Annotated in this window: 104 protein-coding genes, 7 tRNA genes and 1 pseudogene (1 of these 112 running past the window's edge); 61 read left to right on the forward strand and 51 right to left on the reverse strand. The window is 43.5% G+C overall.

Annotated elements, in window-relative coordinates; translation table 11 throughout:
• Window positions 1–347, reverse strand: partial view of a septum site-determining protein MinC gene (minC, locus tag HG547_RS12345; protein WP_037419169.1) — the 5' portion only. The gene continues 319 nt to the left of window position 1, outside the view; the window shows 347 of its 666 coding nt (coding positions 1–347); the start codon lies at window positions 345–347; its stop codon lies beyond the left edge, outside the window.
• A 122-nt stretch (window positions 348–469) separates the two neighbouring features.
• Here minC and HG547_RS12350 point away from each other — a divergent pair, with 122 nt between their 5' ends.
• The 3 genes from HG547_RS12350 (at window position 470) to HG547_RS12360 (ending at window position 1899) form a co-directional block, all read left to right on the forward strand.
• On the forward strand, window positions 470–748 hold the full coding sequence (locus HG547_RS12350; protein WP_037430455.1) for a YcgL domain-containing protein: 279 nt from the start codon (window positions 470–472) through the stop codon (window positions 746–748).
• 249 nt (window positions 749–997) lie between these two features.
• Window positions 998–1156, forward strand: coding sequence for a hypothetical protein (locus HG547_RS12355; protein ID WP_169547991.1), 159 nt, complete (start codon window positions 998–1000; stop codon window positions 1154–1156).
• A gap of 302 nt (window positions 1157–1458) precedes the next feature.
• Window positions 1459–1899 (forward strand): YcgN family cysteine cluster protein, encoded by a 441-nt coding sequence (locus HG547_RS12360; protein ID WP_037419163.1) that lies wholly within the window; start codon window positions 1459–1461, stop codon window positions 1897–1899.
• 189 nt (window positions 1900–2088) lie between these two features.
• On the opposite strand, the gene HG547_RS12365 is transcribed toward HG547_RS12360, so the two are convergent.
• Both HG547_RS12365 and HG547_RS12370 read right to left on the reverse strand, forming a co-directional pair.
• Complete coding sequence (locus HG547_RS12365; protein ID WP_169547992.1) at window positions 2089–2583, reverse strand: peptidylprolyl isomerase; 495 nt, start codon at window positions 2581–2583, stop codon at window positions 2089–2091.
• Between the two features lie 22 nt (window positions 2584–2605).
• Window positions 2606–4021 (reverse strand): DEAD/DEAH box helicase, encoded by a 1416-nt coding sequence (locus HG547_RS12370; RefSeq protein WP_169547993.1) that lies wholly within the window; start codon window positions 4019–4021, stop codon window positions 2606–2608.
• Window positions 4022–4374: 353 nt separating this feature from the next.
• Between HG547_RS12370 and HG547_RS12375 the strand changes: the two genes are divergently transcribed.
• Window positions 4375–6153 carry a DUF885 domain-containing protein gene (locus HG547_RS12375; RefSeq protein ID WP_169547994.1) on the forward strand — a complete coding sequence of 593 codons (1779 nt, stop codon included), beginning with the start codon at window positions 4375–4377 and terminating at the stop codon, window positions 6151–6153.
• Between the two features lie 166 nt (window positions 6154–6319).
• Here HG547_RS12375 and HG547_RS12380 read toward each other — a convergent pair whose 3' ends face one another.
• Window positions 6320–6640, reverse strand: a complete 321-nt coding sequence (locus HG547_RS12380) for a hypothetical protein (RefSeq protein WP_037419155.1) — start codon at window positions 6638–6640, stop codon at window positions 6320–6322.
• Between the two features lie 218 nt (window positions 6641–6858).
• On the opposite strand from HG547_RS12380, the gene HG547_RS12385 reads away from it, so the two are divergent.
• On the forward strand, window positions 6859–7353 hold the full coding sequence (locus tag HG547_RS12385) for a putative 4-hydroxy-4-methyl-2-oxoglutarate aldolase (RefSeq protein ID WP_037419152.1): 495 nt from the start codon (window positions 6859–6861) through the stop codon (window positions 7351–7353).
• Window positions 7354–7391: 38 nt separating this feature from the next.
• The gene (locus HG547_RS12390; RefSeq protein WP_169547995.1) at window positions 7392–9212 is read left to right on the forward strand and encodes an AsmA family protein; all 1821 of its coding nucleotides are present in this window, start codon (window positions 7392–7394) and stop codon (window positions 9210–9212) included.
• A gap of 219 nt (window positions 9213–9431) precedes the next feature.
• Here the strand turns inward: HG547_RS12390 and HG547_RS12395 are convergent, their stop codons facing one another.
• Together HG547_RS12395 and gloB are read right to left on the reverse strand one after the other, a co-directional pair.
• The gene (locus HG547_RS12395; protein WP_037419149.1) at window positions 9432–10979 is read right to left on the reverse strand and encodes a LysM peptidoglycan-binding domain-containing protein; all 1548 of its coding nucleotides are present in this window, start codon (window positions 10977–10979) and stop codon (window positions 9432–9434) included.
• A 251-nt stretch (window positions 10980–11230) separates the two neighbouring features.
• On the reverse strand, window positions 11231–12031 hold the full coding sequence (gloB, locus tag HG547_RS12400; protein WP_169547996.1) for a hydroxyacylglutathione hydrolase: 801 nt from the start codon (window positions 12029–12031) through the stop codon (window positions 11231–11233).
• A 160-nt stretch (window positions 12032–12191) separates the two neighbouring features.
• Between gloB and HG547_RS12405 the strand changes: the two genes are divergently transcribed.
• Both HG547_RS12405 and HG547_RS12410 read left to right on the forward strand, forming a co-directional pair.
• Window positions 12192–12926, forward strand: coding sequence for a methyltransferase domain-containing protein (locus HG547_RS12405; protein ID WP_037419144.1), 735 nt, complete (start codon window positions 12192–12194; stop codon window positions 12924–12926).
• A gap of 23 nt (window positions 12927–12949) precedes the next feature.
• Window positions 12950–13849: a LysR substrate-binding domain-containing protein gene (locus tag HG547_RS12410; RefSeq protein ID WP_069454870.1), complete on the forward strand. Its 900-nt coding sequence runs from the start codon at window positions 12950–12952 to the stop codon at window positions 13847–13849.
• Between the two features lie 23 nt (window positions 13850–13872).
• On the opposite strand, the gene rnhA is transcribed toward HG547_RS12410, so the two are convergent.
• Window positions 13873–14349 (reverse strand): ribonuclease HI, encoded by a 477-nt coding sequence (rnhA, locus tag HG547_RS12415; protein ID WP_037419137.1) that lies wholly within the window; start codon window positions 14347–14349, stop codon window positions 13873–13875.
• 70 nt (window positions 14350–14419) lie between these two features.
• Here rnhA and dnaQ point away from each other — a divergent pair, with 70 nt between their 5' ends.
• The 7 genes from dnaQ (at window position 14420) to HG547_RS12450 (ending at window position 19935) form a co-directional block, all read left to right on the forward strand.
• The gene (dnaQ, locus tag HG547_RS12420) at window positions 14420–15148 is read left to right on the forward strand and encodes a DNA polymerase III subunit epsilon (RefSeq protein WP_037419134.1); all 729 of its coding nucleotides are present in this window, start codon (window positions 14420–14422) and stop codon (window positions 15146–15148) included.
• Window positions 15149–15158: 10 nt separating this feature from the next.
• On the forward strand, window positions 15159–16628 hold the full coding sequence (locus HG547_RS12425) for a TIGR03503 family protein (RefSeq protein ID WP_248278742.1): 1470 nt from the start codon (window positions 15159–15161) through the stop codon (window positions 16626–16628).
• 164 nt (window positions 16629–16792) lie between these two features.
• A tRNA-Asp gene (locus HG547_RS12430) sits at window positions 16793–16869 on the forward strand.
• A 56-nt stretch (window positions 16870–16925) separates the two neighbouring features.
• Window positions 16926–17002, forward strand: a tRNA-Asp gene (locus HG547_RS12435).
• A gap of 697 nt (window positions 17003–17699) precedes the next feature.
• A complete protein-coding gene (locus HG547_RS12440) occupies window positions 17700–18065 on the forward strand; it encodes a response regulator (protein ID WP_037419128.1) in 366 nt (121 codons plus the stop codon).
• On the forward strand, window positions 18062–18634 hold the full coding sequence (locus HG547_RS12445; RefSeq protein ID WP_037419126.1) for a chemotaxis protein CheC: 573 nt from the start codon (window positions 18062–18064) through the stop codon (window positions 18632–18634). Before HG547_RS12440 ends, HG547_RS12445 begins: the two co-directional genes overlap by 4 nt.
• 2 nt (window positions 18635–18636) lie before the next feature.
• A complete protein-coding gene (locus tag HG547_RS12450) occupies window positions 18637–19935 on the forward strand; it encodes an ATP-binding protein (protein ID WP_169547997.1) in 1299 nt (432 codons plus the stop codon).
• A gap of 36 nt (window positions 19936–19971) precedes the next feature.
• On the opposite strand, the gene HG547_RS12455 is transcribed toward HG547_RS12450, so the two are convergent.
• The 3 genes from HG547_RS12455 to HG547_RS12465 all read right to left on the reverse strand — a co-directional run bounded on the left by HG547_RS12455 (window position 19972) and on the right by HG547_RS12465 (window position 25997).
• A complete protein-coding gene (locus HG547_RS12455) occupies window positions 19972–23046 on the reverse strand; it encodes an ATP-binding protein (protein WP_169547998.1) in 3075 nt (1024 codons plus the stop codon).
• Window positions 23030–24397, reverse strand: coding sequence for a HAMP domain-containing sensor histidine kinase (locus tag HG547_RS12460; RefSeq protein ID WP_169547999.1), 1368 nt, complete (start codon window positions 24395–24397; stop codon window positions 23030–23032). The genes HG547_RS12455 and HG547_RS12460 overlap by 17 nt, the downstream gene beginning before the upstream one ends.
• A gap of 289 nt (window positions 24398–24686) precedes the next feature.
• The gene (locus HG547_RS12465; RefSeq protein ID WP_169548000.1) at window positions 24687–25997 is read right to left on the reverse strand and encodes an HD domain-containing phosphohydrolase; all 1311 of its coding nucleotides are present in this window, start codon (window positions 25995–25997) and stop codon (window positions 24687–24689) included.
• A 92-nt stretch (window positions 25998–26089) separates the two neighbouring features.
• Between HG547_RS12465 and HG547_RS12470 the strand changes: the two genes are divergently transcribed.
• The 5 genes from HG547_RS12470 (at window position 26090) to HG547_RS12490 (ending at window position 32085) form a co-directional block, all read left to right on the forward strand.
• Window positions 26090–26668 (forward strand): response regulator, encoded by a 579-nt coding sequence (locus HG547_RS12470; protein ID WP_069454875.1) that lies wholly within the window; start codon window positions 26090–26092, stop codon window positions 26666–26668.
• Between the two features lie 8 nt (window positions 26669–26676).
• Complete coding sequence (locus HG547_RS12475) at window positions 26677–27861, forward strand: response regulator (RefSeq protein WP_169548001.1); 1185 nt, start codon at window positions 26677–26679, stop codon at window positions 27859–27861.
• A gap of 6 nt (window positions 27862–27867) precedes the next feature.
• Window positions 27868–28653: an EAL domain-containing protein gene (locus HG547_RS12480; RefSeq protein ID WP_348981363.1), complete on the forward strand. Its 786-nt coding sequence runs from the start codon at window positions 27868–27870 to the stop codon at window positions 28651–28653.
• A 9-nt stretch (window positions 28654–28662) separates the two neighbouring features.
• Window positions 28663–29775 (forward strand): HDOD domain-containing protein, encoded by a 1113-nt coding sequence (locus HG547_RS12485; RefSeq protein WP_037419113.1) that lies wholly within the window; start codon window positions 28663–28665, stop codon window positions 29773–29775.
• A 297-nt stretch (window positions 29776–30072) separates the two neighbouring features.
• Entirely contained in the window at window positions 30073–32085 is a 2013-nt protein-coding gene (locus HG547_RS12490; RefSeq protein WP_169548003.1) for a sodium:proton antiporter, read from the forward strand.
• 88 nt (window positions 32086–32173) lie between these two features.
• Here the strand turns inward: HG547_RS12490 and fadE are convergent, their stop codons facing one another.
• Entirely contained in the window at window positions 32174–34621 is a 2448-nt protein-coding gene (gene fadE / locus HG547_RS12495; protein WP_169548004.1) for an acyl-CoA dehydrogenase FadE, read from the reverse strand.
• Between the two features lie 244 nt (window positions 34622–34865).
• Here fadE and HG547_RS12500 point away from each other — a divergent pair, with 244 nt between their 5' ends.
• Window positions 34866–35645, forward strand: a complete 780-nt coding sequence (locus tag HG547_RS12500; protein WP_169548005.1) for a class II glutamine amidotransferase — start codon at window positions 34866–34868, stop codon at window positions 35643–35645.
• Window positions 35646–35808: 163 nt separating this feature from the next.
• Here the strand turns inward: HG547_RS12500 and HG547_RS12505 are convergent, their stop codons facing one another.
• Together HG547_RS12505 and HG547_RS12510 are read right to left on the reverse strand one after the other, a co-directional pair.
• Complete coding sequence (locus HG547_RS12505; protein ID WP_169548006.1) at window positions 35809–36606, reverse strand: DUF3108 domain-containing protein; 798 nt, start codon at window positions 36604–36606, stop codon at window positions 35809–35811.
• 127 nt (window positions 36607–36733) lie between these two features.
• On the reverse strand, window positions 36734–37177 hold the full coding sequence (locus tag HG547_RS12510; protein ID WP_169548040.1) for an MGMT family protein: 444 nt from the start codon (window positions 37175–37177) through the stop codon (window positions 36734–36736).
• A gap of 208 nt (window positions 37178–37385) precedes the next feature.
• Here HG547_RS12510 and def point away from each other — a divergent pair, with 208 nt between their 5' ends.
• The gene (def, locus tag HG547_RS12515) at window positions 37386–37877 is read left to right on the forward strand and encodes a peptide deformylase (protein WP_037427638.1); all 492 of its coding nucleotides are present in this window, start codon (window positions 37386–37388) and stop codon (window positions 37875–37877) included.
• 54 nt (window positions 37878–37931) lie between these two features.
• Here def and HG547_RS12520 read toward each other — a convergent pair.
• Window positions 37932–38048: pseudogene (locus HG547_RS12520) on the reverse strand (IS3 family transposase); the annotation flags it as partial.
• Window positions 38049–38065: 17 nt separating this feature from the next.
• Here HG547_RS12520 and HG547_RS12525 point away from each other — a divergent pair.
• Window positions 38066–38314 (forward strand): S16 family serine protease, encoded by a 249-nt coding sequence (locus HG547_RS12525; protein ID WP_240200005.1) that lies wholly within the window; start codon window positions 38066–38068, stop codon window positions 38312–38314.
• Window positions 38315–38398: 84 nt separating this feature from the next.
• Here the strand turns inward: HG547_RS12525 and HG547_RS12530 are convergent, their stop codons facing one another.
• The 3 genes from HG547_RS12530 to HG547_RS12540 form a co-directional block, all read right to left on the reverse strand.
• Window positions 38399–39046 (reverse strand): hypothetical protein, encoded by a 648-nt coding sequence (locus HG547_RS12530; protein ID WP_169548007.1) that lies wholly within the window; start codon window positions 39044–39046, stop codon window positions 38399–38401.
• A gap of 122 nt (window positions 39047–39168) precedes the next feature.
• The gene (locus HG547_RS12535; protein WP_169548008.1) at window positions 39169–39873 is read right to left on the reverse strand and encodes a hypothetical protein; all 705 of its coding nucleotides are present in this window, start codon (window positions 39871–39873) and stop codon (window positions 39169–39171) included.
• A gap of 5 nt (window positions 39874–39878) precedes the next feature.
• Entirely contained in the window at window positions 39879–40913 is a 1035-nt protein-coding gene (locus HG547_RS12540; protein ID WP_169548009.1) for a WYL domain-containing protein, read from the reverse strand.
• A gap of 161 nt (window positions 40914–41074) precedes the next feature.
• Between HG547_RS12540 and HG547_RS12545 the strand changes: the two genes are divergently transcribed.
• Complete coding sequence (locus HG547_RS12545; protein WP_037428262.1) at window positions 41075–41422, forward strand: hypothetical protein; 348 nt, start codon at window positions 41075–41077, stop codon at window positions 41420–41422.
• On the opposite strand, the gene HG547_RS12550 is transcribed toward HG547_RS12545, so the two are convergent.
• From HG547_RS12550 to HG547_RS12580, 7 genes are all read right to left on the reverse strand, one after another.
• A complete protein-coding gene (locus tag HG547_RS12550) occupies window positions 41419–42099 on the reverse strand; it encodes a Sir2 family NAD-dependent protein deacetylase (protein WP_037428263.1) in 681 nt (226 codons plus the stop codon). The genes HG547_RS12545 and HG547_RS12550 overlap by 4 nt on opposite strands.
• Window positions 42100–42202: 103 nt before the next feature.
• A complete protein-coding gene (locus HG547_RS12555; RefSeq protein WP_069455299.1) occupies window positions 42203–42802 on the reverse strand; it encodes a metallophosphoesterase in 600 nt (199 codons plus the stop codon).
• 8 nt (window positions 42803–42810) lie between these two features.
• Complete coding sequence (locus tag HG547_RS12560; protein WP_069455298.1) at window positions 42811–43224, reverse strand: hypothetical protein; 414 nt, start codon at window positions 43222–43224, stop codon at window positions 42811–42813.
• Window positions 43221–43523, reverse strand: coding sequence for a cyclic-phosphate processing receiver domain-containing protein (locus tag HG547_RS12565; RefSeq protein ID WP_069454913.1), 303 nt, complete (start codon window positions 43521–43523; stop codon window positions 43221–43223). The genes HG547_RS12560 and HG547_RS12565 overlap by 4 nt, the downstream gene beginning before the upstream one ends.
• 560 nt (window positions 43524–44083) lie before the next feature.
• Window positions 44084–44160: transfer RNA gene (locus tag HG547_RS12570), tRNA-Val, on the reverse strand.
• Window positions 44161–44209: 49 nt separating this feature from the next.
• Window positions 44210–44286 (reverse strand) — tRNA-Val (locus tag HG547_RS12575).
• A gap of 255 nt (window positions 44287–44541) precedes the next feature.
• On the reverse strand, window positions 44542–45921 hold the full coding sequence (locus tag HG547_RS12580) for an MATE family efflux transporter (RefSeq protein WP_169548010.1): 1380 nt from the start codon (window positions 45919–45921) through the stop codon (window positions 44542–44544).
• Between the two features lie 33 nt (window positions 45922–45954).
• Here HG547_RS12580 and HG547_RS12585 point away from each other — a divergent pair, with 33 nt between their 5' ends.
• The gene (locus tag HG547_RS12585) at window positions 45955–46575 is read left to right on the forward strand and encodes a riboflavin synthase subunit alpha (RefSeq protein ID WP_169548011.1); all 621 of its coding nucleotides are present in this window, start codon (window positions 45955–45957) and stop codon (window positions 46573–46575) included.
• A 9-nt stretch (window positions 46576–46584) separates the two neighbouring features.
• On the opposite strand, the gene HG547_RS12590 is transcribed toward HG547_RS12585, so the two are convergent.
• Both HG547_RS12590 and HG547_RS12595 read right to left on the reverse strand, forming a co-directional pair.
• On the reverse strand, window positions 46585–46785 hold the full coding sequence (locus HG547_RS12590; protein ID WP_011622722.1) for a CPXCG motif-containing cysteine-rich protein: 201 nt from the start codon (window positions 46783–46785) through the stop codon (window positions 46585–46587).
• Between the two features lie 214 nt (window positions 46786–46999).
• Complete coding sequence (locus HG547_RS12595) at window positions 47000–47260, reverse strand: hypothetical protein (RefSeq protein ID WP_248278743.1); 261 nt, start codon at window positions 47258–47260, stop codon at window positions 47000–47002.
• 376 nt (window positions 47261–47636) lie between these two features.
• Between HG547_RS12595 and thrS the strand changes: the two genes are divergently transcribed.
• From thrS to rplT, 4 genes are all read left to right on the forward strand, one after another.
• Complete coding sequence (gene thrS, locus HG547_RS12600; RefSeq protein ID WP_037418422.1) at window positions 47637–49565, forward strand: threonine--tRNA ligase; 1929 nt, start codon at window positions 47637–47639, stop codon at window positions 49563–49565.
• Between the two features lie 3 nt (window positions 49566–49568).
• Window positions 49569–50111 (forward strand): translation initiation factor IF-3, encoded by a 543-nt coding sequence (gene infC / locus HG547_RS12605; protein ID WP_011072302.1) that lies wholly within the window; start codon window positions 49569–49571, stop codon window positions 50109–50111.
• An 84-nt stretch (window positions 50112–50195) separates the two neighbouring features.
• Window positions 50196–50390 (forward strand): 50S ribosomal protein L35, encoded by a 195-nt coding sequence (gene rpmI / locus HG547_RS12610; protein WP_011072303.1) that lies wholly within the window; start codon window positions 50196–50198, stop codon window positions 50388–50390.
• A gap of 16 nt (window positions 50391–50406) precedes the next feature.
• On the forward strand, window positions 50407–50763 hold the full coding sequence (gene rplT / locus HG547_RS12615; RefSeq protein ID WP_006081652.1) for a 50S ribosomal protein L20: 357 nt from the start codon (window positions 50407–50409) through the stop codon (window positions 50761–50763).
• Between the two features lie 147 nt (window positions 50764–50910).
• Here rplT and trxB read toward each other — a convergent pair whose 3' ends face one another.
• Both trxB and ald read right to left on the reverse strand, forming a co-directional pair.
• Window positions 50911–51864, reverse strand: coding sequence for a thioredoxin-disulfide reductase (trxB, locus tag HG547_RS12620; protein WP_169548012.1), 954 nt, complete (start codon window positions 51862–51864; stop codon window positions 50911–50913).
• 251 nt (window positions 51865–52115) lie between these two features.
• Window positions 52116–53231 carry an alanine dehydrogenase gene (ald, locus tag HG547_RS12625; RefSeq protein ID WP_037418428.1) on the reverse strand — a complete coding sequence of 372 codons (1116 nt, stop codon included), beginning with the start codon at window positions 53229–53231 and terminating at the stop codon, window positions 52116–52118.
• Window positions 53232–53411: 180 nt separating this feature from the next.
• Here ald and lrp point away from each other — a divergent pair, with 180 nt between their 5' ends.
• The 6 genes from lrp (at window position 53412) to serS (ending at window position 60683) form a co-directional block, all read left to right on the forward strand.
• The gene (gene lrp, locus HG547_RS12630) at window positions 53412–53918 is read left to right on the forward strand and encodes a leucine-responsive transcriptional regulator Lrp (protein ID WP_037418431.1); all 507 of its coding nucleotides are present in this window, start codon (window positions 53412–53414) and stop codon (window positions 53916–53918) included.
• 324 nt (window positions 53919–54242) lie between these two features.
• Window positions 54243–56981 (forward strand): DNA translocase FtsK 4TM domain-containing protein, encoded by a 2739-nt coding sequence (locus HG547_RS12635; protein WP_169548013.1) that lies wholly within the window; start codon window positions 54243–54245, stop codon window positions 56979–56981.
• A 69-nt stretch (window positions 56982–57050) separates the two neighbouring features.
• A complete protein-coding gene (lolA, locus tag HG547_RS12640; RefSeq protein ID WP_037427634.1) occupies window positions 57051–57671 on the forward strand; it encodes an outer membrane lipoprotein chaperone LolA in 621 nt (206 codons plus the stop codon).
• A gap of 8 nt (window positions 57672–57679) precedes the next feature.
• Window positions 57680–59011, forward strand: coding sequence for a replication-associated recombination protein A (locus HG547_RS12645; RefSeq protein ID WP_169548014.1), 1332 nt, complete (start codon window positions 57680–57682; stop codon window positions 59009–59011).
• Entirely contained in the window at window positions 59004–59378 is a 375-nt protein-coding gene (crcB, locus tag HG547_RS12650) for a fluoride efflux transporter CrcB (protein WP_037418443.1), read from the forward strand. Before HG547_RS12645 ends, crcB begins: the two co-directional genes overlap by 8 nt.
• Before the next feature lie 18 nt (window positions 59379–59396).
• Entirely contained in the window at window positions 59397–60683 is a 1287-nt protein-coding gene (gene serS, locus HG547_RS12655; RefSeq protein WP_055647642.1) for a serine--tRNA ligase, read from the forward strand.
• Between the two features lie 218 nt (window positions 60684–60901).
• On the opposite strand, the gene eco is transcribed toward serS, so the two are convergent.
• The gene (eco, locus tag HG547_RS12660; RefSeq protein ID WP_169548015.1) at window positions 60902–61453 is read right to left on the reverse strand and encodes a serine protease inhibitor ecotin; all 552 of its coding nucleotides are present in this window, start codon (window positions 61451–61453) and stop codon (window positions 60902–60904) included.
• 516 nt (window positions 61454–61969) lie between these two features.
• On the opposite strand from eco, the gene HG547_RS20935 reads away from it, so the two are divergent.
• From HG547_RS20935 to HG547_RS12705, 9 genes are read left to right on the forward strand one after another with little or no spacing between them, the layout of a single operon-like run.
• Window positions 61970–63145 carry a methyl-accepting chemotaxis protein gene (locus tag HG547_RS20935; protein WP_051714127.1) on the forward strand — a complete coding sequence of 392 codons (1176 nt, stop codon included), beginning with the start codon at window positions 61970–61972 and terminating at the stop codon, window positions 63143–63145.
• A gap of 32 nt (window positions 63146–63177) precedes the next feature.
• Complete coding sequence (locus HG547_RS12670) at window positions 63178–63543, forward strand: response regulator (protein ID WP_169548016.1); 366 nt, start codon at window positions 63178–63180, stop codon at window positions 63541–63543.
• Window positions 63544–63555: 12 nt separating this feature from the next.
• A complete protein-coding gene (locus tag HG547_RS12675; RefSeq protein ID WP_037418461.1) occupies window positions 63556–63876 on the forward strand; it encodes an STAS domain-containing protein in 321 nt (106 codons plus the stop codon).
• Window positions 63873–66047 carry a chemotaxis protein CheA gene (locus HG547_RS12680; protein ID WP_037429779.1) on the forward strand — a complete coding sequence of 725 codons (2175 nt, stop codon included), beginning with the start codon at window positions 63873–63875 and terminating at the stop codon, window positions 66045–66047. Before HG547_RS12675 ends, HG547_RS12680 begins: the two co-directional genes overlap by 4 nt.
• Before the next feature lie 25 nt (window positions 66048–66072).
• Complete coding sequence (locus HG547_RS12685) at window positions 66073–68013, forward strand: methyl-accepting chemotaxis protein (RefSeq protein WP_169548017.1); 1941 nt, start codon at window positions 66073–66075, stop codon at window positions 68011–68013.
• A gap of 12 nt (window positions 68014–68025) precedes the next feature.
• The gene (locus HG547_RS12690) at window positions 68026–68562 is read left to right on the forward strand and encodes a chemotaxis protein CheW (RefSeq protein WP_037429777.1); all 537 of its coding nucleotides are present in this window, start codon (window positions 68026–68028) and stop codon (window positions 68560–68562) included.
• Complete coding sequence (locus HG547_RS12695) at window positions 68559–69386, forward strand: protein-glutamate O-methyltransferase CheR (RefSeq protein WP_211164634.1); 828 nt, start codon at window positions 68559–68561, stop codon at window positions 69384–69386. Before HG547_RS12690 ends, HG547_RS12695 begins: the two co-directional genes overlap by 4 nt.
• Before the next feature lies 1 nt (window position 69387).
• On the forward strand, window positions 69388–69996 hold the full coding sequence (locus HG547_RS12700; protein WP_169548018.1) for a chemotaxis protein CheD: 609 nt from the start codon (window positions 69388–69390) through the stop codon (window positions 69994–69996).
• 19 nt (window positions 69997–70015) lie between these two features.
• A complete protein-coding gene (locus tag HG547_RS12705; RefSeq protein ID WP_169548019.1) occupies window positions 70016–71083 on the forward strand; it encodes a chemotaxis response regulator protein-glutamate methylesterase in 1068 nt (355 codons plus the stop codon).
• A gap of 44 nt (window positions 71084–71127) precedes the next feature.
• Here the strand turns inward: HG547_RS12705 and efp are convergent, their stop codons facing one another.
• The 6 genes from efp to HG547_RS12735 form a co-directional block, all read right to left on the reverse strand.
• The gene (gene efp, locus HG547_RS12710; RefSeq protein ID WP_037418480.1) at window positions 71128–71688 is read right to left on the reverse strand and encodes an elongation factor P; all 561 of its coding nucleotides are present in this window, start codon (window positions 71686–71688) and stop codon (window positions 71128–71130) included.
• 44 nt (window positions 71689–71732) lie between these two features.
• Window positions 71733–72917, reverse strand: a complete 1185-nt coding sequence (earP, locus tag HG547_RS12715; RefSeq protein ID WP_169548020.1) for an elongation factor P maturation arginine rhamnosyltransferase EarP — start codon at window positions 72915–72917, stop codon at window positions 71733–71735.
• A 92-nt stretch (window positions 72918–73009) separates the two neighbouring features.
• The gene (gene fldA, locus HG547_RS12720; RefSeq protein WP_023265275.1) at window positions 73010–73537 is read right to left on the reverse strand and encodes a flavodoxin FldA; all 528 of its coding nucleotides are present in this window, start codon (window positions 73535–73537) and stop codon (window positions 73010–73012) included.
• 55 nt (window positions 73538–73592) lie between these two features.
• Complete coding sequence (gene ybfE, locus HG547_RS12725; RefSeq protein WP_011072323.1) at window positions 73593–73865, reverse strand: LexA regulated protein; 273 nt, start codon at window positions 73863–73865, stop codon at window positions 73593–73595.
• Between the two features lie 11 nt (window positions 73866–73876).
• Complete coding sequence (locus HG547_RS12730; RefSeq protein ID WP_011072324.1) at window positions 73877–74098, reverse strand: DUF2788 domain-containing protein; 222 nt, start codon at window positions 74096–74098, stop codon at window positions 73877–73879.
• A gap of 101 nt (window positions 74099–74199) precedes the next feature.
• Window positions 74200–74976 carry an alpha/beta fold hydrolase gene (locus HG547_RS12735; RefSeq protein ID WP_169548021.1) on the reverse strand — a complete coding sequence of 259 codons (777 nt, stop codon included), beginning with the start codon at window positions 74974–74976 and terminating at the stop codon, window positions 74200–74202.
• A 296-nt stretch (window positions 74977–75272) separates the two neighbouring features.
• Here HG547_RS12735 and seqA point away from each other — a divergent pair, with 296 nt between their 5' ends.
• Both seqA and pgm read left to right on the forward strand, forming a co-directional pair.
• Entirely contained in the window at window positions 75273–75824 is a 552-nt protein-coding gene (seqA, locus tag HG547_RS12740) for a replication initiation negative regulator SeqA (RefSeq protein WP_169548022.1), read from the forward strand.
• A 70-nt stretch (window positions 75825–75894) separates the two neighbouring features.
• A complete protein-coding gene (pgm, locus tag HG547_RS12745; RefSeq protein ID WP_169548023.1) occupies window positions 75895–77547 on the forward strand; it encodes a phosphoglucomutase (alpha-D-glucose-1,6-bisphosphate-dependent) in 1653 nt (550 codons plus the stop codon).
• Window positions 77548–77668: 121 nt separating this feature from the next.
• Here the strand turns inward: pgm and msrA are convergent, their stop codons facing one another.
• The gene (msrA, locus tag HG547_RS12750) at window positions 77669–78148 is read right to left on the reverse strand and encodes a peptide-methionine (S)-S-oxide reductase MsrA (RefSeq protein ID WP_169548024.1); all 480 of its coding nucleotides are present in this window, start codon (window positions 78146–78148) and stop codon (window positions 77669–77671) included.
• Between the two features lie 278 nt (window positions 78149–78426).
• Between msrA and astE the strand changes: the two genes are divergently transcribed.
• From astE to nadA, 5 genes are all read left to right on the forward strand, one after another.
• Window positions 78427–79461, forward strand: coding sequence for a succinylglutamate desuccinylase (gene astE / locus HG547_RS12755; protein WP_169548025.1), 1035 nt, complete (start codon window positions 78427–78429; stop codon window positions 79459–79461).
• A 162-nt stretch (window positions 79462–79623) separates the two neighbouring features.
• On the forward strand, window positions 79624–80802 hold the full coding sequence (locus HG547_RS12760; protein WP_169548026.1) for a thiamine pyrophosphate-dependent dehydrogenase E1 component subunit alpha: 1179 nt from the start codon (window positions 79624–79626) through the stop codon (window positions 80800–80802).
• 3 nt (window positions 80803–80805) lie between these two features.
• Window positions 80806–81783 (forward strand): transketolase C-terminal domain-containing protein, encoded by a 978-nt coding sequence (locus HG547_RS12765; RefSeq protein WP_099458031.1) that lies wholly within the window; start codon window positions 80806–80808, stop codon window positions 81781–81783.
• A gap of 9 nt (window positions 81784–81792) precedes the next feature.
• Window positions 81793–83388, forward strand: coding sequence for a dihydrolipoyllysine-residue acetyltransferase (locus HG547_RS12770; RefSeq protein ID WP_169548027.1), 1596 nt, complete (start codon window positions 81793–81795; stop codon window positions 83386–83388).
• Window positions 83389–83532: 144 nt separating this feature from the next.
• Window positions 83533–84606, forward strand: a complete 1074-nt coding sequence (nadA, locus tag HG547_RS12775) for a quinolinate synthase NadA (protein ID WP_169548028.1) — start codon at window positions 83533–83535, stop codon at window positions 84604–84606.
• A gap of 135 nt (window positions 84607–84741) precedes the next feature.
• Here nadA and gap read toward each other — a convergent pair whose 3' ends face one another.
• On the reverse strand, window positions 84742–85752 hold the full coding sequence (gap, locus tag HG547_RS12780) for a type I glyceraldehyde-3-phosphate dehydrogenase (RefSeq protein ID WP_037418518.1): 1011 nt from the start codon (window positions 85750–85752) through the stop codon (window positions 84742–84744).
• Between the two features lie 214 nt (window positions 85753–85966).
• Window positions 85967–86854, reverse strand: coding sequence for a DUF2989 domain-containing protein (locus tag HG547_RS12785; RefSeq protein WP_144374982.1), 888 nt, complete (start codon window positions 86852–86854; stop codon window positions 85967–85969).
• Between the two features lie 206 nt (window positions 86855–87060).
• Between HG547_RS12785 and HG547_RS12790 the strand changes: the two genes are divergently transcribed.
• The 5 genes from HG547_RS12790 (at window position 87061) to HG547_RS12810 (ending at window position 90569) form a co-directional block, all read left to right on the forward strand.
• Window positions 87061–88494, forward strand: coding sequence for a glyceraldehyde-3-phosphate dehydrogenase (locus HG547_RS12790; protein WP_023267065.1), 1434 nt, complete (start codon window positions 87061–87063; stop codon window positions 88492–88494).
• Window positions 88495–88771: 277 nt separating this feature from the next.
• Window positions 88772–88847 (forward strand) — tRNA-Gly (locus HG547_RS12795).
• A gap of 23 nt (window positions 88848–88870) precedes the next feature.
• Window positions 88871–88944: transfer RNA gene (locus HG547_RS12800), tRNA-Cys, on the forward strand.
• Window positions 88945–88993: 49 nt separating this feature from the next.
• A tRNA-Leu gene (locus HG547_RS12805) sits at window positions 88994–89080 on the forward strand.
• A 295-nt stretch (window positions 89081–89375) separates the two neighbouring features.
• The gene (locus HG547_RS12810; RefSeq protein ID WP_169548029.1) at window positions 89376–90569 is read left to right on the forward strand and encodes an amino acid aminotransferase; all 1194 of its coding nucleotides are present in this window, start codon (window positions 89376–89378) and stop codon (window positions 90567–90569) included.
• A gap of 98 nt (window positions 90570–90667) precedes the next feature.
• Here the strand turns inward: HG547_RS12810 and HG547_RS12815 are convergent, their stop codons facing one another.
• On the reverse strand, window positions 90668–91588 hold the full coding sequence (locus tag HG547_RS12815) for a YvcK family protein (protein WP_037418527.1): 921 nt from the start codon (window positions 91586–91588) through the stop codon (window positions 90668–90670).
• Window positions 91589–91878: 290 nt separating this feature from the next.
• Between HG547_RS12815 and HG547_RS12820 the strand changes: the two genes are divergently transcribed.
• Window positions 91879–92691: a glucosaminidase domain-containing protein gene (locus HG547_RS12820; protein WP_047533356.1), complete on the forward strand. Its 813-nt coding sequence runs from the start codon at window positions 91879–91881 to the stop codon at window positions 92689–92691.
• Window positions 92684–93307, forward strand: coding sequence for a DUF2987 domain-containing protein (locus tag HG547_RS12825; protein WP_169548030.1), 624 nt, complete (start codon window positions 92684–92686; stop codon window positions 93305–93307). Before HG547_RS12820 ends, HG547_RS12825 begins: the two co-directional genes overlap by 8 nt.
• Before the next feature lie 56 nt (window positions 93308–93363).
• On the opposite strand, the gene ttcA is transcribed toward HG547_RS12825, so the two are convergent.
• The 11 genes from ttcA to ccoN all read right to left on the reverse strand — a co-directional run bounded on the left by ttcA (window position 93364) and on the right by ccoN (window position 103445).
• On the reverse strand, window positions 93364–94332 hold the full coding sequence (ttcA, locus tag HG547_RS12830; protein WP_169548031.1) for a tRNA 2-thiocytidine(32) synthetase TtcA: 969 nt from the start codon (window positions 94330–94332) through the stop codon (window positions 93364–93366).
• A gap of 77 nt (window positions 94333–94409) precedes the next feature.
• Window positions 94410–95342 (reverse strand): universal stress protein UspE, encoded by a 933-nt coding sequence (gene uspE / locus HG547_RS12835; protein ID WP_047536990.1) that lies wholly within the window; start codon window positions 95340–95342, stop codon window positions 94410–94412.
• A 126-nt stretch (window positions 95343–95468) separates the two neighbouring features.
• Window positions 95469–96221: an electron transport transcriptional regulator EtrA gene (etrA, locus tag HG547_RS12840; protein ID WP_037418542.1), complete on the reverse strand. Its 753-nt coding sequence runs from the start codon at window positions 96219–96221 to the stop codon at window positions 95469–95471.
• 55 nt (window positions 96222–96276) lie between these two features.
• Window positions 96277–96969: a sulfite exporter TauE/SafE family protein gene (locus HG547_RS12845; RefSeq protein ID WP_169548042.1), complete on the reverse strand. Its 693-nt coding sequence runs from the start codon at window positions 96967–96969 to the stop codon at window positions 96277–96279.
• 8 nt (window positions 96970–96977) lie between these two features.
• On the reverse strand, window positions 96978–97181 hold the full coding sequence (ccoS, locus tag HG547_RS12850; RefSeq protein ID WP_037418545.1) for a cbb3-type cytochrome oxidase assembly protein CcoS: 204 nt from the start codon (window positions 97179–97181) through the stop codon (window positions 96978–96980).
• Between the two features lie 20 nt (window positions 97182–97201).
• Complete coding sequence (locus tag HG547_RS12855; RefSeq protein WP_169548032.1) at window positions 97202–99601, reverse strand: heavy metal translocating P-type ATPase metal-binding domain-containing protein; 2400 nt, start codon at window positions 99599–99601, stop codon at window positions 97202–97204.
• A 22-nt stretch (window positions 99602–99623) separates the two neighbouring features.
• Complete coding sequence (locus HG547_RS12860) at window positions 99624–100103, reverse strand: FixH family protein (protein WP_037430483.1); 480 nt, start codon at window positions 100101–100103, stop codon at window positions 99624–99626.
• A gap of 110 nt (window positions 100104–100213) precedes the next feature.
• On the reverse strand, window positions 100214–101182 hold the full coding sequence (ccoP, locus tag HG547_RS12865) for a cytochrome-c oxidase, cbb3-type subunit III (RefSeq protein ID WP_037430481.1): 969 nt from the start codon (window positions 101180–101182) through the stop codon (window positions 100214–100216).
• Window positions 101182–101358: a CcoQ/FixQ family Cbb3-type cytochrome c oxidase assembly chaperone gene (locus tag HG547_RS12870; RefSeq protein WP_011072349.1), complete on the reverse strand. Its 177-nt coding sequence runs from the start codon at window positions 101356–101358 to the stop codon at window positions 101182–101184. Before HG547_RS12870 ends, ccoP begins: the two co-directional genes overlap by 1 nt.
• A gap of 11 nt (window positions 101359–101369) precedes the next feature.
• A complete protein-coding gene (ccoO, locus tag HG547_RS12875) occupies window positions 101370–101996 on the reverse strand; it encodes a cytochrome-c oxidase, cbb3-type subunit II (protein WP_023265294.1) in 627 nt (208 codons plus the stop codon).
• A 12-nt stretch (window positions 101997–102008) separates the two neighbouring features.
• Complete coding sequence (gene ccoN, locus HG547_RS12880) at window positions 102009–103445, reverse strand: cytochrome-c oxidase, cbb3-type subunit I (RefSeq protein WP_011072351.1); 1437 nt, start codon at window positions 103443–103445, stop codon at window positions 102009–102011.
• A gap of 223 nt (window positions 103446–103668) precedes the next feature.
• Between ccoN and HG547_RS12885 the strand changes: the two genes are divergently transcribed.
• Window positions 103669–104154, forward strand: a complete 486-nt coding sequence (locus HG547_RS12885; RefSeq protein ID WP_037418559.1) for a hypothetical protein — start codon at window positions 103669–103671, stop codon at window positions 104152–104154.
• Window positions 104155–104263: 109 nt separating this feature from the next.
• Here the strand turns inward: HG547_RS12885 and HG547_RS12890 are convergent, their stop codons facing one another.
• Window positions 104264–105841: a DUF3369 domain-containing protein gene (locus HG547_RS12890; RefSeq protein WP_055647957.1), complete on the reverse strand. Its 1578-nt coding sequence runs from the start codon at window positions 105839–105841 to the stop codon at window positions 104264–104266.
• Window positions 105842–106010: 169 nt separating this feature from the next.
• On the opposite strand from HG547_RS12890, the gene HG547_RS12895 reads away from it, so the two are divergent.
• Together HG547_RS12895 and HG547_RS12900 are read left to right on the forward strand one after the other, a co-directional pair.
• Window positions 106011–106229 (forward strand): hypothetical protein, encoded by a 219-nt coding sequence (locus tag HG547_RS12895; protein ID WP_037430492.1) that lies wholly within the window; start codon window positions 106011–106013, stop codon window positions 106227–106229.
• Window positions 106230–106290: 61 nt separating this feature from the next.
• Window positions 106291–107586 (forward strand): site-specific integrase, encoded by a 1296-nt coding sequence (locus HG547_RS12900; RefSeq protein WP_169548033.1) that lies wholly within the window; start codon window positions 106291–106293, stop codon window positions 107584–107586.
• Window positions 107587–107727: the final 141 nt, after the last annotated feature.

A 107727-nucleotide genomic window follows, 5' to 3' on the forward strand; every position in this document is an offset into this window, starting at 1 on the left:
ATCTTAGTTTGACGCGGTGCTGGTGGGGGGGCGACGCTTTGTTTACCCGCTTTGACTATGGCAAGTCCGAGTGTTTTAGCTTGGTTGCTCAGGACGTTAGTTGCACCAGTAATTCCTACGATAACTAACTGGCGGGAAAGTAATAACTCTTTTAAGCCCTGTAAATTAAAATCGTTATCTTGAATGGCGCTGAGATTGACGACTAAAGGGGCACCAAGAAAAAATTGGGGAGCTTGTGCCAATTTGCTATCTAATTCAGCCATGACAGCATTTAAATCGCTGTTATTAATATGAAGCACTGAAAGAGTAAAAGAAGCGCCTTTTAACTCTAAGCTAGGTTTTGACATCCCGGCACTATTCTCCAGAAATCATCAGTCGGTTCGCTGATTTGCAATTAAATTACTAGGCGACCATGTTATAGTGTGCCCCATTGACTGGCAAGTTTGAACTATTGGATATTTATACTCTTATGCTATGTGCGGTTTATAAAAGTAGTCGAAAGGCTGACACTTACTTATTTGTAAACAAAAGGGACTGTTTCGACGACGTTCCTCAGGCGTTGTTAGATATGTTTGGTGTGCCTCAGTTAGTGATGGTATTCCCGATTGCTAAGCGTGAATCACTCGGTATCGCCGATATTCATAAGGTCAGAGCAGCACTCAAGGAAAAGGGATTTTATTTACAAATTCCGCCACCGCAGGTTAATTTATTGGCCGAGCACAGAGAAAGCCTTGGGATTCAAGACTAGTCTGTAACTGTGCACAGGGTAAATGCCAAAGACAGTCTTTAAATCTGTTGCAGCATATACAAAGCTCCTCTTGCCCTTAATTCGTAAGGGCAAGTCTCCTTCTTTAATGCTCTCCTCTTAAATTTAAGCAGCCGCAGACATTAGGGCGTGTTGACGTTTCGAGATTAGATTTTGTTTGTTCTGGCAAGCTCGTGCTCGCAAAACGAGGAATGATGTGTAGTTATTCTACTCAAATGACGAGCAGCTCTTATGACAGAAAGTAAGAGCAAGGGTTTGCCTGACGAACCCTTCGGGCAGCATTTGACTGACGTTTCTGCTGCGTTATCGTCCGTTGATGTAGAACAACTACATAGCACGGACTTTGCCTTGCATAAACGCCAGCCAAATTGCTGCAAAAATAACCCTTAAATGTCAACACGCCCTAGTAAGTGGCAACCATTGGGGTAAGGCATCTCGATAATAGTGATTTGCCCAATCATCAAAATATTCATGCCTTCGTCTCACATGTCTTATGGCGCTGAGTCATCAAGGTCTTTCGTCTATAACAATTACCGTGCCTTAATGCGCTGGCAAGCGGTGAATTATTTAGATGAGTGCGATTATTTAGGCATCTTTGTGGTGAATGTATCGGAGAGAATTAAGCATCCCCTGTAAATTGGTGTAAAATGGCCCGCATTGAGCGGATTTTTTATATGAAGATAAGCGTAAACATGGCATTTTGGCAGAATAAAGCGTTAACCGAGCTGACGTCGCAGGAGTGGGAGTCCCTCTGTGATGGTTGTGGTAAGTGTTGTTTAAACAAATTGATTGATGATGAAACTGAAGAGCTGTATTACACCAATGCGGCTTGTCTATTACTCGATCACCAAAGTGCCAGCTGCAAACATTATAGTGACCGTTTTAGCCATGTTCCCCAATGTACTGTGATTACTGCGCAAAATGTCCATGAACTCACCTGGCTACCCGATAGCTGCGCCTATCGCCGTTTGGCATCTGGCAGAGACTTACCAAGCTGGCATCCATTACTTACGGGGTCGAAGGAAGCCATGCACCTTGCAGGCATGTCGATTCAAGGCAAAGTGGTAGATGAGCGCAGGATTAAGGATATTGAAGACCATATCGTGCTGTGGCCGCTTAAAGATCTGGATTAATACCATTCAAGCAGCTTTTGTCTGTAATATCAGATAGTAATGAACAAAAAGGAGCAACTAACCATTTCGGTTGATTGCTCCTTTTTTCTATCTCGAGTTTAAAACCAAAGCGTTATTTATCAAGGAATGGTGGCGTTATTGCTGGACCATTGCTCAGTCACGCAAAACAATTTTACCGATTAGATAAAGTCATTCAATAATCGTCACTTTTTCGATAATGATGGGTTCACGGGGCACGTCTTCATGGCCCGCTACTCGCGTGGTTTTTACGCCTTCAATTTGCAGCACAACCTCGAGTCCCGCTGTGACTTTACCAAATACCGCATAACCCCAGCCGTTATTGGTGGGTGCCGTATGGTCTAGAAACTCATTATTGGCAGTATTGATAAAAAACTGCGCGGTTGCCGAGTGTGGCGCATCGGTACGGGCCATGGCGATAGTACCAAATACATTCGATAGGCCTTTGTTGGCTTCGTTGACAATTGGTTCGTGGGTGGGCTTTTCTTTCATTTTGGCGGTAAAGCCACCGCCTTGGATCATAAAGCCTTTGATCACACGATGGAAAATCGTGTGCTCATAAAAACCTTCTTTACAGTAACGAATAAAGTTTTTGGCGGTAACGGGGGCGCGCTCTACATCAAGTTCGAGGGTTATATCGCCAAAATTTGTCGTGAAAATAATCATATGCTGCGCTTCTGTTAGTGAGTTATTTGGTGTGAGATCCACTAAGCCAAGGATTAAATGATGGAGATGTTTCACCTTGTGTTTGTTGTTTCTCGGTGCTTTCGCTCACATCGGGCTGTGTTAACCTTGTCGCTTGCTTAGGTTGCGGCTTGGATTTAGCACTACGGTGCTTTTTCGCCTGAGTTGCTTCAAAGGTGCCGGGTTTTCCATTGGAATAGGGCAAGGCTTGAGCTTTTTTATTGGGTTTATGCGCTGATGTAGAAGCCGATTTAGGCACAAAATCGAGAATTGAAATAGGCACCGCTTTTTTAGGCTCAAACCCCTCGATGTGCTTGCGCTCGATAATATGGCCTAAACGGCGCTCTATAGCGCACAGGTTTCTAAAATCATCTTTAGAGACAAAGGATATGGCTTCACCTTGATTGCCCGCGCGGCCGGTGCGGCCAATGCGATGGATATAATCATCGACCTCATCGGGTAAATCGTAGTTAATCACCCGCTCGAGCGCATCGATATCTATACCGCGTGACGCAACACCGGTCGCGACTAAAAAGGAGACTTTACCCGCTTTAAAATCGATAAGCAGTTGCTCGCGCACCGCTTGGCTGCGACCACTGTGAAAAGCCTCCGCGGTAATGCCACGCTTTTCTAACTGGCTAACCAATTTGGCGGCGCCGTGTTTGGTTTGGATAAAAATTAATGCCTGTGCCCAGTTATTCTCTTTAATTAAATGGCTCAATAGTGCAGATTTTCGATCTTTATCAACGGTCGTTAACCACTGCTCAATTTGCGTTGAAGCGGCATTTTTGCGACTGATTTCAATCTCAATGGCATCCGGAATAGCGGTTTTAGCCAGTGCTTTGACCTGTTTTGATAAGGTTGCCGAAAATAGCAGGTTTTGCCGCTGCTCAGGCAGCTTTTCAATAATGCTATTGATATCTTCGATAAAGCCCATATCGAGCATACGATCGGCTTCATCCAGCACTAATACTGAGACTTCATCAAAGCGAATGGCTCTTTGAGTATACATATCCAGCAAACGCCCAGGCGTTGCAACGAGCAGATCAACCCCTTCAATCAGACGTTTTTTTTGCGGCGAAGCATCAACACCGCCGTACATGGCCATGGCCGTTAATGGCAGGTATTTGGCATATTGATTGATGTTTTGTTCAACCTGCAGCGCCAGTTCCCGTGTGGGGGTAAGAATGATGGTACGTACCCGTTTAGGCCGAATTTTGGGTGCGTCAGCAAATCGATGTAGCAACGGCAATACAAAACTAGCCGTTTTACCTGTACCGGTTTGGGCTGCGGCTAGCACATTTTTCCCCGCAAGAATGCTGGGAATGGCCTGAGCTTGTATTGGCGTTGGGCTTTGGTAACCCAGTTCAGTCACGGCTTTGATAAGCGCGCTGTGTAATCCAAGTTGGGTGAATGGCATTGAGGATCTCAACTAAATGACTTATTGGCAAACTGTTAGCGTGGCGCAAACAGCGAAGCAGGTCGCTATTATAGCAGTAGCATTATTGAAATAGGGGATTATCTCAACTTTGCGGTTAGTTCGAGGGGTTAATAAATGGGCTTACAAATTTGTAACTGGGCATGTATTAGATATTAACATTGCTGCAATTAGGCGGCTGATATGATTAACTAAAGTAATGTTAAATACGCCTGACGAGCGCGCTTTCAGGCGTTTATCGCCAAATTCAATACGCCTAGCATTCGTTTTACCAGCTTGCTTAGGGTAAGCATTACAACAACGCGTTGGTATAAATATAAAAAGGACAATAAAGAATGAGAAAAACCACCCTATCCCTTGCGATATTGTTATCGTTCACCGGCCTTGTAGGCTGCCAATCCCAATCAGACCAAACCTCGCCAAGTAAAGTGGTTAGTGGTGAAGTTAGCACGGTTACTTTTGCGCAGTTTAGTAATGCTTTTATCGATGATTTGTGGCAATTATCACCAACATGGGCGCTATATAGCGGCAAGCATGTTAATGATGGCTATTTAGAAATCCCCAATGAAGCTAGCCGTGTTAAGACACTTGCCTTTGTAAAAAACCAGCAGGCAAAGCTGAAACAGTTTGAACTTAGGTCTCTGAGCTCTAACGAAACCATCGATTATCATTTGATTGATAACCTGTTAAATAGCATGGCGTGGGAAATCACCGACTTTAAATCATGGCAATGGGATCCCTCTAGCTATAACGTGGCGGGCGGTTTTGCACAAATCATCAATGAAAACTTTGCGCCGCTGGATGACAGATTACGCTCGGTATTGGCCAGGATGGAAAATATCCCAGCTTATTACGCCGCAGCAAGAAGTAATATCTCGAAACCAACCCTAGAGCATACGGAACTTGCTGTAATGCAAAACCAAGGTGCGTTTTCGGTATTCTCCGATGATTTATTAAAACAAGTGGCGGATTCCGGTCTGTCGGATGCGGAAAAATCGCTGTTTAAATCCCGCTTCGATACGGCAACGAAAGCAATTAATGAACATATTCGTTGGTTAAATGCACAGGTTGACTTGCTGAAAAAAGAAGGCGCCCGTAGCTTTAGGATCGGTGAAGAATTATACGAGCAAAAATTTGCCTTTGATATCCAAGCGGGCATGACGGCTAAACAGCTCTATCAAAAAGCCATGGCAGATAAAGATAGGGTCCAAGGTGAAATGGCCAAGATCACCGATAAACTTTGGCCTAAATATTTTACAACGCCAAAACCAAGTGATAATAAAATCGCCATCCGCCAATTAATTGATAAATTGTCGACTGAGCACGTCAAACGTGACGACTTTGTTAGCGAAGTCCGTAAACAAATTCCTGAGTTGATTGAGTTTGTAAATCAAAAAAAATTAGTGACTTTAGACCCTAAAAAACCATTAGTGGTTCGTGAAACTCCGGAGTATATGCGTGGTTATGCTGGAGCGTCGATTAGTGCCCCTGGCCCCTATGATAAATTAGGCAATACCTATTATAACGTCACGCCACTCGATGGTATGAATGATGAATCCGCTGAAAGCTATTTACGCGAATATAACCATTGGATATTACAGATTTTAAATATCCATGAGGCGATTCCAGGGCATTACACTCAATTAGTGTATTCCAATGAGTCACCAAGCTTAGTGAAAAGCTTATTTGGTAATGGCGCAATGGTCGAAGGTTGGGCCGTTTATACCGAACGCATGATGCTTGAAGAAGGTTATGGCAATTTCGAGCCTGAAATGTGGTTGATGTATTACAAGTGGAATCTACGTGTTATCTGTAACACTATCTTGGATTACAGCATTCATGTTAAAGGCATGACTGAAGATCAAGCCATCAGCCTGATGATGGATGAAGCCTTCCAGCAGCGAGCTGAGGCGGAAGGTAAGTGGCGCCGTGCCACCCTAAGCCAAGTACAGTTAACCAGTTACTACTCGGGTTACCGTGAAATTTACGATTTCCGCGAAGAATATAAGCAGCTCAAAGGTAAGGATTTTGATCTCAAAGCATTCCATGAGAAGTTTTTAAGCTATGGCAGTGCGCCAGTGAAATATATTCGTCAGTTAATGCTAGAAAAATAAGCCAATAATTGAAAGGGTGCCATCAATGGCGCCTTTTCACTGGCTGTTTTGATATACATTGCGTGGATGAAAACGTCTGAATTGATACAACGATTAATTTAGGCCATACAGCAGATTCTGTATGGCCTTGTTATAATTTTTTCTTTCTGGAAGGCTGTTTTCGGTATTATTTTTTGTTGGGTAACTCAGCCATAATAGCTAATACATCTTCGTATGAAATGTTAAACTCTCGAGAAAGGTTAATAATTTTAGTCTTATAGGTTTGAATATTTTCTTGCTGTGCAAGTTGGTGTTTCTTTTCTTCAACTAGTTCGTTAACAGTTTCTTGCAATATTAATAAGCGACGCAAACTGTAATCAAGGGATTTGATGTATTTCCCCATTTGTTGTTTATTACGGGCTTGCTCAAGATCCGTTGAGACTTTTTTCTCATATCCATATTCATCGAGTGCAGCGATAGCGCTTTGCAAATCTAGATCAGTTGTCATTTGGTGTTCACTTTATTACGAGACGTTGAGAAGCGAAAGAATGAATGCCTTAACCCAAGAGGGTATCACAAGCGTTTTACTATCGCAGATTATAATGTTTATGCCAATGCTGACCAAGTATTAAAGTGCTAAAACCAATAAAAAGCTGGTTTTCTCATAGTACTTGTCGGCGTCTACAATAATGAGTAGTCTAAACTTTTCGCCAAGTGGAGATTGAAATGCTTGATCTATTACCCGATTTGTTTGATCACTATCCATCCAAACTCACTTTGTTGCCGCTAGCGTTTCGTGCTTATGGTGGTAAGAAGTTGTTTTGGGGTGAAGTTGTGACGGTCAAATGTTTTGAAGATAACTCCAAAGTGAAAGAAGTTTTAGCACAGCCAGGTCAAGGGAAAGTGCTTGTTGTTGATGGTGGAGGCTCATCCCGTCGTGCACTGCTGGGGGATTTAATCGCCCAAAGCGCCATGGATAATGGTTGGCAAGGCGTGATTATCAATGGTTATGTTCGGGATGTTGCTAGACTGAATACTTTTAATTTAGGGGTTTATGCCTTAGGCGCGATGCCCATCAAGACTGATAAGAAAGATCAAGGACAAGTCAATGTGCCTATCGAGTTTGGCAGTGTTACAGTCAAACCCGGTATGATGGTTTATGTTGATGAGAATGGCATTGCCATCAGTGAGGAGTGTTTAAATTTCGCATTTTTAAGTTAAGTTTTTAAATTCAAGATGTTATTGATAAGGATGTTTTCATGAAATTCATTAAGTGGTTTTTAGCCATTCTGGCGACCTTCATTGTCGCTGTCGCCTTATATCTTACTGTTTTCTTTGACCCTAATGATTTTAAACCCGAAATTGTCAACGCTGTTAAAAAACAAACTGGGCGCGAGTTAGTAATAACCGATGACTTGTCATGGACATTTTTTCCAACCATAGGGATTAATTTAGGCGGTGTTTCCCTATCTAACCCTGAGGGATTTACCCCAAAATCGATGCTTGAAGTTAATAAAGCCGTAGCTGAGGTTGAGCTTATACCACTGTTTAGCAAGCAAATTGAAATCGCTCAGCTCACTCTTGATGGCGCAAAAATCAATTTGGTCACCCGTAAAAATGGTAGCTCAAGCCTAGATGGCTTAACGGGCAAGAGCACTGAGCTATCTGCTACCCCATCTGAATCAAGTGCTAAAGCACAATTAGCCAGTATCGATGTAGGTGGTATTTCTATTACGAATACGCAAATCAATTTAATTGATGAAGCTAAAGGGCAAACCCAAACCTTAACCTTAAAACAGTTCACTTTGGGGGCATTTTCACTCGATAAATTTGCGCCGATGGCTTACGAATTTGCCGCGACCTTGCCGGATATGACAGTGAGCAGTAAAGGCGAAGGGCAAATCAAGTTAAGTCATGATTTTAATCAGCTGGTGATTGAGAAGCTGGATATTGAGACTCAAGTTGAAGGCGAGGGGATCCCTAATAAAAAATTGACCGCCGAGGTTAGTCTAAACAGCCAAATCGCATTAGATAAAAAGCAGTTATCGGCGGACATCAGTAAATTAACCGCAATGGATATCAATGTAGCGGGTAAGTTGACCGTCAGTTACGGGAGCAAAGTGCCGAAAATTAGTGCGGATTTCCAATTTGGGGATATTGACCTCGATGCTTTGCTACCAAAATCTGACACTTCAGAAGAACAAACCGCAGCTGCGTCTTCACAGACTCAGGCTGTTGAACCCGATTTAACGGCGCTTAATGGTTTGGATGCGAAGCTAATATTGGCGGTTAAATCGATCAAAGTCGCGAATTTGTCTACGCAAAATTGGTTAATGGATTTAGGCATTAAAAATGGTGAGGTTGATCTTAAGCAGCTAAGTGCAGATCTCTACCAAGGTAAGTTAATGCTCAATGCTCAGGTTGATGCGCGATCAAAAGTGTCAAGTTACCAATTTGATAAGCAAATATCAGGTGTTCAAATTCAACCATTACTTAAGGATGCGGCCAAGCTAGATATTCTGGCGGGAACGGCAAATTTTAATGTAAAAGGCAAAGGTAAGAGCTTAATTCCTGAACAATTAAAGAAAAACCTCCTCGCGAATGGTCGTTTTGATATCACCGATGGTGCCCTTTACGGTGTCAATATCCCGCAGATGATCCGTAGTGCTCAGGCTAAATTAAAGGGGGATTTGTCTGCGGACACGAAAGAGGAGCGTAAAACCGACTTCTCGAGCCTAACCGGTAACTTCTCCCTTGAACATGGTGTAGCGACAAACCCTGATCTCGCTATGTCTTCACCTTTGCTTAGGCTTGCGGGTAAGGGCAGCGCGGATCTCTTGACGCAAACTCTGGATTATCGGTTAACGACCAGTTTAGTCAATTCTCTTAAAGGTCAAGGTGGCAGTGAGAAAGATGCGCTGGCAGGAATTGATATCCCTCTCGCGATTACCGGTACTTTCCAAAAGCCGGAATATGCCTTAGATACTCAAGCGTTATTAAATAATCAGTTGAAGGAAGAGACTGATAAAGCGAAAGAAAAATTAAAGGATTCGCTACTTAAAAAGTTGGGCGGCTTGTAGGTATGCAAGATTTGCGTGCTCTGTCATCTCCTACGTCAACAGTCGATGTGTGAGCGTAACCGGCAACGTTCTGCTCGAAAGATAACGGCGTATTGAGCCAATAAAAAAGCAGTAACCCAGAGGTTACTGCTTTTTTATGTTGATCTTTATTTTAGATGCAAGACGATTTTATTAACAAATTAAACATAAGGTATTTAGAGTGATTAACACTTAAATGCTTTATGTATTTAAATTGCTTTCATCTACAACCAGTTTCAACACTTGACCGGGTTGAATATATTGTGATGCGGTTAAGCCGTTCCATTCGCGAAGTTCAGGAACAGTCACCTTAAACTTGTTTGCAATTCGCGCGAGTGAATCACCAGCCTTAACTTTGTAGCTGACGGTTCGGATCTGCTCGTTATCGTGTTTTTCTTGTGGTGCAACAATCGTCAATTGCTGACCACTTTGTAATTTGCTGTCTTTGCTTAAATGGTTCCAAGTCATTAACTGTTTGACGCTAACATTATGTGCTTGGGCAATTTGCCACAAACTATCACCGGATTTTACTTTATAGGTCAACTTGTTACCCGAGGCGGCAACAGCGGCTTTTTTAGGTAATTTCTGACTGGTTGATAGGGCATACAGTTGTTTATCATCAGCAGAGACTGGGATAATTAGCGGTCTTCCAGCAATGATATTGTTGTTTTTCATACCATTAGCTGCACGGATCGCATTGATGCTTGTATGATGTTTTTCTGCAATAGACCCTAAACTATCTCCAGGCTTAATCGTATATCTAAGCCAGCTTACACGGGCCTCACTTTCTGTTTCTGCAAGTGCTTTTTTGAACTCTTCAGATTTATCAATGGGTAATACTAAAGTGTGTGGGCCCATTGGTGAGGTTGCCCAGCGATTGTAACCTGGATTGAGCTTTAACAGCTCATTGGTGGTCATATTGGCGAGACCTGCTGCCATGGCTAAGTCAATTTGACTGTCTATATCAACCACTTCGATTGAGGGGCTGTTATCAATGGGTGCCAGAGTAATGCCATATTCATCGGCATGTTTAATCACTTCGGCGAGCGCCAATAACTGTGGCACATAACGTTTGGTTTCTTTAGGGAGATCGAGCGACCAAAAATCGGTTTTAAGACCTTTATCTTCGTTGCGTTTAATCGCATTGAGTACGCGTGACTCTCCTGAGTTGTAGGCCGCAATTGCATAAAGCCAATTATTATTGGTTTTATCGTACAAATATTCGAGCATATCTAGGGCTGCTGTCGTGGATGCAGGCACATCGCGACGGCCGTCATACCACCAGTTCATTTCTAACCCAAAGTGGCTCGCCATCGGGGTGGTAAATTGCCAAAGCCCTGAGGCAGCACTGGCCGAAGAAGCACTGGGATCGAAAGCGCTTTCAATAATCGGAAGCAGGGCTATCTCTATTGGTAGATGGCGTTTTTCAAGCTCTTCGACGATCAAATACATGTAAGGCGCTGCACGCTCAGAAATCAATTCAAGGTGTTTAGGGTTGTTAATGTACCAATCGCGATAATAGTTAACGAGTTTCTTGTCTGGAATAGGTAACTGCATTCCTTGACGAATTCGTTCCCATACATCAGTAATTTGCGCCGATTCAGGTTCGGTTGCGAGATAATACTGTGGGACGGTATTTTCGGTCGTGACGGTTTCAGCTTCAGGTTTGGGCACCTGAGGGTTGTCTAACGTCTGACAACCTGTGAGTAGGGCAAATCCCCCTACTACAACATAAAGTGATACTCTCATGGAAAACGATAGTCCTCTGTTAGTGCATTGCCACTGCACTCTTCGTACAACGTAAATTATCTAACGAATTGATTATGTGAAAAAAAGTGGCAACACAGAGCGCAAAGTATTCACGCAAAAACGAGCCATTCTATGGGATCTTTTCGAGCTTGTCCCTAAATTATCGTACATCTTGTAGGGTCACTTTTGATTTACGTCATCAAAAGTGGAAAAATCTGTATAAATTTCAGCCATAAATGGATCATTTTTTACTAAAAAATATCTTTCCACTGCCGAAGTAGGGTAAAACAGCTTAGTTCATCAGCTTTAGTCAGATCTTGGTCACAAAACTTACTTTTTATGCTGTTGACTATGGTAGGCGCTAACGGACGAAGGAAGGGATTGATTGCCCGCTCTAACCCAATGGTGGAGGGTATAGTGGCTTTGTTTTGGGCACGCATTGTGTTGGCTTGTTCTACATACATGTTGAGTGCAGCGTTATCTGCATCTACCTCTTGGGCGAATTTAAGATTCGCAAGAGTATATTCATGGGCGCAGTACACTCGAGTCTCATCGGGTAACGCCGCGAGCAAACTTAAAGATTGCCACATTTGTGCAGGGGTGCCCTCAAATAAACGACCGCAGCCTGCACTAAAGAGTGTATCGCCACAAAATAGGGCACCATCAAGTAGATACGCTATATGACCAGCAGTATGCCCAGGTACAGACAAGATGTGTATGGGCTCATCGATAAAGGGCAATGTAAGTGTATTGCTTGTAGGGTCGATTGGCTGATTGATGCCTTGAATAGCTTCACGTTGCGGACCGTAGACAGCCAGAATCTGGTCTGTTGTCTGCTTAACATGGGCGGCGAGGGCGGTTATTCCACCTGTATGATCATGATGATGATGAGTGATCAAAATACCCGCTAACGTAAGTTGATGTTTACGTAAGTAGTCGAGCACAACATGTGGATCGCCAGGATCAACCACATACACCGTTTGCTGGGAGTCTTGTCGCAACACCCAGATATAATTGTCATTAAAGGCATTAATCGCTGTTATAGTGAGCATAGCACCGCCGATAGCTGTATTTTGATTTCAAGATGAGGTTATTATCCACAGGTGGATATCAGTTGGCGACTATTGTGATTTTTAAATCACCTAATGATGGATGTTCAATGAAGGTCTTAACTCGGTAAAAGTAATAAGATAACGGAAAGTGAGGTGAGTTGTGTCGTATAACAGTTCTGTGCGTAAACCTGAGCAATGGGAAGATTTACCCAATGGCGACGCACTCCAGCAAGCTGTTACCGATAAGCTCACTGATTGGTGGCCAAGGGTGTTTGGTTATCATTTGTTGAAGTTGGGCCCCTTAAGTGCACAGCTCTCCAGTATGGCATCCCCTGTTGCTCATCATTTTTCACTATGCTCAGCACCAACAGCCTCGTTAATGGGGGATTTTTGTCATTTGCCGATACAAAATGGGGTGATTGATGCTGTGGTGATGAGCCTGCTACTAGAGTTTGAGGCTGATCCTTACCGTATTTTACGGGAAACCGACAGAGTGCTGATCGCCGGTGGTTATTTATTTATTGTGGGCTTTAACCCCTTAAGCTCAGTGTTTCTTGGCAAGCTGTGGCCGAAATATCAAGATGATCTACCTTGGTGCGGACGCTTTTTTATGCCATCTAGGGTGCGAGATTGGTTAGGGCTACTTGGTTATCAAGTGGTGAGTGATGAGCGTTTGGTTTACCATCCCCTGATCGGCGAATTGAATCGTGGCCGTTTTTTACAGCAAACCTTAGCTTCATGGCTTCCCAGTGCGGGGAGTTTGTATTTGATTGTGGCTCGAAAATTAGAATCACCATTAACCCCAATCCGTGACAAACGTAAGGTTCGACAACCCAATTGGGCCACTGCGCCAAGCGCCGGACGCACTGGGCATTTATCCGAACATATAAAATAACATCATCGATTAATGAGTCCGATATGCGAATTACCCTAAGGCAACTTGCAGTTTTTGAAGCCGTCGCACGCAGTGGTCAGGTGGCAAAAGCGGCTGAACAAGTTAATCTATCGCCGCCTGCGACCTCTATGGCCTTAGCCGAATTGGAAAAACAGCTCAATGCCCGGTTATTTGAAAGAATTGGCAATCGTCTGCAACTGAATTCGCAGGGTAACCTCTTGTTGCCGTTGGCCACCGATCTTTTACATCGTGTTGAACAAATTGAGCAGGCATTTACTCGTCAAGATGGTGATTTGGTTGGACACTTAAGTGTGAGTGCAAGCTCAACGATTGGTAATTATTTACTGGCGAAAGCGGCAGTCGCATTTTGCCAGCAACATATCCAAACCCATGTAGACGTGGCGATCACCAATACCCAAGAAGTGATTCAATCCGTTGCACAATTTCGTGCCGAAATGGGGTTTATTGAAGGGCATTGTACTGATAACCGTCTTCATATCGAGCCGTGGCACAAGGATCGATTATTGGTGTTTTGCCATCCCGCTCATCCATTGGCAGGGCAAACGGTTAAGCCTTTGGCCGTAAAAGGCCAATCTTGGGTGCTGCGTGAAGAGGGATCGGGAACTCGGGAATATTTTGTTAATGCGGCCAATGAACTAGGTATGCAACCGGAGGCTAAGTTCTGCTTTACCACGCCCGATGCCATCAAGTTGGCGGTAAAACAAGGTGCTGGTTTGGGGGTTTTGTCAGAACTTGCGTTGGATAAAGACATTAGTCGAAAAGAATTGGCTCTAGTCACCATTGAAGGATTAGTGTTAGAGCGGCAGTTTTACCGCATCACTCATAAGAGTCGCCAAGCAACGTCGTTAGGGCTGGCCTTTGTGCAGTTTTGCAGTAATTTTTTCCATTTATCACGAGAATAATGGTGTTCTAGCAGCGATAAGTGTTAGGACTCCGCCTGATAACCTGCATCAATTTGCGTAGGATTTGCCTCTGCGGCGGCGCGAGCAAGTTGATCACAGCGTTCATTTTCCGCGTGTCCGGCATGGCCTTTTACCCAGCGCCAATCAATTTGGTGGAGTTGAGCGGCGTTATCTAAACGTTTCCAAAGATCGACATTTTTCACCGGCGTTCGATTAGATGTCATCCAGCCTTTTTTCTTCCAGCCGTGGATCCAAGTGGTGATCCCTTGGCGCATATATTGGCTATCGCTGGTGAGAATGATTTTACAGGGTTCTTTTAGGGCCTCAAGCGCAACGATTGGGGCTAATAATTCCATGCGATTATTGGTTGTCAGGGCAAAACCATCGGATATCTCCTTTGTATGGCCCTTATAATTCATTACAATGCCATAGCCACCGGGGCCCGGATTGCCTAAGCAAGAACCATCGGTGAAGATGTGGATTAGTTTTAGTTCAGTCATCAAGTGGTTACCAGCGGCGTAAATATCGGCCGAGTATAACCAAAAAAAGTCATAAGAAGCGCATAAAAGTATGAATATTATCTCAAACGCAAGCCGTCAGGTTATTTTGGATACTGAAACCACTGGTATGAACCAGGGGAGTGGTGCGGTGTATTTAGGACACCGAATTATTGAGATAGGTTGTGTTGAGGTCATCAACCGCCGTTTAACGGGGCGTTATTACCATCAATATATCAATCCTGGCCAAGCGATTGATCCAGAAGCGATTGCTGTTCACGGGATCACCGATGAGCGTGTTGCAAATGAGCCAAGATTTCATCAAATAGCGCAAGAGTTTATCGATTTTATCAGTGGCGCAGAAATTGTAGCCCATAACGCAAACTTCGACGTGAGCTTTATGGACCATGAGTTTTCCTTACTGCAACCGTTAGGACCAAAGACTCGCGACATTTGTGATATTTTAGACTCCCTCGATATCGCTAAGTTTTTGCATCCTGGGCAAAAAAACAACTTAGACGCTCTCTGCAAACGATATGGCATCGACAATTCCCGCCGCCATTACCACGGCGCATTACTCGACGCCGAAATTCTTGCCGATGTGTATTTGTCGATGACGGGAGGTCAGACTAAGTTCAATCTCTCTAACGAAGAAGTTGGTCAAGAGGCGGGAGGCATTCAACGCTTTGATCCCGCATCACTTAATCTTAAAGTGATCAGCGCATCGGCCGATGAACTCGTTATACATGAACAACGCCTTGATTTAGTCGCAAAATCAGGAAAGTGCCTCTGGAGAGGATAATTTTTAGCCTATGACGATGTCGCTGCGAAAATCTCTAGTCAATACCACGTTAATACTCGGCTACCTTAGCTTGAGCACGTCATTGTTTGCGGCTGATACGGAACCAGTGACCGCTAAGCCGACAAAGCCGACTACCGATATGGCAGCTAAGGTTCAAAATACTGCTGAGCCAAGTGCTGAGGTTAAGGTAAACAGTGCTGAGAGTAAGGTAAACACGTCGTCCAAGCCATCGAATATGAAAGTCGTGCCCGTAGATACGGCTTCTGAGCTTAAAAATCGTTTTCGGGTGGATCATATGGTCAGCAGTATGACACTCATGATCCAGCGAGAATATGGTTCGGCCCCCGTGGTGATTGTCTTGCCCGATGGCAGTAAGTGGTACGCCAATCGTCATCCAGAAACCGTTAAATGGGTTGATGGTATGACCGGAGATATTATTTATATCGAATCACCCCAGCCTGGTCCTTGGCAATTAGTGGGGAAGGTGGTGCCGGGCTCGAAAATTAAACGGGTTTCAAAGCTTGAGATTGAAGTTCAACGATTACCTCAGCCATTATTTCAAGGCGAACAAACCAAAGTGATTGCCCAATTAATGGGAGATGCAGAGCGCGTTCGCATGCCTGGGATGGACTATTTAGTCGAGTGGACCGCGCACTTTGTCAGTAAGCATCGTACGGGCGATGAAAACTTTGCCGCAGGTGACATTATCGTTGGTTCCTACAAAGATAATGGTGAAAAGTTCGATGAAAGACCTGATGACGGCATATTTACAGGCGATATCAATCTTAAGCAGCCATGGGGTGAGTACGACTTTGTCGTTCAAGCGCGTAACAACGTATTTGAAAGGCAAGTCTCATTTCCTTTTAGCTTATCTCCACGACCCGTAAATGCAGAGGTGATAACTCCTGAAGATCCTTTGACGGGTCAATGGAAAATCATGCTACATGCCGATAGTCGCGTATTACAGCTAGCTGAGACCCATTTTTCATTTGAGCTTGTTGGACCTGCTGGTTTGCAACTTCCCCTCGTAGTTCATGGGCTTAAGGAGAGCGACACTGAATTGCCGATACCGCCTGTGACCGAGTTTGGCAGTTACCGAATAAAAGGCTCTGCTGCGACAACGACAGTCACTGGCCGTGAAATAGTACTCGATTTACCTGAACTGTTCTTCAACCTAGTGCAACCGCCCGAGCCACCACCTAGCGAAGAAGAGCTCGCAGCTGTGGCCGCGCAAAAGGCTGCAGAGGAAGAGGCTCTCGCTAAGCAGGAAGCGATCTTCTGGATTATCACCGTCAATGTGGTGTTAGTGCTACTGGGTGTGGTTGGGCTGATTATTTGGCGTAAGCGTCAAAGTTTGGCACAAGCATTAGCCGCCGCCGAACAGCGGATTTTAGATGAAGCGGAACAAAATAAAGCTGATGTCCCATCTCTTGATGAAATAGATTTAACTATGCCAGATGAACCTGATAATCGTAGATAAAAGTGAAGGAAAGGGTGAGATTTACATCGGGATTTGCAGATATTTTGTTCACTTATCATGGGGTTTTGTTAAGTTTGGCGAAATTTTAACTAATCGATGCAATTGAGTGAAAAAAACGGTTGACGCTTCGAACGCTCAACCGTATTATTCACCGCAACTTGAGTGGAGCGGTAGTTCAGTTGGTTAGAATACCGGCCTGTCACGCCGGGGGTCGCGGGTTCGAGTCCCGTCCGCTCCGCCAGTCAAGTTATGCAAGTTAAAATTATAGTGCTGTTACAGCGGTATAATAAAAAGTTTGGAGCGGTAGTTCAGTTGGTTAGAATACCGGCCTGTCACGCCGGGGGTCGCGGGTTCGAGTCCCGTCCGCTCCGCCAAATAGGAAAAAGCCTCATCATTTGATGAGGCTTTTTCATTTGCGATATCAGTAAACCACTAATGCCTACCGTCTAGAGAATGATGATATTTTAAGATTCAATTTTGTTCGTTTGAGCAAGTGCTGCTCGCGAAGCGAGTAATTATGTGCCGTTATTTTACTTAAATAACGAGCGTCTCTAATCACTGAAAGTAAGAGAAAAATCTTGCTAGAATGAACTCTTCGGGCAGTATTTGGCTGACGTTTCTGCTGAGTTATCTTAGTTTTATGTAGCTTAACTATTCAGAACGAACTTTGCCTCGTATAACCAGCTAAACTGCTGAAATAAACCACTCTGAAACGTTCTCAACACGCCCTAATACCTCAAATAAATTGGTCGTATTCTGTTATGTGGTTTTATTCCAATATTGCTACTCGCGTTCATTTAAAACCAAGCTGTTCATCTATTTTCAGCCAAGTTAAAGCTACAACTGACTGTTAGCTAAATTTTCATGCTGAAAGCAACTGGAATGCAATCAAGATGGTGGAATAGTTTTACTAGTTTGTTGTTTTGGCATGAGTTATTTTTTAAGCTGAATCTTATCGAGAAAATCCTTGTGCTGAAGGTTCTGCTAAGATTCTTATTATTAGCGCTTAACATTGACGCATAGTGAATAACGACTAATATAAGACAGATGAGACACTCATGAGGTGATGCTATGCCAATACCTGTCACAATTGCTGATGATTCTTTAATGTCCAGAAAAGCGGTAAGACGAGCTTTACCGGAGGACTGGGATGTTGAGATTACTGAAGCGTGCAATGGAAAAGAAGCCCTAGAAGCAGCTAATTCAGGTAAGGCTGAGGTACTATTTCTTGACCTGACCATGCCTGAACTTGATGGATTCGGAGTACTTAAATGTCTTCATGAACAACAATCAAAGACGGTTGTTATTGTGATAAGTGCAGATATACAGCCAGAAGCTAAATTGTTAGTTGATTCCCTAGGTGCTTTTCGTTTCTTACAAAAACCGTTACAACCCGCACAGTTAAGAGAAGCACTTTTCGATGTGGGGCTAATATGAACATGTTGCTATCTGAAGAACAGCGAGACGCGCTCCAGGAATTGATGAATATTTCTATGGGGCAAGCAGCTAATTCACTTGCTCGTTTAATCGAAGCGAAAATTACACTATCAATTCCTAAAATCAGTGATGTTACTCCTGAACAATTTGTCTCTATGCTATCGGACGAGGCAATGTGGTACACACGCCAATCATTTTTAGGCAGTATTAAAGGTGAAGTTATTTCAACGCTATCTAAGCAGGGCTGCGATGCGATTGGTACATTAATGGAGTATGAACTGCCACTTACTCAAGACCGGTTAAATGAATTGTTGTTAGAACTTGCCAATATTTTAGCTGGTGCATGTTTAACCGGATTTGCTGAGCAACTTTCATTAAACGCAAAGTTAAGTATGCCGACAATGTACAATGCGGCTAGTCAGCATTACCACTATAGATGGGCAAGTACTTTAATGATGGAGGTTGAGTTTAAAGTGGAAGTGAGTCAGTTTGACTCAAAAGTTGTGATCTGTTTGGAAGAGGCATCAGTTCAAACTTTATTAGCGAAACTACAGCAGTTGCTGGAGTAATTATGAGTCAGTCACAGCTATTGCAGAAGCTTACTTCACGCTTACCACTTGGAATTTGTGTGGTTGATGAGTTTTATCAAATTATTTACTGGAATGAATTTTTTACCGATAGATTGTCAACCGATAATAAGTCAGTTACACACGAAAATAACTTACTCGTGTTATTCCCTGATGCCGCAAAATTTCTTCAAAAAAAAATTAATAGCGTTTTTGTGCTTAATAATGCCAGTTTCTCATATTGGGAACATCGTCCACATGTATTTGACTTTAGTAGCAGTCGGCCTATTACAGGTGAAGAGACTGCTATGTACCAAAATATTGAGTTTTTCCCGCTCGATATAGAAAATAATCAAGTGAAAACAGTTTGTTTAATTGTGCAAGATGTAACTGAGCTTGCAAGTTATTACCAAGCACAAAAATGCCTTTCTGAACAGTTGGAACAAGAGCATACTGCACTGAGTCTTCTCAATAAAAAACTAGAGGCTGCTCAGAATCAATTATTACAATCTGAAAAAATGGCCGCAATTGGGCAGTTAGCAGCAGGTGTTGCTCATGAAATCAATAATCCAATTGGTTTTGTGAATTCAAACTTACAAAGCTTACAAGATTATAATGATAAGTTATTAAAATTACTTAGCTTTTATCAAAAACTAGTACATAAGATTGGGTCTCCGCCTTATTTTGCACTTGAACAAGATATGTTGAAGCGACATCAGTTTGAATTTATATGCTCAGATTTACCTGATTTAATCAATGAATCGATTGAGGGATTAGATCGCGTTGCCGTAATAGTGAAAAGCCTCAAGTCTTTTTCTCATGTAGATAGTAGTGAATGGCAATATGCTAATGTAATAGAGGGTATTGAAAATACATTAAAAATTGCTGCTAACCAAATTAAATATAAAGCTGTTGTTCTTCGTAATTTCCAGGATAATTTGCCAGAGCTATATTGTCAGCCAATGCAGCTTAATCAAGTATTCCTTAATTTGTTAGTTAATGCTGCGCAAGCTATAGAGGAAAGAGGTGAAATATCTATCGATGTAAGTGCGACAGAATCAGAATTTATGATTGTTATTCGTGATACTGGTTCTGGTATTGCAGCACAAGATATACGTAAAATATTTGAACCTTTTTACACCACCAAACCTGTCGGAACAGGCACAGGGCTTGGTTTATCATTATCCTACAGTATAGTTCAAAAGCATAAAGGTGAGATTAAAGTCACTTCTACTTTAGGTGTGGGCACTTCTTTCACTGTGATATTACCAATCTTAACTCCTGCTGATGTTTTTGAGTGTTAGCTCTGACTCATGTGCTACCATTGATATTATATCCTATTATTTTTCATTTTCAGCTAAAAGTGCATCCGTTATAGCGGTTGACAATTCGTTGATTTCTTCTAGGGTTATCATTCGATTTTTTAGTTGCACATTGAGATGTGCCGCACATGACGATATATTGCTAAGCCCTAAACACGCACTTGTTCCTTTTAGCTTATGTAATTCATGTCCTAACTTTGTTACTTCTCCATCATTGATAAGTTGCTTTAATAAAGACAATGTATTAGGTAAGGTTTTTAGATATTCAATTGTTAAATCATTGTCTAATATGTCATCTTCTTTTTTTTGCTTATTATATGTTGATTGGTTTTCTCCCAGAAAATATTGCAAGGTATCAATGAGTTGTTGTTTGCTAAAAGGTTTTGTGATTTTTTTGTTGAAAGCGCTATTTTTTTCACTGTCATCATAAAAAATATCAGCACTTAATAATAATAAAGGAATATTTTTACTCATCGCACGTATTGTATTTGCAGCGGTAAGTCCATCGATAACTGGCATTTGTTGGTCTAATATGATCAGATCGTAATGTTTTAGAGATGCTAATTGTATTGCTTCTTCACCATTGACACCAAAATCTATACTTATTCCTGTATCTTTTAGGTAAATGGCTACTAAGTCTCTAATATCCTCTACATCATCAACAAATAAGATGCTTTTCTTTTTCCAGTCTATGATTTCATTTTGAATAATGTTGATTTCATCATGCGTTATGGCAACATTATTAATTAATTTTTCTGCGGGTAATGTGATAGAGAAACAAGACCCAATCCCAACTGTACTATGCATATTAAGTTGTAAAGACATAGCATTAGCTAATTGTTTGCTGATAAATAATCCTAGACCTGTACCGCCATAATCTCTACTGGTACTGGAGTCTGCTTGAGTAAATGCATGAAATAAACTTGATGCTTGTTCAGATGAAATACCAATGCCGTTGTCGATAATTGCAATATATAACTCATTTTTATCTGTTATGTTCGCAACTAATTTTATAGTACCTTTTTGCGTGAACTTTACTGCGTTACTAATAAAATTGAGTAATATCTGCTTAAGTCTATAAGGGTCTGTTTTTATATATTTAATATTTGATAGATTAATGTCTAACTGAGTGGTTAAATTTTTCGAATGTGCTAAAATAGTTAATGCATCACTTAAGCTGTTTAAAAGCGGTTCAATAGCAACCGATTGCTCAGCTATAGTCATTTTTCCTTCATCAATTTTAGCCGCGTCTAAAATGTCATTAATTATACTTTGAAGGTGAGATATATTTTGTTCAATTTTGCAAAGAGCAGTATGTACTTCACCATGGGTAATGGGTAAAATTTGTTCAGTGAAACCTTTAATTATCGTTATTGGAGTACGAATTTCATGGCTCATATTAGCAAGGAATCTAGTTTTAATTGCTGCTAGATGATTTGCTTTATCGCGCTCTTCTTCTAATTCTCTTGTTCGTTTTTCAACTCTTTCTTCTAACTCTTCATTAAGAAGTCTTACCTCATTCATTGATGATATTGTTGCGTTGTGAGCACCAGTTACTCGTCGTTGCATATTTATAAAGCTATGCGCTAAAGTGTCAATTTCAAGCGCCGATTGAGTAAGATTCAATGCTCTGCTATTTAAGGTTTTGCCATCCCATTGTTGAGTGTAATCTACCAATTGCTCCAATGCCTGTGTGTAGTTTTTTACAAATCTTTTTGATAGTCTAACAGATATTTCTAATATTATAGTGATTAAGGCTAGAGCAAGAAAAAAATAAATTGAAAGTTTTATGAAGAGATCGTTAGTGTCAATGAAAAAATATAACTCCCAACCAGTTAAACCTATTTTTTCATCGATGATAAAGTGATGCGCATCTTTGCTAAATGTAATAGGATTAAGTGGGTTGAATATACTTTTTCTTAAAAATGTTTCTTTCATCGGCTCGCTATCTTTAGGTCGAGTCCAGACACTGCCGATATCACCACTTACATTGTTTCCCCATACTTTTCTTCCTGATTTATCTATGAGTATACGATGTGAAATACTATCATTATGTTTATCAAATAATGTCAGTAATGAATTAAGTTTTATTGCTAATTGTAGAACACCATCAAATTTATTTTCTCTTATTATAGGTGTGCTTACAGCAAATAATTGATCATCTCCGAGTGATCTTCCTTTGAAGGTATCACTTATAAAAGACGTTTTTGTTTGTTTTACCAAATAAAAATAGGGACGGTCTGCAACGCTCAAGTTGCCGATGTTGTTTGTGTTTGCATCAACTTTGTAGAAATCTCTAACAATACCATTATTATCTGTTACAAGTGAAGATATAAATTCTGGAGATTGTTCCACAAGAAGTTTTAAAGTGTTTTTGGTAACTTGTTTTTCTGTTGTATTAACAATAGTTTCAATCTTTACGATGTAATCTTTTAGTTTTAACTCAATATTGTCCTTAAGAGAGTTAATTTCATTTTGATAATGAACCATTTGTTTCACAAGTTCTAAACTCGTCAGTCCATTGAGACCAAGTGTAATCAGTAATGTTGCAGGGATTGCTGTGTATAATCCGACTCTAAAAGATAGTTGATGTTGCAATGACTGTTTTCTTAATTGCTCATTATTAACATATAATGCAAGGAGTAAACGTGCAGCTTTTACACTCCAAATAAATAATGTCGTTGATAAAGAGCAATATATAATCAAGAAGGATAAATTATCCTTTATAGCTTCCAGTGAAAACATTTTTATAACGAGAATAGCTGCTAAAAAATAAATCACAGAAATTTGCGTTGTGTTTGAGCTATTTTTTTTAATATAAATATTAAATAATACCACTTGTATAAGGCTTAGTATTATAGCAATAAAAGAGGGGAGTGGAGATGTAACAAAAACAAAACATACTAACGCCCACAAGGGACCTAAACGTGCTAGAATCAATAATGCTGCAACATTGCCTATATTGAGAGGTACTGCAATTGGAACGGTTACAACTGATAAATTGGCAACCAATCCAATGATAATACAATATAATAAGAATAATATTCGATGTTTCTTAATGGATTTATTATGTCTTCTAATTATTGCTAGCATGGCTAGACTCCGGTAGACCTATAACAAATTTTGTACCCGAAGGCCCTGTGTAGTCAAGAGTAATAAATCCATTGTGTTGCTCTACTATAGCTCTTGATATTGATAGCCCTAACCCAGTACCTTCACCAATTTCTTTTGTTGTAAAAAAAGGTTCAAAGATATGTGGTATATCAGTCTCATGTATACCGTTCCCATTATCCTTTATTTCAATGTTTATCCAATGATTTATCTTCGTGATATCTATTTCAATTAATCCTTTTTGATGTTTTATTGAATAATAGGAGTTGTTTATAATATTTAATATTACTTGACTTAGTTGTGTTGTGTTTCCTTTGACTAATGCACTTTCTAAATGATGAGTTAAATTTATTTTTATGTGTTTTTTTAGATTGACTTTAGCTATCTTTACCGTATCTTCAACAAGATTTACTATGTTTATAGTTGATATTGTTTGTTCATCTGGATGTGAGAAGTTACGTAGGTTTTTAATAATATCTCTCGCACGTCTAGCACCTTCTTGACTTTCATTAATTAATTCAATACTGTCTTTTAATATAAAGTCAAGCTTATATTTTTTTACGGACTTATTAATTTCTGGATATGTATTGTTTACTTCTTTTATGAATGAGTTGATATCTTTTAAGTACACGTCAAGCGTGTTCAAGTTACTATAAATAAATCCTAGTGGGTTATTTAATTCGTGGGCAACACCGGCTGCAAGTTGACCAATTGCCGCCAATTTTCCTTCTTTTGCTAAACTGTTTTCAATTCTTTTTTGTTGTGCAAATAAACTGTCGCGTTCAGCTGCAATATGGCGATAGTCTCTCAATGTGAGTGTGTTTGCGATAAAACTACAGTAGTTTGATATGATAGATTGCGCTCCAGAGTTAAAGCTATAGGGCTCTTTTTTTAGCAAGATGATTGCATAATCACTGTTGTTAAATTTTACAGGCTGAATTAATGCTGATGTCGCTTGGGGCAATAGGCGTTTTAGTGTGCTTGACCAATTAGAGGTAGAGTCTAAATTGATCACTGTTGTTTCTGTAAACTCAAATTTTACAGTTTTAGTATTTTCGAATGTAATGTGTTTTCCAATTAGTTCCTCATGTGTGCATGCTAAAATACTCAGCTCAGTACTTTCTGGGTTGCAAGTTACGATTAATTGAAGATCAGGTTTTAGCTCCTGTTTGACTAGTGAAAATAAGACGCTAAAGGGCATAGCTTGGTCTATGTTTTCCGTCAAAGCTTGCATCGATTTTGAAATTAAATTATTGAGTATTTTAAACTCTAATAATTCCTGATTTTCTGCTCTTAATTGTATCAGCAATTGCTGTTGGTCATTTTTATTCATTCAATAGTCCAAATTGCACAGCTAACTTTATAAGAGTATTAGTCGTTTTGACACAGTTGATATGGAGCACGTATGTCAACGTTACAAATGCTAATGGAAGGGATGAAAGTTAGCTTTGTATCAACACTGAGTATAGCTTCGTTTAGCTTGCAAATAATCACCGCAATGGTCATAGGGATGATAACTGCTGAATATTTGTCGGACTTTTAACATCACAGCGTGGGCATTTTACATGTATTCAGGGAGTCATATATTTAAGTCATCCCATTGATCTATAATGTTTTAAGCTTTAGTTTGTTTCTATTTCAACTAACAATTGCTCCTTATGTTTTAGCTGATACTTTGATAATTTATCAAGTGAAGCAGAGGTTAGTATATGTCCTTCAGGTAACAGCAGTATGTGCTTAAGATTGTATAAGTTTTGCTTTAATTTCATACCAGCTTTGAGTGCACTCACTTGTAGTCCTCTTCTGGCTTTGTTTGCTATGTCTACTTCTTCGGAAGTGACTAAAATTGACAAAGCGTTGACTATCACTGGGTCATAATAACTGCCCTGGCGTAGTTTTATTGCGTCAAAGCCGTCAGCCATGCTTTTTTTATTACCATCGTATCGGCCTTCAACATGCAGCCAAAAATCTCTCGCTACTGCCAATATTCGTGACCCAAGAGGGATGTCTACGCCTGCTTTTTGAGCGGGTTCACCACCGCCATTAAAGCGTTCTAATTGATTGACGATGATGAGTGACATTTCGCTTAAATGTATCGCCGGCAGTAAGATCTCTTCGGCATGTAATGGATGTTCATTAAATAAACGACGTTCACGATCATAGAGGTCGGTATATGCCGTTTCAGCTATTTTGGTGGGGAGCGCGATTTTACCGATTTCTGAAAATAAGCCCGCTTTTGTTATCGTAACTACCTGTTCTGCGGGCAATTGCAATGCATTTGCAAGATATTCGCAGGTGGCGCTGATTTTACGGGCCAGTTCGCCACTGAGTGGTGGATAACTCACGATGATATTGTAGAGTACCTCTAAGGTAGCAGCTTCATCTTTTTGTCGTTCACTTGCTAAGTTTTTGAATTTTGATAGTGTTTGCTTAAGTTGTTCTGTACGTTTTTGAACGGTTTCCTCAAGGGAGTTATTGAGTTCTTTTAACTGTTTGTTTTGTGCGGCTACCTTGGCAGTAAGTTGTTTGTTTTGACGAATTAAGTGGTACATTGCTAATCCTTCGTCAACCACAGTTAATAGTTCTTGATTATCCCAAGGTTTTTGAACATATCTGTGGATTTTTCCAAGATTGATTGCAGAGACCGTCGAGGCAAGATCAGCATAACCGGTCATTAAAATGCGGTAAGCGTCTGGTTGTAATACCGCCGCTTTAGCTAAAAATTCTGCCCCCGTCATATTCGGCATACGCATATCGGTGATAATGACATTGATTCTATGCTGCTTCATTAACTCTAAAGCTTGGCTCCCGCTATCAGCCAATAAAAGCTGCAGCTCCTTACCGATAAAAAGCCGCTGTAGCGATTTTAGAATACTGGCTTCATCGTCTACACACAAAATCAATGGCAGAGTGCTTTCAGATGGGGTTGGCATTAAGTCACCTATCGCATTTGTCCTATTTGTCTTATAGATTAAAATTATGCTATAAGTGTTAACTAAGCAAGAATAATCATGGGTACGAGAGCATGAAAACGCTCAAGCCAAGCGAGATTGCTCAATATTGCGATGTTCATCAACGCACAGTGAGTCGCTGGATCGCTAAAGGTCAATTAAAAGGTCACAAATTACCTGGACGGGGTAATTATCGAGTCTTGGTTGATGACTTCATTAGTTTTCTACATCAACAAAACATGCCAATGCCAGAAGCCTTTTTAGCCTCAAATAATAATGAGTTAATGGCTGATAAAAAGTCTATTCTTATCATTGATGATGAATTATCGATGCGAAATGCACTCAGGCGGGCACTCCATTCAACACCCTTTGCAATTTTATCGGCACAGGATGGTTTTCAGGCTGGGGTGAAAATTATTGCTGAAAAGCCAGATTTAATTCTTCTTGACCTGTCCTTACCTGGGTTGAATGGTTTTGAAGTTATCCAATTTATTCGAGAGCGACCGGAGTTAGCAAATATTAAAATTTTAGTATTATCAGGGCTTTCACCTAAAGAGTTAGCAGAGTCGATTAGATTAGGTGCGGATGATGCGATAGCAAAACCTTTTGATAATCATGATCTATTGGACAGAGTAAATATGCTCTTAAGCTAGAGGCCACAATGGATAACTCTTTACTACTAGTCGATGACGATGTTGGCATTTTAAAGGCCCTAAAACGCTTATTAACTCGTTCTGGCTATTCGGTAAAGACAGCTCAAAGTGGAGAAGAAGCGTTAAACCTATTACTCACTTATGATTGTAAAGTTGTTTTGACCGATTTTAGAATGCCCTATATGGATGGAGGGCTGTTACTTTCTAAAATCAAACGCTTATATCCTGAAGTCGTCGGGCTTGTCATTAGTGGTTATTCAGATTTTGAGTCGGTGAAATCATTACTTAATGCGGGTAGTGCGTATCGTTTTCTGCAAAAACCTTGGGAAGATAACGAGTTACTTGATGAAATAGCGAATGCATTTACGCATCACAACAAACAGATATTTCAACGCCAATCCCAAAAAATGTTGTTGGCTAGTTCCGATGCCTTACTCGAGATATCCCCATCTAATCAAATTGTGCATGCTAATATTGCGGCGACAAAGCTCTTGGGGTCAACCTTGGTCGAGGGACGTTTGCTTGATGAGTTTTTGGTTGAAACAGATAGGTTAACCTTGCAGGAACAGACATTTGCAATCGGTCAGAGTGTATCTATTAGGTTATTGAATCACACTGAATTAGAAGTGAGTTGTCGTTTAGCTGGTCCTTCTGGGATCGTTTTGTGTTTAAATCCCGTGACTGATGGTGAGTTGCTAAACACGGCATTTGAACTTCCTTCGCTGCTTAATTATCAGCAGCTTATCTCGGTGATAACACAATATCTCAATTCTCGCAGAGCTATGGTTCTCGTTGTTATCAAGATCAAAAGTTTTGAACTCTGGAGCCGCATGATTGGTTATTCAGAAGCGCAGCGGACTATCGAGCATATTGCATTACAGCTACTTAATTCCACTGGTACGGCAGGGGAGCTTGCACTACTAGCGAATGAACAATTTGTGCTTTGTTTACCTGATATTACCTCCGAGATGGACGCTTTACAGAAGGCCGCTTCAATTATTGACCCCGTGACTGGTAAAGCTAATTTGACCTCATCTAAGTTGGATTATGCTGTCAGTTACTGTCTTATACCCGACGATGGTGATGAGCCTCGAGCCGTTCTGAATAATTTATTACTGGGTAATCTGATGATGGCAGAAGACTCCGTCCGGATGTTCATGCGTTATGATCAGCAAGCTATTGAACGAAAATAACACCAGATCTCATTAAATCAGGCGTTATTTCATGCGGTGCAACAGCGTCAACTTTTTCTGCATTTTCAGCCAAAATTTGATTTTGCCAAATATAATTTGTCCGGCTGTGAAGCCCTCATTCGGTGGCAGCACCCCGAATTTGGGATGGTTTCACCTGCGTTATTTATTCCTTTAGCTGAGCAACATGGCCAAATGGTGGATATTGGCTATTGGGTACTCAAAACGGCCTTTATTACTGCGGCCAGATGGCGGAGTGAAGGCATTCAATTTGGAAAAATGGCAATTAATATATCTGGTCGACAGTTAACTGAGCCTGATTTTATTCACTGGATAAAACATCATATTCAGCTGACAGGCGTTTCACCGACAGATTTAGAATTTGAATTAACCGAAACTTTTTTGCTTAATAACCTTGAAGATTGCGCGATCACCCTTAAGGCGATTGCTGAACTCGGTATCAGTATTGCGATAGATGATTTTGGTACCGGTTATTCATCTTTGAGTTACTTGAGTAAACTACCTATTAATGTACTAAAAATTGACCGTTCACTTGTGCTTGATATTGAAAGTAATTTGAATACTGAAAGTTTAGTGGCTAATGTGGTCAGGTTAGCACATGATCTGAACATGAAAGTGGTTGTCGAGGGTATTGAAACATTGGACCAACTCAATATTGTCAAATCCTTAGGTTGTGATGTAGTGCAAGGATACTGCATTTCTAAACCGCAATCTGAAGAGGAGTATTTAGCGCTATTGGCTTCTTTTGAAAGTCTTTCAGCCACAATGGCTTAGGAGAGAGTTATGTTTAATGTACTCTTTGTTGATGATGACAGTTTTATGCTTAGAGCTCTCTTACGGCTAGCGAAAAGACTGAGACCTGACTGGCAGTTTTGGACTGAGGAGGATGGCCTAAACTGGGCAAAATCTATAGCTAATGATGTTAATGTCGATCTTATAATCTGCGATTATTTAATGCCTGATGTTAATGGCGATAGGGTACTCGTTGAGGTTTCAAAACATTATCCCCAGGCAATTAGAGCGTTACTTACAGGTGACACGACAGAGGAAGTAGTATGCAAAGCGGGCAAAACGGCTCATTTTGTATTGAGTAAACCCTTCAATGAACAGGATATTGTACAACTTCTGACCTCAGTGGAACGGGTTCATAAATTGCCATTCTCCCAAGACGTTAGAGCAATGTTGGGCGCAAGTGCTTTATTACTACCTCTGCCAGACATAGTGCAACAAGTCCGCAAAGTGCTTCTAAATCAGCAATCCGAAGCCGCCGATATTGTTGATCTTATTGCCCACGAACCAATTATTACCGCTAAATTATTACAACTCGCAAACTCTGCGTTTTTGGGTTTTAGCCGCACAACACTCTCAATTGAAGAGGCTATCAAACGCTTAGGGGTGGATTTAACTAGCGCGATTATTAGTTCTATCGCCATTGAGCAATCGGCGACGTCGATTATTGATAAGTCTGCACAGAGTAGAATTAACGAACATGCGTATCAGTTAGCGCTTAACGCTCAAAAAATCGCTAAAGCACTTAATTTACAAAAGAGTTTACAAGAAGAGCTATTTATTGCGGCTTTGATGTCGTCAATAGGTGAGTTGATTTTGGCATCTCGTATTTGGCAAGATTCGTTTGCGACTCAGTTTACGGAGTGGCCAGTGAGAAAACTCATCGTCTCTATATCAGCCTATCTTTTAACGCTTTGGGGGTATAGCGAATCCTTATGTGACAACATTTTGTCCAGCGCAGAGCCTGAGGTGAGTAATGTTGAACATAATCTAGCCTTATTATTATGCTTGGCACACTATGCCACTAAATATCACGGCAGAATCCCCGATGAAATATTGAATAAGCTACCCGATGAGCAAATAAAACTAAAATTAGCTAATCTCTAACTCAAGATACATTTGTGGGTATTTAGATCTTACATATTTATTCGATCACTAACTTATCCCAACTTGCTGAATAGACTGCAACTTTATTCTCTGTCGCTTTCGTGTTTCCCATATAGCAATGTTAACCCTTCGAACTCCCTTGGTATGCGAATAAAGTTGAATATCATCTAACTTATTTGCATCACTAGAGCGTGCTTTTTACTGCTATTGTTATCATTAACCGTTTATTTTCCTGAATGAAAAAGCGTGTTAGGTTAAATCCACAATCGCATGCCTCACCTAACGAAAGGATGTTTTATGGTTGAAAAAATCACTGGGATGCTAGCACTCATCGGCGTGCTTTCACTTTTTTGTCAATGGCTTGGTTGGAAATTGAGATTACCTGCAATTTTACCGCTACTACTCTGTGGTTTACTACTAGGTCCAGCATTTGGAGTGTTAAATCCCGATGCAATATTTGGGGATTTACTGTTTCCGATTATTTCCCTAGGCGTTGCCGTGATCCTGTTTGAGGGCGCATTAACCCTCAATTTTAAAGAGATTAAAGATCATGGCCGCATGGTGACTCACTTAGTGAGCATCGGAATGGTGATCACCTGGGGTTGTATCAGTGTTGCCACTTTTTACCTGCTGGATTTTAGCTGGGAAGTTGCACTGCTATTTGGTGCGTTGGTGGTGGTCACGGGGCCAACTGTGATAGTACCAATGCTGCGCAGCGTTAGGCCAAAGTCGCAGCTCGCGAGTATTTTACGCTGGGAAGGGATTGTGATTGACCCAATTGGCGCGCTGCTAGCGGTATTAGTGTTTGAATATATAACGGTATCTGGCAATCAAACTAGCCATGTACTCTATGCACTAGGTTCTATGCTCACACTTGGCTTAGGCTTAGGCGCTGCATCAGGTTACTTAATTGGCCAAGTGATCCGCCACAATTTGTTGCCACACTATTTACGTAATACCGCAGTATTAACCCTAATGCTGGGGATTTTCGTCGGCTCAAATTTGTTGCAGGAAGAATCGGGATTGCTCACCGTGACTGTGATGGGCATTTGGCTGGCGAATATGCGCGGCGTGGATATTGCTGAAATCCTTGAATTTAAAGAAACACTGACAGTTCTGCTGATCTCCGCATTATTTATTCTGTTAGCAGCGAGACTAGACTCGAATGCCATGTTGGATTTAGGCTGGGGCGGCATTGGTGTACTCGCTGTGACCATGCTGATCGCACGGCCAGTTAGTATTTGGGTATCTGGCATAGGCACGTCATTATCAAAGGCCGATAAGTGGTTCCTATGTTGGATTGCTCCGCGGGGGATTGTGGCAGCGGCCGTGTCTTCATTATTCGCCATTAAGTTAGAGGCAAACAATGTGCAGGGCGCCGAAGCCATTGTACCTTTAGTGTTTTTAATCATTATCGGCACAGTGGTGATCCAAAGCCTAACCGCGGGCCGCTGGGCGAAATACCTTGGGGTCATGTCGGGTTCGGCGCAAGGATTATTAATTTTTGGTGCCTCCAAGTTTTCCCGCGAGCTGGCAAAAATCTTAAAAAGTAAAGATATAAAAGTGCTGCTGGCCGACAGCAACTGGGATAATATTCGCCTTGCACGGATGGACAATATTCCGGTCTATTTTGGTAACCCTGCCTCGGAACATGCTGAAACCTATATGGATCTAACTGGGATTGGCCGCGTGCTGATCATGTCGCCTTATAGGCAGTTAAACCCGCTAGTGACCTTTTATTTTCAAGATGTATTAGGCGCTAAAAAGGTTTTTGGCCTTAATAATGCCGAGCAGGGCAGCGCGCGCCATCAATTGTCTGAGTCTTACAAACAGCGGCTATGTTTATTTGGTGATGCGGTTTCCTATGCCAAAATCGCTAGTCAAATGGCGAAAGGAGCGCAACTTAAAGTCACTAACTTAACTGAAAACTTCACTTTCGAGCATTTCCGCAAGCGTTATGGCGAAACGGCATTGCCGTTAGTGTATCTAACCAAAGAAGGTAAAGTTGTGATTGTGTCAGGCAATAACAACCAATTCCCCAACGGCATTGAGTTGATTAGTTTATTGCCCGTTGAAGCCCTTGAAGAAGCGAAAATCCAACAGGCGATTGCAGAGCAAGAGGCGATAGCTGCACAGGCCAAAGCGGCGGAAGAAGCTGCCCTTGCGAAAGCCAAGGCCGAGGAGAAAGCAGAAGCTGAACGTCAACGACTTGAGCTGCAAGCGCAAATTAAGGCTGCGGAACAAACGCAACCTGAGGTTGAAGTTCAAGAAAACATTAATACATCTGATGAAACTCTAGCTAAGGGATAAGCCCGTTAAGTGAGACGAAAATAAAAAAGGCACTAGATTGTAGTGCCTTTTGTTTATTTTGATGGGCTTAGCTGGTACCGCTTAGCTACTAAGCGGCGCGTTCCTGTGAAGTGGTAGAAATCACTTCAGGGCGCAGTTCTGCTGGGTCGAAGTCATCCACATTGATAGACTTCATTCGGCCGATTTCGGCACGTTCCAACAGTTGTACTTCGCTGTCGCTTAGTACGCCTAAGGCTTTACCTTCAGCAGCGACTTTATCTAACCACATGAAAGGTAAACGTTTGCCACTGGCTTTACAGACTTTGTCGAATAAAGGTTCGGCGGCCAGAATATCCTTCAGCGTTTGCTCTTGGATACCCACAGCATTGTGCTCAGTGTTAGTCCAGAATTGGCCTTTACCTAAACGATCACGGCTTTCACAAGGGGTTTGCATGATCTTAGCCACTTTATGGTCTAACACATCGCTTGGACGTTTCAGTGGACGACCAAATGGGAACATGATGGCGCGTAATACGCCGCCCAGACCCATAGGGAAGTTATCCAGTAAATCGTCTAATGAAGCCTGTAACTTGTACAGAGCATCTTCAACCGCCCATTGTACCAGTGGTAGATCGTCTGTTTGACGGCCTTCATCTTGATAACGTTTTAAGGTCGCAGAAGCGAGATATAACTGGCTTAACAGATCGCCTAAGCGGGCAGAAATACGCTCTTTACGTTTTAAGTTACCGCCTAAGGTTGCCATGGCCAAGTCTGATAGCAGGGCAAGGTTAGCACTGAAACGGTTCATATGTTGATAATAACGTTTGGTTTTATCTGAGTATGGCGCGTTAGAGAAACGGCTTGATGTCAGACCTAACCAGAAGCTACGCACAAAGTTACTGGTCGCAAAACCAATGTGACCGAAGATGGCCGCATCGAAGTTGGCTAAGCCTTGGCCAGACTCAGTATCAAACGCTGACTCCATTTCGGCCAATACATAAGGATGACAACGAATAGCGCCTTGACCGTAGATGATCATCGAACGTGTCAGGATGTTTGCGCCTTCAACGGTAATCGCAATCGGAGCCGCTTGATAGCCACGGCCTAAGTAGTTGTTAGGGCCTAAGCACACACCTTTACCACCGTGGATGTCCATGGCGTCGATAACGCATTTCTGCATACGATCGGTCAGGTGATATTTCACGATAGCCGAGATAACTGAAGGTTTTTCACCTAAGTCGATACCCGTGGTGGTTAATGAGGTCACGGCATCCATTAGGTAGGCGTTACCACCGATGCGTGCCATTGGCTCTTCAATCCCTTCTAACTTACCAATTGGTAGTTTGAATTGACGACGAATACGCGCATAAGCACCCGTTGCCAAAGCTGCGGTTTTCACGCCACCGGCAGAGTTTGATGGCAGCGTAATACCACGACCTACAGACAAACATTCAACCAGCATGCGCCAGCCTTGGCCTGCCATTTTCGGGCCGCCGATGATAAAGCTTAAAGGTACGAATACGTCTTTACCGCGGGTTGGACCGTTTTGGAACATACAGTTCAGCGGGAAGTGGCGACGACCGGTTTCAACACCTTCTACATCCGTTGGGATCAGCGCACAGGTAATCCCCAGCTCTTCTTTATCACCAAGTAGATGATCAGGATCGCGCAGTTTAAACGCCAGACCTAATACAGTCGCAACAGGGGCGAGGGTGATGTAACGCTTGTTCCACGTTAATTTCATCCCCAGAACTTCTTCACCTTCCCATTGGCCTTTACACACGATACCAAAGTCAGGGATAGAACCCGCATCGCTACCGGCCTCAGGGCTGGTTAATGCGAAACAAGGGACTTCTAAGCCTTTGGCTAAACGTGGCAGGTAATAGTTTTGCTGCTCAGGCGTACCATAGTGTTGCAGCAGCTCACCAGGGCCTAAAGAGTTAGGTACGCCAACAGTCGAGGCTAATTCACTGCTTAAACCTGCCAGCTTTTGCAGCACGCGGGATTGAGCGTAGGCAGAATACTCTAAACCGCCGTACTTTTTCTTAATGATCATCGCGAAGAAGCCGTGATCTTTCAGGTATTGCCATACTTCAGCAGGCAAATCAGCCAGTTGGTGCGATACTTGGTGTTGATTCACCATGCGGCACACTTCTTCAACTGGACCGTCTAAGAAGGCTTGCTCATCGGCACTTAAACGAGCGACAGGGTAGTTGTGGAGTTTTTTCCAGTTTGGGTTACCCGCAAACAGATCGGCTTCCCACCAAGTGGTACCAGCTTCAATCGCTTCTTTTTCGGTTGAAGACATTTCGGGCATGATGCCACGGTACATCTTCATCAGTGGGCTACTGATAACATTTTGTCTAAATGCTCTGATATTGAGTGGCAGCGCGATCACCAGGAAGATAATCCAAGAGATAGGGCCGACAACATCGAGTGTCCATCCGGCTGTCATCACAACAGCGGCTGCAATAGTGGCAGTGAGCAAAGATACCCGAAGGTAAGCTAGGGCTCCTAGCACTAAGATCATGGCGATGATCCAAAGTAGGGTAGTCACTGTAATTTCTCCTTAATTATGACCGAGTGCCAATCACAGGTCATAACGAGTTTTGTTGATTGCGATCACAATTATAGTTTGTGGTCTGACCTGTGTCGCATAAAAGTTAAACCTAAGGCAGTTTTAATACAAGTATTTTTCAAACAATTGTTTAAATTTTTTGTCACCTTTGATCATTCCACAAATGTCATCAACTAGTTACAATGCAAAACTGTGGATATTTGGATAGAGAAAGGCGATAAACATGTGTGAGTTACTGGCGATGAGCGCCAATGTGCCGACCGATATTGTTTTTAGTTTTACGGGTTTAGCACAGCGTGGTGGCGTCACTGGGCCCCATGTTGACGGTTGGGGGATCACTTTCTATGAGGGCCGTGGCAGCAGAACTTTTAAAGATGCTTGCCCGAGTAGTGAGTCGCACATTGCAAAATTGATCAAATCCTATCCGATTAAAAGCGAGGTGGTGATAAGCCATATTCGTCAGGCCAATCGCGGCTGTGTTTCCCTTGAAAATACTCACCCATTCACCCGTGAGTTGTGGGGCCGTTATTGGACCTATGCTCATAATGGTCAGTTAAGCGACTATCAGGCGAAGTTTGAGGTGTCCCGTTATCAGAGTGTTGGTGATACCGACAGCGAGCTGGCTTTTTGCTGGATATTGGAGCAAATCGCGGCCAAGTTTGGTGATCGTCGGCCTGAAGATATGCAAGCGGTGTTTCGATTTGTGGCAACGCTGGCCGAACAAATCCGTGCGCTTGGGGTGTTTAATATGATCCTCAGCGATGGCGAATACTTGATGAGTTATTGCAGTAATAATCTGTGTTACATCACCCGCAGGGCGCCGTTTGGCAAGGCAAAATTAATTGATACCGATGTAGTGATTGATTTTGATAAAGAAACCACGCCACACGATGTCGTGACTGTAATTGCCACTCGGCCGCTAACCGAAAACGAAGACTGGCAGGTGATGCAACCCGGTAATTGGAAGTTGTTCCGCTTAGGTGAGCTGCTTATCGATTTGTAATTGGGGCGCTGTCACAGTCATTGCATTTTGATGGAATTAAATAGGATACAAAAGGCCAAACGGAGTCACTCACCTTTGGCCTTTTGTGTTTAGTGCTGTGTTGTTACGGCATCTTAGAAACAGCGCTAAATCCATCTTAAATTGCGATAAATGTGTAACTGGCTTAATTCGCGCCTGTGCCGAGGAGTTTAGGTACTTTCTGCTCCGTCGGAACTTCAATATCAACGGCAGCGGGCGCGGCTTCAACTGGCACATCGTCAAAATGATACTTAAGCAGTTTGATATCTAGCTGCTTACTGCCTTTTTCAAAGTGCGTTAGACGAACGGGGAGGTAGGCTAAATCCGGCGCCATCCAAAAGAAGGTTTGGCGTTTATGATTGTCACGCACTACCTCAATTTTGACTGTATCATAACTGCCGCTTTCAATTGTCATCCGTTCCTTACCAATCACATGGAACTTATACTCATCGAGCTCGTTAGATTTAATCATTTTATAATCAAGCATTTCTTTGTCAGCGCTGATATCGAGTCGAAACTGCAGCTGCACCATTAAGGGATCGAAAATATCGCCTTCAAACGGGAATTTACCTTTTTCATCCTTATAACGGGTGTGGATCATGCCCTGTGCCTTAGCAAAGGCGGTTTGTTCGATAAAATTTGGGCCGACGCCTTGGCGCTCATGCAAATAGCGCAGGGGCAATAATTGATTCCCCTCTTGGGCAAACTCACTTAGTACATGGCGCACATCGGTCAGTAATAACAGGCTAAGATCGCTATCGAAGCGATATTTATAGACGCCATCCTCTATGGCAGGCAGTTGATACTTGGCCTTACCCAGTTCAACATCACCATAATTAACTTGATATTCAGCAGTTTGAGGCGTTAAAGGCGTTGGCGCCGCCATCGCAAATACGCTGTGGGTGAGTGCGAGACTCACGAATAACGTTGGAATTGTGCGCAATTAATGCTCCTTTATATCGCAAACAGAAAGCGTCTAACACTGTTTATCCTATGGCTCAGCTATCAAATTTAAGTGTTTATAACCGAGTTTATATTGGAATAAATAGTTTTTAGATCAATATATTAAATTAGAACGGGATTGACATCACTAAGGTTGCCATATCCGGTTGCCACTCACATTCAGACAAGTTCACTTTGCCACAGTTCACCATTACACCTTCAAGGCGCAATAATTCCATCTGTTCCTGAAAGGAGGCTGAATGTTTTTCGAAGGAAATTTTTCCTTGACTATTGAGTACTCTATGCCAAGGAAGTGACAAATGTTCGGGGGCCAATTTGAGAGCCCTGGATACATAGCGAGCGCGTCTTGGTAACCCTGCGAAATCGGCGATCTTACCATAACTGCTCACTTTGCCGGGCGGGATCATCGCTACAATCTGCCAAATCTTCGCCATGGGTGATAGGGCATGACTTCGTATATCTTGTGTATTGTCTAACTCGTCTGGCGTATTAGCCTTATCTTGCTCTAAGTAGCGATAAAGTGGAGACTTATCTTTTGCAAATCGCATGATGATGCCAAGTAAAACATGAACAGATGAGCCAGTGTAGCGTTAAACGAAGGCCAAGTGAAATAGAGGCTAGTTTGAAAAGCCGTAATGTCAATCTAAAAAACCGATTGTAATGATTTTTATTAAACTATTTAGTTTTGAATATTGAGAAAACACAGGAATAGTTCATAATGGCGCCAATTTTTTTGACTCCATAAGAGATGAAACAGGCATGGCTGTACTCGATATTCTGACAATTCCCGATGAACGTCTAAAACGCAAAGCGCAACCCGTAAAAGATATAGAAGCAATTCAGGGATTTATCGATGACTTAATCGAAACCATGTACCACACTGACGATGGTATCGGTCTGGCCTCTACCCAAGTGGGCAGTACAGATGCGGTGATTGTGATCGATTTATCCGAAACCCGTGACCAACCCTTAGTGCTGATTAATCCAGAGATTGTTGAAAAGTCTGGCGAGTATGTGGGTGAAGAAGGCTGTCTTTCAATCCCAGGTTACCGCGCCAAAGTGAGCCGTTTCGAAAAGGTCAAAGTCACCGCCTTAGACAGACAAGGCAAAGCGGTTGAAATCGAAACCGACGACTTTTTAGCCATTGTTTTGCAACATGAAATTGATCATTTACACGGTAAAGTGTTTATCGAGCATTTATCGGCATTGAAGCAACAAATCGCCTTAAAAAAGGTACGTAAATACGCCTAATTTCCCCAATGATCTGATCCAGTAATAGTGGACACTTTGCTAAGCACTGTTTTTTTATTCAAAGTTTTCAGGGCTCAAATAACCAAGAGCACTATGCCGTCTGGTTCGATTGTAATCAACCTCAATATACTCAAATACCGCTTGTCTCATTTGATCACGCGTCATCAGTGGCATTTTGTTCTATATTGATGAACAAACCTGTGCAGGAGCAAATGGTGGTTCTTGGGGACATGACGCTCGGTGGTGTGGTCAATCCGGTAGAAGATCTGGCGGGCAGTTTACAATTGGCAATGGACAGCGGCGGGAAGCGAGTATTATTGCCCATGGCCTCCGCCTCAGATATTCCTACTGTGCCTGCAGAGATCTTCTCCAAGTTTCAAATCAGCTTTTATGCTGACCCTGTGGATGCGGTATATAAAGCGCTCGGTGTGAATTAACATAAATTTAATTATAAAACATGGCTGCTTAGATGAGTTTAGTCGTAGTCCGATCGTAGTTATCTACGATCGGACTACTCCATATCAAGAATTTCGCCCACAACAAAAGTCCCATGCTTTTATTCTGGCTTCACCTTTAATGGGATAGTTTGGGTGTGGTAAAAAATTAATTTTAACCCCAGAGTTTAAGGTTGCTTTGATTGCACTATATGTCATTTTTAAGCTTCCTCTATCGTATTCAATTTCAAGCTTTTCTAGTGATTTAATTTTACCACTTCTGAGGATTGAATCGCGGAGTTTGCTTGAAAAACAAAGGATTATCGAAGGTTCTATAATACTAATCAATTTTTCAAAGATTGGCTCACACAACTCAATGTCTTTTGAACTTATCTGGGACTCATTGTGGGATCTAAAAAAGCAATAGTTTGATTGAGTTATCTTGGATATAAAATCATCACCGAAGTGTTTTCTACAAAATGGATATATTCTAGATAGCGAACCAATATCTTCAGTTAAGAAGTTTGCTTTTTTTATTTCTGTTTGAGGCTCGTATTCTTCGCCCTTTGAGGCTCCCCAGTTGAATCCAATAACAAGTGGGCCATTTTTTTCGAGAGTAGAGGTAACCAAAGAATAGGACCATTTATGCCCATTTTCTAAGCAATACTTACTTATGTCGGATTTGGTATATATATTATTCAGCTCATTTAATAGCTTTGATAGTTCGATATCCACTAAAATCTCCTTAGACTTTATTTGGATTAATCCAAAGGTTGGGGTACCTCTAACTCATTGGAATATAATCATAAATTTTAATATGTTTTAAATAACATATGCTTACTTAACAACTTAAGTTTTCACACATGCTTCGCTAAAAAGTGGGTTAAATCACTTCTCCCGCAATTCCCCTTTTTGGTTAGCCGATTCCACCATACGCTTGACGGGTGGGCTGTAATGACAAACTCATAATTAGGTATTACCGGCTTAATCAATTTCCCAGCCTTCCTTGATGCTACGATGATTAACTCCGGTTGTAGTGTGTTTAAAACTAGCTTTAATGTACTCTCGGCCATAACTTTATCGAGGCAGGTTACATCTATACTTCCTCCGGCCTCCTCTGCTGGGCGTTGGAAATAGTTGTAATAAGCAACTTGGTCAATGACGTCCAGGTAATTTTGGTGCTTGAATTTAGGAGATGAATTTATGGTAGTTAACAGATTACGATAAATAGTATGGCCTTTGGCTTTGAATGATTTTCTTTCTTCAGGTGATACATCCGTTGAGCGAGCCCTAAGAATACCAGAGGTGCTTATGTAGCTGATCCCGTTCTTCTCATTGAGGCAGTGATGTTTGATGTGTTCTTCAAGCGCCAATTCATTCCCTGCATACCATTTTTCGACATCCTTATGGTAGGTCGCCCCTTTGGGCAAATAATGACTTTCACCAATAATCAGGATTTTGTTTTCTGAGTACCGCGACCCAACCCATGGTGTTAATCGAGGATATTTTTGAAAGTGTTCATGATCATTCAATTTGTTTATTAATTCGACTCTAATATCCATAATGCTTACTCGTAGTTTTCAATAGTGGCTCGTAATCGTTTGACCACAAATTGCTTTAGTGAAGTAGGAGATAAACACACGACATCTTGACCAAATTTAAGGATCCAACCGATGAGATCGTATGTTGGATAACAAGTAAAAGTCACTTTCCACCATGTTTCATCTATCTGTTCAAGCTGTTGGTCTATGGAAAGCTTATTGTGTTTAACAACATCCAGAGCGTAATGTTTAACTTTTAGCTCTACTGTGGTTAATGTGTCCTCTAAGAGCCAGCCTGTTGGATTTTTGGTGTAATACTCATCAAGAGTGAAAGATTTGGGTTTGGTAATGCCCAAATACTCCTTTTGGACTGATATTATTTTGTGGAAAAGGAATAGCTGAGGCACCTCTGGTGACTCTTCCTTAGTGGCTACAAGGTAATGGCTTTGCTCCCTAATAATTAAACCTAATGGATTAAGAGTGTAATATTTTATGTCACTCACCTCACTCGACTGATAGCCAATAGAGATGACCTTCTCATTAAGTACACTCTCATAGATGATTTTTCGGTATTGCTCGTCAATGTGCTGCTCATCGTAGATGATGGGATAATTGTCCGAGACAACCCGAACTTTTTTCATCCAGTTCGCATAGAGGTGTTTTGAGGATAGCGTTACATTGGCCTGATTTAACCATGCTTCAAGTTTGTCACTTTGATGTAGCGGTAATACTCTCCGTAGTAACTGCTCCGACAGTACCAGCATGAATGCTTCTGACGTGGGAAGAATATCGAGCACATTTCGCTTTTTTAAATCTCTGAACCAGCGTCGATATCCTAGGTCATCGTCCTCATATCCTAGGTTTGCCCATGCAGAAAGCATTTTAAGGTCTCTTTGAATCGTCCTCATTGACAGTTCAAATCCTTCATCTTCCAGTAAGGTATGAATTTCGGACAAGGTCATACCACGAGCAGGGAAAGTGGGAAGGTTATCCAACATAAACAAATTTCTAAAAATTGCACTTTTGCGACGGCGCTCGTTTGCGGGATCATTTTCTTGCATGTAACACCATAACCTCGAAGGGAATTTCGCTATTATTCATAACTAACGGCTATGATATATTGACCAGAGTCATATAATGTCATTCATGGTTCTAGAATTGTTTTAGCCGTTAGATGTCGTATCTCTAAGTAGTATCAATGAACCCCCAATCGGAGCCTGATATGAAATCGGTAACGTGTGTTATCAAAGAGATACTGGATATCTGTCCAACACTTGCCAGTATGAATGGATATATTTTTATTGGTACGTGTAGCCAAGAGCCTCCTTATTCAAATGCAAGTTACCAAAAGTGGCGTTTGGTTGATGGTGATGAGAATGTGCCATTTGAATCAAAAATCGCGTTGGATAGGGTCTTTGCATCCATGCTGGATGATTACGGTATTTCCAAGGGGATGCCACATGGATTTTTCAAAATCGAAAAATCCATCATTTCTTTCCAATGGTCATCAAGTGATATCGTGGAAACAATGTTGGCTAAAGTAGGTGGGGAGCGAGTTGGTCGCCATTAATGTTGATTAAGCCAGCGTTTTACTATCAGCGGTACAGCAATAATTGCATCTAAGGGGATGAACTCAAAACCATAAGGTCGTTTGTTGACATGTTTAGAGACTAGAATTTTTTCTGCTCTTCCGCGTGCATATTTTGGAAGATTACATACAGGCTTTACGGTAAGGGAAGTGCCAACAATCAAAACCTTAGATGCTGTTTTAAATAGTTTTTTTACTTCATAAAGATTAGGAACCTGCTCCCCAAATAAAACGACGTGAGGCCTTTCATTATTCTCGAGCGAATAAAGCCTATCACCGATGCTAAATGAAACATCACTCTCTAAATGCCGAGCCTCAAATAGACTTCCGTGAACGTGATAAACCTGAGTTGAGCCTGCTCGTTCGTGAAGATTATCCACATTACTGGTTACAACACTAACCCGGTATTTTTTTTCAAGTTCGGCAATGGCAATGTGTGCTGGATTAGGGTGTGCTGACAACACTTCCTGTTTGCGGAAATTATAGAAATCGATAACTTTTTCTGGGTACGCTTTTAAGGCCTGAGCAGAAGAAACCTCTTCAACCCGATACTTCAACCACAGTCCATTATCATCAGTAAATGTCGCTAGCTGATCCGCTGATATTCCTGCTCCAGTAAAAACGACAATATGGTTTGGATCAATCTCTGGTTTACTCAAAATAACTTCTCCTAAGATGTCATGATTTTTAATCGCAATGTGGAGTTATATATTGTTTTTTAATGGAACAGTTTTGTACGTACTTCTGAGCATTGAGGCACGCTTAAATACGGATCCAATGATGATTAGGGACTTCACTCTTACTGTTGGCTCCAGGATTTGAAATGCTGCACCCGCGAAATTTGGAGGCGCATTTCTCTGGTTGATGAACGTGACCTGTCAGTAACCATACAAGAGACAAGGTGCCTGATTTAATTGCCGTTGTTAGGTCCCTTGAGCCAAAATCTCTCCCCGATTGCTTCGCGACACTAAGCCCTGAAGGCGGCTCGTGGTGAAGCAGTACATTGCATCGAGAAAATGGTGTGAAGTCAGATGTACCATATGACGCGCTGCCGAATATCACCCCATTGATTGAGGCTATAGCCTGATCTGCGTAGATCCCCTCAATTTCCCTTAACCAGGTTGAATTGAGTTCATCACCTAATTGGTCATGATTGCCCGAGCATACAAAAATAGGACGATTGAACTGTTTTAACCAGCATGAGATAACGGCCACTTGCTCATCGATTGGTGTAGGGCAGTTGTATCGACTATCAATGAAGTCACCTGTTAGACAAACAACGTCAGCTTCGGATGCAATGTCGGTAACCCATAGCATTTGAACTTGGTTGAAATGCAGATCGGAAACATGGAGCAGTTTCATTGTCAGTCCTATTGAATAAAAGGCATATCGGTTGGTGTGAGTAGTGGATCATACAAACATATCGAGCCGTCAATGTGGCTATAGACTTCAGCCGTTACTAACACCGAATAACCTAACTTAATCATTTCGTTAGCCTTCTGTTGATAATGCATCCAAGCGTCGCGATCTCTCTGAAACGTCAAATAGATTTCAACATCAAAATTCTCAAAACAATTATATGCCTCTGCGATGATCCGCAATTCAAAATCTGCTGCGATCATGGGGATGCCAGCATGACTCGAGACAGTTCGACCAACGTGAGCTGGCAGGATTTGTTTGAGCCGACAAATTAGCTTCAGACTATGAAAGGCTGAAAGTTGGCCAAGCAGATGAAATGGATCGCCGGACAATAAAAGTAAAGGTGCAACCGTAGGTACAGTCATTGTGATTTCATTTCAGCTAAGCGGTTGATCTGTTCTACTGCAGCAAGCATTCTTATTCTTGCTGCAGGATTACTCGTATGTACATTAATTTTCGGAGGCTTAAAGCCTGTATCAACAATAGCTTGCTCAATCCAAAGCAGCACATCGTAGCCAGTACCTCTAGCATCATCTCCTAAATCATGATCTAGACTAATATCGGTTACCATGCCTTTGGCTAAATAGGAGATAACCTCATCTGGCCATCGAACTTGTAGCCAGCCAGTAGGAGCGACTCGTTCATCATCCAAAAATATTTTCATCTTAAGCAGTTTTCATCGTCAATTTTCATTAATGAACATAGTGTACTCACCAAAATGACAAGTAATGTCGTTTTTAGTTCTCACTGTTGTGTCGCACCGATTAGTCCGTAACAATCCTATTTTTGCCTACTAAGAAACAAGAATCGTTATTCAATTTTTTAATCGACTTTCACTTCCAAACATTTAGATAAAACAAAAATTTTATTCATTTTTCGGATAATTTCTTTGCTAGATTCAAGCTGATTTGAATTTTAAGCTGCTGTTGTGTGCCAACTAGGGTGGGGGTCAACAAAAAAATCGTCAAAAGCATCTTGTGCCAACAGGTTTGGCACGAAATGGGCACAAATGTAGAAAAACGGCAAATTTGAGGGAAATTGCGGTAAATCTTGATTAAGCAATAGAGGCAAAATTAGGTATAGCCGAAGGGAGGTGCATGTTTGAATGTTTATGGAAAAACTATGAACAGGCACGAAGATTTTTTCTTAGGCACAAACAAAAATTAAGTATCTTGATGGATGATTATATTAAATTGAGATTTTATAGAGAGTTAAAGCAAGAAATGGTACACCCGAGTGGACTCGAACCACCGACCCCTACCATGTCAAGGTAGTGCTCTAACCAACTGAGCTACGGGTGCACTGTTTACTTTTTAATAAGAAGTCAAAGTTTATACTCTTTGAAGAGAGTGGTACACCCGAGTGGACTCGAACCACCGACCCCTACCATGTCAAGGTAGTGCTCTAACCAACTGAGCTACGGGTGCATTATACTACTTATATTGAAATCGCTAAACGCATCTCGCTTTCGAACGAGCGCTATATTAGGGGGATAGCGAAAGGCTGGCAAGCAAAAAAACGAATTTTATTGTCAAATGGTGAATTGCTGTGCAACTTGCCCAGTGTTTCAGCAAAGTTACTGATAAAACGGCAAGTTAGGCTTCAAAGATTGCAAAATTAAAAGAAATTAAACAAAACGGCGAGCTAATGCTCGCCGTTGATTCAGTGAATTATGTCCTATGTCAATGGTGCACGCTGTCGCCTTCAATCAGACTTAAATGTACGCCATGCTTTTGAATATAACGTAGACGGATGAAAAACAGCAGCGCCGCCGAGGTGAGACCTGCAATCAATCCTGCCCAAAAGCCATGGGCGCCCATGGCGGGTACGATAAAGTCGGTACACGCCAAGGTATAACCTAAGGTCATGCCGATTCCCCAATAGGAAAACAGCGTAATATAAAACGCACTGCGGGTATCCTTATATCCACGTAGTGCACCAGCGGCAACCACTTGGACTGAGTCAGATAGTTGATATAGCGCGGCCATCAACATCAAACTGCCCGCAAGTACCACCACTTCAGGATCGCTGTTATATAACTCGGCGATTTGAAAGCGGAATATCACCGTTAAGATTGCCGTCGATAAGGCCAACGATAGTGCCAACCACAATCCGACTTTAGCCACCACGGCAGAAATATCTGCACGATCGCGGCCAAGGTAGTAGCCAATACGAATCGAGACGGCAATACCAATCGAGAGTGGCAACATAAATACAATAGCGGAGAAGTTCAACGCTATCTGATGACTTGCCACCACAGTTGCGCCTAATGGCGCTAGCAGCAGGGCGATAATCGCAAACAGACTTACTTCAAAAAATAACGCCATCGCGATTGGCATGCCGAGCTTGGTCATCTTCTTCATGGTGGTAAAATCGGGGCGATGGAATTGGCTAAAGGGTGCCAATGCGGCAAATTTCTTATGAAACTGCATATAAATCGTCATGGCGATCAACATTGCCCAAAATACCAATGCAGTTGCGACACCGCAGCCAGCGCCGCCCATGGCAGGCACGCCGAAGTGACCATAAATAAAGATATAGTTTGCTGGAATATTTACTGCGAGTCCCACAAAACCGATGATCATAGTCGGTAAGGTATATGAAATCCCCTCACTGCAACCGCGCAATACTTGATAGAGCACAAATGCGGGGGCACCCCATAAAATACCGTCGATATATCCTATGGTTAAGTTGTACAATTGGGGCTCTAAATTCATATGGCTGAGCACGAGTGGCGCTGATGCGAGAAACGCCATTACGCCAAGGCCACCAATTAAGGCTAAGTAGGCGCCTTGAAATGCCAAAGGTTGAATGGCTTTCTGATTATTTGCGCCATTGTGATGGGCAAATAATGGCGTAAAAGCCATCAGTAGCCCTTGTACAAATAGAATTGCGGGCAACCAAAGACTGGTCCCCACAGCCACTGCGGCCATATCGACCGCACTGACGCGACCCGCCATTACCGTGTCGATAAACCCCATCATGGTTTGTGTCACTTGGGCGATCAACACTGGAAGTGCGAGTTGAATTAAGCGTTTGGCCTGAAAGCCTGAATGATTCATAAATACAGCCTTTAACGAATAAGCGAGCAAAAAATGTTTACTGGTATAGTTCAAGCCACCTGTGAGGTGGTTGCAATACATAAGAAAGATGGCCTCAATACCCTTGAGGTAGCGTTTAAACCTGATTTGCATGAGGGACTTGCAATTGGCGCAAGTGTGGCAAATAACGGGGTATGTCTGACGGTGACTCAGGTCGTTGATGATAGGGTATTTTTCGATGTAGTGGAAGAGACCTTAAGATTGACTAACTTGGCAAATTTATCCGTTGGGCAGCGCGTTAACATTGAACGCTCTCTGACTTTTGGAAGCGAAATCGGCGGCCATATCCTATCTGGACACATTCATACCAAGGCAAAAGTCAGTCACATTAGTCACACCGAGCAGCATTATGATCTGAGCTTAAGCGTCGAGCCTAAATGGATGAATTATATTCTCTATAAAGGCTTTGTTGGGGTAAATGGTTGCAGCCTTACCGTTGGCGAGGTGACCGAGAGTACTTTTATGCTGCACTTGATCCCAGAAACTCTTAAGTTGACCAATTTAGGCCAATGTCAGGTTGGTGATGAGTTAAATATCGAAATTGACAGCCAAACCCAAGCCATCGTCGACACAGTCGAGCGTGTACTGGCTAAACGTTTTAGCGACCAATATTAATCAACATGCCTAATAAATTTGCTCGTCGTCCGAGTCAATATATAACTCTATGGTTCGGCGGGCATCATCCACATGTAAACGCAGGTGGATGGGGTTACAACAAATTCGGCAGTCATCGTAATAATCCTGATCGCCGCTGCTGGCATCAATACTAATATGTTGATGGTGTCCGCAGTGGGGGCAGGCAATGACTTTATTCATGATCCTCATGGCGCAACTCCTCGCTAACGAAGGGATGACATTTGTCGCTAAGCCTTCATACTGGCTTTGTTTGAGTATACAAGAATGTGCCGTGGCAGCTTAGATAAAGTCGATATCAAAATCTCATTAACTAGATTTTTCCATTCAGCTCAGCGCTTGGTACTTTTTTCACTAAAATTTTCTAGCGTAAGAACCGTCAAGCATCTGCACCAGTTATGTTAACTCAATCCTTTACAGTCATAAGTTCGACTGGCGCCGTCGGTAATATGCCTTCCTCTATATTGTCACTAATGGCCTGCGATAGTCGTTCTATCTGTAGCAAAAGCTCGGCATGGATATCGGCCTGTAAGCCAATGGTGTCGAATTGTACTGTTTGGCTTTGAACCACTATCGGCTCAGGTTGTGTTTTTGGTATGGGGTTAACAGAGATTGAATTCTGGGCGACTTGGTTAAGTGCAACCATCAATAGGATACTCGTGAACATACCAACTCCTTTTGCTTCATTATTTACAGCGATGTGACGGCAACGGCATTTGTTATGGCAAATAACAAAGAATCCCGCGGTCATTTAACGCACATAGAGTAGGGGCGTTAGATGACTGCCACATGAACGATTGACTGCAATATGATGAATTAACGGCAAACTTCGCGGATTGGTTTTAATAAATGCATCGATTTGGGCGCTAAGCCCCGCAATCGGGCCATTTAACTTGCGTGTATTAAAGACGATCCCGTAGAATAACTGCCTGCTACGCAAGGCGGCTAAGACTCCTGTACTGTCTTAACCTCGCGAGCATTACTCTTTTTACTTAATCACCATGTGGCCCTACGTGTGGGTCACCACTGGACAAGGATATTTCATGCCTGTAATTACACTTCCTGATGGTAGCAAACGCGAGTTTGCACATCCCGTATCGACTCTCGATGTTGCCGCTGATATTGGCCCTGGTCTTGCGAAAGCCTGTATCGCTGGTCGCGTGAATGGCGAACTCAAAGACGCTTGCGATCTTATCGAAATCGATGCTGAACTTTCTATTATTACCGCTAAAGACGAAGAAGGTATTGAAATCCTTCGCCATTCTTGTGCGCATTTATTAGGCCATGCAATCAAGCAATTATGGCCACAAACCAAGATGGCGATCGGTCCTGTGATCGATAACGGCTTCTACTACGACATCGATCTTGAGCATAAGCTGACTCAAGAAGATATCGAAGCTCTCGAAAAACGTATGCTTGAACTGGCAAAAACCAACTATGACGTAGTGAAACGCGTTGTAAGCTGGCAAGAAGCCCGTGATACCTTCGCCGCCCGCGGTGAAGAATATAAGATTGCGATTCTGGATGAAAACATTAGCAAAGATGCGACACCTGCTCTGTATCATCACGAAGAATACACCGACATGTGCCGTGGTCCTCACGTGCCAAACATGCGTTTTTGCCAGCATTTTAAATTGATGAGCATTGCCGGCGCCTACTGGCGCGGTAACTCTGAAAACAAGATGCTGCAACGTATTTATGGTACTGCATGGGCTGACAAAAAAGCCCTGAGTACCTATTTAACTCGTCTCGAAGAAGCGGCTAAACGTGACCACCGCAAGATTGGTAAGCAGCTCGATCTATACCATATGCAAGAAGAAGCACCCGGCATGGTGTTCTGGCATAACGACGGTTGGAGTATCTTCCTTGAGTTAGAAAGATTCATCCGTCGCAAGTTAAATCAATACACTTACCAAGAAGTGAAAGGTCCGTTGATGATGGACCGGGTACTGTGGGAACGCTCTGGTCACTGGGATAAATACTCAGAAGCCATGTTTACCACCAGCAGTGAAAACCGTGAATATGCGGTTAAGCCAATGAACTGCCCTGGCCACGTACAGATTTTCAACCAAGGTTTGAAATCTTACCGTGACTTGCCATTGCGTATGGCAGAATTTGGTTGCTGTCACCGTAATGAGCCTTCTGGTTCACTGCACGGCCTGATGCGCGTACGTGGTTTTACTCAAGACGATGCCCATATTTTCTGTACTGAAGAGCAAGTTCAAGCGGAAGTCAGCTCTTGTATCCAAATGGTATACGATACTTACTCTACCTTCGGTTTTGAAAACATCGTAGTAAAACTGTCGACTCGACCAGAAAAACGCATCGGTGACGATGCGATGTGGGATAGAGCTGAAGAAGCACTTAAGCAAGCTTTACGTGCAAACAATATCGAGTTCACCATTTTACCGGGTGAAGGAGCCTTCTACGGTCCTAAGATTGAGTTCACACTGCACGACTGTTTAGACCGTGCATGGCAGTGCGGAACAGTGCAACTTGATTACGCATTACCAAGCCGTTTAGGTGCAACTTATGTGGCGGAAGATAATAGCCGTCAAACGCCTGTGATGATCCATCGTGCAATTTTAGGTTCGTTGGAGCGTTTCTTAGGTATTCTAATTGAAGAATATGCTGGTCGGTTCCCAACATGGTTAGCGCCAATGCAAGTTGTCGTGATGAATATCACCGACAAACAGGCTGATTATGTTGAAGAAGTGGTCAAATTCTTCAAAGAACAAGGTATTCGTGCCTCATTTGACTTGAGGAATGAGAAAATAGGCTTTAAAATACGCGAACACACCTTAAGGCGTGTCCCTTATTTATTGGTCGTTGGCGATCAAGAGATGGAAAATAAGGAAGTCGCGGTGCGTACTCGTGATGGCGTTGATTTAGGTAAGATGCGAATTGAAGATTTCGCCGCTAAAATCCATCAACAGATTTCGCTCCGTAGTCTCAAATTGTTGGAGGAATAGGTCATAAAGATCAAGAAAACAGCAGGGCGTCAGCTGGCCCCTAATAGAATCAATGAAGAAATCACAGGTGTACCAGAAGTACGCTTAACCGGCATTGATGGTGAAGCTATTGGTGTGGTGAGCATCAGAGATGCTCAGAATTTGGCAGATGAAGCAGGTGTAGACCTAGTTGAAATTAGTCCAAATGCTGAACCTCCAGTATGTCGCATTATGGACTACGGTAAGTTCCTGTTTGATAAGGCTAAGTCAGCCAAGGAACAAAAGAAGAAGCAAAAGCAGGTTCAGGTTAAGGAAATTAAATTCCGTCCTGGAACTGACGAAAACGACTATCAGGTAAAACTACGCAACCTGATACGTTTTCTGGAAGACGGGGACAAAGCGAAAATTACGCTGCGTTTCCGAGGTCGCGAAATGGCCCACCAAAATCTTGGTATGGATCTTTTGAACCGTATTAAGACTGATTTGGATGAGTATGCGGTTGTTGAATCCTTCCCGAAAATGGAAGGCCGACAGGCCATCATGGTGCTAGCGCCTAAAAAGAAATAAGTAGGGCAACCTATAAAGTAGCGAAGGCTATATCCCTTCGCTCGCCTTGCTTTTTATTTAACATCCCAATGCGGAGTTTTAGTAATGCCTAAAATGAAAACCGACAGAGGTGTAGCGAAGCGTTTTAAGAAAACCGCTAATGGTTTCAAGCGCAAGCAAGCCCATTTACGTCACATTCTGACCAAAAAGAGCACTAAGCGTAAGCGTCACTTACGTAACAAGTGTTTAGTTGCCAAAGTTGACGTTCCAGCAATCGCGCGTCAATTACCATACGCTTAATTTAGGAGATTAGAAAATGCCAAGAGTTAAGCGTGGTGTAACCGCACGTGCTCGTCACAAGAAAGTTTTAAAATTAGCTAAAGGTTATTATGGCGCTCGTAGCCGTACCTACCGCGTTGCTGTTCAAGCAGTAACTAAAGCTGGTCAATATGCTTACCGTGACCGTCGTCAGAAAAAACGTCAATTCCGCCAACTGTGGATTGCACGTATTAATGCTGCAGCTCGTCAAAATGGTCTGTCTTACAGCCGTTTCATCAACGGTCTGAAAAAGGCGTCTATCGAAATCGATCGTAAGATTTTGGCTGACATCGCTGTATTTGACAAAGTTGTATTCGCAACTTTAGTTGAAAAAGCAAAAGAAGCGTTAAACTAAGCAATTAGTTTGTCGCACTTAAGAGGGGACCATTTGGTCCCTTTTTTTGTTGCTGTTTTTAGCCACAACATGCAGATAAAAAATTGCAGGCTAAGGTAGTTAACCTGTGCCTGCTATTATTTGAGTCTAGATAAGACTTACAGTAGATTATTTCTTCGCGTCTAAGTAACGCTCGGCATCTAATGCTGCCATACAACCTGTACCCGCAGAGGTAATCGCTTGACGGTAATGTTGGTCCATCACATCACCTGCGGCAAACACGCCTTCTATACTGGTTTGCGTGGCGTTACCATGGAGACCACTCTGCACCTTCAAATAGCCGTTGTTCATCTCTAATTGGCCTTCAAAAATCCCTGTGTTTGGGCTGTGACCAATGGCCACGAACACACCGGCAACGGCTAGATCAGTGATAGAACCGTCTTTGGTGCTCTTCATTTTTAGACCTGTTACACCCATTGCATCACCAACCACTTCTTCCATGGTTTGGTCTAGATGCAGGATAATGTTGCCGTTGGCGACTTTATCCATTAAACGGTCGATAAGAATTTTTTCTGAGCGGAAGGTGTCGCGACGGTGAATTAAGTGCACTTCGGCGGCGATATTGCTTAGGTATAGTGCTTCTTCAACGGCTGTGTTACCACCACCAATCACTGCAACTTTTTGATTACGATAGAAGAAACCATCACAGGTTGCACAGGCCGATACGCCGCGTCCTTTGAACGCTTCTTCAGACTCAAGTCCTAGGTAACGGGCAGAGGCGCCAGTGGCGATGATTAGCGCATCACAGGTATATTCGCCGTTATCGCCTTTTAAACGGAAAGGGCGCTCAGTTAGCGTCACTTCATTAATATGATCGAACAGAATTTCAGTATCAAATTTTTCCGCATGCTTTTGCATACGTTCCATTAATGCTGGACCCGTTAAGTCTTCTGCATCACCTGGCCAGTTTTCAACTTCAGTTGTGGTCGTTAACTGACCACCTTGCTGCATACCTGTGATCATCACAGGCTTTAAGTTTGCGCGCGCAGCATAAACTGCGGCTGTGTATCCTGCGGGACCTGAACCTAAAATCAATAGGTTACTATGTCTGACTTGGCTCATTTTTCTCTCCGTGCTTTTAGCAAATTGCATGGATTGTAGGGAATTTACCTGTAGGGGTAAAGCGATGTTTGGTGATTCTTTTAGATTATGCTAATCGAATCCTAAGGCAAATTGTCAGCCTGAGTTTACTAAGGCTCTGGCTTAAAACCGGCGTGAGTGAAGATAATTGTGATCTGCATAAAAAATCGGCCTCAACAGAGTGAGGCCGAACAAAGCAGAGTAGGTCCGTGTGAACCTAGGCTCTCATATGATTAGGCTAATAAACTTGCTGGCGCTGTGTACTCAAGATTTAATGCTTGAGCCACTTCTTTACAAACCAGTTTGCCGTGCATTACGTTCAAACCGTTTAGTAAGTGCTTGTCTTGTAACAGGGCGGCTTTATAACCTAAGTTAGCTAACTTAAGGATATAAGGCAGAGTTGCGTTATTGAGAGCGAAGGTTGATGTACGGGCTACTGCGCCTGGCATGTTCGCTACACAGTAGTGCACAACATCATCAACGATATAAGTTGGATCTTGGTGAGTCGTTGCATGGGAGGTTTCCACGCAACCGCCTTGGTCGATAGCAACGTCTACGATAGCACTGCCTGGTTTCATACGAGAAATCATGCTACGTGTCACCAGTTTAGGTGCCGCAGCACCAGGAATTAATACGCCACCAATGACTAAGTCAGCTTCTAATACATGGCGCTCAATCGCATCGGCAGTCGAGTAAACCGCTTTAACTGCAGAACCAAATTGCATGTTTAAGCGACGTAGTGCATCGATGCTACGATCAAGCACAACTACATCTGCGCCCATACCGACAGCCATTTGCGCTGCATTAGTACCGACCATGCCACCGCCAATGATCACAACTTTAGCTGGCTCAACACCGGGTACACCACCTAATAACATACCACGACCACCAGAAGATTTTTCCAGCGCCATCGCACCCGCTTGGATAGACATGCGGCCAGCCACTTCTGACATCGGGGCTAACAGCGGTAAGCCACCACGGTCATCGGTCACAGTTTCGTAAGCGATACATACGGCACCACTTTTAATTAAATCTTCAGTTTGTGGTAAATCCGGTGCTAAATGCAGATAAGTGAATAAAATCTGGTCATGACGCAGCATGGCGCGTTCAACTGCCTGAGGCTCTTTTACCTTTACAATCATCTCTGCTTTAGCAAAGACTTCAGCAGCAGTTGCTAATATTTTTGCGCCTGCATCAATATAATCCTGATCAGTAAAACCAATTCCCGTGCCGGCATTCGTTTCTACAAACACTTCATGACCTTTGATTGTCAATTCGCGAACGCTTGAAGGAACCATACCGACACGATACTCGTGGTTTTTAATTTCCTTTGGTACACCAATAATCATTTTTGAGCCTCAATTGCCTGAAAAACCCACTTTTAATGGGCATAATTGTTATTTTATCGTGACCTGAACGTGATTAATTCAGGGATATCTAGTATATTATCGGCGACGCAGTTTATGCTGCTGAACTTTAGACATACGTAGAATAAAATGTTGTTTTAGTGATAAAGCAAGGTTAAATAAATGGCATATAATAAAAAGAGTCCTGTAAAAGACTTGGATCGCATCGATCGCAACATTCTTAATGAATTACAAATTGATGGACGCATTTCAAATGTGGAACTATCTAAAAGAGTGGGATTAAGTCCTACTCCGTGTTTAGAAAGAGTGAAACGACTCGAAAAGCAAGGATATATCAATGGCTATACTGCTTTGGTGAATCCTCATTTCTTGGGTGCATCCCTACTGGTATTCGTGGAAATCACATTAAGTCGTGATACTCCCGAAGTATTTGATAAGTTTAATCGCGCTGTGCAACTGTTGGATGATATTCAAGAATGTCATCTCGTTTCTGGTGACTTTGACTACTTATTAAAAACACGTGTTTCTGATATGTCGGCTTACCGCCGCCTATTGGGCGAAACTTTACTGAAATTACCTTCTGTTTCTGATACCCGTACCTACGTGGTGATGGAAGAAGTTAAACATACTAGTCGTGTTGCGATAAACCAGCTGCTCTGCGATATTTAATACCCTGAAACGGTTACAATAAGGGGCCTAGGCCCCTTATTTATTCCAGTGTAAGCCTTTTAAAACCACACTTATAATCTTGCTTTTGCCCTTAAGTTAGCCAGCTTAGGGGCATATTTTTATCTGGCATTTGTCTTCAACTATGTAGCCTAAATTGATTGCGGAATAATCAGTTAATGGTCAAAGTCCTAGCTTTTATGAGCCAAGAGCGTTTTTTTATCTTATAGCAGTAATTCTTAGGAGAAAAACCGCCTAAGATGCTCCACATTTAATGGGATTCTGGTATCGTTAGCCCACCTGTTTCAATTTTATGGATTAAGTCGTTTGTCTCAAGGAAATAGTGTACGCACGCTCTCAGGCTTGCAGCGTCTGCTCGAAGGCGGACTCATCATTTGCTGTGTTGTAGCCACTTATATTTTGCTCGCTTTAGCCAGTTTCAGTCCCTCAGATCCGGGTTGGAGTCAGTCTCATTTTCAAGGTGATATCAATAACTGGACAGGGGCTGTTGGTGCTTGGATCGCCGATATCCTGCTGTATTTTTTTGGCGTGACAGCCTATATCATGCCAATTATTGTCGCCTCTACTGGTTGGCTGCTTTTTAAGCGCGCCCATGATTTGTTGGAAATCGACTACTTTTCGGTCGCATTGCGGATCATTGGTTTTCTGCTACTTATTCTTGGTTTTTCGGCATTAGCCAGCATGAACGCCAATAATATCTATGAGTTTTCCGCAGGCGGTGTAGCTGGTGATGTCATTGGTCAAGCGATGCTGCCATATTTTAATAAGTTAGGCACAACCTTATTGCTATTGTGCTGTTTAGGCTCGGGTTTTACGCTATTAACAGGGATCAGTTGGCTGACTGTGGTTGAAAAGGTCGGCTTTGTCTCAATCTGGTGCTACAAACAACTCAAACGTTTACCTCAGTCGTTAAAGCGTGAGCGAGAAACGGAAGATACTCGCGGTTTTATGTCTGTTGTGGATAAATTCCGCGAGCGTCGTGATTCGCAACATGTGCTTGATAAAGCAAAAATACGTCAACCAGATACAACACAAAGCCGCGTGATCCATACACGGGCGTTACCAGAAGAGCCCCGTGAAGAATTCATCACTGAAGCCAGTAGTGGTAAAGGTAAGTTATCTTCTTTGGTTAAAATTTTAAGTTTAAACAACAATAAAGCAAAAGCTGAACCTAAAGGCCAGCAACGCGTTGAGCCGCAACTTGATCCTGTTAGCGCGGTCGCTGAATACGGTCATTTTGAAGCGCCACCTTGGGTAGCTAAAGCGCAAGATGCTGATTTGGAAGAAGATGAAACCGATAACGGTTTCAATGCTCAGGTTTTCGACGACGATGAGGATGAACCCGTATTTCATCGCGAAGCTATCATTGATGAAGATGATGACATCTTAACGTTCAATGATGACGATGTGATCGATTTTGATACCAAAGCATCTACGGGGGCAGTGACTCAAGCGCAGCGCCAAAAGCAAGCTCCTAAGGCTAAGGTTGTCGATGGCATTGTTGTTTTACCTGGCCATGAAAATAAACCTGTCCCAACTAAGCCAATGGATCCGTTGCCAAGCATCAGCTTGTTGGATGTTCCCGATCGTAAAAAGAATCCTATCAGCCCAGAAGAGTTGGAGCAGGTTGCACGTTTAGTTGAAGCTAAGCTTGCCGACTTTAACATTGTGGCTACTGTTGTGGGGGTCTATCCAGGTCCGGTGATCACTCGTTTTGAGCTTGAACTGGCGCCAGGTATTAAAGCCTCTAAGATTTCAAACCTTGCAAATGACTTAGCCCGTTCACTGCTGGCAGAGCGTGTGCGAGTCGTTGAGGTGATCCCAGGGAAATCTTACGTTGGCCTTGAACTGCCAAACAAGTTTCGCGAAACAGTGTATATGCGTGATGTACTCGACTGTGAAGCCTTTACTCAGAGCAAATCGAATTTAACTATGGTGCTTGGCCAAGATATCTCCGGTGAGCCTGTTGTGGTTGACTTAGGTAAAATGCCGCACTTATTGGTTGCCGGTACGACAGGCTCGGGTAAATCAGTCGGGGTGAACGTGATGATCACCAGCTTGCTGTATAAGTCTGGTCCTGAAGATGTTCGCTTTATCATGATTGACCCGAAAATGCTTGAGCTCTCGGTTTATGAGGGGATCCCGCATTTACTCTGTGAAGTCGTTACCGACATGAAAGAAGCGGCCAATGCGCTGCGTTGGTGTGTGGGTGAGATGGAGCGCCGTTATAAATTAATGTCTATGATGGGCGTTCGTAACATCAAGGGATATAACGCGAAAATCGCTGAAGCTAAAGCCAATGGTGAAGTGATTTATGATCCTATGTGGAAATCGTCTGACAGCATGGAGCCAGAGGCACCAGCCTTAGATAAACTGCCTTCGATTGTGGTGGTTGTCGATGAATTTGCCGACATGATGATGATTGTCGGTAAGAAAGTGGAAGAACTGATCGCCCGTATCGCCCAAAAAGCCCGTGCTGCGGGTATCCATTTAATCCTCGCGACCCAGCGTCCGTCGGTGGATGTGATCACCGGCTTAATCAAGGCTAACATTCCGACGCGGATGGCGTTCCAAGTGTCTTCCCGTATCGACTCCCGTACCATTTTAGATCAGCAAGGTGCTGAAACCTTACTCGGTATGGGTGACATGTTGTACTTACCGCCCGGAACCGCAGTGCCAAATCGTGTCCATGGTGCCTTTATCGATGACCATGAAGTTCACCGTGTCGTTGCCGATTGGTGCGCCCGAGGTAAGCCACAATACATTGATGAGATCCTCAATGGCGTGAGCGAGGGTGAACAAGTGTTATTGCCGGGTGAAACCGCTGAATCCGATGAAGAATACGATCCGCTTTATGATGAAGCCGTTGCCTTCGTGACCGAAACTCGCCGAGGTTCGATTTCTAGCGTGCAGCGTAAATTTAAGATTGGTTATAACCGTGCTGCGCGTATTATCGAACAAATGGAAATGCAGGGAGTGGTTTCGGCGCAGGGCCATAACGGTAACCGTGAAGTGTTAGCACCTCCGGCTCCAAAACACTATTAATATTAAGCTAGATGTCAGTTTGAACTCGCCATAATGCGGCGAGTTCAACTTTTAGTCCAAAGGATACCTATGAAAAAACTGTTGTGTGCTGTGTTGTTATCACCATTGTTATACAGCAATGCAGTGTTGGCCGATGATGCTAAGCAATTACGCGAAACCTTAAACGGCACGGAGTCCCTTAAGGCGGATTTTAAGCAAACCGTTACTGATGTGAATAAAAAAGTTATCCAAAGCGGGGCTGGCGTATTTGCACTTGCTCACCCTAATCAGTTTTATTGGCATTTAACGGCGCCCGATGAGTCTAAAATTGTCGCCGACGGTAAAGACTTATGGATCTACAACCCCTTTGCCGAGGAAGTTGTGATTATGGATTTTGCTGAAGCTATTAATGCATCGCCTATCGCTTTATTAGTTCACCGCGATGATGCCACTTGGTCGCAATATAGCGTGACCAAGAAGCAAGACTGTTATGAAATCAAACCTAAGTCGATGGACGCTGGTATTTCTGCGGTCAATGTGTGTTTTAACAAAGGCACACTGAATAAATTTAATGTACTCGATGATAAAGGCAATCTGAGCCAGTTTGACTTAAGCAATCAACACACTATTAGTTCTGCGGATAAAGCGCTGTTTAAGTTTGTGTTGCCAGATAACGTTGATGTTGATGACCAACGTGTTAAATCCCAATAGGTTAGCGAGTGAGTAGTTTATCGTTTAATTTTGCGCCCGATTTTCGTCCTTTGGCCGCGCGTATGCGCCCAAGGACGATAGCTGAGTACATAGGTCAAGCTCATTTGTTAGGTGAGGGCCAACCACTACGCCAAGCATTAGAAGCGGGCCGCGCCCATTCGATGATGTTATGGGGACCGCCGGGCACAGGTAAAACGACCCTTGCTGAACTTATCGCCCATTATTCTAATGCCCATGTCGAACGTATTTCGGCGGTCACGTCGGGTGTAAAAGATATTCGCGCCGCCATTGAGCAAGCGCAAGCGGTTGCTCAATCCCGTGGCCAACGTACCTTGTTATTTGTTGATGAAGTGCATCGCTTTAATAAGAGTCAACAGGACGCCTTTTTGCCCTTTATTGAAGATGGCACTGTGATTTTTATTGGGGCGACCACGGAAAATCCTTCATTTGAAATCAATAATGCCTTACTGTCGCGGGCACGCGTCTATCTTATCAAGCGCTTAAGCCAAGATGAGATAGTGCATATCATCACCCAAGCCTTAACGGATGCCGAGCGTGGTTTAGGGCAGCGTCAGTTAATTATGCCAAATGATGTGCTCAGTAAGCTGGCGCAGTTATGTGATGGCGATGCGCGCAAGGCGCTTAACCTGCTTGAATTGATGAGCGATATGGTGGCCGATGGTGGCAGTTTTACCACTGAAATGCTGGTTCAAGTCGCAGGCCATCAAGTGGCGGGGTTCGATAAAAATGGCGATCAGTTTTACGATTTGATTTCGGCGGTACATAAATCGATTCGCGGCTCGGCGCCAGACGCCGCACTCTATTGGTTTTGCCGCATTTTAGAAGGTGGCGGCGATCCGCTATATGTCGCCAGACGCTTATTAGCCATAGCCTCAGAAGATGTGGGCAACGCAGATCCTGCTGCCATGACCATTGCGCTCAATGCCTGGGATTGTTTTCACCGCGTAGGTCCTGCCGAAGGTGAGCGGGCGATTGCCCAAGCGATTGTGTATTTAGCCAGTGCGCCTAAAAGTAATGCAGTTTACACCGCCTTTAAAGCGGCGAGGGCGCTAGCGCGCGAAACCGGCCAAGAGGCCGTGCCTTATCATCTGCGTAATGCGCCAACCAAACTCATGGCGGAAATGGGTTTTGGCGCCGAGTATCGCTATGCCCACGATGAACCCAATGCCTATGCCAGCGGCGAGAATTATTTCCCCGAATCCTTACAAGCATCGCAATTTTATTTCCCGACTGAACGGGGATTTGAGAAGCGGATTAAGGACAAATTGGCGCAATTAGCGCAATTAGATCAAGCCAGTGGGAGAAAAAGGTATGAATAATCTCATACTTGTGGCCTTAGGTGGTTCCATTGGTGCGGTTTTTCGCTATCTTATTTCAATATTCATGATCCAAGTATTTGGCAGCAGTTTTCCTTTTGGTACACTGTTGGTCAATGTCCTTGGTTCATTTTTAATGGGCGTCATTTACGCACTGGGACAATTGAGTCATATCAGCCCAGAACTCAAAGCACTAATTGGTGTTGGCCTGTTAGGTGCTTTGACAACGTTTTCAACCTTCTCAAACGAAACTTTATTGCTGATGCAAGAAGGAGATTGGTTGAAGGCGGCTTTGAATGTGGTGTTGAACCTAAGTCTATGTTTGTTTATGGTTTACTTAGGTCAACAACTGGTTTTTTCTCGCATTTAACTATTAAGAATATATCACATGTTAGATCCTAAATTTTTGCGCAACGAATTAGCAGTGACCGCTGAGCGATTAGCTACCCGTGGTTTTATTTTAGATGTCGCTCATCTCACCCAATTAGAAGAAAAACGTAAGTCACTGCAAGTGGCAACGGAAGAGCTGCAAGCCTCGCGTAATGCTATTTCCAAGTCCATCGGACAAGCTAAATCCCGCGGCGAAGATGTGGATGCCATCATGGCGCAGGTAGGCGATTTAGGTGCGCAATTAGATGCGAAGAAAGTCGAGCTGGCCGCGGTACTTGAAGAAGTGAACGCGATTGCTATGTCGATGCCAAACCTGCCAGATGAGTCTGCGCCTATTGGTGCTGACGAGACTGAAAACGTCGAAATCCGTCGTTGGGGCACACCACGCAACTTCGATTTCCCCGTTAAAGATCATATCGATTTAGGTGAAGGCCTAAACGGTTTAGATTTTAAGAGCGCAGTGAAAATCACTGGCTCACGCTTTATCGTGATGAAAGGCCAAATTGCCCGTTTAAATCGTGCATTAGGGCAGTTCATGTTAGATCTACACACCACTGAGCATGGTTATACCGAAGCCTACGTGCCATTACTGGTTAACGAAGCAAGCTTATTGGGTACTGGCCAATTACCTAAGTTTGGTGAGGATTTATTCCACACAAAACCTGCGACCGAAGAAGGCCAAGGCTTAAGCCTTATTCCAACCGCAGAAGTGCCATTAACCAACTTAGTGCGTGATACCATCGTTGATGAAGATGAGTTACCCATTAAATTAACCGCACATACCGCGTGTTTCCGTAGTGAAGCAGGGTCTTACGGTAAAGATACCCGTGGCTTAATTCGTCAACATCAGTTTGATAAAGTGGAATTAGTACAGCTAGTTAAGCCAGAAGATTCAATGGCTGCACTCGAAGTGTTGACTGGCCATGCGGAAACGGTTTTACAACGTTTAGGCTTACCATATCGTACAGTGGTGCTTTGTACCGGTGATATGGGCTTTGGCTCAAGCAAGACCTACGATATTGAAGTGTGGTTACCTGGGCAAAACACTTACCGTGAGATCTCTTCATGCTCAAATATGAAGGATTTCCAAGCGCGCCGTATGCAAGCGCGTTACCGTGTTAAGGCTGATAACAAACCCGCATTATTACATACCTTAAATGGCTCTGGTCTTGCGGTAGGTCGTACCTTAGTTGCGATTTTGGAAAACTATCAAAATGCTGATGGTAGCGTGACAATCCCTGAGGCGCTGCGTCCATACATGGGCGGACTCACACAGATCGGTTAATTGACATAACACAATACCATGGATAAAGGTCAACGCTATCTTCGTTGGCTTTCCTATACTGCGGTCATCGCCATATTTTGCGCTGTGATGCTCGCAACCTTAGGTAAAGCTGTCTGGGTTGTGTTAGAAAACGTCAATTAGCACGACTCAATGTTAAGACTCAAAATGAAAAGGGATATCTGCAATAGATATCCCTTCTTTTTGATTTTATTACATGATTACTTTGAATATTGATACGCTGAATCAGCCTTCCACGTTCTAAAGCGCAGTTCTGCACCCTCGGGTAGATAAAACACCTTTGGTAGACGACTGTCATAACGCAGTGTTAATTCACTTGGGATCCTTAGAAATGCTTCTTTTTTGGCTAATTCAAAACAGGCCATCATAGTGCTTGGGCCTTCTGATATTTCATCGACCTGATAGTAGTTATAACCCCAACCTTCAACGGTGAGCTCTTTAAGCTGGCCATTGAGTCCATGTTTATTGCAATCAACAAGTTGAGTTTGGCCTATTTGGATCTCGACCATGTAGTCTGCTTCATTCTCAAGCTTAGGTAATGTCAAAATATGTTGAACCATGCCTTTCTTGGGGGCAGGGAACATTTTAACGGCTTCCCCTGGAGCATAATTATTGGTGTTCATACGAGAAACATTAATCATTGGGGCATTAAGTCCTGTTGGATGAGGCGGACTGACAGCACTGGCATTAAAAGAAAGCAACGTAAAGGCCAGTGGTACTACCGCAAGATAACGCAATTGAGTTAATTTCATACATTTCTCCTTAAGACTTAAAAAGAGGTTGCTAGGATAATGGAACAACCATTCTACGGTACCTATAAACGGCTTACTTGCAAGAAAGGGTTATTTATGCAGGAAAATTTAAGCCCATAACTCATTTTTCCTTAAGATCTTTATCTAGTATTCGGCTATAAAATCAATGAATTTTAGAGGGTTGAACTGTGTTTTTGAAAAATGGCGCATTCATAGAAAATTTTATAGTCTCGATGCTGTGGTTTGTTTGAGCTTAAAAACTGTTCAAAAAATAATACCACTTAGCAGACCGATAGCCATCAACTACTTACGATGTACTTAATCCGAACGTCATTTCATCCCCAATGTTAAATTTATTTAGATAATTAGAGGCTTATTTAATTAAATCAGCCTTTTGTGTGATCTTGTTCAAGAAGTACTCAGAGTTTTGGCGTAATACGAAAAAAGCGACTACGTTTATCTGTAGGGAAAAGTTTCTTCCGTAACAACATAATAGAAATAAAAGAGACAGTAAAAATGACAAGCATGGAGCGCAATCTTTTTTCTACCACCACCTTGACCTTTATTGTTGGAGCTATAGTCTTCTGCGGGCTCGTTTGGCTCTCCCATTGGTGGCTTGCCGGCTTATCTTTACTCTCATACTTTGGATTTGCTTGGGTGCTTCGGGCACAAATTCACAAATCGACTCATCTTTATCAATCTCGCCAACTCGCCTATGAAAAAGAGAAACGACATCATGTTGACCAACAAGTCGCCAAACTTGAGGCGATTATTTCCCGCTTAGTACCCGTATGGCAGGGACATATCGTCTCTGTCGACCAACAAATGAACCAAAGCGTAGCCAATATGACGGAGCGATTTAGTTCAATTATCAGCGAAATCGAAAAAGTCACTAGTAATTCAACTGGGATCGCAGATCAACTCCACTCTCCAGCTATAGAAGACGACAAAGCACTGCTAAAAGCATTATTTAATGACTTAAACCAGATGAATAGTGCCAAACTGCACCATTTAGAACAGTTAACCGCATTAGTTAACGATACCAAAGCACTTGATGGACTCGCAGCTGAAGTTAGAAAAATTGCCCAACAAACCAATTTATTAGCCTTAAATGCGGCAATTGAAGCCGCTAGAGCCGGAGAATCGGGTCGCGGCTTTGCCGTAGTGGCTGATGAAGTCAGAACCTTGTCCGCTCAATCAGGGCAGACAGGTGAACGGATCACTCAGCAGATCACTGAATTAAATCAACGAATGGCGGAACTATACCAGCTGACCGATGCAGCTACTTTACAGGAAAGCCAAGCGCTAGAAGGTGGCGAGTCCATTCTCATCCGTGTAATTGACCACCTCGAAAATCGTACTTTGCAAATGAAAGATGAGGGTATTCAAGCATTAGAGCTTGGTCGGCAAGTTAAAAGAGAAATTGAGCAAATATTAGTGGATTTTCAATTTCAAGATCGCTGCGACCAAATGTTAAGACAGCTTGTCGCCAGTATTGATGAACTTACAGAGCTAATCCGTGTTCAACAGCAAGCGAGGGAAGCCGGTTTACCTATTCCTGAAGGTGATGTGGATTCCTTGCTTGCCATGATGAAGCAAAGGTATGTGGCGACCGAACAGCATATTCACCATAGTTCAAAAAAAGATAGCCATTATCAACATGCAGAGAAAAGTTCTATTAACTTCTTTTAGTTCACGTTTATAAAACAAGGATGGCCACTGAGATGAAAAGAATACTCGTAGTTGATGACTCTGCCTCTATCCGACATGTCGTCAGTATTACGCTTAGGGGCGCAGGTTATGAGGTCATTGATGCCTGTGATGGTAAAGATGCACTGAGTAAACTCAATGGCGATAAAATTAATCTTATTATCAGTGACGTTAATATGCCAAATATGGATGGCATTAGCTTTTTAAAAGAAGTTAAAAAACATCCGCGTTATAAATTCACTCCAGTCATTATGCTCACCACCGAGGCGGGTCGGGATAAAATGGAAGAAGGTCGCATGGCGGGAGCTAAGGCATGGGTAGTCAAGCCTTTTCAACCACCCCAAATGCTTGATGCGGTAGCTAAACTTTGTTTACCGTAAAAGGATTTGTGTATGCCAATCAATATCGCGCTAAAAGATCTATCTATTAAGGTTAACTTAACCGAAGAGTTAACTATCTATAGTGTTATGGAATTTCGTGATGCACTAGTCGGTCATTTGCAACCGGGTGTAGACATCAGTGTTGATCTTTCTCAAGTGACAGAGATCGATACCGCAGGGCTTCAGTGGCTTCTGGCGCTTAAAGTATTGAATGAGGCACATCGAGTAGAATTTTGTCACCACAGCAAAGCGGTAATAGATGCCCTCGCACTTTCGGGTTTGTCTGGCACATTTGACGATACCATAGTGATATCCTCGGAGACTCGCCTATGACCGCTAATGACGTTCAAAAGTTATTTATGACCGAAGCGGAAGAACTACTGACAGAAATGGAAGATGCATTATTGTCATTAGAGGTCGACGCAGAAAGTACAGAATTAATAAATCAACTTTTTAGAGCAATGCACACGATAAAAGGTGCAGCGGGTATTTTTAATTATCGTGCCATCGTTGATTTTACTCATCCCATTGAAACGTCAATTGATAGGCTGCGCAAAAATGAATTGAAAATAGATAGTGCGCTTATAGCACTACTCCTTAAGTGTAAAGATCATACATGGGCGTTGGTCAATGCTGCGGTAGAGGAGGATGAGGCAGAGTTGAATACACTCTGCATTCAAAGTCAGTCAATTTTGGCCGAATTAGCGCAACATGAAAACCTTGAACCTTGTTACCCTCAGACTCTCGCCGCAGAGGCGATTACCCCTGAACGGATAGAAGGACATTATCTTGATACGGGCCATTGGCTTATATCACTGGATTTTAAAGCCGATGCACTACGTAATGGATTAGATCCATTAAGCTTTATTCGTTATTTGCATCAATTAGGTCAAGTGCTTGAAGTTATTTGTTTAAGCCACAAGTTGCCGCCATTCGAAGAATGTGACTTCGAAAGTTGCTTTTTACGCTATCGTATTATTTTTGCTGGAGATTGTACGAAAGAACAAATTGAGTCGGTATTTGAATTTGCCCAAGATGATTGCGATATACAGATTCTACCTTCACAAAAAATCTCCGAATCATTTCAAGCTCTGATTGAACAGCTGAATCCGTCTGAAAATCAGCGGCTAGGTGAAATTCTGCTATCGATCGGCGCCATCACTGAAAGAGAACTCTCTAAATCACTCGATTTACAGTCTGGCAAGAGTGAAGACTGCACGACTAAAAAACTGGGCGAAGTGCTAATTGCAAACTTACTTGTCGATAAACCTGTGGTTGAGCAAGCCCTTAAAAAACAAATACAAGCTCGAGAGCAGGCGCAAACTATTCGCGTCGATTCTAATCGTCTTGGCCAGTTAATTAATTTGGTTGGTGAGTTGGTGACGGCAAGTGCCGCGATGAAGGTGATGGTCGACCGTTACCAATTTCTCGATGCTAATGACCTAGTAGGATCGGTAGAACATCTGGTTCAAGAAATTAGAGAAAATGCCTTACAACTACGTATGGTGCAGATAGGCGAAACCTTTTCACGTTTCCGGCGAGTGGTACGCGATGTCAGCAATGAACTAGGTAAACAAATTGAGTTAACCATTCAAGGGGGAGAGTCTGAACTCGATAAAATCGTTGTTGAAAAGATTAATGACCCTTTAACCCACCTCGTTCGCAATGCCCTAGATCACGGTATTGAACTTCCAGAGGCTCGTCTCAAGGCCGGTAAATCCGCTGAGGGACATCTGATGTTAAATGCCTACCATGATTCTGGACATATCGTTATTGAAGTCACTGACGATGGTGCTGGACTTGACCCTGAACGCATTAGAAGAAAGGCTGAAGCATTGGGGTTAATTGATGTAAACCAGATGCTTAGCCATTCTGAAATTTTGAAATTAGCCTTTGAACCAGGCCTCAGTACTAAAGATAAAGCAAGTAATCTGTCAGGAAGAGGTGTTGGTATGGACGTAGTTAAACGCAATATTGAAGCGTTACGCGGCTCAGTTGAACTCGATAGCGAGCTGGGTAAAGGTACAAAAGTGACGATCACATTACCATTAACTCTTGCCATTATTGATGGTTTTATGGTCGGTGCTGCCAACGAAAACTATGTGATACCGCTGAATATGGTAGAAGAATGTGTCGAGCTCAATCGGGGCGAATGGCATGAGCAACAGAAGAATTACATCAGTTTGCGTGGGGAACTGATGCCTTTTATACGACTTAAAAGTTTTTTTAATATACCGAATTTAAATCAAAACCATACCCGTGAAAGCCTTGTTGTTGTTCGTTTTGGTCGAACTAAAGCAGGGATAGTTGTCGATAAATTATTTGGTGAACAGCAAACAGTGATTAAGCCCTTAGGGAAAATGTTTCAACATCTCAAGGGATTAAGCGGTGCCACTATTTTAGGAACGGGAGATATTGCCTTGATCCTTGATGTACAGGGTTTAATTACTGAAGCAAGTATTAGCGCCAAAAAATATCATCATGTAGCACTGATAGATGAATAGCCTATGTTGAAAAGGAATATTGACTATGTTTAAAAAACTGACGCTCAGCATGCAGATTTCTGGTGGTTATGCATTGGTGTTATTACTATTGATTGTGATTTCATTAGCCGCCTATGTCGGGCTAACGAAAGCCATTGACGGTTTTAATGATTACCGCTCGTTGGCGCGTGACTCTAATATGGCTGGTCGCATCCAAGCTAATATGCTTACAATTCAAATACAGGCCTATGATTATATCTTTCAGAAGAATGAATCGGCTTATAAAGTATTCAATGAACGTAATGTTATTCTTAATGACATCATTCAAAAAGCGATCACGGAGATTAACGAGCCTGAATTGAGTCAACAACTTTCAGATATTCGCAAAGATATTGTTGATTACAATAGTTACTTTGAATCTGTAGTAAAATTGATTAAATCTCGCAATGATGAAGTTACCAATGTGTTGGTTCCTAAAGGAACTGAAGTTGTAAAACTGATTTCTGACACTATGCATCAATCCTATAATAAAGGTCAGATTGATGTTGCTTATCGAGCAGGTTCTGTGCTCGAATCGATATTGGCTGCTCGTTTAGCAGCATCTAAATTCCTTGAAACAAATTTAGATGCCGATTTACAGCAGGCGCTGATGGCTATTGATTTAGCTAAGGGAGAGCGTCTTTCTGCCTTAAAAACTGTGGCAATAGATCTAGATGCACAATCAAAATTATTACAATTTACCAGCAGCATTGACAATTATGCGTCTTCGTTAAAGTCAGTTTATAGCACTATTAGCGAAAGAAACGATATTGTGCAAAATCAACTCGACCGTATCGGTGCTGATGTTGCGCGCCAAACTGAAGATATCAAATTAACCATCCAAAAAAGGCAAGATGCCCTTGGTCCTATTGTTAAAGCACAGAATGAGCAGACCCTTACCACTGTTATTAGTGTATCTATCGCCGCTATTTTGATCGGCATTTTCTTGGCATGGTTTTTAGTGAAGTTAATTAAAAAACCGTTGGGCGGAGAACCTCGTGATATGGAAACGATTGCGCGCGCAATCGCTAACGGAGACTTAACTGTAGAGCTAAAACAGCGTGAAAATGCGACGGGGGTTTATAAGGCGATGATTGATATGATTGATAGCCTTACTTCTGTGATTGCTCAGGTTCGAAGTGGTGCAGATAATTTGTCTAGTGCTTCTTCACAGGTCAGTAGTACCGCTCAAAGTCTAAGCCAAGGAGCAACAGAGCAGGCTGCTAGTGTCGAAGAGACGACCAGTGCCGTTGAAGAGTTAAATGCGTCTGTCCAGCAGAACTCCGAAAATGCAAGGGTTACCAATAATATGGCAACGGTAGCCGCTGAAGAAGCACGACAAGGTGGAATAGCGGTAGAACAAACCGTTGCCGCAATGAAACAGATTGCGGCGAAAATTAGCCTAATAGAAGACATTGCATATAAAACTAATCTATTAAGTCTCAATGCGGCCATTGAGGCGGCCCGTGCTGGTGAACATGGTAAAGGCTTTACCGTTGTCGCCTCCGAGGTTAGAAAATTAGCGGAAAACAGCAGCTTAACGGCACAAGAAATTAATAAACTAGCCAGCGAAAGTGTTGGTATTGCTGAAAATGCCGGCCGTTTGATCGCTAATATTGTGCCTAATATCCAAAAAACATCTGATTTGGTTCAGGAAATTAGTTCCTCCTCTGAGGAACAAGCCATTGGGATCAGCCAGATTAATGACTCTATGCTACAGCTTGATAAAGCCACACAGCAGAATGCATCTGCGTCAGAAGAGTTGGCCGCGACATCAGAGGAGTTAAACGGTCAGGCTAATCAACTACTTGACGCAGTAGAGTTTTTTAAACTTGCCATCAGTAGTGAAAGATCTCATCAAGGTAAATCAACTGTAATGGCGGCTTCTGGGCGTAAGACAGCCAAAGCTAAGCAACATGTTGAACGTACCGATTTCGAACGATTCTGATAGGGGCCTATCATGAATCAATTAGTGAATGAGATGAAGGCCAATTCAGTGGGAGATATTACCCAATATCTTACCTTTCAGTCAGGGAATGATACCTTTGCAATTGGTATTTTGGATGTAAAAGAGATCATTGAAATTGAAGGCATTACGCGGGTGCCTATGATGCCAGAATTTTTGTGCGGTATTATTAATTTACGAGGTAAGGTCGTCCCTGTTATTGATTTGTCCAAAAGGCTAGGGCGTCTAACAACGGTCATCTCAAAAAAAAGTTGTATTGTGTTGGTTGAAGTCAGTCACGAGGATGAGCAGCAAACCATTGGGATGTTAGTGGATGAAGTGAATGAAATTCTTGAAATTGATGATGAACATACACAGCCGCCACCGGATTTTGGTGCCGATCTCAGAGTTGACTTTATTCGCGCAATGGGGCGAGTTGGCGAACATTTTATGATATTACTTGATATCAATTATGTGCTGTCGGTGGCCGACATTAGTGCAATTAGCCAACTCAATTTTCATGCAGCTGATGCCACTGATGAAGCACTATGAAGTCCTCACCGTTGCCGCTTGAACATACCGCCTTAACGCAAAGGGAATTTGAACATATTCGGCAATTTTTGTATGAGGAGGCCGGTATATTCTTGAGCGACATTAAAAAATCATTGGTGGCTAGTCGATTATGTCGACGCCTAAAAGAAACCGGTTATGAAAATTATGGAGATTACTTTGAGTTCGTCAAAAAACACTCTGAAAATATTGAGTATCATCATTTTATTGATGCTTTGACGACCAATGAAACGTTCTTTTTTCGTGAAATAGAGCATTTTGAATTTGTTAAACACCTAATAAAAACACATCCACAAAAAAAAAGCTGGCAGGTATGGTCAGCAGCTTGTTCATCTGGAGAGGAGGCTTACAGCTTAGCCATGCTGTTGGCGGATCATTTAGGGATTGATGGTCACTGGCAAGTGCAGGGGTCTGATATTAGCCAGCGGGTGCTAGCGAAGGCTGAAATGGCACATTATCCCCTTGAACGTAATGACGCCATCGGCTTTGAGAGATTACAGAAGTATTGCTTAAAGGGGGTGGGTAAGCAAAACGGTACATTTTTAATTGACCAAAGCTTAAAGAGTAAAGTTAGCTTTTTTGCGATGAATCTGACTCAATCCTGTGAAAGTGTCGGAATGTGCGATTTAATCTTTATTCGTAATGTAATGATTTATTTTGATGCTGAGTCTAAGCAAAGGGTCATAAACCATGTAATAAAGCAGTTGAAAGTCGGTGGTTATTTGTTTATTTCACATACCGAATCCTTGATGCACGTAAAACATGGGTTAAAGCAGATTAAACCTTCTATCTATCAAAGGATTTGATGTGGAAAAGACAGCCTTAAATCAAAGAACAGTAATCATGATTGGCCCTGGTGAGCATTATGTGACGGCGAAAAACGAACTCATAAAGACATTATTGGGCTCATGTGTGGCAGTATGTTTATTTGATCCCAAGGCTCAGGTCATTGGAATGAATCACTTTTTATTAGCTGCTGATCGGCGCAAGCTTACACATTTTCTTGATTCTCGCGCAGGTTACTATGGTGTTCATGCCATGGAGATCTTAATCAATGCCATGCTAAAGTTAGGAGCACAGCGGCAAAATTTGCAGAGTAAAATATTTGGAGGCGCGAATGTTTTATCTTTGTGTGCTGACAATATCCTTAATCACTATGATATTGGCGGGATGAATATTGATTTTGTTAGACAGTTTCTACAACGTGAACGAATCCCTGTTATTAGTGAAGATCTTGGCGGCCATTCTGGTCGAATAATTTATTTCGATCCGTCGGATTATTCGGTGTATCGCAGTTTAATCGAGAATAAATATGAAGAAATTGCGTCACTTCAGGATGAAGAATACCGATATTTTAATCAAGCGAGTGAAGATATGCGTGCCTCTAATAACTCGGTGGTGATTTGGTCGGATTAACAAGACTTAAGGGGGCCTTGTGATTAATGTCGCCATAGTCGATGACTCAGCAGTTGTCAGACAAGTGCTCAGCAGCATGTTATCTAACCAGCCTGATATTACTTTATTAGGCTGTGCTCGGGATCCGTTGTTTGCGCTTAAATTATTTGAACAGCAATGGCCCGATGTCATTATTCTTGATATTGAAATGCCAAGAATGGATGGCATTACTTTCTTAAAAAAAGTGATGGCTGAAAGGCCAACCCCTGTCGTAATTTGCTCAACACTCACTGAGCAAGGTGCTTCAGTGACTATTGCTGCACTTGCCGCGGGAGCGGTTGATATCATTACTAAACCTAAATTAGGATTGAAGGGATTTTTGGAGGAATCACAAGCCCGTTTACTCCAGTCCGTGCGTGCTGCAGCTAAAGCCTCAGTATCAAAATTGCGTGTTAATACCCCAGCAAAAATGCCTGTCGCCGCGAAACATAACGCCGATGTAGTGTTAACATCAACAAACCATGCGCTACACCAAACGACGGATCGGGTTGTTGCACTCGGAACTTCAACGGGTGGAACCCATGCACTTGAGTGCGTGTTAACGGCATTGCCACGTACAAGTGCCGGTATTGTTGTTGTCCAACATATGCCAGAGCATTTTACGGCGGCCTTTGCTAGTAGGTTAAATAGTTTATGTGAAATGGAAGTGAAAGAAGCCGAAGATAACGATAGAGTGATGCCGGGTCTTGTGCTCATTGCTAACGGCGGCAAGCACATGCTGCTACAACGTAGTGGTGCTCAATATCGTGTTCAGCTTAAGGACGGACCGTTGGTCAGTCGGCATCGCCCCTCGGTTGATGTGTTGTTTCGTTCAGTCGCTAATGCTGCGGGTAAAAATGCCCTAGGCATAATTATGACTGGTATGGGGGACGATGGTGCTCGGGGTTTGCTAGATATGCATCATGCTGGAGCCACAACATTGGCACAGGATGAAGCCAGTTGTGTGGTTTATGGTATGCCAAAAGAGGCTGTTAAGCTCGGCGCAGTCAGTCGGCAGGTTGCTTTAAGCAATATTGCTGAGGAAATTATTGCGTTTACCAAAGAATAAAAAAGCCAGTGCGGACACTGGCTTTCTCTGACGAAAAAAGGCGGTTATACGCGCTTTTTAAATTCGCCAGTACGGGTATCGATTTCAATCTTGTCGCCAACTTTCACAAAGTCAGCCACGCTGATAGTGCCGCCACCAGTGATAGTTGCTGGCTTCATTACTTTACCTGAAGTATCGCCACGAGCTGATGGCTCAGTGTAGATCACTTCACGTACGATAGTGGTTGGCATTTCTACAGAAATTGCTTTGCCTTCGTAGAAAGTCACTTGGCAAGTTTCTTCCATACCGTCAACGATGTAAGCTGCTGCATCACCTAAGTTTTCAGCTTCTACGTCGTATTGGTTGTATTCTGCATCCATGAATACATACATAGGATCAGCAAAGTAAGAATAAGTACAATCCAGACGATCTAGGATAATATCGTCTAACTTATCTTCACCTTTAAAAGTGGTTTCAGTACCAGAGTTAAGCAGTAAGTTTTTCAGCTTTAACTTAACGATGGCAGCGTTACGGCCAGAACGAGTTGTTTCTGTTTTCTGTACAACCCATGGGCTGCCTTCAAACATGATCACGTTACCAGGACGGATTTCATGAGCAGTTTTCATTACACAATTTCCTATATGTCGATTTTCTATATCAGCGCAGCATCTTAGCTTTTTTTCACAAATTGGACTAGCCGAGTTGCAAGATCTGCAGCATTTATTGCGTCAATTGGCCATTCTTTAGCATGTTGTAAGAGTGGCAAACAGACTGGATTTAGGTTTTGCCAGTGAGTTTTCACGGCGGATTGCTCTCCTTGGTTAAATGCAACGTTCAATTTAGACCAAGTGTCAGCAATATCAGGGGGCAGATTATCGCAGTAAAGTCGAATAAAAGCTTCTAATTTTATTAGATGATAATCATCTTCTTGCGGATAAATATGCCAAATAAAAGGTTTTGCCGCCCATTGGGCCCGTAAGAAGCTATCTTCACCGCGGACAATATTAACGTCGCAGCTCCATAGTAGGCGGTCAAATCCCTGTTGATCGGTCATCGGCAAGATATGCAGGGTTAAATCCCCCAGTTTAATTTGCTGCCCAGGTATTAATTCCTCTATAGGGCAGGGCAATATGTGCTGCAAACTGTTTAAGCTGCGGCCTTTTGGGATAAGGACATGAATTTTTGCATCGCGTTTTGCTGTGGCTTGCCAGAGTTCACATAAGGCTGGGAGCGACTCGGTTTCATAACTAAAGACGCTATAGACAGTATCTTGCGCTTTAATATCCTTAAGACCAAGACGCTCAAATAATTGCAGCTTATTGGCGCTATCCTGTTGCCATGCATCGCGCTCTGCAAATAGCTCTCGCTCACAAATCAGTCCACCCGTCTTAGGTGTAAAGCCCGGGAAAAAGAAATACTTTCTAATGCCGCTGGCCTGCATCGAGGGTAAACCATGGCAGCCATCGACCCAATCTTCCGCGCTTAAATACTCTAAATTAAGCCATAAAGGCACAGATTTTGGTGTTTTAATATGCAGTTCAGCAAGTTGTTGCTTCACTACATCGGGTAATTCGCAGGCGAAGGCTTCAATTAACACTTCGCCTGGCTCATATACCAAAGGTAAGGGCGTAGTCCAATGAAGGATAGTCACACCATGAAAAATCTGGCAAGTGAGGTTAGGGTCAAGGGTCGGTAAAATATGCGAAAAACTGTTTAAGTCATCGACCCAAAGCTTAATTGGGATCTGATATTCATTGACTAACTGTTTGGCTAAACGCCAAGTAACGCCAATATCACCGTAGTTATCGACGACAGTACAGAAGATATCCCAGTGGGGATGTTGGGGAGCTACCATTGGAAATATCGCTTTCATTTACGTGGAGAACAAATGTAAAAAAAGCGGCATTGGGCCACTTTTTTTACACAGCTCACTCGATGAAACTAGGGTTAGTCTTCGAGTTCTGCTAAACACATTTCTTCGTAGATTTGTTTGACCCAAGCATCAACACGCTCTTCGGTCAGCTCTGGTTGACGGTCTTCGTCAATCCCTAAACCGATGAAGTGGTCATCATCGACTAAGCCTTTTGACGCTTCGAAGTTATAACCAGCCGTTGGCCAGTGACCGATGATGATACCGCCACGGGCTTGAACGATATCGCCAATCATGCCCATGGCATCGAGGAAATATTCCGCGTAGTCTTCTTGATCACCACAACCGAAAATAGCAACCAGTTTGTCTGTAAAATCAATCTGTTCTAACTCAGGAAAAAAGTCATCCCAGTCACACTGTGCTTCACCATAATACCAGGTTGGGATACCGAACAGCAGCAGGTCGTATTCTGCGATCTGTTCTTTGGTACTTTTGGCGATATCTTTCACCTCAACCATTTTCTTACCCAGTTTTTTCTGGATCATCTTGGCGACAGCTTCGGTGTTGCCTGTGTCGCTACCGAAAAAAAGACCTACAGTTGCCATTGTCTATCCTTTATGTCTAGTTCACTTATACGTTAATCTTGCTGCTATTGATTGCTCAGCATTCTATTTTTTGCTGAAGAATTAATTCGATTAACTGGCTTCGGCTGATGTTACTGGCCAACGCCCGCTCATTCAAGGCGTCATATAAATCTTGTGACACCTTTAACTCTATTCGCTTTAATCCTTTGGCTTTATCCCGCTGGATCTGGTTGCGTTTATTGACCTTAAGTTGCTGGCTACGGGACAAAGGATTGCTACGTGGGCGGCCCCGGCGCTTTTCATTGGCAAAAAGGTCAATGGTGGTTCTATCTGTTGCTTCTTTTGCCATGTTCTTATTGTTTAACCGATGCCCGAACCTTCCCAGGACATCTGGATAATACCTTTTGCAATAAACCCGGCGCAGCCGAGAAATAATACTAACCAAACAATAAATCGACCGAATTTCGGGACATTACCTTGTTTTAGCACATCGTGGATGGCCATGCCGATAAAGAAAAAAATCGCGGCAAAAAACAGGTTCAAGCCGAGGGTCTCAATTTGTTCCATATACTGAGATAACATACTTTCTTAGTCCTCTAGAGTGCTCTAAGGCTAAAAGAGGCGCGAATATATCACATCAACAAGGTGTCGGCTATATGATTTAGGTCGAGAATCATTGTCATTTACACCGTGTGTTTGTCAATAAATTCAGACACAATCCGGTTAAAAATGGAAGGTTTTTGCGCATGTAACCAATGGCCACACCCTTCTAATGTTTTTGCTTGGGCCTGCGGGAATTGCCGCAAAATCTCATCACGGTGCTCGGCTGCGACATAGTTTGAATCGCCGCCACGGATAAAAAGGCTCGGACCAGCAAACACTAATTGTGATTCATTGGGAAGGTTGTGCCAACCGATGATATTGGGGTAGCCGCTTTTTAAGCCTGTGAGATTCATTTTCCAACGAAAGCCTGTGTCGCTGCGCTGGAGGTTTTTGAGTAAAAATTGTGCTGTCGCATCATCAATGCCAGCAGCTAATAAATGAGCAAGGGCGAAGCGGCGGTCTGTATGGCCTACAAGCGGTAAACTCTCAAGCGCCGCAAAAACGGCATCATGGCGTGGTTGATAGGCAACAGGAGCAATATCAGCGGCCACTAAGCTGATGATACGATTTGGGTAAGCTAGTGCGGTCGCCATGGCAATTTTTCCGCCCATGGAATGGCCTACGATATGGACACGCTCAAGCTCGAGATCATCGAGTAAATCCACCATGGCCTTGGCTAAGTTTGGGTAATCCATTTGTTGCCAATGTTCACTTAAGCCGTGATTAGGCACATCAACGCGGATGACTTGATGATTGGCTTCGAGCGCTTGGCCTAATCCTTTAAGATTATCTAAATTGCCAAAAAGTCCATGGATAAGGAGGACTGCTTCCCCCTGACCTGTGGATACATAATTCATGGAATTGCCTGTGCTGTAGTGCCTCGTGTTGCGTGAATTGTGCCTTGTATGCTTTAAGTTTGACAAGTCTTGCGGTTGTTTCGGATGATATTTGTGCCGAACTTGCTGGCTTTTTCAGCGATTAACATACTTGTGCTAATTTGATGTGCGATTTCACGCATTTTTAGATTAATGATGCTTTATCAGATTGATAGAGATATATACACTGGGGTAACGATCGCACAGATCCTTTGCGAGGATCGTTTGTGGTGCATTTTTGCGGTTATGCCTATCGAATAACAAAGGATAATAAGGTTATGAAATACATCGAAGTGGATGAAGAGCTCTATCGTCATATTGCCAGCAAAACGGAACGTATTGGTGAGAGCGCCTCTGACATTCTCCGTCGATTACTCGGCCTGTCCGTCGATACGGTTGAGCAGGCGCAGCCACAGGCTATCAGCCAACCGAGCTTAGAGGCTGCAACGCCGGAACCACAATTTGTGCCACAAGTCGAAACCTTTGTCGCTGCAGCTGATTTTAATCAATTGGTGGATGAACATAAGTTAGAACAGCAAAAAGGTGCGGTGGGGCGATTCTTATTTTTGCTCGAGAGCTTGTATCAACTGAACAAAACGCAGTTTGCACAAATCTTACAGATCCAAGGGCGCGATCGTCTTTACTTTGCGCGTTCCCGTGAGGAGTTACTCAAGGCAAGTGCCACTGCAAATCCGAAGGAAATTGGTCAGACGGGTTTTTGGGTAACAACCAACAACAATACTGCGAAAAAGCGGGCCATTTTAGCTGAGGCACTGGTGCAATTTGGCTGCGATGCCCAAATCGCCAACGGCATTGCCGAACGCGTATAACGACTTATCGACGCCGCAATGATGCGGCGTTTCCATTTAATTAACCGATTTTCCAGTAGGAGAGGATCAGGTGGCAATACATCAACGGGCAGGGCAAATCGCGAGTCAGATGGATCTGGTGAATATTCCAAAGCTGATGAGCCATTATTACAGCATTAAACCTAATGTGGATGCTGCGGAGCAGCGTGTCACATTTGGCACTTCTGGGCACCGTGGAACGGCGTTTCAAGGCAGTTTTAACCAAGATCATATTTGGGCGATTACTCAAGCCGTGGTCGATTATCGGCAATCGGTGAATATCGAAGGGCCACTCTTTTTAGGTATTGATACCCACGCTTTATCTTATGCCGCCTATGTATCGGCGATTGAAGTGTTAGCCGCCAACAAAGTGACGGTTCATATCCAGCAAAATGATGGCTTTACGCCAACACCTGTGGTGTCCCACGCCATTATTTGCGCTAATCGCGCCGCGGCGCTGAGTGGTGCCGCCTTAAGCGATGGCCTCATTATTACGCCGTCCCATAATCCGCCGCAGGATGGTGGGATCAAATACAATCCGCCCCACGGTGGTCCTGCTGAAGGTAATATCACCGCATGGATTGAATCCCGTGCCAATGATTACCTGCGCGCTGCGCTCAAGGGTGTGAATAAGCTCGCTTATGCCGATGCGTTAGTCTCTGGTTATGTGCATGCCATCGATTTAATCACGCCCTATGTGACGGATTTAGAAAATGTCGTCGATATGCATGCCATTGCAAAGGCCAAACTTAAGTTGGGTGTCGATCCATTAGGTGGTTCGGGTATCCATTATTGGTCACCGATTGCCAAGCACTATGGCATCGATATCACCTTAGTAAATGATAAAGTCGACCCAAGTTTTAGCTTTATGTCACTGGATAAGGACGGCAAGATCCGCATGGATTGCTCATCGCCCTATGCAATGGCGGGGTTACTGGCCCATAAAGAGTCCTTCGATCTATGCGTGGGTAATGACCCTGACTACGACAGACATGGTATTGTGTGTCCGGGCACTGGGCTTATGGACCCCAACCACTATTTAGCGGTAGCGATTGATTATCTGTTAACCCATAGACCAGAGTGGAGTGATAGCTTAGCCATTGGTAAGACATTGGTATCAAGCGCACTTATCGACAAAATTTGTGCCTTTCACGGTAAAAAATTGCTCGAGGTGCCCGTTGGCTTTAAGTGGTTTGTCGATGGCTTAGCCGAGGCGACCATTGCCTTTGGTGGTGAGGAGAGTGCGGGCGCCGCCTTCCTGCGCCGTGATGGCACGACTTGGTGTACTGACAAGGACGGTTTTATTTTAGTGCTGCTCGCAGCCGAAATGCTTGCGGTCACAGGTAAAACGCCGGGACAACGTCATCAAGAGTTGGTCGCGCAATTTGGTCAAAGCTTCTACAAGCGTATCGACAGTCCGATTAGCCTTGAAAACAAAGCCAAATTTGCCAAGCTTAATGCCGAGACCTTGAATGCTACTATGTTGGCGGGTGAGAACATTGAGGCCGTATTGACCCATGCGCCGGGCAATAATGCTTCAATTGGTGGCATTAAAGTGACCACGGCGAATGGTTGGTTTGCTGCGCGGCCATCGGGAACTGAGGCGTTATTCAAGATTTACGGTGAGAGCTTTATCAGTGAGCAACATCTTGCCGATATCATTAAGGACGCACAAGCCCTGATTGATAAGGCCCTCAGCGCCTGATTTAGCGTTTACGCATTCTTTTTACCGATAAAAAAACGCACTCATAGAAATCCTATGAGTGCGTTTTTATTTGCAGCGATTGTAAGGTCAAATTATTCAGGTTTGAGCTTAATCGCTAAGCCTAGTACTCGATATGGCAACTTGGTAAGTTATTCTTATCGATATAGTTTTGGTGATATTCCTCTGCCACATGGAATTGCTGTAACGGCACAATCTCAGTGACGATATGACGCAATCCCCAACGACCTGAACGGGCAAAGGCCAGTTTTGAGGCTTCGGCCGCCGCTTTTTGCTCACGATCATGGAAGAAAATGGTACTGCGGTATTGAGTACCAATATCGCCGCCCTGCATATTGAGCGTGGTCGGGTTGTGGTTTTTCCAAAACACATCTAGTAACTGGTCGTAACTTACAATCGCAGGGTCAAATTCTACTTGTACGACTTCAGCATGGCCTGTCTTACCTTTTTTGACTTCCTCATAGGTGGTCGCTTCGTTATTGCCACCCATATAGCCGCAGGTCGCGTTGGTCACGCCGTTGACTTGTCTAAAGAAATACTCTACGCCCCAAAAACAGCCGGCACCGAAAGTTGCTAACGCCATGATAAATCCTGATAGAAGTCTAGATGGCTAAGGATTGTGATAAAACTCATCCCTAAAAGCAAGTGTGTCGACAAAATTAATCCTATGTCGACCAAATGCGGCTAAGATGCTGTTGTTTTGCCGCGAAATGCGCTTGTTTGACCAGAATGACAGAGTAACGGCCTAAAAACTTGTGTTAGTATGGATGCGCTTTTTAAGGCGGGTAGCTATAAGTGGCATGAAACAGGCAGTTATTGCCATCACTCCCGTCTTTAACACGCTATTATAAGGAGAATTCTGTGTTACAAGCTCTGTTAGATTCGAAGGATTTTCTCGCGCTGACCCTCGCTAATCCTGAAACCCTCGGAGATGAGTTTAGTTTCGCCTTAGGGGAACATACTCGAGTCGAAGTGTGGGACACGGGCGTCATCGTCTTTGAGCCTGCACAAGCCCAAGGTAAGGATGTCATTCTCTCCTGCGGTGTCCACGGTAATGAAACCGCCCCCATCGAACTCTGCAATACCTTAATCAAACAGCTTCTCCAACAAAAAATCATCGCCAAACAACGCACGCTCTTTCTTATTGGTAACCCTTTAGCGATTAATAACGGCACTCGCATTATCGACGAGAACATGAATCGTCTGTTTAGTGGCGAGCATTCAAATCCTCCCGGCTTAGTCAATCCTGAGCGGGTGCGGGCGAAAAAATTAGAAGTCTATGTTGACCGCTTCTTTAAGGGCGCCGCCGCAGGGCGCCAGCGAATTCACTACGATTTACACACGGCGATGCGAGCGTCAAAACACGAAAAGTTTGCGATTTACCCCTATCGTCCCGGCCGTGCTTACAGCGCCGAGCAAATCATGTTTTTAGCAGCCAGTGGCGTGGATACTGTGTTATTTCACCATGAGCCAACAACCACCTTTAGCTATTTTTCCTCCGAGCAGTATGGCGCCGATGCCTTTACCATTGAATTAGGTAAAGTGTATCCCATGGGGCAGAACGATATGACGCGTTTTATTGCCACCCAAGAGATGTTTATGCGCCTTATCACCGACAAACCCTTGCAGCTTGAGCCATTTTCGGCAGATAAAGTGAATCTGTATCAAGTGTGCCGCGTGATTAACAAACATTTTGATGATTTTGAATTTACCTTCGCGACCGATGTCGAAAACTTCAGATCTTTTCCAAAAGGCTTTGTCTTAGCCCGAGAGGGGGGGCAAGAAATTAAAGTAGAACAAGAGGTTGAATCTATTGTATTCCCTAATGCCAAGGTGCCCATTGGCAATCGCACCGTGATTTGTTTGATCCCCTCAGTAGCGCCGAACGTTCGTTAAGTTTGTAAAGCAATATATACATGCAAATTGGGGATTAGTTGTCATTTGAACTGTGCCAACGGTTGATAGGTAGTTTACGTTAACGTAATGTTCATCCGGCATATTCGTATAAATTAGGCGCTGCGGATCTTCTGCAGCGTAACGAGATAACAAGAGCACAATATGAGCAAAGCAACACTCAACACTGATACAGTGCACCGTGTCGGCTTCTTGGATAAGGCATCGCTTCACATTCCTATCCTTCGAATTCTACAAGCAGACGGCACTACCTATGAAACCGCGGTTTTGCCTGTTATAGATGAAGCCTTAGCCACCAAAATTTATGATACTTGCGTGTTCACGCGGGTACTCGATGAACGTATGCTTGGCGCACAGCGTCAGGGACGGATCAGCTTCTATATGACCTGTACGGGTGAAGAGGCGGCGATTGTCGGCAGTGTCGCTGCACTCGATCCTGAGGATGTGATCCTTGCGCAATACCGTGAACATGCGGCGCTGCGTTATCGCGGTTTTACCACTGAACAGTTTATGAACCAAATGTTCAGTAACGAAAAGGACTTGGGTAAAGGTCGCCAAATGCCTATTCATTACGGCTGCGCGGCGCTGAACTATCAAACCATTTCATCGCCACTGGCCACTCAAATCCCGCAAGCGACAGGTGTCGGTTATAGCCTGAAAATGCAGGGGAAACGTAATGTTGCTGTCTGTTATTTCGGTGAAGGTGCCGCATCGGAAGGCGATTTCCATGCCGGATTGAATATGGCGGCGGTGTTAAAATGCCCAGTGATATTCTTCTGCCGTAACAATGGTTATGCCATTTCTACCCCAACGGAAGAGCAATTTGCCGGTAACGGCATCGCCAGTCGCGGTGTGGGTTACGGCATGCACACCATTCGCGTCGATGGCAATGATATGCTGGCAGTTTTGGCGGCAACTCAACAAGCTCGTGCCTATGCGATTGAGCACAACGCGCCAGTATTGATTGAGGCCATGACTTACCGCCTTGGCGCTCACTCCTCTTCAGACGATCCATCTGGCTATCGCTCAAAAGAAGAAGAGGCTAAATGGCAACAACACGATCCGGTCAAACGCTTTAAGTTGTGGCTGATTAATAAAGGTTGGTTAGCCGAAGCCGATGATGCCCAGCGTTACGAAAAGTACCGTGAAGAAGTGTTAGCCGCCGTTAAAGTCGCGGAAAAACTGCCTATCCCTATGCTGGATGAGATTATTGAAGATGTGTACGACAAGCCAACGCCAGCGCTGAAAAAGCAACTGAGCGATCTCAAAGAACACATTAAGAAATATCCGCAATCCTATCCCAAAAGTGCAGGGAGGCTATAAGCCGTGGCAGAAATGAATATGTTACAGGCCGTCAATGAGGCCTTGTCGATTGCAATGCAAGCCGATGAACGCATGGTGGTGTTTGGTGAAGACGTCGGCCATTTTGGCGGCGTGTTTCGCGCCACTTCGGGTTTGCAGGAAAAGTTTGGTCGCAGCCGCTGCTTTAACACGCCATTGACTGAGCAAGGTATTGCGGGTTTTGCCAACGGGTTAGCCTCCAATGGCATGACCGCTGTGGCAGAAATCCAGTTTGCTGATTATATCTTCCCCGCGTTTGACCAGATCGTAAACGAGTCGGCTAAATTCCGTTACCGCAGCGGTAATGAGTTTAATGTGGGAAGCCTGGTGTTCCGTACTCCCTATGGTGGCGGTATCGCAGGTGGTCACTATCACTCACAATCGCCAGAAGCCTATTTTACCCAAACCCCAGGCTTAAAAGTGGTTGTGCCGCGTAATCCAGCGCAGGCCAAAGGGTTATTGCTTGCCTCGATTCGTGATAAAAACCCGGTGATATTCTTCGAGCCAAAACGTTTATATCGCGCCTCTGTGGGTGAAGTGCCCGCCGGTGATTATGAAATCGAGCTCGGTAAAGCCGAAGTGGTACGCGAAGGTAAGGACATCACGTTAGTGGCGTGGGGCGCGCAGATGGAAATCATTGAAAAGGCGGCCGACATGGCAGCCAAAGAAGGGATTTCCTGTGAAATTATTGATCTACGTACACTTGCGCCCTGGGATGTGGATACGGTTGCTGACTCAGTGAAGAAAACGGGGAGACTGCTCGTTAACCACGAAGCGCCATTAACGGGTGGATTTGCGGGTGAAATTGCGGCCACAATTCAGCAGGAGTGTTTCTTGTATTTAGAATCACCCATCAGCCGTGTATGTGGTTTAGATACGCCATACCCACTGGTCCATGAAAAAGAATATATGCCCGATGCGCTCAAAACATTTGAAGCCATCAAAGCATCAGTGAACTTCTAGGAGTCCGGTATGATTAAAGATTTTATTTTGCCGGACATTGGTGAAGGCGTTGTCGAGTGCGAATTAGTCGAGTGGTTGGTGAAAGAGGGCGATACGATTGTTGAAGATCAGCCCATCGCCGATGTGATGACCGACAAAGCCTTAGTGCAAATTCCTGCACCATTTGCTGGTGTAGTCAGTAAGCTATATTACGCTAAAGGTGATATTGCTAAGGTGCATGCGCCACTTTATGCCGTTCAAATTGAGGCGGAAGAACCGTCGAGTCAAGTCGCACCTCAAACCGTCGAACATTCGGCACCAAACCAAGCTGCAATCAGTGCTGCTAGCAGCAGTATTGAAGAGTTTCTGCTGCCAGATATTGGCGAAGGTATTGTTGAGTGCGAGCTGGTCGAGTGGCTAGTGCAAGAGGGCGATACTGTGGTTGAAGACCAACCCATCGCCGATGTGATGACAGATAAAGCTCTAGTGCAAATTCCCGCCATCAAAGCGGGTAAGATTGTCAAATTGCACTACCGTAAGGGCCAGTTAGCGAAAGTACATGCGCCACTATTTGCAATTGAGGTCGAAGGTGGCGTTAGTGCACCAGTCAGTCATGCACAAGAGACGACTAGCGCTAATACGAATGTTGCCGCTCCAACAGCTTGTGCGAGCGTAAGTGCGACGCAAGAGCCTGCTCGCCAAGGTAAAGCCTTAGCAAGCCCTGCCGTTCGCCGTATGGCGCGAGCCTTAGATATCGATTTAAGTCGCGTACCTGGGAGTGGCAAACATGGCCGTGTGTATAAGGAAGACATTACTCGCTTCCAAGCGCAAGGCGGCGCAGTGCCTGCCATTGCGCCAGTGGCGGTAGCGCCAACTGTTGCTCAATCAACTGTTTCTACTGCAGTAGCAAGCGCTGCACGGGGTGACATTGTTGAGCCTATCCGTGGCGTGAAAGCCGTGATGGCGAAAATGATGGTGGAATCGGTATCAACCATTCCACACTTCACCTATTGCGAAGAGTTTGATTTGACAGACTTAGTCGCACTGCGTGAAAGCATGAAGGCCAAATATTCTTCCGACGAAGTTAAGCTGACCATGATGCCATTCTTTATGAAAGCCATGTCGTTAGCCTTAACGCAGTTCCCAGTGCTTAACAGCCAAGTGAATGCGGATTGTACGGAAATCACCTACAAGGCGCGTCATAACATAGGTATGGCGGTTGACTCTAAGGTGGGATTACTGGTACCAAACGTCAAGGATGTGCAAGATAAGAGCATCCTTGAGGTCGCTGCCGAGATCACCCGCTTAACCAATGCTGCGCGTAGCGGCCGTGTGGCGCCGGCGGATCTTAAAGAAGGCACAATTTCGATTTCAAATATTGGCGCCTTAGGTGGCACAGTCGCAACGCCGATTATCAATAAACCGGAAGTCGCGATTGTCGCATTAGGTAAGTTACAAACTTTGCCTCGCTTTAATGCGAAAGGTGAAGTGGAAGCGCGTCAGATCATGCAAGTGAGTTGGTCTGGGGATCATCGCGTTATTGATGGTGGCACCATTGCCCGTTTCTGTAACCTGTGGAAACAATACCTTGAGCAGCCGCAGGATATGCTGTTAGCCATGCGCTAATCGGCTGTCAGCCAATACTTACAGCCAATCCAGCAAAAAAGGACGCAATTTAGCGTCCTTTTTTATTCGCAGGCCATAAATGGGTTAATCTTTTGAGCCCAATTACGTATAATTCGCGAACGTTGTTATCCTGATGGATTTGTTATGAGCCCCAGCGCATTTGCCCCAACAATCGAAACTATTGATTATCCGTTTCCGCCTAAGCCAATTCCTCTGTCCGATACCGAAAAGGCGGACTACAAGGCACGTATCAAGCAGCTGCTGATTGAAAAGGATGCGGTATTGGTTGCCCATTATTATACCGACCCTGAAATTCAAGCTCTGGCTGAAGAAACTGGTGGGTGTGTTTCAGACTCACTTGAAATGGCGCGCTTTGGCCGCGATCATCCCGCAAAGACGTTAATCGTCGCTGGGGTGAAGTTTATGGGTGAAACTGCCAAAATCTTAAGCCCAGAAAAAACCATTCTGATGCCGACTATTGAAGCGACCTGTTCATTGGACTTAGGTTGCCCCATCGATAAATTCAGCGCCTTCTGTGATGCGCACCCAGACCATACCGTGGTTGTTTACGCCAACACGTCTGCGGCGGTAAAAGCCCGTGCCGATTGGGTGGTGACCTCGAGTATTGCCCTTGAAATTGTTGAGCATTTAGACAGCGAAGGCAAAAAAATTATTTGGGGCCCAGACCGTCACTTAGGCAGCTATATTGCCAAACAAACGGGCGCCGAGATGCTGATGTGGCAGGGCGACTGTATCGTTCACGATGAGTTTAAAGCGAATGCCCTGCGTGATCTGAAAAGCGTTTATCCCGACGCAGCAATTTTGGTACACCCAGAATCACCCGCGAGTGTGGTGGCGATGGCGGATGCTGTCGGCTCCACCAGTCAGTTGATCAAAGCTGCGCAAACCATGCCTAACGAGCGTTTTATTGTCGCGACCGATCGCGGTATTTTTTACAAAATGCAACAAGCAGCGCCGGGTAAAACCTTAATCGAAGCGCCGACTGGCGGTAATGGTGCGACCTGTAAGAGCTGTGCCCACTGTCCTTGGATGGCAATGAATGGCTTAAAAGCCATTGAAGCGTCATTAAGTGATAGCGACAAAACCACCCATGAGATCTTTGTTGATGAAGACTTGCGAGTGAAAGCGTTAATCCCGCTGACCCGTATGCTCGATTTCGCTAAAACGCTCAATATGAAAGTGAAGGGTAATGCCTAAGCGCTTTTAGTCGCACATCGAGTTTCAACATTAATATCCCCGCATTGTGGGGATATTTTTTTAATTGCAGTTGCCATACGGGAAATAACAAAAAGCCCTGCATTTGCAGGGCTTTAGCTAAATCGCTAATCGAGATTATTTAGCGTTCATTAACGCAACCGCGTTGTCTAACATACGGTTACTGAAGCCCCATTCGTTATCGTACCAAGCCATTACTTTGACTAAACGGCCGTTAACACGGGTTTGCGTCGCATCGAAGTTAGATGAAAACGCATTGTGGTTAAAGTCGATAGATACCAACGGCTCTTTGTTGACGGCCAACACTTCGCTCAGTGGTGCTACGCTTGCTGCACGCTCGATGATGGCGTTAACTTCTTCAACGGTTGTGTCACGTGATGCAATGAAAGATAAATCCACTAAAGACACGTTAACAGTCGGTACACGTACCGCTAAACCATCGAATTTACCTTGTAATTCAGGCACAACTAAACCTACAGCAGCCGCAGCGCCAGTTTTAGTTGGGATCATCGACAGTGCCGCAGCGCGGGCACGGCGTAAATCTGTGTGGTATACGTCAGATAAACGTTGATCGTTGGTATACGCGTGGATGGTAGTCATCAGACCTGATTCGATACCAATTTCGTCATTTAACGGCTTAGCGAAAGGCGCTAAGCAGTTAGTGGTACATGACGCGTTAGAGATAACGGTCATATCCGCGGTCAACACATTGTTGTTTACACCGTAAACGACGGTTGCATCAACGTTTTTGCCTGGTGCAGAGATAATCACTTTCTTTGCGCCAGCGGCTAAATGCGGTTGAACAGAATCTTTAGAAGTGAAGATACCGGTACATTCAAATACCACGTCTACTTGTAGGTCGCCCCAAGGTAATTTGCCTGGATCGCGCTCTTGGAAAGTGAGGATCTTGTCACCGTTAACATAAATTGCTTCAGCATCATGCTCAACTTTGGCATTGAAACGACCATGTACAGAATCGTATTTTGTCAGGTGAGCGTTGATTGAAGCGTCGCCTAAATCGTTGATGGCAACAATTTTGATTGGGTAAGCTTTTTCGCTTTCGTACAGGGCGCGTAATACGTTTCTACCGATACGGCCGTAACCATTTATTGCAACACGGATAGTCATCTCATATCCCTCTGGTGATTATAAAATTCAACTGGTAGTAAAATTACCAAACTGACAGCTATCGTCAAGTTAATTCGGCTATTTTGCCGGGATTCGGTTAACAAATTAGGTGTTTTTTTTACATTGCTCGCGAAAACACCTTTTTTAGCTCTGCATTTTGATAAAAAATTACAAGATGGCAAACATTTTGCCGACGTTACTCAAGGCCCAAGCCTTAAGGCGAGTTTGGCTTCTCTGGTTCGACGGGAGTTGCCGCTGGCGGTGTTACCTCTGTCTGAGGTGGAGCAAGCCAGAGCGCAACCGGACTAGTCGAATAGAGGCCATCTTCTAACGCATTGATCAAATTCTGGGCGTATTCATCTAATCTTGTCGCCAGCGTTTTGTTGCCACCGATTAAGGCTAGCATCTTATCTTCAGAATACTTCTGCTGCGTAAGTAGTAAATTGGCTTTTGTCAGCATGTAAGTTTTTTCTAGCGCTTGGGTTTGGCGATAGGCTGCAGCGAGCCCAAGCAACCAATTTGGATCAAAGTCAGCGTATTGGATCTCTGCAAACACAGTAAGGTAGAGTTGTTGCGCTTTGATGGCATTACGGTTGCTGTAGTAGGTGGCTATTTGCGCTAAAAGAAATGGCTCAGTGACTTCGCCAGCATTTTCTTGTGCCAAGAGTCGGTTTAATGCATCCGTGTCACCAAAACGTGTCCATTGATAATAAGACATAAACGGGTCTTGGCGCTCGCGGGTTTCATCCTGCAACCGACTCAAATTTTGTGTACTTAGTCGAAAGGCTCTGGCTCTATCAGCTGTGCGGCTTGTGTGGATAATGTGCTGAACGCCCGAGGCCAATTCAATACATCGACTATAGTCCTCGAGGTAAGTTAACTGTTGATAGAGTTGCTTGCCTGTAGGATTTTTATTGTCCATTAGGTCGTATCGACTTTGGATCAACTTTGTTTTCTCGGCTAAACACCAGCCATCCTTATGCAAATCGGCACAAATTTCAGGATTATTTTTACAAATCGTTTCGATATTTCGGCCATTATCACAACCGAAAAGGCTTATCGCGAGGGTAAATGATGTAATTATTACTAGATTTTGTCTCAAAATACGCTCCAAAATGCAATTTTCTCTAATAAAATTACAGATTTACAGAAAATATCTTACTAGCAAGCTGGGTCAGTTTTCATTACAATGGCGCCGACCAAAACAGAGGGTTTTCCCTAAAACCTACATAAGATTATTGGTCTTTTCGTCATGTTACTCAAACCTTTCAATATATTTTATTGAAAAGTGAGATAAAGGATCTGTAAATGAGCGCTGATAAACACCTACAAAGTTGGCAAGAACGTTTTGAAATGGCAGAGGCAATGCAACCTTTGCTGGGCAAGTTATACCGTAACCAAGGCGTCGAAGTTGTGGTTTATGGTAAGCCATTACTCAATGCTTCTACTATTGAGATTATTAAAGCGCACCGTTTAGTTCGTCGTCATGTCGGCGAGAAATTACGTTTACGCGAGAGTTTCCCGTTTGTTCAAGCCTTAAGCAGACTCGCTGTTAAACAATGTAAAGTGGATATTGGTAAGCTTGCTGTCAAATACTGGGCTGAACATACCGATACCAACGAAATTGAAAGCTATATGGCACGCGAATTAGCGGCTGCGATTGATCATGCTGATGATATCGCTCCGCGTGATGTGGTGTTGTATGGTTTTGGTCGTATTGGTCGCTTATTAGCGCGCTTACTGATCGAACGTACTGGCCGCAGCAACAAGTTAAGACTGCGTGCTATCGTATTACGTGGTGGTAAGAAGGGCGATTTAGAAAAACGCGCAAGCTTACTGCGTCGTGACTCTGTTCATGGTCCATTTAACGGTTCTGTTGAAGTGGATGAAGAGAACAACGCCATCATCGCTAACGGTACTTATATCCAAGTGATTTACGCAAACTCACCAGATGAAGTGGATTACACTAAATACGGTATTACAGATGCCTTAGTGGTAGACAACACGGGTATTTGGAAAGACGAAGCAGGCCTAGGCTTACACTTGAAGAGCCCTGGTGCAAGCAAAGTGTTACTGACAGCGCCTGCTAAAGGCGCCATCAAGAACATCGTTTACGGTGTGAACGAAGGCGATATTACGCCAGAAGACATCATTGTGTCTGCAGCGAGCTGCACCACTAACGCCATTACACCAGTACTGAAAGCGGTAAATGATAAGTACGGTATCGAGAATGGTCACGTTGAGACGATTCACTCATATACAAACGATCAAAACCTGATCGACAACTACCACAGTGCTGACCGTCGCGGTCGCAGTGCACCATTAAACATGGTGATCACTGAAACGGGCGCAGCGAAAGCCGTCGCTAAAGCTCTGCCAGTATTAGCGGGCAAACTGACAGGCAACGCGATTCGCGTGCCAACACCAAACGTATCTATGGCGATCATCAGCATGAACTTAAATGCTGAGACCAACAAAGACGAATTGAACGAATACCTAAAAGACACGGCGCTGCAATCACCCTTGCAGAACCAAATTGACTACACAGACTCAACTGAAATCGTATCAAGCGACTTAGTGGGGTCTCGCTATGCGGGCGTGGTTGATTCTCAAGCGACCATCGCCGAAGGTAAACGCGCCATTCTGTACGTATGGTATGACAACGAATTTGGTTACAGCTGCCAAGTAGTCGGTGTTATGCAAACGATGTTAGGCTTAACAACGCTGTCTCTGCCTGCTTAATTGCGACAGACAGAAGTACAACAGAGAAAGCGCCTGAGAGGGCGCTTTTTTTATACTTCAATTATGTTGAATAACAATTTATCTGAACATTGTTATTGAGCAAATCCGTGAATTGTTGATTCTATCGGCAAGTTTATATCGCTATGGCTGAATATTGGGCAAACAGTGTGGTTAAGCGCAATATTTCAAATTTGTTGATTGACTCTGAAGGTTAAATCGGTAGAATGCCAATCCGCAGTCAGGGGAAAGCGTAGTAACGTTACTCTATGACATCGATGCGACATTAGCTCAGTTGGTAGAGCGATACCTTGCCAAGGTATAGGTCATCGGTTCGAACCCGATATGTCGCTCCAACTCTCTACGAGTTTGGAAATTTGGCGCGATGGCAGAATGGCTATGCTGCGGATTGCAAATCCGTCGATCTCGGTTCGACTCCGGGTCGCGCCTCCATAGATTAAAGTATTAATGATACGATTACTGTCGTTAATATAAAGAGTTTGCCCGAGTGGTGGAATCGGTAGACACAAGGGATTTAAAATCCCTCGCTGGTAACAGCGTGCCAGTTCAAGTCTGGCCTCGGGTACCATAACATAAAAAAGGCCTAACATTTGTTAGGCCTTTTTTATTGGCAATAATTTCAAGTTTATAACTTTAAAGCCACTCTTGAAGCGATAGTGATCTGCCTCTAAAAAATCATATTTTTCAAAAAATTCAGCTTTCACATAAATGATCTCTCATTTAGTTGTTATTTATTTTAATCAATCCATAATAGCCAAACTATTTCCTTAAGAAGCGGTAATAGGCGCTATTCCCTCTCTTAAGACAGTGGTATAAATAAGCCGAATTTTCCCCCTACACGTGAACATTTAGGATAAGTAGTCATGATTTTCTCTCAGGTAGTACTCGCACCCGCCGATCCCATCCTTGGTTTAACCGATACATTTAAGGCCGATCCGCGCCAAGATAAAGTCAACCTTGGTGTTGGCATTTATAAGGATGAAGCAGGGCAGACTCCAGTATTACAATCAGTGAAGAAAGCTGAAGCCCTATTGCTTGAGCAAGAGAAAACTAAAAACTATTTAGGGATAGAAGGGGTTCAAACCTATAATCGCGTAGTACAAGAGCTGCTATTTGGTGAAGGTAGTGATCTCGTGACTTCTGGCCGAGCAGCAACGGCTCAAGCGCCTGGTGGTACAGGTGCACTGCGTATTGCTGCCGAGTTCTTATTGCGTAATACCCCATCGCGCACTGTGTGGGTAAGTAATCCAACTTGGGCAAACCATCAAAATATTTTTGAAACTGCGGGTTTGACGGTTAAAGAATACGGTTACTACAACGCCAGTGCCCAAGATATTGATTTTGATGGCATGATGACAGATCTCGCCAATGCACAGGCGGGCGACATTATTCTACTGCACGGTTGCTGTCATAACCCAACGGGTATCGATTTAACGTTAACCCAATGGGAATTAGTCGCTAATCTTTGTGCGGACAAGCAATTAGTTCCATTATTCGACTTTGCATACCAAGGTTTTGGTGCTGGTATTGAAGAAGATGCTGCTGGTTTACGCTTAGTTGCGTCAAAAGTACCAGAACTATTGGTCGCAAATTCATTCTCTAAAAACTTTGGTTTATACAACGAGCGTATCGGCGCCGTGACTGTGGTTGCACAAAATGCCGATGAAGCGGTGCGTGCATTTAGCCAAGTGAAACGTACTATTCGTGCAAATTACTCAAATCCACCAGCCCATGGCGCGTTAATTGTGAGTACGATTCTGAGTGATGCATCATTGAAAGCCCTTTGGGTACAAGAGCTGACCGAAATGCGTGAACGTATTGCCGAGATGCGTACGCTATTTGTACAAAGCTTAAAAGATGAAGGTGTGACCCAGGACTTTAGCTTTATTTCTCGTCAAAACGGTATGTTTAGCTTCTCCGGCTTAAATAAAGCACAGGTTGCCCGTTTGAAAGACGAGTTCGGCATTTATATCGTCGGCTCGGGTCGCATTAGTGTGGCGGGTATGACCAAAACTAATATGCCTGTGATCTGTAAGGCGATTGCTCAAATCCTCTAACTTAAAAGAGGCTCACGAAAAAGGACAGCTTAGGCTGTCCTTTTACTTTTATGCGGTCGATAAACTTAAGTATTATGGTTTATCAGTATAGAGAACAATTACGAAGCTAATGTTTCTAAAGGTAATTCTGACTTTATCCGCAGTATGGCGTTAAGCGCATCACGCAGACTAGCCTGATCATGCAATTGCGGATTATGACGATTTTTTAAGGGAAAATAATTAACTAGGGTGCCTAAACGCACTTGTTCCGAATGTCGCAGCACTTTAGTGATCACGGGTTTACCAATTACTTGATGGCACCAGGCTATGCGCTGCTCAATACTAAACTGGCCTGCTGGCGAAGTTTCTTCATTCAGATTATCGATAAAGACTACGGGCGCGGTTGTCATTGCTAATGCTTTAGCAAAGCAGGGTAATAAGAGAGGTGGCATCACACTCGTAAGAAAACTGCCAGGTCCCAAGATAATCAGATCCGCGCGGCAAATGGCTTCACAGGCTTCGGCTGTCGCATCAACTTGTGGCTCAAGGCATAGTGCAATGGGAGCTTCATTCATCTTGTCGACATTCACTTCACCAAACACTTTTGAGCCGGACGCTCGTAATGCCACCAAATGGGTTGGTTGCTCCGACATCGGAATGATATTGGTCTCAATTTTAAGCATATGCCGAATAAGATTGACAGCTTCGAGGGGCCTAACGCACAACTTATCTAAGGCGAGCAACATCAAATTACCTAGATTGTGACCACTGAGTTCAGTTTCGCCTTGAAAGCGATACTCAAATAATTGTGAGCCGACAGAAGGACGATGAGCAAGTTGGGACAAACAATTACGCAAATCACCCCAAGCAATGCAGTCCTGCTCGGCTCTTAATCGACCTGTAGAACCACCATTATCCGTCGTAGCAACAATACCTGTGAGACGATTGCCTAGAAAATCGAGTGATGAAAGTACACGTCCAAGACCGTGGCCGCCACCGATTGCCACTACATGATTGAATTGGTTTAAGATTTGCTGCATGAGGCTTCCTTCCTGAATACCCGTAAAATCCTATCCTGTTATCAACTCGGATAAACTCAGTTTGTTACTGCCGAAGCTAACGGAACCTTAGTATAAAAGCTCAGTCAAAAGCATGCACTAAAAATTCTCACGCATTCTAATACTTAAGCGCCGGCTCGCATTTTAAATATGTGTGAATGCAGTATTGGGAAGAATTGTTGTTTTTGCATCCAAATTTCGTGAATTTCAAGATATGACATATAATCTGGCGCTTATTTTGCCACTAGTAACTCAACATCGAAGGTGACTTATTGAAAACTGGTAGAATTGGTTCGTTTACACTCGCGTTAGCCCTAGTGATCTCGGCGATTTTTTCGTTGAGATTGTGGCTCATTCCTACAACGAATGAGCCTGAATCTATTGTTAACCAATTGGAAAACGCCGTTGAGCCTGTTACGCAAGTTCCTGACTTTTCTGCTATCAGTGATGTAGCAGAAAAAAAACGTGCCTTTTTTAACTTTTTGAGGCCGATTGTTCAACAACAAAACGCCATTATTGCCACTGAACGTGAATTTATCATTGATATGTTGGCAGTAATAGATAATGGCAATACGTTGTCCGAATCACAGTTAGCGCAGCTCAATCAATTATTTGATAAATATCAATATGCTGCCCGCAGTGTCGATACTAAATCCCTTAACAGCCTACTCAAACGGGTTGATATTATTCCTGAATCGATGGTGCTGATCCAAGCGGCTAATGAATCTGGGTGGGGCAGTTCTCGTTTTGCTCGTGAAGGTTTTAATTTCTTTGGTGAATGGTGTTTTAGTCATGGCTGCGGCATTGTGCCTTCTTCGCGAGGCTCAGGTAAAATACACGAAGTAGAAATATTTCCATCGGTAGACGCTTCAGTTTCCTCCTATATGCGTAATTTAAACTCGAACACAGCATATGCCTTGTTTCGCTCAATTCGAGCCGATTTACGTGCTCAGGAGGCTGAATTGAGTGCCGACCAACTTATCTATGGATTAGTGAATTATTCTGAAAGGCAAGAAGCTTATATCGATGAATTACTCGATATGTTACGTCATAATGAAAAATATTTGGTGAAGGCGGATGTATAAAAAATGGTTGTTAGTGGGAGTTTGCTTGTGTGCATCAAATGTGCAGGCAGAAACAATTTCCCTTGAATATAAAGGGTTTTATGACAGATTAAAGCAAGTCAATAAGGGTAGTTATCAGTTAGTTGAAGTGGCCTTTAGTGTCCCAATGCTGCCTAACTGCCATATTCAGAGTGGTACCATTTCGAGTGAATTAAATTCAACGCCACTCACTTATACATCTGCGCAACGTTTGTTTATTCCCTTTGATGATGCACTGAAAGACCAGCGGGCATTAGTAAATCTAGAGTTTGAGGGTAAGGCTGAAGGCTGTGGAATTGCGATGCAAGTGCGATCGAAGCAAACACAAGTTCAATATGATCAACAACGCTTACAGCAAATTGCTAATGAAATGGATGACTTACTAGGGGCTATGCAGGGCTTCCCGATGCGTTACTTTAAGGATCCTATTGCAGGATTAAATTTTGAATTTGCTCAAGATCAAACTGTTACTGTGACGCTTGATGGGCGTGAACAACAGGTGAATACCAGCTTTAAGCTGAGCGTTGAGCAGATCAATAGTTTGACAACATTGCAATTTAGCCATGTGCCGACCTTATTAAGTCCTTGGGTTAAGTAACAATAGATTAGCTATAAAAAAGCCCACGTCAGTGGGCTTTTTTATGCTTGTCGCATTTACGCTTCGTACACGTTGACGATATTGATGCGTTTTGCCGCATCTAAATCGATATGGCCGTTGTTAGCAATATCGAGAAAATCAAATGCGGGCAGATCGGCTTCGGCCACATCACCCTTCATTGGTGCATTGGGATCGCGTTTCAACGATACAAAGTCAAATTGGTCACGGTCAACACCCTGTGAAGGAGCTGTATTTTGCATAGCAGTGAAAATGGTTTCAATACGGCCAGGATATAGTCTATCCCACTGATTGAGCATGTCTTTAACCGCTTGACGCTTGAGGTTTTCCTGAGAGCCACAGAGATTACAAGGAATAATGGGGAATTTTTTAAGCTGTGCGTATTCTTCCAAATCCTTTTCACGACAGTACGCAAGTGGGCGAATAACCACGTTTGCGCCATCGTCCGAGAGCAACTTAGGTGGCATGGCTTTCATCTTGCCGCCATAAAACATATTGAGGAATAGCGTTTCAATAATATCGTCTCTGTGATGACCTAGAGCGATCTTGGTTGCGCCAATTCGTTGCGCAAAACCATAGAGAGTGCCACGACGCAGGCGAGAGCACAGTGAGCAAGTGGTTTTGCCTTCAGGAATTTTCTCCTTCACAATCGAGTAAGTGTCTTTTTCAAGAATGTGATAGGGAATATTAAGGCTATCTAGATAGGCAGGCAGTATATCTTCAGGGAAACCTGGCTGCTTTTGATCTAAATTAACGGCAATAATTTCGAACTGTACAGGCGCGCGCTGTTGTAGATTGAGCAGAATATCCAGCATAGCATAGCTGTCTTTACCGCCACTTAGGCAGCACATGACTCGGTCACCATCTTCAATCATGTTGTAGTCGGCGATAGCACTACCCACTTCACGACGCAGACGCTTCTGTAATTTATTCAGACGGGTAATTTGTTTTTTTGATAATTCTTCAGGCATTTGACTCGCCGTAACTTCAGACATAGCTTCCAACATAAAAAAAGCGCCCAGTAACTCAGTTTCAGGGCGCGTATTATTCCAGCTATCGACGGCGGGGTAAAGAGCGGCGTGCGTTACGCCTCTTCAAGCGGTGATTTATAACCATCAGGTTTGATAGCTAATAAATCACAATTGATACTATCGATAACATGTTCAGCTGTGTTGCCAATGAGTGCTGCTGAAAAGCCTGTACGACCGACTGTACCTAAAATAACTAATTCAGCATCGAGCTGCTCAGCAAGCTCAGGGATCACATCCTCTGGCAATCCTTCCCTCACATGGCAATGGAGTGTATCGATACCATAGGCATTAGCCAGGTATTGCACTCTTTGTTCGTGTTGTAGGCGAATGGTGTCGTTGTAGGTTTGTGCATCAAAATCGGGGAGTTCAATGGCAAGATTTACCGGTGTACCAGGATAGCCATTGACTAAGTGAACTTCGGCGGCAAATTTTGCGGCTAAATCCTTCGCATGTTCAATAATTTTGCCATTAAGCATTTGATGATCGGTATCCTCAGTTGCCACATTTACCGCACAGAGAATTTTACCGGTTTCAGGCCAATCATGATCTTTGACCATTAATACAGGAACAGGGGCTTTACGCATTAAATGCCAATCCGTCGGAGTAAAGATCACCGCTTTTAATTTATCATGAGCATGGGTGCCTTTAACAATCAGATCATATTGCCCTGAAATGGCATGGTTAATAATGCTTTCAAAGGGGCGGTTGTGCCAAATAACTTGCGTATCAATATTAAGTTGTAGGTGGTTATAGGCTGACAGCAGATCTTGTATCCAAGCTAAACGTTGATCAATCACGCCTTGGCGCATGGCTTCGCGCTCTTGGCTCGATAGAATCGATGTCATTTCATAGGAGAAGTCAAAAATCGAAAGAAACACAGTCACATGGGCGTTACTTTTACTGGCTAAGGTAACCGCTCGAGCGAGTGCCACTTGATGTTCTGTCGTAGGATCGACAACGACCAGTATTTTTTGATAATCCTTCATAACTTGTTCCTTTAGTCATAGGCTCATATTCATCATGAGCCTTTGGCAATTATCTGTATTGTTCTAGATCAAAACTCTTTTCAAAACCAGTGCCTAGCGCCAAAAACGTATGATTAATGATGAAGCTTATCTGGCAATTCTGGCATTACCCGCTAGAAGATTAAGTTCATTATAATCAACGATAATGATGTACTTACCTTTTACTTCGATTAACCCAGATTTTTGGAAGCGGCCTAACAAACGACTGATGGTTTCAACGGTAAGGCCTAAGTAATTACCAATATCCCCACGTGTCATGGTTAAGCGAAATTCTTTGGCAGAAAAACCTCGATTACCAAAGCGGTTTGCGAGATTACTGATAAATGCAGCGAGGCGTTCTTCAGCATTTTTCTTACTGAGCAGCAAAATCATTTCTTGATCGCTCATGATTTCATTACTCATTAAGCGCATGATTTGTTGGCGTAATTTAGGCATTGTGCCTGAAAGTTCGTCGAGAATGTTGAAGGGTATTTCACACACCATGGAGGTTTCTAAGGCTTGTGCAAAACTTTGATGAGATTGTGCATGAATACCATCAAAACCAATGACATCTCCCGCTAAATGAAAGCCAGTGATCTGTTCATCGCCTTGTTCGGTGATAGTGTAACTTTTTATGGTGCCTGAGCGGATCGCAAAGAGTGATTTTAAAGGATCACCCGATTTAAAAATCTGTTCGCCTTTTTGAATAGGTTTCTTACGCTCAATAATGTCATCGAGTTGATCGAGTTCATTTGCATTGAGGGTGAATGGGATACAAAGGGTTCCCATACTGCAATCGTGACAATGAATTGCGCACCCACTGGCGGCGGGACGACGGTTTTTATTCTGCTCTATTGTCATGTCGGTTCTCAAGTTAATCCACTGCAGCCATGTTAAACCAATTCATTCGCTTGGGCTAGTTTAGCTGCGACAGGGCGATATATAAAGTTTGTGCACCAAAGGCAATTAAAAGTAAGCCACTCAATAATCTAACGGTTTTTTGCTGCACCCAATTGGCTAAGCGTTTGGCCGCCAATCCTGCACTGAGTAGTGCAGGGAGTGTACCCAAACCAAATGCCAGCATAATCAAGGCGCCTTGACTGGCAGAACCTGCCGCTACAGACCAAGTTAAGGTGCTATATACCAGTCCGCAGGGCAGCCATCCCCATATCAATCCCGCGGTGATGGCTTGCATTGGCGTAGTGATTGGCACCAGACGTTGTGCTATGGGTTTCAAATAACGCCACAATACCTGACCAAGGCGTTCAATTTGTACTATTCCGATCCAAATTTTTGCAATGTAAAGCCCGGTTGCAATCATCATGACGCCGGCGATGATCCGGAGAATTAATAGGTAGCTATCTAGCTCAAATAAGTGCCCAAGCATGGCAGATGAACCGCCGACTAAAGCGCCCGCGAGGGTATAACTGACAATCCGGCCAAGGTTATAACTTAATAAGTAAGTGAGTTGATGGGCTAAGTGGTTTCCTTGCTTAGAATTAGCAAGCTGAGAGGAAAAGGCGCCAACAAGGCCACCACACATGCCAAAGCAGTGAGCGGCTCCCATTAGACCAACGAGAAACGCACCCATTACATTGTATTCAATCACAGTGCCAGTCACTGAGGCATGCCTTTGTCTTGAGATTCCTGTTGCTTGATGCTCGCAGGATTAGGTTTGTCGGCATCTTCATCGAATAGAATTGAGACACTTTGGCGGTCTAAATCATCGAATTGTTCGGATTTTACCGCCCAAAAGAACACGGCTACAGCGATCAACACAAAGATCATCGCAATAGGGATAAGTACATAAATGATGCTCATTAGCTAAGCCTATTTTATTGTTATATTTTAATTCGTAATAATCTCAAACTGTTACCCACAACAATCAGTGAGCTTGTCGACATGCCGATAGCGGCAATATAAGGTGCAACATGGCCGGTTACCGCTAAAGGTAAAATGAGCGCGTTGTAACCTAATGCCCAAGCGAGATTTTGGCGAATAATGTGTGTGGTCAGTTTAGCAACCCTCACCGCTTGGGTGAAGCGGGAGAGGTGATCGCCAAGCAAAATAAGATCGGCACTGTTTTTGGCAATTGCACTACCGCTGCCCATGGCCACGGATAAATCGGCGCCAGCGAGTACAGGAGCGTCATTTATGCCATCACCGAACATCACCACAGGATTGGATTGCTGTAACTTATTCACTAGCGAGAGTTTATCGGCCGGTGTGAGTCCACTGTGTACATCCGTAATGCCGAGCTCTTTTGCCAATTGATGCACATGCCCAGAACTATCCCCGCTGGCGATACTGACCTTGCAACCTTGTTGTTTCAGTATGTCGACAGTTTCTTTGCTATCGATACGAATATTGTCTTTGATCTCAATAGTGGCGATAACCTTTAGTTGGTTATCACTGGCACGAGCAAGCCAAATCTGTTGATTGATAAACTCAGGATTGACTATTGCGCCAGTAAAGTGAGCATTCCCAATGCGATATTCTATGCCATTTATGAGACCTTTCACCCCAAAGCCCACTTCATGGTGAACTTGCTCGGCAACAACATCGACTTGGGCAAAGCTGGCAAAGGCCGCGGCGATGGGGTGGCGAGAACCTGACTCTAGCGCAGCAGCAATTGCCAACACTTGTTCTTTAGCCACATCACCATGACATTGCACCTTGGCTATCGATAGCGTGCCGCAGGTGAGGGTGCCGGTTTTATCAAATACTACATGCTTGATTTGAGGCAGTTTCTCAAATACACCCGCCTTACGGGTAATGATCCCAAGACGGGTAAAAATCGCGGTCGCGCAGGTCACTGCGGTAGGCGTCGCAAGCGCAAGGGCGCAAGGACAGGTGGCCACTAATACTGACAAGGTCACCCAAAAGGCGTCTTCGGGGGAGATTTGTAGCCACACCAGATAGGTGATTGTAGCAATTGATAAGATAGTGCCTGAGAAATAACGCGACAGTTTATCGGCCAGCATAGCGACGGCAGGTTTAGTGTTTGAGGCTAATTCCTGCAAGCGAATAATTTCAGCAACCAATTGGTCTTGCCCAAGAGCGGTGACTTTTACCTTAATGGGTTGGTCTAGGTTAATGGTGCCTGCAAATACTTGGCTATCGACGGGCTTTTCAATCGGCATTTGCTCGCCGGTGAGCATGGCTTCATTGATGCTAGTGTGGCCGTCAACCACGATTCCATCGGCGGCGACCATTTCACCGGGTTTAATGAGGATAATATCCCCAAGACATAATTTTTTAGCGGGGATTTCTTCTTGCCCCTGCGCCGTGACCAGATGTGCCGTTAACGGCACTAACTTGTGGAGATTACTGGAGCTAACGGAAGCTTTTTGTCTTGCCTTCTGCTCGAAATAACGTCCCAGCAGCAGGAAGAAGGTAAACATGGAAACGGATTCAAAATAGACTTCGCCCGTGCCGTTAACGGTCGCAAAGCAACTGGCGATATAGGCGCCGCCAATGGCGATAGAGACCGATACGTCCATATTGAGTTTGCCACTGAGCAGGGTGCGAATCGCGCTAAAATAGAAGGGCTGCGCCGAATAGAGCACCACGGGCGTGGCGAAAATCATGCTCACCCAGCGGAAATAATCCCGATATTGCACATCCAAATCGGTAAAGTAACCGGTATAGAGGGCGAGGGCGAACATCATCACTTGCATGGTGGCAAAGCCCGCTAAACCTAAACGCAGTAAGAATTTACGGCTATTTTGCTTGGCGGTCAGTTCTTGTTCATCCACTTGATAGGGCGCAGCTTGATAACCGATACGGCTAATTTGCCCCAAAATATCACTGAGTTTAACTTGTTGTTTATCCCAGCTAATCAGCGCCCTTTGGGTGGTGGAGTTGACCATCACTTGGCTTACGCCAGGCAGTTGCTTCACTTTATGTTCAATTAACCAAGCGCAGGCCGCGCAGGTAATGCCATCAATGGACAGCGACACTGAGTCGCTATTCTCCACTGAGTGGACAAAGTCCTGCTGTACCTCGGGCAAGTCATAGGCACTAAACTGATTTAATTCATCAGGCACAAGGGCCGTCTGTTTATTACCTGGCTCAGTTCTAAACTTGTAATAGCTTAATAAGCCTGCATCAACAATGGCTTGGGATACCGCTTGGCAGCCTGGGCAACACATGAGTTCATCGCGATCATTAATGCGAGTGACAAACTGCGTGCCGGTGAGTACAGGTTCATTACAGTGAAAACAACTTGGATGTGTCATAGCAATACTTATTCAACCACCGTCAGTTCAACCACAATTGGACGTTGTCTTTTAATTCGACACGTTGATGAATACGCCATTTACCGTCAAAACCTTCGAGGCGGACTTCCCAAGCACCCGTTAACACATCGGGCAGAGTAATGCGATACACATGATTGGCATCGGCGGTGACAGTGGTCTTAATATCTCTTTCGGCAATCGTTGGGTGGTAAAATTCGACTTTCAACGCAGCTTGATAGGCTGGGCCGCCGTGCTGAGTGAATAGGAGTTCATGGTTATTCTGTTCAAGTTGCCATTGCATGCCAAGCTGCTTGGCATATTTGACTTTACTCAAGTCCATGTTGATGGCTTTGCCTTCTTTGTAATAATCCTCGGCAACCAGAGAGTCAGAGTTTGAGAGGGCAATTTTTAGCGTGGTAAAACTTGCGACGACGGCACATAAAGGAAGAATAATTAAAAACCAAGGCCAAAACTGCTTATACCAGGGTTGTTGTTCGCTCATGTTAAATACCCATTATAAAAATTTGCGCCATTTTACCGTTAAAAGGTGGCTTTAGCACTTTAAAAAAAAGGCCTCGACGTTATCGAGGCCTTAGTGTTACTCATATCTAATTACTTGTTTGACAAGCTATAAACATAAGCTGCGATCACGTGGACTTTCTCTTCACCGAGAACGTCTTTCCATGCTGGCATCACGCCTGCACGGCCGTGTTTGATCGTTTCTTCGATCACACCACGGCTACCGCCATATAACCAAACATCGTCAGTTAAGTTAGGTGCGCCCATGAGCTTGTTGCCTTTTGCGTCCATACCGTGACACGCAAAACAACCTTTCATGAATGAACCTTGACCAAGAGCTGCGAGTTTCTCGTCGTGTTCACGACCAGATAACTTAACCACATACTCGGCTAGACCTGCAATTTCGCTATCGTCGATTGGCAAACCACCTTTTGGTGGCATCATGCCATGACGACCGCTCATGATGGTGGTTTTAATCGTGGCTAAATCGCCACCGTATAACCAATCACTGTCGGTCAGGTTAGGGAAGCCTTTGCTACCACGTGCGTCAGAGCCGTGGCACTGCGCGCAGTTTTGTAGGAACAAACGGCCGCCCACTTTCAACGCTTCTTGGTTTTTCACTAACTCTTCGAGTGGTGTTGCCAAGTAAGCCGCGAAGATTGGGCCATATTTTTCGTTAGCGTGTTTAACTTCTTGGTCGTACTGAACGTACATGCCTTCTTTTGCCGCCAGCTCAATCGCGGCTACAGAATCGGCTTTAATACCTTTCTCTGTACCAATGCTTTGGTTAGAGCTGGTCCAGTTCAGTAGACCTTTGTAGTTACCTAAACCTGGGAACAGGGCTAAGTACACTAGGCCAAACACGATAGTGATATAGAACATATAACTCCACCATTTTGGCAGTGGGTTATTGAGTTCTTCGATACCATCGAAACTGTGACCCATGGATTCGCCTTCTTTGACATCGGTGGTGTTCTTTGAACACACACGTAGCAACAGAAAACATCCTGCGATCACAATTAACGAGAGTACGCTAATCCAAATACTCCAGAAGCTACTCATCACTTATTCTCTCCTGAGTCCTTCGATTCCTTGCTGATTTCCTCATCGGAAAACACAAGATTCGCTGCTTCATCAAAGGATTTTTGACGACGCGAGCTATATGCCCAAGCAAATATACCGACGAAGGTCAGCATCACAATGATGGTTAAAATACCTTGTAATGTGCCGTAATCCATATACTGCCTCCTTATTTGAGTGCGTGACCCAAAGACTGAAGATATGCAATCAAGGCTTCCAGCTCTGTCTTACCTTCAACAGCTTTCTGCGCGCCTGCGATTTCTTCATCGGTGTAAAGATCCTTACCTTTGTAACCGCCTTTGTGCATGTTACGCAGAATAGTCATCTTGTCGCCGGTTAACTTGCCGTCTAACTTGTTTTCGGCAAGCCATGGAAAGGCTGGCATATTCGATTGAGGGACCACAGCACGAGGATCGATTAAGTGAACTTCATGCCATTTATCGCTGTAGCGACCGCCAACACGGGCCAAGTCTGGACCAGTACGCTTAGAACCCCATTGGAATGGGTGATCCCAAACAGACTCACCGGCAACAGAGTAGTGACCGTAACGTTCAGTCTCTGCACGTAAAGGACGGATCATCTGGCTGTGACAGTTGTAGCAACCTTCACGCACATAAATGTCACGGCCTTCAAGTTGCAGGGCAGTGTAGGGTTTCAAACCTTCAACAGGCTCAGTGGTATCTTTTTGGAAAATCAGCGGCGTGATTTCAACCAAGCTACCGAAGCTGATAGCGATAACAGTGAATATCGCTAACAAACCGATGTTTTTTTCAACTATCTCATGATTAAATTTCATCGAGTTTGCTCCTTAAGCCGCTTTTGCTTCAGCCAGTGCTGGCAATGAATCTTTAGAGGCTTTCACAGTACGGATCACGTTGTATGCCATGATCAGCATACCGGTTAAGAAGAAACAACCGCCGAGGAAACGTACGAAGTAGAAAGGATAAGAAGCTTCCAGACTTTCAACAAAGCTATAAGTCAAAGTACCGTCAGCGTTAACTGCACGCCACATCAGACCCTGCATTACACCTGAAATCCACATAGACACGATGTAAAGAACAGTACCGATTGTCGCTAACCAGAAATGCACGTTAACTAACTTGATGCTGTACATACGGCCATGGCCGAACAGTACTGGGATCAAGTGATACAGAGAACCGATAGATACCATTGCAACCCAGCCTAGCGCGCCGGAGTGAACGTGACCTACTGTCCAATCTGTGTAATGAGATAAAGCGTTAACTGTCTTGATGGCCATCATCGGACCTTCGAAGGTCGACATACCATAGAAAGACAGAGAAACCACTAAGAAACGCAATACTGGGTCAGTACGCAGTTTGTGCCATGCGCCAGATAAGGTCATGATACCGTTGATCATACCGCCCCAAGATGGTGCGAACAGGATCAGAGACATCACCATACCTAAAGACTGAGTCCAGTCAGGCAGGGCAGTATAGTGTAAGTGGTGAGGACCTGCCCAAATGTACAGTGCGATCAGTGCCCAAAAGTGCACAATCGACAGACGATATGAGTAAACAGGACGACCCGCTTGCTTAGGAACGAAGTAGTACATCATACCTAAGAAGCCTGCGGTTAACAGGAAGCCTACCGCGTTGTGACCATACCACCATTGCACCATGGCATCGACCGCGCCACTGTACATAGAGTATGACTTAAACAAGCTAACAGGAACGGCCATTGAGTTCACGATGTGAAGCACGGCAACCGTAATGATAAATGCACCAAAGAACCAGTTCGCTACGTAAATATGCGATGTTGTTCGTTTGATAATAGTGCCGAAGAACACTATTGCATAGGATACCCAAACGATCGTAATAGCGATATCGATTGGCCATTCTAATTCAGCATATTCTTTACCGCTGGTATAACCCATTGGCAGAGTGATGGCTGCTGACAGAATGATGGCTTGCCATCCCCAAAACGTAAATGCAGCTAATTTAGGTGCAAATAGTCGGGTTTGACAGGTGCGTTGTACGACATAATAGGATGTTGCAAAGAGGGCTGATGTTCCGAACGCGAAAATTACCGCATTGGTGTGTAATGGTCGCAAGCGACTATACGTAAACCAAGGCGTATCGAAGTTCAGATGTGGCCAGATTAACTGAGCCGCAATTAAAACACCGACTGACATACCAACAATACCCCACAAAACTGTGGTTAAGGCGAATTGGCGGACAATGGTGTAATTGTAATCAGCGCCTGTTGGCTGGGAATGGTTCATCATAATGCTTCCACTGCTTATTACTTTTACTTTTAGTAAAGACTAGCTTTACCTGTTATATATGACACAAAGCTCATGTCCCTATAAGGGTTATGAAGCCATGTCAATGCGTTACCCTACACATTTGTGCTCAAATATGAGGTTTCGCAATGATACTTGAGCCATGTCAAAAAAGATACCAAAGAAGGGGGACGGAAAGTTGATCTAGATCAACCTACGCCATAGAATGTTAACATCTTGCATCACAAGGTTAATTTTTGTGCTTAATCGCAAACGTCTCCCGCTTTACATCATGTTAATTGCGTTGAATCTTAGCGCTTGTGATAAAAAAGCCGAGCAACAGGTAAAAATACCGCCTACAGATCCCACTCTTTGTGTGTTTACTCAGGGGGATTGCATTAAAAAGGTCGGGGATATAGTGCTGAGCATCAGCCTTTCGCCAGATCGTGCGCCAAGTGAAAAACCATTAACATTGAAGCTATTATCTTCTGATGTACTTGATAATTTACAGGTCCGTTTAGAAGGTAGAGATATGTTTATGGGCATTATCCCTGTCAATATTCGTCAACTCGATAAAACAACCTATGAGGGGCAGTTGATTTACGGTTCCTGTAGCAGTGGGTATATGGTGTGGCGTGGTTTTATCAGTTTTAGTCGAAATGGTATCGAGCAAGCCGTTATTTTTGACTTTCTTGCCGATAATCCATATTAAGTTTATGGCGTTCGCCGGATAAAGAGCTTGGTAACAATATTAACTCCCACTCCTTATTCATAATGACCGATTATCATAGGCGGATGATTGATTATGAATGCTATTTTGGCTATTCATCATGATCCTTCCAGTTTTCTTTAACCTGTACAAAAATATCGATGTTATTGATAAACAGTTCGAGTAAATCAGGATCAAAATGTTTACCTGCACCTTTACGCATTTCATCGATAACCTCTTCGAGTGGCCAAGCTGCTTTATAGCAACGTGCATGGGAAAGAGCATCGAACACATCTGCAATTGCAACAATACGGGCAAAAATGTGAATTTGTTCTTGTCTTAAATTGGCTGGATAGCCTGAACCATCATACTTTTCATGATGTTGCAAGGCTATAATCGCAGCGGCTTTTAGGATAGGCCGCTCGGAATTAGCGAGGATCTGGTAGCCAATAGTAGGGTGCTGACGCATAACCGACCATTCTTTATCGTCTAACTTGCCTGGCTTAAGCAACACCGCATCGGGGATCGCTATCTTACCAATATCATGCATAGGCGATGCTCTGCGTAAAAGTTCAGCTTCGGTCTCAGATAATCCTGCAAGTAGTGCCAGTTTGGCACAATATTCGGCCATACGTTTTACGTGATTAGCAGCCTCTTTTGAGCGGCTTTCAACGACATCTCCTAAACGTAGAATAAGTTCAGACTGGGTATCTTCGACCTCTTGATTTAGAAGTAGGTTCTCAAAGGCGATACCCACATTTATTGCAAAAATATCAATAAGTTTTTTATCTAAATCGTCGATTTTATCAATCCCATCCATATAAAGCAGGTTGATAAGCCCACTCTTTGTTGGGAAATAGCCAACGAAACAGTTATCTTCATATAAACAACGCTTTTGTGCGAGAGCTGTGCGTAATAACTTATCAATATGCATTGGTAACACTTTGTTCGCAGGACTCTCGGCAAATTGTCCCGTCCCCGCCAAAATCTTAATCTCAGCAGATTCCATATGGCCGCTTATCGCATCCATGGCATTACAGGTTAGCAGCAGTGTTTCGGAATCGAGATTCAATAGGGTTGCAACTTGGGTCAGCAAGCCATCAGCGAATCGATAGAGCGTTCTGAGTTCAAATAATCCTGAGGTTGCCTCGAGCACTCGCTCTAATCCTTTTCGATGATTCAGCTGCGCACGCCTTGCTTGTTCGATTTCCATAATGTCGCGGTAAGAACGCAGTGCCGAGTAGACACTTGTCATTAACTTGCGTGAATCGAGTTCAGATTTTGCCTTATAGTCATTGATATCGTAGTTGACGATAACATCTTCTTCAGGAGCTTGGCCTGGTTGTCCTGTGCGCAAAATTAGGCGGATTGTTTTGTTTTTATGTTCCTCACGGATCCACTTTACTAACTCCAAGCCAGCATGATCGGTTTCCATAACAACATCAATAAAGGCAATTGCCAGATCTTGTTCATTTAAAAGAAATTCTTTAGCTTGCTCAGCACTATAAGCGTTAATAAAGGAGAGGGCACGGCCATCGAGTTTAAAACGAGAAAGTGCAAGTTTAGTGACCGTGTGTACATCAGGCTCATCATCAACAACAAGAATTTTCCAGGGCGCAGAAAATGCAGAAGTTTCTATGGTTTTTTTCCCTGAAAAGAGCGGCTTTTTCTTTGTAAGATCAATCACCATCCGAGACCTCATCACTTAATTTATGTCGCACAGTTAGAGTGTAGTAGAAGCTTGTCAAATCAGTAAAAATAATTCTGCAGCGGGGAAGGTCGCAAATTTAACAGCTCGTTATTGATAACTATTATCATTTGTGTATTATCAAAATAGATAACTCAGCAGGGAGGCATATATGGCAGAAAGGATCAATTTATCAATATCAGAGGAGAAACTTGCGCAACTCATTCGTGAAGGAAGTCTATGTGCAGCGGATTTTTCATGTCTAGATAATCAATCAAAACGGAAAGTCTGGCAACTTTGCCTTATCTGTTGCCAAAAACGCATAGGCTGCCAGCAATGTTCACAAACAAGTTGTCCGCAAATTGAAAGACTCATTAATGCCGATAAATAACGTTATCGGCATTTGCATTTAAGTATTATCATGCATTAAACACTTAAATTTAAAAGTTATTATGCAACTTCCTCCAGTATTGCCTTTATTTGATTCAATTGAATTCATACAAGATGGGAACTGTGTGGTGAATCAATACATTACCCAAGTCAGTCTAACGGATGTGCCTGATGCAGGTTTAGTAATGGAACATGCAACAGATTGGTTATTTGAACAAAAACACAGTGAAAACAACTATAAAGCCTATCGGAGTGAACTCACTACATTCCTGCATTGGTGCTTTGATGTCGCCAAAATGTCACCCACACAGGTGCTACGTAAGGATATGAGTCGGTATGTGGATTATTGTTTGGCGCCACCCTTAGCGCTGATTGGTTACTTTAACGTGCCACAGTTTAAACTCGATAAACTGCGTGATGAGCGGGTTCCTAATAGTCTTTGGCGGCCATTTGTCGGCAAGAAACTGTTAGGGCAAGTTCAACCTTATGTGCTTAGCGACAATGCATTAAAAACCAAGATTGCTATTTTATCCTCGTTTTATAGCTACTTAATGAGTGAGGAGTTTTGTGAGCGCAACCCCGCGCAAATTTGGTTGAATCACAGCCGCTTTGGCCAAAACAAGCAGTATCAAAGACAAAGCGAGGAAGATGAAAACAACTTGGCTTTCACAGAACTACAGTGGTCCTATGTGATGAGCACAGTTACTCGATTGGCTGAAACGTCCCCCGAATTGCATCAACGTAGTTTATTCTTGATTTCATTGATTTATTCCTGCTATTTACGCATCTCTGATGTATCTGCACGGGTTGGCTATTCACCGGTAATGGGCCAATTTAGACAAAATTCACAGACAGGCATTTGGAGTTTTCATATTCCACTGAGTAAAGGTGGTAAAAAGCGTAGCGTGGCGATGTCAAAGGCGTTACTGGACAGCTTAGTTAAATATCGACAGTTTTTAGGTCTTACTGACTATCCAAATCAAAGTGAACCACATCCGTTATTTGTTCGACATAGAGCAGCTGGTCGCGGCCGAGATGCGGGTTTAGTGAATGCCAATCTTGGGATCCGTCAAATCCGTGAAGAAATTCAGACCATCATCAATCTCGCGGCTGATAATGCGCAAACAGATGGTTTTAATCACGATGCCGAGCAAATGCGAAAACTCACTGCGCATAATATTCGACACACAGGGATCACCCATGATATCAACATCAATCGTCGGCCGTTGTCACATGTCCAAGCCGATGCAGGCCACGAGAGTATCGACACCACATCGAAGTATTTACACACCACACAAATAGAAAGACATGAAAGCGCCTTTAATAAGCCGTTAGACCATTTGCAAGGTATTAACTAGGATGTTATCGGCACCCTAAATCCCTCTCACACAAAACTGCGCACAATGTGATCACAAGTTATGTAAAACTGCTTTTTTTTGTAGAATCGGGTATCAAAAAAACAGCCCTGAAAGGGCTGAGTTTTGCATAACTTGCATTGT

It is taken from the genome of Shewanella sp. DNRA4, assembly GCF_012843185.1.
GTDB classification, from domain to species: Bacteria; Pseudomonadota; Gammaproteobacteria; order Enterobacterales; family Shewanellaceae; genus Shewanella; species Shewanella xiamenensis.

What these genes read in the sequence shown, in the direction of transcription:
- HG547_RS12350 (WP_037430455.1), top strand. Translation starts at nt 470, where the DNA reads ATGCTATGTGCGGTTTATAAAAGTAGTCGAAAGGCTGACACTTACTTA.
- HG547_RS12355 (WP_169547991.1), top strand. Translation starts at nt 998, where the DNA reads ATGACAGAAAGTAAGAGCAAGGGTTTGCCTGACGAACCCTTCGGGCAG.
- HG547_RS12360 (WP_037419163.1), top strand. Translation starts at nt 1,459, where the DNA reads ATGGCATTTTGGCAGAATAAAGCGTTAACCGAGCTGACGTCGCAGGAG.
- HG547_RS12365 (WP_169547992.1), bottom strand. Translation starts at nt 2,583, where the DNA reads ATGATTATTTTCACGACAAATTTTGGCGATATAACCCTCGAACTTGAT.
- HG547_RS12370 (WP_169547993.1), bottom strand. Translation starts at nt 4,021, where the DNA reads ATGCCATTCACCCAACTTGGATTACACAGCGCGCTTATCAAAGCCGTG.
- HG547_RS12375 (WP_169547994.1), top strand. Translation starts at nt 4,375, where the DNA reads ATGAGAAAAACCACCCTATCCCTTGCGATATTGTTATCGTTCACCGGC.
- HG547_RS12380 (WP_037419155.1), bottom strand. Translation starts at nt 6,640, where the DNA reads ATGACAACTGATCTAGATTTGCAAAGCGCTATCGCTGCACTCGATGAA.
- HG547_RS12385 (WP_037419152.1), top strand. Translation starts at nt 6,859, where the DNA reads ATGCTTGATCTATTACCCGATTTGTTTGATCACTATCCATCCAAACTC.
- HG547_RS12390 (WP_169547995.1), top strand. Translation starts at nt 7,392, where the DNA reads ATGAAATTCATTAAGTGGTTTTTAGCCATTCTGGCGACCTTCATTGTC.
- HG547_RS12395 (WP_037419149.1), bottom strand. Translation starts at nt 10,979, where the DNA reads ATGAGAGTATCACTTTATGTTGTAGTAGGGGGATTTGCCCTACTCACA.
- gloB (WP_169547996.1), bottom strand. Translation starts at nt 12,031, where the DNA reads ATGCTCACTATAACAGCGATTAATGCCTTTAATGACAATTATATCTGG.
- HG547_RS12410 (WP_069454870.1), top strand. Translation starts at nt 12,950, where the DNA reads ATGCGAATTACCCTAAGGCAACTTGCAGTTTTTGAAGCCGTCGCACGC.
- rnhA (WP_037419137.1), bottom strand. Translation starts at nt 14,349, where the DNA reads ATGACTGAACTAAAACTAATCCACATCTTCACCGATGGTTCTTGCTTA.
- dnaQ (WP_037419134.1), top strand. Translation starts at nt 14,420, where the DNA reads ATGAATATTATCTCAAACGCAAGCCGTCAGGTTATTTTGGATACTGAA.
- HG547_RS12425 (WP_248278742.1), top strand. Translation starts at nt 15,159, where the DNA reads ATGACGATGTCGCTGCGAAAATCTCTAGTCAATACCACGTTAATACTC.
- HG547_RS12440 (WP_037419128.1), top strand. Translation starts at nt 17,700, where the DNA reads ATGCCAATACCTGTCACAATTGCTGATGATTCTTTAATGTCCAGAAAA.
- HG547_RS12445 (WP_037419126.1), top strand. Translation starts at nt 18,062, where the DNA reads ATGAACATGTTGCTATCTGAAGAACAGCGAGACGCGCTCCAGGAATTG.
- HG547_RS12450 (WP_169547997.1), top strand. Translation starts at nt 18,637, where the DNA reads ATGAGTCAGTCACAGCTATTGCAGAAGCTTACTTCACGCTTACCACTT.
- HG547_RS12455 (WP_169547998.1), bottom strand. Translation starts at nt 23,046, where the DNA reads ATGCTAGCAATAATTAGAAGACATAATAAATCCATTAAGAAACATCGA.
- HG547_RS12460 (WP_169547999.1), bottom strand. Translation starts at nt 24,397, where the DNA reads ATGAATAAAAATGACCAACAGCAATTGCTGATACAATTAAGAGCAGAA.
- HG547_RS12465 (WP_169548000.1), bottom strand. Translation starts at nt 25,997, where the DNA reads ATGCCAACCCCATCTGAAAGCACTCTGCCATTGATTTTGTGTGTAGAC.
- HG547_RS12470 (WP_069454875.1), top strand. Translation starts at nt 26,090, where the DNA reads ATGAAAACGCTCAAGCCAAGCGAGATTGCTCAATATTGCGATGTTCAT.
- HG547_RS12475 (WP_169548001.1), top strand. Translation starts at nt 26,677, where the DNA reads ATGGATAACTCTTTACTACTAGTCGATGACGATGTTGGCATTTTAAAG.
- HG547_RS12485 (WP_037419113.1), top strand. Translation starts at nt 28,663, where the DNA reads ATGTTTAATGTACTCTTTGTTGATGATGACAGTTTTATGCTTAGAGCT.
- HG547_RS12490 (WP_169548003.1), top strand. Translation starts at nt 30,073, where the DNA reads ATGGTTGAAAAAATCACTGGGATGCTAGCACTCATCGGCGTGCTTTCA.
- HG547_RS12500 (WP_169548005.1), top strand. Translation starts at nt 34,866, where the DNA reads ATGTGTGAGTTACTGGCGATGAGCGCCAATGTGCCGACCGATATTGTT.
- def (WP_037427638.1), top strand. Translation starts at nt 37,386, where the DNA reads ATGGCTGTACTCGATATTCTGACAATTCCCGATGAACGTCTAAAACGC.
- HG547_RS12525 (WP_240200005.1), top strand. Translation starts at nt 38,066, where the DNA reads ATGAACAAACCTGTGCAGGAGCAAATGGTGGTTCTTGGGGACATGACG.
- HG547_RS12535 (WP_169548008.1), bottom strand. Translation starts at nt 39,873, where the DNA reads ATGGATATTAGAGTCGAATTAATAAACAAATTGAATGATCATGAACAC.
- HG547_RS12540 (WP_169548009.1), bottom strand. Translation starts at nt 40,913, where the DNA reads ATGCAAGAAAATGATCCCGCAAACGAGCGCCGTCGCAAAAGTGCAATT.
- HG547_RS12545 (WP_037428262.1), top strand. Translation starts at nt 41,075, where the DNA reads ATGAAATCGGTAACGTGTGTTATCAAAGAGATACTGGATATCTGTCCA.
- HG547_RS12555 (WP_069455299.1), bottom strand. Translation starts at nt 42,802, where the DNA reads ATGAAACTGCTCCATGTTTCCGATCTGCATTTCAACCAAGTTCAAATG.
- HG547_RS12560 (WP_069455298.1), bottom strand. Translation starts at nt 43,224, where the DNA reads ATGACTGTACCTACGGTTGCACCTTTACTTTTATTGTCCGGCGATCCA.
- HG547_RS12565 (WP_069454913.1), bottom strand. Translation starts at nt 43,523, where the DNA reads ATGAAAATATTTTTGGATGATGAACGAGTCGCTCCTACTGGCTGGCTA.
- HG547_RS12580 (WP_169548010.1), bottom strand. Translation starts at nt 45,921, where the DNA reads ATGAATCATTCAGGCTTTCAGGCCAAACGCTTAATTCAACTCGCACTT.
- HG547_RS12585 (WP_169548011.1), top strand. Translation starts at nt 45,955, where the DNA reads ATGTTTACTGGTATAGTTCAAGCCACCTGTGAGGTGGTTGCAATACAT.
- HG547_RS12590 (WP_011622722.1), bottom strand. Translation starts at nt 46,785, where the DNA reads ATGAGGATCATGAATAAAGTCATTGCCTGCCCCCACTGCGGACACCAT.
- HG547_RS12595 (WP_248278743.1), bottom strand. Translation starts at nt 47,260, where the DNA reads ATGTTCACGAGTATCCTATTGATGGTTGCACTTAACCAAGTCGCCCAG.
- thrS (WP_037418422.1), top strand. Translation starts at nt 47,637, where the DNA reads ATGCCTGTAATTACACTTCCTGATGGTAGCAAACGCGAGTTTGCACAT.
- rpmI (WP_011072303.1), top strand. Translation starts at nt 50,196, where the DNA reads ATGCCTAAAATGAAAACCGACAGAGGTGTAGCGAAGCGTTTTAAGAAA.
- rplT (WP_006081652.1), top strand. Translation starts at nt 50,407, where the DNA reads ATGCCAAGAGTTAAGCGTGGTGTAACCGCACGTGCTCGTCACAAGAAA.
- trxB (WP_169548012.1), bottom strand. Translation starts at nt 51,864, where the DNA reads ATGAGCCAAGTCAGACATAGTAACCTATTGATTTTAGGTTCAGGTCCC.
- ald (WP_037418428.1), bottom strand. Translation starts at nt 53,231, where the DNA reads ATGATTATTGGTGTACCAAAGGAAATTAAAAACCACGAGTATCGTGTC.
- lrp (WP_037418431.1), top strand. Translation starts at nt 53,412, where the DNA reads ATGGCATATAATAAAAAGAGTCCTGTAAAAGACTTGGATCGCATCGAT.
- lolA (WP_037427634.1), top strand. Translation starts at nt 57,051, where the DNA reads ATGAAAAAACTGTTGTGTGCTGTGTTGTTATCACCATTGTTATACAGC.
- crcB (WP_037418443.1), top strand. Translation starts at nt 59,004, where the DNA reads ATGAATAATCTCATACTTGTGGCCTTAGGTGGTTCCATTGGTGCGGTT.
- serS (WP_055647642.1), top strand. Translation starts at nt 59,397, where the DNA reads ATGTTAGATCCTAAATTTTTGCGCAACGAATTAGCAGTGACCGCTGAG.
- eco (WP_169548015.1), bottom strand. Translation starts at nt 61,453, where the DNA reads ATGAAATTAACTCAATTGCGTTATCTTGCGGTAGTACCACTGGCCTTT.
- HG547_RS20935 (WP_051714127.1), top strand. Translation starts at nt 61,970, where the DNA reads ATGACAAGCATGGAGCGCAATCTTTTTTCTACCACCACCTTGACCTTT.
- HG547_RS12670 (WP_169548016.1), top strand. Translation starts at nt 63,178, where the DNA reads ATGAAAAGAATACTCGTAGTTGATGACTCTGCCTCTATCCGACATGTC.
- HG547_RS12675 (WP_037418461.1), top strand. Translation starts at nt 63,556, where the DNA reads ATGCCAATCAATATCGCGCTAAAAGATCTATCTATTAAGGTTAACTTA.
- HG547_RS12680 (WP_037429779.1), top strand. Translation starts at nt 63,873, where the DNA reads ATGACCGCTAATGACGTTCAAAAGTTATTTATGACCGAAGCGGAAGAA.
- HG547_RS12685 (WP_169548017.1), top strand. Translation starts at nt 66,073, where the DNA reads ATGTTTAAAAAACTGACGCTCAGCATGCAGATTTCTGGTGGTTATGCA.
- HG547_RS12690 (WP_037429777.1), top strand. Translation starts at nt 68,026, where the DNA reads ATGAATCAATTAGTGAATGAGATGAAGGCCAATTCAGTGGGAGATATT.
- HG547_RS12695 (WP_211164634.1), top strand. Translation starts at nt 68,559, where the DNA reads ATGAAGTCCTCACCGTTGCCGCTTGAACATACCGCCTTAACGCAAAGG.
- efp (WP_037418480.1), bottom strand. Translation starts at nt 71,688, where the DNA reads ATGAAAACTGCTCATGAAATCCGTCCTGGTAACGTGATCATGTTTGAA.
- earP (WP_169548020.1), bottom strand. Translation starts at nt 72,917, where the DNA reads ATGGTAGCTCCCCAACATCCCCACTGGGATATCTTCTGTACTGTCGTC.
- fldA (WP_023265275.1), bottom strand. Translation starts at nt 73,537, where the DNA reads ATGGCAACTGTAGGTCTTTTTTTCGGTAGCGACACAGGCAACACCGAA.
- ybfE (WP_011072323.1), bottom strand. Translation starts at nt 73,865, where the DNA reads ATGGCAAAAGAAGCAACAGATAGAACCACCATTGACCTTTTTGCCAAT.
- HG547_RS12730 (WP_011072324.1), bottom strand. Translation starts at nt 74,098, where the DNA reads ATGTTATCTCAGTATATGGAACAAATTGAGACCCTCGGCTTGAACCTG.
- HG547_RS12735 (WP_169548021.1), bottom strand. Translation starts at nt 74,976, where the DNA reads ATGAATTATGTATCCACAGGTCAGGGGGAAGCAGTCCTCCTTATCCAT.
- seqA (WP_169548022.1), top strand. Translation starts at nt 75,273, where the DNA reads ATGAAATACATCGAAGTGGATGAAGAGCTCTATCGTCATATTGCCAGC.
- msrA (WP_169548024.1), bottom strand. Translation starts at nt 78,148, where the DNA reads ATGGCGTTAGCAACTTTCGGTGCCGGCTGTTTTTGGGGCGTAGAGTAT.
- HG547_RS12760 (WP_169548026.1), top strand. Translation starts at nt 79,624, where the DNA reads ATGAGCAAAGCAACACTCAACACTGATACAGTGCACCGTGTCGGCTTC.
- HG547_RS12770 (WP_169548027.1), top strand. Translation starts at nt 81,793, where the DNA reads ATGATTAAAGATTTTATTTTGCCGGACATTGGTGAAGGCGTTGTCGAG.
- nadA (WP_169548028.1), top strand. Translation starts at nt 83,533, where the DNA reads ATGAGCCCCAGCGCATTTGCCCCAACAATCGAAACTATTGATTATCCG.
- gap (WP_037418518.1), bottom strand. Translation starts at nt 85,752, where the DNA reads ATGACTATCCGTGTTGCAATAAATGGTTACGGCCGTATCGGTAGAAAC.
- HG547_RS12790 (WP_023267065.1), top strand. Translation starts at nt 87,061, where the DNA reads ATGAGCGCTGATAAACACCTACAAAGTTGGCAAGAACGTTTTGAAATG.
- HG547_RS12810 (WP_169548029.1), top strand. Translation starts at nt 89,376, where the DNA reads ATGATTTTCTCTCAGGTAGTACTCGCACCCGCCGATCCCATCCTTGGT.
- HG547_RS12815 (WP_037418527.1), bottom strand. Translation starts at nt 91,588, where the DNA reads ATGCAGCAAATCTTAAACCAATTCAATCATGTAGTGGCAATCGGTGGC.
- HG547_RS12825 (WP_169548030.1), top strand. Translation starts at nt 92,684, where the DNA reads ATGTATAAAAAATGGTTGTTAGTGGGAGTTTGCTTGTGTGCATCAAAT.
- ttcA (WP_169548031.1), bottom strand. Translation starts at nt 94,332, where the DNA reads ATGTTGGAAGCTATGTCTGAAGTTACGGCGAGTCAAATGCCTGAAGAA.
- uspE (WP_047536990.1), bottom strand. Translation starts at nt 95,342, where the DNA reads ATGAAGGATTATCAAAAAATACTGGTCGTTGTCGATCCTACGACAGAA.
- etrA (WP_037418542.1), bottom strand. Translation starts at nt 96,221, where the DNA reads ATGACAATAGAGCAGAATAAAAACCGTCGTCCCGCCGCCAGTGGGTGC.
- ccoS (WP_037418545.1), bottom strand. Translation starts at nt 97,181, where the DNA reads ATGAGCATCATTTATGTACTTATCCCTATTGCGATGATCTTTGTGTTG.
- HG547_RS12855 (WP_169548032.1), bottom strand. Translation starts at nt 99,601, where the DNA reads ATGACACATCCAAGTTGTTTTCACTGTAATGAACCTGTACTCACCGGC.
- HG547_RS12860 (WP_037430483.1), bottom strand. Translation starts at nt 100,103, where the DNA reads ATGAGCGAACAACAACCCTGGTATAAGCAGTTTTGGCCTTGGTTTTTA.
- ccoP (WP_037430481.1), bottom strand. Translation starts at nt 101,182, where the DNA reads ATGAGTAGCTTCTGGAGTATTTGGATTAGCGTACTCTCGTTAATTGTG.
- HG547_RS12870 (WP_011072349.1), bottom strand. Translation starts at nt 101,358, where the DNA reads ATGGATTACGGCACATTACAAGGTATTTTAACCATCATTGTGATGCTG.
- ccoO (WP_023265294.1), bottom strand. Translation starts at nt 101,996, where the DNA reads ATGAAATTTAATCATGAGATAGTTGAAAAAAACATCGGTTTGTTAGCG.
- ccoN (WP_011072351.1), bottom strand. Translation starts at nt 103,445, where the DNA reads ATGATGAACCATTCCCAGCCAACAGGCGCTGATTACAATTACACCATT.
- HG547_RS12885 (WP_037418559.1), top strand. Translation starts at nt 103,669, where the DNA reads ATGTTAACATCTTGCATCACAAGGTTAATTTTTGTGCTTAATCGCAAA.
- HG547_RS12890 (WP_055647957.1), bottom strand. Translation starts at nt 105,841, where the DNA reads ATGGTGATTGATCTTACAAAGAAAAAGCCGCTCTTTTCAGGGAAAAAA.
- HG547_RS12895 (WP_037430492.1), top strand. Translation starts at nt 106,011, where the DNA reads ATGGCAGAAAGGATCAATTTATCAATATCAGAGGAGAAACTTGCGCAA.
- HG547_RS12900 (WP_169548033.1), top strand. Translation starts at nt 106,291, where the DNA reads ATGCAACTTCCTCCAGTATTGCCTTTATTTGATTCAATTGAATTCATA.